The sequence below is a fragment of the Brevibacillus sp. B_LB10_24 genome (assembly GCF_046036945.1).
Classification (GTDB): domain Bacteria; phylum Bacillota; class Bacilli; order Brevibacillales; family Brevibacillaceae; genus Brevibacillus_C.
In genome coordinates this window covers 1-93,270 of sequence record NZ_JBJQOQ010000019.1, presented here as the reverse complement: position 1 = coordinate 93,270, position 93,270 = coordinate 1, and the positions used below count along the sequence as shown (strand labels likewise).

Below are 93,270 nucleotides of genomic sequence, written 5' to 3'. Positions count from 1 at the left end.
GAGGGCCGTCCCTCAGTCATCTACAATGACTTTTGGGACACCCTCGTCATATCCGATCGATTCACCTAAACTGCGACAATGCCGCAAAATGCCCTTCCACTGAATGGTACACCTGCTCGAACAACCCGAACAGCTCCTGATAACGGCCTGTTTGCGACCGGTCAGGCGAATAGATTTTGGCGATGTGCACCATCGCAGCCGATTCATCCAGCGAATCAATCGCTCCTGTCGCCAGCATAGTCAGCATCACCGCTCCCAGGCAGGCGCTTTCCGGCGAATCGGGGACATGTACCGGAATGCCGAAGACGTCTGCCGCAAGCTGCAGCCAAAACGGGGAACGCACAAAGCCGCCCGTGGCAAATAACTGCTTGATCTCCTGCTCATCCGTCTGCAGAGAGCGAAACACGCTGTAGGCGCAGAATATCACTCCCTCCAGCACCGCGCGGAGAAAGTGCTCGCGGCGATGGTGCAAACCGGCGCCGAAAAAGACGCCGCGCGCCTGGGCATTCCAGTATGGAGCCCGCTCACCCGTAAGATACGGCAAAAACAGCAGTCCTTCGGAGCCTGCCTTGAGCCCAGCTGCTTCCCCTATCAGCTCGTCGTAGCTTTTCGAATCGTTCGCTCCCGTGCAGATGAATTGATCGCGGAACCACTGCAGGGAGAGGCCTCCGTTGTTAAAGGGACCGCCCGTAACCCAGCGTTCGGCGGCAAGCGCGTAACAGAACGACTTCATGTCCCGATCGGTCCGCGGCGTCCGGCTCACCGTCCGAACCGCTCCGCTCGTCCCGATCGTGATAACCGCCGTCTCCTCGTCGCTCGCCCCTGCACCCAGATTGGCCAGCACACCATCGCTCGCCCCTACGACAATCGGCGTGTCCAGCGGAATGCCCAGCTCATCGGCCAACTGCCGATTTTGGATGGACAAAATCTCCGTGGTAGGCACGGGATCGGACAGCTGTTCCCGGCGTACCCCTGCCAGTTCGAGGGCCTGCCTGTCCCAATCCAATTGATGGATGCCGAACATCCCCGTCGTAGAGGCGATCGAGTAGTCTACGACGTAGGACTGGCACAACTGGAACAGCACGTATTCCTTTATCGAGAGAACCTTGTGTGCTCGCTTGAGAAGCTCGGGGGAGAAGCGCGACATCCAGCGCAATTTGGTCAAGGGGGACATCGGATGGATCGGAGTGCCCGTCCGGTGATACAGCTCTAACCCCGGTTCGCACCTGATCTCCTCCGCCTCTGCCGCACTCCGGCTGTCCGCCCAGATGATGCACCTCGTCAACGGCCGGTTCGCTTCATCCACCAGAATCACGCTGTGCATGGCGCTGCTGAAGCCGATTCCGCCCAAAACGCCCTGCATAGCGGCGGACGACTTCAGCAGCTGCTTGATCACCTGCCAGACTGCGCGGGAAATCTCCTCCGGCGATTGTTCCGCAAACGAGGGCATGGGTTGATAGATGGAGTACTCAGCCTGCTCGCCGGCGAGAATCTCTCCGGCAGCGTTCGCAATGATTCCCTTCGTGCTAGTAGTGCCGATGTCGATCCCCAGGTAGAATATTTGCTTTCCCATTTGTTCTCCCTGCCTACACCTTCTCTACGGCATGTCCGCCAAATTGATTCCGCAGCGAGGCCACCACTTTTCCATGAAAAGTATCTTCCTGGAGCGAACGATATCGCATTAACAGCGACATTGTAATGACAGGCGCTGCAATCTCGAACTCCATCGCCGTTTCAGCCGTCCATTTGCCTTCTCCGGACGAGTACATGACCCCTTTGATAGAAGACATGTCGGGATCCTGCGCAAAAGCCTTCTCCATCAGTTCCATCAGCCAGCAGCGGATGACGGACCCGTTGTTCCACAGGCGGGCAACCTGTTCGTAATGATAGGTAAACGGCCCCTTTTCAAGGATTTCAAAACCTTCTCCGATCGCTTGCATCATTCCGTACTCAATTCCGTTGTGAACCATCTTCAGGAAGTGGCCGGAGCCGGCCGGGCCGGTGTACAGAAATCCGTCCTGCTGAGCGATGTCCCGGATCAATGGTTCTACCGCCAAATACGCGTCCTTGTCCCCGCCAATCATCAAGCACAGTCCGTTGATCGCGCCTTCGATCCCTCCGCTCGTTCCCACATCGAGAAAACGAATGCCGTCCTCCTGAAGCTGCTCGCTTCTGCGGATCGAGTCTTTATAAAAAGAGTTTCCACCGTCTATGACAATATCACCAGGTGATAGGAAAGGCTTTAGCTGCGAGATCAGAGAGTCGATCATCTCGCCTGCCGGGACCATCAGCCAAATCGCTTTCGGTTTATCGGACAAATTCCCGGCCAACTCTTCAATCCCATGGCAGCCGATCCCGCCCTTTTGCTTAAAACGCTCCACTGTTTCCTTCGATACATCGTATCCGACGACCGTATGGCCTTTCTCAATCATGTTGCATCCCAGATGAAAGCCCATTTTCCCAAGTCCAACGATTCCAATTCTCATAGTTTCACCGTCCAACATCAAAGTAGCCTCACTTGTGTATTCACGTTTCTGCTGTCAATTCTTCATTTTTGGGTCCAGGGCATCTCGCAAGCCGTCTCCGAACAGGTTAAATCCGATGACGCTTAACATAATGGCAATCCCGGGCGTCATCACGGCCCATGGCGCCGAGGTGATGTATTCGCGGGAGTCAGCCAGCATTTTCCCCCACTCCGCTTCCGGCGGCTGAGCGCCCAGTCCCAAAAATCCCAGGGCTGCCGCCTCCAGAATCGCCGAAGCGATCCCCAACGTTCCTTGCACGATCAACGGCGTCCAGCTGTTAGGCAGGACATGCCGAAACAAAATCCGCCACTGTGACATCCCCTGAGCCCTGGCAGCCATGATGTACTCTTCCTGTTTTATGCTTAGCACCTTGGCGCGAATGATCCGTCCGTACATCGGGATGTTGACGATGGCAATCGCCAGCAGAGCGTTAAACAAGCCCGGCCCCAAGATCGCGACGATGGCGATTGCCAGCAAAATGCCGGGGAAGGCCAGCATGATATCGAAAAACCTGGAGATAACCGTATCGATCTTTTTTCCGAAATAACCCGCTACCAGTCCCAGAAATGCACCGACGATCAGCGACCCAATAACCGAGAAAAATCCGATCGTAAGCGAGATGCGCGCACCGTAAAGAACCCTTGAGAAAATATCGCGGCCGGAGTCATCCGTCCCCATCCAGTGGTCTGCTGACGGGGGTTTCAACGTGTTGGAGAGATTTTGCGCAATGGGATCATAGGGAGCGAGGAGGGGCGCCAGAATTCCGATGACGATGAACAGAACGATCAGCCCTCCGCCTACCATTGCCGCCTTTTGCTTGCGCAATCGTCTCCAGCTCTCTCTCCACGGTGTCCGCTTGGTTGACTTGTCAGAAGAAATTGGATTTGTCTGCTGGGCAGCCGGTTCCAATTGCATAGTTGAACCCCCCGTTACTTATACTGAATTCTTGGGTCAAGATAGGTGTACAGCAAATCGACGATCAAATTCACAACGATGAAAATAACGGCGAGCACCAGAATTCCTGACTGGATGACCGCGTAATCGCGATAACCGATGGCGTTGTAAATGTATTGGCCCACGCCCGGCCAGCCAAAGATCGTCTCTGTCAGCACCGCTCCCCCGAGCAGCCGGCCCACCTCCAGGCCGATGACCGTCATGACGGGAGAAAACGAATTCTTCAAGGCGTGCTTGTACACGACAAAAAACTCGTGCAGCCCTTTGGCTCTGGCGGTGCGAACGTAGTCGTGCTTGAGGATTTCAAGCATGCTGGAGCGGGTCATCCTGGCGATATACGCCATCGGAATGGTTCCCAAAGCCACAGCAGGCAGGATTAGGTGTTTTATCGACTCCCAGAATTGGGTTATATTCCCTTTTAAGAGTGTATCGATCAAGTAAAAATTCGTGATCGTCTCCACCTGTACTCTCCCATCCATCCTTCCGAGTACCGGCAGCCACTGCAGCTTAATCCCAAACAGCCACTGTTCCAGCAATCCGAGCCAAAAGATCGGCATCGACACCCCGACGAGCGCGATGATCATCGGCATGTAATCCAGCCAGGTATTTCTCTTCCATGCTGAGACGATCCCGGCATTCACCCCGATGACAACGGCAAATATCATTGCGAATAGCGTCAATTCGGCAGTGGCAGCCAGATGCGGAACAATTTCTTCGATAATGGGTTTTTGCGTCAACAGCGAGGTTCCCAAATCGCCTTTCAACAGTTGCCAAACGAATTGAAAATACTGTTGGTATAACGGTAAATCAAGCCCCAATTGATGCCTTAGCTGCGCAATCGCTTCGGCACTCGCCTGTTCGCCCAGGATGACCTGCGCCGGATCACCGGGAATGAAGTGAATGATCGCAAAGACGATGATGGAAACACCGATCAGTACAGGGATAAGTTGAAAGATTCTTCTGGCCACATACTTAACCACTGGTTTACCCCCATTTATCCGTATAGTGAAAGTCGCCTTACATTAAATGGCACGCAACCTGATGCCCGTTTTCAACCTCTCTGAACTCCGGCCGCTCTGTCTTGCAAATGTCCATGGCATACGGACACCGCGGGTGAAATGCGCAGCCTACGGGAGGATTGATCGGACTGGGGACGTCACCATGAAGGATGATGCGTTCCCGCTGCCAGTTCGGATCAGGTACGGGCACTGCAGACAACAGGGCCTGCGTGTAGGGATGCTTGGGGTTTTCATACAGCTTTTCGCAGTCCCCCTGCTCGACGATCCGCCCCAGATACATCACGCCAATGCGATTGCAGATATGGCGCACGACGCTCAAGTCGTGTGCGATAAACAGATAGGTCAGCTTGTACTGCTGCTGCAAGCTCTGCATCAGGTTGATCACCTGTGCCTGGACGCTCACATCGAGGGCCGAGACCGGTTCATCGGCGATAATCAGCTTAGGGCGAAGCACCAGAGCCCTGGCAATGCCCACGCGCTGCCGCTGCCCGCCGCTGAATTCATGGGCATACCGGTTGGCGTGACTCGGATGCAAACCGACTGCTTCCAGGAGTTCGCCCAGCCGCTTTTTGCGCTCTGCCTTTTCCTTGATGCCGTGCACGATCATCGGTTCCTCCAGGATTTGCCCGATCGTCATTTTAGGGTTCAACGAAGCGAACGGGTCCTGGAAAATGATCTGCAGATCCCTGCGCACCCGCTGCATCTCCTTTTCCGGCAGGGTGACCAGATTTTTGCCCTGAAACAGGACTTCTCCGTCTGTCGGGTCGGTCAAGCGAAGAATCGACCGGCCTGTCGTAGACTTTCCGCAGCCGCTTTCCCCTACCAGGCCGAATACTTCGCCCTCCCGGATGCGGAAACTGACGCCGTCCACCGCTTTGACGTATCTCGTCTCTTTCTTGAACAAACCGCCTTTGTCAATGGCGTAATAGGTTTTCAAATTGTTTACTTCCAACAGGGCCCTGCTCATTTTCTCGCCTCCATGTCAGTCCATCGCTCCGCGGGGAGCCTCGGAATGCTCCTGATACAACCAACAGCGTACTTCGTGCATCTCGTTCTCTTCCAGTCGTGTCAGTTCCGGCTCCGCCTGTCGGCAGATGTCCGTCGCGTGCGCGCATCGCGGGGCGAACTTGCAGCCCTTGGGCAGTTCCGACGGTATCGGGACATTTCCGGGGATTGCATCCAGCTTTTCTTTCCGTTCATGGAGTGTCGGCATCGACTGCAGCAGGCCAATCGTGTACGGGTGTTTGGGACTGGCAAACAGGGTTTGAACATCGGCTTGTTCCACCACTTTGCCTGCGTACATCACAACCACCCTGTGGCACATTTCCGCGACAACGCCGAGATCATGCGTGATCAGCATGATCGCCGTACCCGACTCCCGTGAGATTTTTCGCATCAAATCCAGAATTTGCGCTTGAATCGTCACGTCCAGAGCCGTCGTTGGCTCATCGGCGATCAGCAGCTTCGGATTGCACGCCATCGCCATAGCGATCATCACCCGCTGACGCATTCCGCCTGACAATTGATGCGGATATTCGTGAATCACCTGTTCGGCTCTCGGCAGCCCGACTTGTTTCAACAGTTGGATCACCCGTTCGACCGCCTGTTTTTTCTTCAACCCCATGTGGAGCTGCACCGCTTCGCACATTTGGTCGCCAATTTTAAACACGGGATTCAGACTGGTCATCGGCTCCTGGAAGATCATCGCGATCTTGTTTCCTCTGATGGAGCGCAGTTCTTTTTTGCTCAGCTCCAGCAAATTTTTGCCTTCGAACCGTATTTCCCCTCCGACAATCTTTCCGGGAGGAGAGGGGATAAGACCCATGATGGACAGCGAGGTGACGCTCTTCCCGCATCCCGACTCGCCGACAATGCCGAGAATCTCGCCCTCGTTGATCTCGAAATCGACATTGTCTACTGAACGAACGACCCCTTCATCCGTGTGAAAGTATGTTTGTAAGCCTTGCACAGACAGCAATTTACTCAACGGTCCATCCCCCTTCCGCTCTTCCTCGTTCATGTTGTGAAATCTTATTTGACTAATTTGAAAGCAAGATGAAGGAAAGCCTGCACACCGATAACCAGCGAATCTTCGTCGATCGCAAAGCGCGGGTGATGGTGCGGATGGACAATTCCTTTCGACACATTTCCCGCTCCTACCCAGAAGTAGGTCCCGGGCGCTTTTGCCTGAAAGGCGGAAAAATCTTCTCCTCCCATCGTTGGAATCATCGGCTGCACCGCTTCCTGGCCGAACGCCTCGATCAAGGTTTCCTTGACCAGTTCTGCCGTCGCCTGATCGTTGATGACCGGATCGTGTCCGTGTTTGTAGCTGAACTCGTAGGTTCCGCCGTGGGCTTCAGTAATCCCCTTGACCACCCGTTCCATCATCCCGGGCACATGCTTGCGAACTTCGGGATTAAATGAACGCACCGTCCCTGCCAGTTCTACCGATCCGGGAATGACGTTGAATGCGGAGCCGCCCATGATCTTCGTGACGGAGAGGACCAGATTTTCCAGCGGATCCGTGTTGCGGGAGACGATGTGCTGCAGATTGGTCACCACTTGCGCCGCGATCGCCAGGCTGTCGATCGCATCGTGCGGCTGGGCAGCGTGTCCGCCCACTCCGATGACGGTAATCGAAAACTCGTCGGAAGCGGCATGGGTAGGTCCCGCTTTGATGTTCAGATTGCCCACTTCCAACGGGGAGTGAAGATGCAGGCCGATCACCCGGTCGACACCTTCCATCACGCCGGCATCCACCATCTGCTGCGCGCCGCCCGGCGCCTGCTCTTCCGCATGCTGAAAGAGGAAGCGAATCTCCCCTTGCAGCTGATCTTTGAGCGATGAAAGGATTTTTGCCGTACCCAGCAGGATTGCCGTATGACCGTCGTGTCCGCAGGCGTGCATGACCCCCGGATTCTCAGAGACAAAGTCGCAGTCGTTCTCTTCGTGAATCGGCAGCGCATCGATATCCGCCCGGATCGCCAGGGTCTTGCCCGGCCGAGGGCCCTTCAGCTTCGCCATGACGCTCGTTTCTGTAGGGCGGGACAGCTCCAGTCCGTCAAAGGTTTGCAGCGTATCGCAGATAAATTGGGAGGTATGCTTTTCCTGAAAGGACAGTTCCGGATGTTTGTGCAGATAGCGTCTCCAGCCGATCAAATCATCCTTTATCTGCTGAGCCAGCTCGGCAAGCGATTCCTTCGAGATCTCCATAAAGTACACCCTTTCTTTCCCCTTTTTTACGGTGGGCATGAGATGAATGATCCCGCCCAATCGGTTTGTCCGTTTGGGCGGGGCAGCAGTTCACTTCGCTTTATTTCACAATGTCGACGTCGGTCAGCTGCGGGCCGTACGTCACTTGCGGTACATATCCGGCAACGCTTTTGCTTGCAGCTCTGACAGGCGTTGAGTGAACCAGCGGGTTCATCGGCGCATCGTTGTAGATAAGCTCCTGCGCTTTGTTGTAAAGCTTGGCTCGTTCAGCCTGGTCATTCACTTGCAATGCCTTGTCCAGCAGTTCGTCTACCTCAGGATTCTTGTAGAGCGAGACATTGTTCGTCGGTTTTGCATCGGTTGAGTGAAGCAGCGTATACATCAGGGTAGTCGGATCCCAAGTTGCTGCGGACCATCCCAAAAGACACATCGGCGCTTCGCCGTTATTCGTCTTTTTGATATAGGTCGCCCAGTCATACGTAACGATTTTGGCATCGATGCCGATCTGCTTCATATTGGCTTGAAGCGCGGCACCGATTTTTTCCGGCTGCGGCATGTACGGGCGGGCGACCGGCATGACCCACAGCTCGGTTTTGAAGCCGTCTGGATAGCCTGCTTCTGCAAGCAGCTGCTTGGCCTTTTCGAGATCATTCGGATAGGTTTCCAGGTCGGTGTTGAGCGCCCAGCTCTTGGACGGCAGCACCGTGACAGCCGGTTCTGCTTGTCCGTAGTAGAAGGCGTCGATCAGCCCTTGCTTGTCGATCGTCATGCTGATCGCCTGGCGGACTTTTGGATTGTCAAATGGTTTCATCTGTGTATTAAAGGCCATATAGCCGACGTTATTGCTCGGGCTGGTATAGACCTCCAGATTCGGGTCGCTCTTCAGCGACTCCACATCCGACGGACTGACTCCCTCCATCAGGTCGATCTGCCCCGTCTTGAGCGCATTCAGTCTGGCGGAGTTGTCCTTGATGACCTGAAACACCAGCTGATCTACTTTCGGCAGGCCGCTGACGCGGTATTCAGGGTTTTTCTTCAACACGATCTTGTCGTTCGGCGCCCAGCTGACAAACTGGAAGGCTCCCGTTCCGACCAGCTGATCTTTAAATTCGCCGTTGTTCTTCTTCATGCTTTCCGGTGAAACAATGCTGTACTGCGGCTCGGTCAGCATGGCGATAAACGGTGCGAAGGAGTGGGCCAAGCTAACTTCAACCGTGTTCTCGTCCACTTTCTTCACGCCGCGGATAACGGATTTTTCGTCTCCCTTGAATCCGCCCATATCGGTCTGGAAGATCGAGAAAGCGCCATTGTGATAAGGATGATCAGGATCCCACCAGCGTTCGAAGTTGTACACGACCGCGTCTGCGTTAAACGGCGTGCCGTCGTGGAATTTTACGCCTTCCTCCAGGTGGAAGGTAACCGTCTTTCCGTCTTCGCTAATTTGCCAGCTCTTTGCAAGCAGCGGCACGATTTCGCTCGTTCCTTTTTTGTAGGTTACCAATGTTTCGACGACTTCCTCGGTGACCCGGTTGGTCTCGTCGTCTGACGACTGGGCAGGATCAAGCGTTACGGTGTCGCCGCCCCGTCCGATGACGAGAATTTTTTCTCCCTGGGTCTGTCCCTGGCCGGCCGCTGCCGAATCGCCAGGCGCATTGCTTGACGAACACCCTGCCAGCATTACCATGGCAGACAGAATGGCGGCCAAGACTGGTTTATGATACTTCTTCATAATGCAACCTCCTTTTCATACACCCCAAAATGATAGCGTTCACATAATTTCTGCTATTTTCGGATTTTTTGCCCCCCCTATGTCTGTCGCTTGTCAGAAGTTGAAAGAGTAAAACAACTTCCTCAATTCGAAACCTATTATATAAAAATATATTACATTTTTTCAATAGACGAAGAAAATTTTTTTCTAAAACAAAAAAGATCTCCATATTTTTTCCTGTAAAACTATTATACAAAAAATTATTTTCGTTATGTAAAAGAGTATATTTTACCATTTTCGCATGAAAGCAACAAAAAAAGCTTCCTTACCTTTCCAAAAGTCAGCAGGAGCCTCGCAAAAATCTGAATTGATTGACTTTATTTCGGAAAATATTTTCAAAAACAAAAAAAGCTTTGCTATTCAATAGCAAAGCTTTTCATCAGGTCGTTCATGGTATTAACAGCACTTTGCCTGTTGTCCGGCGCCCCTCCAGAAGCTCGTGAGCCCTACTCGCTTCCGTCAGCGGCACTCTTTCCCCGATGATCAATTGCAATGTCCCCTCAGCCACATAACGCAGCAACTCCCGTACGCTCTCCCGATACATAGCCGGACGCTGCATGATTCGCGTCAACCAGAAGCCGACAACACTGGTATTGCGCTGCATCAGGACAGACGGATCAAACTGGGTGGTTTCGGCACCCGCTCGGCCGTAGATGACGAGGCGCCCGAACGTCGCCAGACAGCAAATGCTTTTTTGGAAAAACTCACCCCCAACCATTTCCAGAACGATATCAACGCCTTTTCCATCGGTGTGTTCCGTCACCTGGTCGTTCCAATCCGCCGCTGAATAGTTCACCCCGACATCCGCTCCGAGAGAGAGGGCCAGCTCCAGCTTCTGCGAACTGCTTGCCGTCGCGATCACCTTCCCTGCTCCCCACAGCTTTGCCAACTGAACAGCCAGTGTTCCCACGCCTCCTGCTGCGGCGTGAACCAATACAGACTCACCTTCAGAAAACTGTCCTGACGTGCGCAATACGTGGTAAGCGGTAAGCCCCTGAAGCAGCAAGGCGGCAGCCTGGTCAAAATCTACCTGTTCGGGAATGGGAAAAACGGCATTTTCGGGGAGAGTCACGTACTCTGCGTAGCCCCCGCCGCCGGTTAAGGCAACGACCCGATCCCCCACACGGAACTGGGTGATCTCAGGTGATACCTCGGTAATCACCCCTGCCACCTCTGAACCGGGAATGTAAGGAAGCGGGGTTTTCGCCAAATAGCGGTTTCGGCGGCGCATGGTGTCCGCAAAGTTTACCCCGACAGCTTTGACCTGTACCAACACCTCACCCGGTTTTAGGGTTGGCACGGGGATATCGACCACCTGCAGCACATCAGGTGTTCCATACTCCTGAAATTGAATCGCCTTCATTCACGCTCATCCCCCTAACTGTTCTGTCCGTATGGACCAGCCTCTGTCGACAAGCACTTCAGTACCTCGGAACCTACATCGACTCTCCCAGTTTTACATGCCCTTTCAGCAGGTTTCGGGAAATGATCAGTCGCTGTATTTCATCTGTCCCGTCGTAGATTCGCCACAGCCTTGCTTCCCGGTACCAGCGCTCGATTGGCAGTTCCTTGGTATAGCCCATCCCGCCGTGGATTTGCAGAACGCGGTCGACAACCCGATTCCCCATGTTGGCGCCAAACAGCTTTGCCATGGAAGCGTAATGGCGATTGTCCATGCCCTGATCCAGCATCCAGGCGGCGTTAAAGACCAGCCATCTGGCCGCTTCGATTTCAACCGCCGAATCGGCAATCATCCACTGAATCGCCTGCCGCTCTGCGATTGGCTGCCCGAATGTCACCCGCTGCTTGGCGTAATCAATCGCCATTTGAAGCAGGCGTTCCGCGGCGCCAACCGCTCGTGCTCCGACAATCCAGCGGGCAAATCCAATCCACTCCAGACCGAGTTGATACCCTCCGTGCAATTCTCCCAGGATATTTTCTTCCGGCACCCGCACATTGTCAAAGATCAGGGAAGCAGGGCCCCACTCTCCCATTGTATGGATGTACTCCGATTTCCAGCCCATGTCACGGTCGACGAGGAAGCAGGTTACGCCGCCTCCCTGTCCCTGCTGTTTGTCTGTGACCGCAAATACCATCGCAAAATCAGCTTCATTTCCGTTGGTAATAAAGACTTTTTCTCCGTTTAATACCCACTCGTTTCCGTCTTTTTCCGCCCGCAAGTTGATCCGCCGGGTATCTGAACCCGCTCCCGGCTCGGTAAAGGCAAAGCAGGAAATCCTGTCACCGTTGATGGTCGGAATCAGGTACTTCTTTTTTTGTTCTTCATTGCCGTAGTAGAGGATATTGTCGGCATAGCCGCCAAAGTTGAAAGGCACAAAGGTTCTGGCCAATTCCATCGCGACGATTGCCTGCATCATCTGCCCCAGGTTTGCCCCGCCGTACTCCGCTGGCGTGTTGATGCCCCAAAACCCGAGATGCTTTGCTTTTAATTGGAGTTCTTTTTTTTGCTCGGGAGTAATGCCCGGTTTGCCCTCTCTTTCATTTCGCAGCACGTCCGGCTCAAGGGGCATCAGTTCCTTTTCAACGAATTTTCTGACCGTTTTTTGGATCATCTTCTGTTCTTCGTTTAACCGCATATGCATGGTATCGTCTCCTTTTTTCTATAGCTCATCCTGGCGCTTGCAATCCACCCGTCACTCTTTGACAGGAAGTGGAATTTGTACGAATTTGCCCTCTTTCATGGTTGTTGCACGCGGAATGACGATCAGCGCTCCGTCTTCTGAGAAGCCTTTGGCCAGCGACGGCAAGTCGTCATCAGAGAGCTGTTTGCAAGCCTCATCGAGCTTCGCGCGGATAGCAGCGGCATCATCCGTCGTTCCCGCCAGTTCCATCGCCTTGGCGAATACGTGCATAGCCATGTAGTGGTACGCCACTTCAGAGGTAGGGACTTTGTCCGCCCCAAACTTCTCTTTGTACCTTTCTACGAATTTTTTTGTCCCCTCGGTCGGATGCAAGGAAGCGGGATTCACCCCGATAAAACCTTCCAACATGTTCGGATCTTTCAAAATCGGTTCCATCTCTTCTACTTTTGCCTGGTCCATTACGATGATTCCGCCGTGAAACCCCTGATCACGCGCGGCTTTGATCACCAGTGCCGTCGGCTGGGAAGCGCCGCCGACAAACAGCACATCGGGCTTTGCGGCAAGCGCCTTCGTCACAGCAGGGGCGAAATCGCTTTCTTTATTGTAGTCCACCGGATTTTCCGCCACGATTTCCCCGCCCAGCCCGGTCCAAGTCTGTTTAAACAGGGCGCTCCAATCTTTGGCATACTGGTGGGTGCCAGGTACGAGAGCTGCCTTTTTGCCAAAGCGGTTCATCGTTTCTTCCGAGAAGGTTTTCGGATAGTTGTCATAGCTGGGAGGGATCCGGACGGTCAGGGGGTTTTTGGCTTCCGTCACTTTTGGCTCGCTGGTATAGGCCGCGATCAGGAATTTTTCTTGCACGTTGAAGGTTTGCAGGGCAAATACACCGCCCGAATGCGGAGTAAAGATAATGGTCGCTTTGTTTTCAGATCTCAGCCGGCGGGCATTGGTCGCCGTTTCGTTTGGGAGGTACTTGTCATCCAGCGCTTCCAGCTTCAGTTTCACCGTATCTGATCCTACCTTGATTCCGCCAGCGGCGTTAATGTCATCGATTGCCATTTGCAAGCCATTCAATGTGTTTTTTCCATAAAGGGCTTGGCCGCCGCTCTGAGGTCCGGACCAACCGATGGCAACTTCTCTTGCTTGCCCGCTCCCGCCGCTGCCTGCGCTTTCACCGCCTGAAGCGGCCTGGTTGCCGCACGCCGTCAGAAAGAACAGTGAAGCAGCGGCAGACAAGGCAAGCAGTACATTCCGTTTACTTTTCATTTGACCCTCTCCTTCTGTTCCCATTGATCTTTCACCCGTCAGGCACCCAAGTATGCCCGTCTGACTTCTTCATTGTTTTGCAATCTGCCGCTTGACCCTTCCAAAACAAGCCGGCCGTTCTCGATGATGTAGCCGCGGTGGGCAATCTGCAGAGCGGCATGTGCATTTTGCTCCGCGAGCAGGACGCTCGTTCCGCTGCGATTGATGTCGGCGATGGTCTGAAACATTTGTTCTACGACCAGGGGAGCCAGTCCGATGGAAGGCTCATCGAGCAGCAGCAGTTTCGGTCTTGCCATTAAAGCGCGGGCGATGGCGACCATTTGCTGCTGGCCGCCGCTCAGAGAGCCTGCAGCCTGGTCTTTTTTCTCATACAAGATGGGAAACAATTCAAACATGCGCTGCAATGACCTCGCCTGCTCCGCTTTGTCCTTGCGGTGTACAAAGCCGCCCAGGATGAGATTTTTTACGACGGACATTTCCAGAAAAAGCTTTCTGCCTTCCGGGCACTGGGCGATTCCGGCTCTGACAATCCGGTCCGGCGACCATCCCCCGATCTGCTTCCCGTGAAAATGAAGTTCGCCCGAAGCCGGCTTTACCAGGCCGCTGATCGTCCGAAAGATAGTGCTTTTTCCCGCGCCGTTCGCTCCAAGCAGGACGACGAGTTCCCCTTCGTTTATCTCCAGGTTGATGGAATGAAGCGCTTTGAAGCTGCCGTACCTGACGGAAACATCAACGAGTTTGAGCATCGCGGGCACCTCCCAGGTATGCTTCAATCACTGATTCATTTCGGCTGATTTCTTCCGGTGTGCCTTCCGCAATCTTCGCCCCCTGGTTGAGGACCATGATTCTGTCGGCAAGGTTCATGATCATCTGCATCTTGTGCTCGATGATGCAAACTGTAAGACCCGCTCGTTTCATTTTTTTGATCAGATCGGCAAGACCGCTTGTCTCATCCGCATTAATGCCGGCTGCCGGTTCGTCCAACAGCACGAGTTTTGGATCTGTAGACAATGCCAATGCGATTGCTACTCTCTTCTGCGCTTCCTGCGGAATACTTGCCACCGGCCGGTTGGCCAGATCAGAGGCTCCGACAAAATCGAGCACTTGCAGCGCCCTCTCCCGGCATGCCGCTTCTTCTGTCCGGTAACGCCTGGTCCGAATCACGGCATCCCAAAAACCGCTTCTGGTCCGCAGCCGATGACCGATCATCAGGTTGTCGATGACGGTGGCCTCGGCAAACAGTTTCGTGGTCTGAAATGTGCGGGCTACCCCTATTTTCGCCATATGATAAGGCGGCTTTTTGGTTACGTCCCTGCCTTCAAGCAGCAATCGGCCGGAGGTAGGCCTGTGGAACCCGCTGATCAAATGGAAAAATGTCGTCTTTCCCGCCCCGTTCGGCCCGATGATCGCGGTAATTTCACCATGGTTGATGGTAAAATCAACGGCATTGACAGCCGTATTGCCGCCGAAACGCTTCGTCAACTTCTCCGCTTTAAACATCCAGTTCCCCTCCCGCGAGCCGCTGGTCCCGCATCCCCGGCCGTTCAATGGAATTTTCTTGCATTTCCTGCTCCCACTGCCGTTTCATTTTTCGCCGGACAAAAGCTCCGATAATGCCGTACGGGAGGAACATCACGAGAATGACGAGAATGGGACCGAAAACGATCATGCGGTACTCCTGCCAGGATTGCAGCCATTGCATCAAGACGGTCACCAGCGCGGTTCCAACCAACGGTCCCCAGAGCGTGCCGATTCCGCCGACCAACAAGTACAGCAGCATGTCGAACGTGTGCTCCACATTGGCGATATCAGGTCCCAGAAAGCGGATATACCCCGCATACAAAGCTCCTGCCAAACCGGCCAGTACGGTCGAGTAGACAAAGGCGAGGATTTTGCTCTGCATGACGTTGATGCCAACCGCTTCCGCCAGTTCTTCGCTGTTCCGGATCGAGAGGAACGTTCGCCCGACCAGCGAATGAACCACCCGGCGGTTCACAAAAAACGTCAGCATAAGGAAGAATAGAATCAAGTAGTACTGGGCTGAAATGTTCGCAAATTCAAACGATCCGATACTCGGAGATGGAATGCCGAGCAATCCGCGGACCCCTTCTGTCAGCGATTCCCACTTCTCGATGATCAGCAGGATGATGACGCCGACACAGAGAGAAAAAATCGCAAAGTAATGTCCTTTCAAGCGAAGCGAGATAAGTCCCACGACACTGCCTATAAGCCCGGTCAGCACAACGGCGATCGCAAGTGAAGGGAGAAATGGCATTTCCGCCTTCGTCATCAATAGACCGAATGCATACGCCCCGATGCCGAAAAAACCGGCGTGTGCCAATGACAACTGTCCGGTGTATCCGGCGATGATGTTCATGCCGCTGACAGCGATCGTCCAAATAAATATTTTTACAAAAATATCCAGGTAATAGGTATTGGAAGTGAGCAGGGGAATTGCCGCGGCAAACAGGATCAGCACGGGGACCGCAAGTTTTGAAACCCGGTGATATACCGGATTTTTTTTCATATTATCGGGCCTCCTTTGCAAACAACCCAGTCGGTTTCACGGTCAGGATCAGCACCAGGATGACGAACGCTGCCAGGTCCTTGTATTCGCTGTTGATGTACGTCCCTGAAATGCTTTCCGCCAATCCGAGGATGTACCCGCCAAGTACCGCACCGGGTATGCTCCCCATCCCTCCCAGGACGATGATGACAAACGCTTTGAGATTCACCATCGCCCCCATCGAAGGGTAGACCAGGTTGATCGGGGCAGCCAGTGATGCTGCGGCAGCTGCCAGCCCGGACGCGATCCCAAACGTCAGCAGCGATACCTTGTTGGCATTGATCCCGACGAGGAAGGCTCCTTCCCGGTTTTGCGCCATCGCTTCGATTGTCGAGCCGATAACCGTTCGTTTCAGGAACAGGTTAAGCCCGATCATCAACACGATCGCGGCGATGATGATGATCAGCCGCTGCTGTGTGATCGTGAGCCCGAATATGGAGATGGTATCTTCATACGGCGAATCGAGTCGGTGGTAATCCGAGCCCCACATTTTGCGGGCGATCGCTTCGATAAACAGCATGACGCCTACCGCTGCAATCATCGAGTTGATATGGGGGGCGTTCTGCAGCGGCCGAAACACCAGTCGCTCCAGCAGCATCCCGATCAAGACAAGCGCTGCTACCGAGACGAGAATGGCCGGCCAATAAGGAAATCCGTACATCGTCATCATAAACAGGGTCAGGTAAGCCCCCAGCATGTACAGGTGACCGTGGGCAAAGTTCGGCAGCTGCATGATCCCGTAGATCAATGTGATGCCGAGGGCTACCAGGCTGTATATACTGCCGAGCACCAGGCCATTGACGATCTGTTGAAAGAATAATTCCACTTCCATCACCCCTGTTTCTTGGCTTCCTCCGCTAATACCCGGCGCAGTATTTTTCCGACCGCTGTCTTCGGGAGCGACTCGCGGAATTCGATCAAGCGCGGCACTTTAAAGGCGGCGAGGTGCTGCCGGCAGAAGTTTTCGAGTTCCTCAGGCGCGGCACTTTGTCCGGGTTTTAGGACGATAAACGCCTTTACCGTCTCCCCGCGATACTCATCGGGCACGCCGGCAACCACCGCTTCCAGGACAGCGGGGTGCATGTAGAGCACCTCCTCGATTTCCCGCGGATAGACATTGTATCCGCTCACGATAATCATGTCTTTTTTGCGGTCGACAATGTAAAAGAATCCGTCTTCGTCCATTCTGCCGATGTCGCCGGTGTAGAGCCAGCCGTCGCGAATGGCGTTTGCGGTTTCTGCCGGCATGTTCCAATACCCCTTCATCACTTGCGGCCCCCGTATCACCAATTCCCCCACTTCACCGATCGGAAGCGTTCGCGTACCCGTCGCGTGGTCGACAATCCGCGCTTCCGTACCGGGCAGCGGCAGACCGATGCTTCCCGGTTTTTTCGAGGAGTTGCGGGGATTGGAGTGGGTGCTGGGCGAAGCCTCTGAAAGCCCGTACCCTTCATACATGTTGGCTCCCGTCTTTTGTTCAAAGGAATGCATCAGCTCTACCGGAAGCGGGGCCGAGCCGCTGTTGCAAATCCGGATGGCGTCAATTCCGTACTGATCCGCGTCCGGATACGAATTCAGCGCGACGTACATGGTCGGGACACCGGGGAAATAGGTCGGCCTGTGCTCTTTAATCGTCTCCAACACTTCACGTACGTCGAACCGGGGGAGCAGGATGACGTTGGTAGCGGTCAGGATTCCCAGATTCATCCCACAAGTCATTCCATAGACGTGAAACAGGGGAATGACGGTCAAAATTTTGTCTCCCTCGGTTAACGGCTGTTCGCTTCCCAGTTCTTTGCCCTGCTGGGCATTGGCAACCAGATTGCGATGCGTCAGCATCGCACCCTTGGAACGGCCCGTGGTTCCTCCCGTATACTGCAAAACGGCGACGTCTTCCTCCGGATCGACCGATTCATCCGGTACAGGCTGAGCTGCATCGAGAAAGCGATCCCATCCGATCGCATTTTCTTCAAGCTCAAGGCTGACGGGAGCTAAAGAGACAACAATGACTTTTTTCAGATTGGCATACCCGGCAATCTTGCGCACATTGGCGTATAGATCGGCGAAGACAAACAGCACCTCGGCACCGGAATCCTGCAGGATATACTCAATCTCCCGTTCGGCATACTTCGGGTTCACCTGCACGACGACGGCTCCCCGCCGCAGGACGCCGTAAAAAGCTGCCACATACTGTGGGCAATTGGGCAGCATGATGCCTACCTTGTCGCCTTTTCCGACTCCGGATTGCGACAAGGCTGCGGCCACTTTTCGCGTCATGTCCTGCAAATGCCTGTAGTTCAACTGCAGCCGGTAGAACGTGATCGCCGTCCGATCCGGGTATTGATCCGCTGTCCGATCGAGCATTTGCGGAAGTGAAATCCTGTCGTACTCGAAGGCTTTTCCCTTCCCGTAGCTTAATCCGTCAAAAACAGTCACATGGGCCATGTGAATTCCCCCTTTCCCGTTTTTCAAGGATTTGAAAGGTACATGCGTCCGTTATGTCGCCGTCACCCCGCCGTCAACGGCTAGCACTTGCCCTGTTATGTAGCTGGCTGCATCGGATGCGAAGAACAAGGCGGCTCCTTTCAGGTCGTTCTCTCCGCCAAATCGGCGCATTGGCGTTCGTTCAAGAATCCGATCCCCAAATTTTTCCAGAAGGCCGGTAGACATTTTACTGGGGAAGAACCCGGGAGCCAAAGCATTGACGGTAACCCCCTGATCAGCCCATTTAACGGCTAAATCTCGTGTAAAGGAGATTACGGCTCCTTTGCTGGCGTTATAGCCAATCGCATTCATGTAGCGCGGATCGCTGCCGACCAGACCGGCGACGGAAGCGATGTTTACGATCCGTCCGTACTGCTGCGCCACCATTTCGCGTCCAACTGCTTGCGACATTAAAAATAAACCAGTTACATTTACCTGCAGAATCTGATTGAATTTTTCTAGCGGGTAGCTGTCGAAAGGGGCCCCCCACGAGATCCCCGAATTATTAATCAGGATGTCGATCTTGCCAAACACCCTTTTGGTTTCCTCCACCACCCGCTGGACATCTTCCGGATTGGTTACGTCGCACGCCAGCGACAAGCTTTCTCTGCCTGCTTGCTTGATCACATCAGCCACCCTGTCGCACGCTTCTTTTTTTCGGGAGCAGACCACAACATCAGCGCCGGCTTCTGCCAGTCCAATCGCAATCTGTTCGCCGAGGCCGCGTCCTCCTCCCGTCACAATGGCAACTCTTCCGCCAAGATGAAATAACTCTTGAATATGCATGGAATCCCTCCTCTTCTTTTACGGCACAGCTAGAATCCATTCATCGCGATCCGGTTCGCTTGATGCATAAGGCTCTCTACAACCCCTCCAAGGCGTTCAAATCGCGGATCATGGGTTTGCCCCATTTTCCAGCGATAAAAAATTTGTTGGCAGATGACCGCCACCTTGTAGTACGCATACGTCAGATAAAAATCAATCTCGCTCAGGTCGCGACCGCTTTTGGCGGCGTACAGTTCAAGAAATTCGCGGCGTGAAATGAACCCCGGCAGCGAGGTGACGGAAGTGAAACCGTTTCGCAGCTGCTCTGCGTCACCTGCCTCATCCCAGTAGCTGACCGTGATCGCCACATCGGAAAGCGGATCCCCGATCGTCGTCATCTCCCAGTCCACCACGGCGACCGCTTCTGCCGGATCCGCCGCGGAAAAGATCATATTATTCAGCTTGAAGTCATTGTGGACAATCGTGGCTGGTGGTGATGTCGGAAGGTGGTCCAGCATCCACCTGGCCGTTTTTTCGACCACGGGTATGTCGTCTGTCTTCGCCCGTTCATACCTTCCGATCCACCCCTGTACCTGGCGCTCCATAAAACCCTCCGGCCGTCCGATGGCTCCAAGCCCCGCTGTTTTCCAGTCAAGAGAGTGAAGCCGGGCGAGCGTGTCAACGGTTGATTCGGAAATCCGGCGGCATAATTCCGGGGAGCACTCTACACCTTCCGGCCACTGGCGATCGAGCACAATTCCTTTTTTTCGTTCCATCACATAGAAGGGCGCCCCTACGATGGAGTCATCCTCGCAGAAGACATACGGTTTTGGCGCAAGCGGAAACACTTTGTGGATCAGCGACAAAATCCAGCTTTCCCGCTTCATGTCATGGGCCTTCGGGGCAACCGGTCCGAACGGCGGGCGGCGCAAAACCGCTTCCCAGTCGCCGCAGCGAAGCAAATAGGTCAGATTGGAATGGCCTGCCGGAAATTGCTCCACTTCAAGCGGCGCATCCGGTATCCGGGCAATATGTTCCCGCAAGAAATGCTCTACCTTTTCGGCATTCAGTTCTTCACCGGGCCGAACCGGGATGGTGTCTTGAGGTGTTCGTTGGGTCAAATTCGCTCCTCCTTTCATCGTCTTCGCACAAACGCTCTTCCGGATTCGGATTGTCCAGTCGCCCACGATCGCCTGCCAGGCGACTTGTTTATATGGCTTACAACTTATCGGAATACTCAGCCAACTCCAGTTTTGCGATGGCCCGCTTGTGCACCTCGTCCGGCCCGTCTGCAAGGCGCAGCGTTCGCGAGTGGGCCCACATCGAAGCCAGCGGGAAATCATCGCTAACGCCGGCCCCGCCATATGCCTGAATCGCTCGATCAAGCACGCGAAGAGCCACATTGGGCGCCACCACTTTTATCATGGAAATCTCCTTTTTCGCCTGTTTGTTCCCTACCGTATCCATCATATAGGCAGCTTTCAGCGTCAACAGGCGCGCTTGCTCGATTTCAACGCGGGACTGTGCGATCCACTCTTGAATAACTCCTTGCTGGGCAAGCGTTTTTCCGAAAGCGGCCCGATTTTTTACTCGGTTGGCCATCAGTTCGAGCGCTCGTTCCGCTACCCCGATCTGTCGCATGCAGTGGTGTATGCGCCCTGGCCCCAAACGGCCCTGCGCAATCGCAAATCCCTTCCCCTCTCCCCACAGCATGTTGGAAGCGGGAACACGCACGTTGTCATACGTTATTTCTGCATGTCCGTGCGGCGCATGATCGTAGCCAAAGACCGGAAGCAAACGTTCTATTTTGACTCCCGGAGTATCCAGCGGAACGAGAATCATCGACTGCTGCTCATGTTTTGCCGCAGTCAGGTCGCTTTTGCCCATGACGATTGCGATCTTGCATCTGGGATCTCCCGCGCCGGACGACCACCACTTGCGCCCGTTAATGACGTATTCCTCGCCGTCTCTCACAATGCTCGCCTGAATATTTGTCGCATCCGAAGATGCCACGTCCGGCTCCGTCATCGAAAAGCAGGAGCGAATTTTGCCGTCCAGAAGCGGAAACAGCCACTCTTCTTGTTGTTCCTTGGTGCCGTAGCGAACCAAAACCTCCATATTTCCGGTATCAGGTGCGCTGCAGTTGAAAACTTCAGGAGCGATGGAGGAACGCCCCATGATTTCGCAAAGCGGTGCATACTCCAGGTTTGTAAGCCCAGCGCCAAAATCACTTTCCGGCAAAAACAGGTTCCACAATCCAGCTGCCTTGGCCTTTTCCTTCATCTCCTCCATGATCGGCGGCTCAGTCCAGCGACTTTCGGCTTCATTCAGCTGTTGTTGGTAAACCTTTTCGTTCGGATACACGATCTCATCCATAAATTCACACAATCGCGCTCTCAACTTTTTTACCTTATCCGAGTACTCGAAGTTCATAAGCTCCTCCTCGTTCGATACCTACCGGTCAGTATCATTTTGAAAATTCTATCTATTTTATGTTATATTGTATGCCTTTTCCACATGCGAACAACATTTATTTTTCGCGCTTATTTGACAAGAAACGGGCGTGGTCACCGCATAAAATCGCCTGTTGAATGGGCCGCCGGCTTGCCGAGCGGCTCGTCTCTCTCCATTCTATGCAATTTCCGCTCCAAGCCTGTTTCACCTAAAAACTGCCGTTCACTGATTCAAGAATGAATGAAGCCAAGCTTTTTTTCTTGCCTGTTGCAGCAAACATGGTCTGCACTTTAGCGAATGGTCCGCACGTCACGAAAGGCTGCGTCCGGTTCGAATGGTTAAGTCATTTTTGTATCGCCGATTCACTTCTGTATCAGTGTTTTCCGCTGAGCATCATCCCTCCGGGCAAAAAAAGAAGGCAGCCTAGTTAAAAGCCCCTTCTCCTTACCGGCGGTTCGATGTTTGCAGTCTGTACTTTTTCAGCTTGCGGACAATCGTAGGCTGACTGGTGCCCAATTCTTTCGCAATCTTATAGGTGGTGTCGAATTTTTGCACGGCCTTGGCAAGAATCTCACGCTCAGTTAACTCGATGACATCCTTGAGCGACTTGCTCTTGCTTCCGGGATGTGCGGTTTTTTCCCGATACTCTTCGGGCAGATCTTCCAGCGTAATGACATCGGAGGGCACAATTAAGATCAGCCTCTCTACCAGGTTGGACAGTTCCCGAACATTGCCCGGCCAGTGGTATTCGTAAAAAAAGTCCTTCACGCCGCGGCTGAATTCTTTGGTGATGCGATACTTCTCCTGGAAGTGCTGCAGAAAAAATTGGACCAGCGGCAAAATGTCCTCTTTGCGCTTGCGCAGCGGGGGGACGTAAATCGGGATGACGTTCAGACGGTAATACAAATCTTCCCGAAAAGTCCCTTGCTCTACCATCTCTTTCAAATCCCGGTTCGTCGCTGCGATCAGCCGCACATCCACGTTTTTGGATTTCGTACCGCCGACTCTTTGGATTTGCTTTTCCTGCAACACCCGAAGCAGTTTCACCTGAAGCGAGAGCGGCAGTTCGCCAACCTCGTCCAAAAAGAGCACTCCTTTATCGGCGAGTTCAAACAGCCCTGGTTTTCCGAATCGGCTGGCACCCGTAAACGCTCCGGCTTCGTATCCAAACAGCTCCGATTCCAGCAGGTCTTGCGGGATCGCCCCGCAGTTTACCTTGATAAATTCCCCATTTTCATACCGGCTGCTCGAGGAGTACAGATGGCGAGCCAATACATCCTTGCCGACACCGGTCTCCCCGAGAATCAGCACCGTAGCGTCAAAATCGGCAATCCGATCCGCCATCTCATAAATATCCAGCATGTACTTGCTTTCTACGATGACATCGGGATCAAAGCGAGCTTTTGATTTTATCTTCTCCAGTTCTTTCCTGTATTGATCATTCAGCTCCAACGCTTTTTTCAATTCGTCATGAAGCTGGTTCAATTCGGAAAGATCGCGGATATTGGTGACCACTTTCTCTACTTCTCCCGCTTCGTTAAAAACTGGCGTTCCGGTGAGCAACGTCTCTTTGCCGGCGAAGTTTTTTTGCAAAACGGTCACCGGCCGCCTCTGCTTCAATACTTTAAAGGTCACGGAATCCTTCAAAATCCCCCTCTGCATAAGAGCCCTGGTATTTTTGCCGAGGTAGTATTCCTTGGGGATTCCCGTGATCCGCTCGATCGCGGAGTTTGTTTTGACCGTCGTCCCCTGTTTGTCTGTGATATAGATGGCATCGTGGGAGTTTTCGATGATCGCGTCCAGCTCCCGGTTCAGCTTGTCCAACTCGGCAACCTTTTGCTGCAGGAGCTGGAGCGGCGAACCGTCGGCAGCGATGTACAAGATCATTTGTTGGCCTTCATGGACAATGGGATGGCCATACAGCAGATACGGATCTCCTTGAAATTGGACCGTGAACAGATGCTCGCTCAGTTCCTCCCATTGCTCAAAGACATCCTTGATACTCTCCTTGCCTCTCGGATCTTCAAACACAGCGGCAAATTGCGCGTTGTGATAGGCAATGATTCCGCCGGCTTCTGCCACGATCAGGGGGAACGGGACTGCTTCGATCCATTCGCTCAGCGGAAGCATCGCTAAGAGACCTCCTTTGCCTCGATCGACTTCAATATCCCGTACAGCGCCTGCAAGACCGGAACATCAATGTGAAGCGCTGCAGCTTTCCTGACAAAAAAGCCGCAAAGCGATTCGATCTCCATTTTTTTCCCGCTTTCCCTGTCCTGCAGCATGGAGGTTTTGTGATGTCTCACCTCTTCGGCTCCCGGAAAAATCCGGTCGATCACCTGCTGGCTGATTTCCACGCCGCATGCCCTGCCGATCTTCACCGCTTCCCCAAGCACCCGTTCCGCCGTCGAACGGAGGTCTTGACCGTCCAGAATCTCTCCTACCGTCGCCCTCGCTGCAGCAGATAACGGATTAAATGTGACGTTCCATAATAATTTGTTCCATTTTCGCACCAGGATGGAATTGGACAGACGGCACTCGATCCCCGAGGCCTGGAACATCTCCTGCACAGCTGCAGCACGCTCCCGGGCAGATGGCTCGAGCGCCCCCATGATGATGGAGTACGGCCCTTGCTGCCGGATCAACCCCGGCTCCTCGATGCGGGAGGAAAGGTAGGCGGCACCTGACAGGACACGCTCTCTGCCGAAAACCTCCGCAAGCACTTCCTCATTGTCTACCCCATTTTGCAAGGTGAGCACGGATGAATCTGCTCGTAAAAATGGCGAAAGGGCGGTCGCCGTCTCCCAAGTATCAGTAGATTTGACGGTAAACAGGAGCAGCTCCGCCATACCTGCGCTCTCCAGACTGTCGGTAAACGTACCGTTCACTTGGAAGGAAGCAAAATCGGCATTGACGCGCAGCCCATTTTCTCTCATCGCTTGCAGATGTCTGCCCCTTGCCAAAAAAAGGACCTCGTGTCCTGCTTTGCTCAACATGGCACCATAAAAGCCGCCAACAGCACCTGAACCGATCACGCCGATCTTCATTCGCTTCACGCTCCCCGAAAAAGTAAGCTTGCTCCCGACCGATTAGCTTATCGCACATATTTCCAAATATTCAAAATACTATTCTCTATCTTAGCTAATTCATTATTGAATCGTCAAGCTGGACCAGATGGATATGCCATGCCCCCTCAAAAAACGCGGCATTCCTTGATAGAATGCCGCGTCTTTCGCGAATGTGGGGCCGTCGTCAGAATGTGCGTACGAAAGCAGACTTATTTCAATTGGTTGACATCTACCGGTTCTGCTTTCATCAATTCAGCGACAATTTGTTGTTGCTGCGGAATGTCTTCTATGAACGTTACCTGGTAGCAGAAATCGTTCTCTACCCAAAAATAACTGATATTGTCAACCTCATCTGGCGAGCTAAATCGTCCATCTCTTTTATATTTTGCTGTTTTGAATACTTCTTTCCCCTCTATTTGCAAAGGAGTCGTTTTGACGATGTTATAGTCAGGTCTGAGGATTTCATAACCATAGGTGCCCGTCTTCTTGATCTCTTCATAGATGCTGGTGTCTTTCCTTTGATCAAAATAGAAGCTTGTCTTCCGGCTTCTGCCGCTTTAAATATCCCAAGCAGTTCCATGGGAAGCTTTGGAGCAAATCCTAGAAGCCAACAAAAATAGGGGCTGATCGCCCCAAAATCGTTTTTTGCTGTCTAGTGAAAATAGTTGCTCTTACATCTCCCACGCTGCTACAAAAACCTTCTTTGCACCTTCTTGCCGTCGTAGGTAAACATGACGGGCTTCTCCTCGATCACTGTCTCCAGGTGGATCGTGCGCCCCCAGAGCTGATGGACGTAAGGCATCGTTTTTTCCACGTACTTCACGTCCAGTTCCAATCCGTCGAAATGATGCTTTAGATAAAGCTCTCCGGTGCGCAGGTAGTCTCCGTCTTCGACAGTCAAATAAGGGAAGCCGGCATTGACGCGGACGTTGGCCAGCGTATCCCGCACCTGTTCCCAGTCTTGTTCGGTCACCACCCAATCATTCCCTTGCTTGCCGAACAGGTACAGGTCGAGATCGCGGACCAGTTCCTTGGTCAGGTAGTTGCGGATAAAGCTGATATCCGATTCCAGCTCGCGGACTTCAAAAATCTTGGCCCGTCCGCCCCCTGGCCTTCGTCCAAAGCGTTCCTGTTCTTCTTTCGTCGGATTGTCGTAGCGTTTTTCGATGTCCTCAAAAATCTTCAGCCCCAAATGGTACGGGTTGATGCTGGTCGAGGACGGCTGAATGACCGAGGCGTGCAGCCGGGCAAATTCGATCGTCTCGTCTTCCGTCAAGTCCAGTTCTCTGAGGATGCGGGAGTGCCAGTAGGAGGCCCAGCCTTCGTTCATGATCTTCGTCTCGATCTGCGGCCAGAAGTAGAGCATCTCGTCGCGGATAATCGTCATGATGTCGCGCTGCCATTCCTCCAGAATCGTACTGTACTCCTGAATGAACAGCATCAGGTCCTTTTCCGGCTGCGGCGGGAATCGACGGGATTGTTTTACCGGTTCCGGTTCATCTGCACGGTTCTCCAGGCCCCACAAGTCATCGTACGGGGTCGGCGCCTTGCCCGTTTTGGCAGAAGGCTGCGAACTGTCGTCGCTCTCCCGCTTCCAGCGCAGCTTTGGCCTGAGCAGGCTGGGATCGATGTGTTCCTGGATGGCCAGGCAGGCGTCGAGAAAATTTTCCACCGTCTCTTTACCGTGGATGATTTCGTATTGGCGAATGCGCTCCGCACTGGCCGCCATGCTCTCGACCATATCCCTGTTGGTGTTGGAGAAGCGGGCGTTGTTTTTAAAGAAATCGCAGTGGCCCAGGACATGGGCGACGATCAGTTTGTTTTGGATCAGACTGTTGCCGTCCAGCAGAAAGGCGTAGCAGGGGTTGGAATTAATCACCAATTCGTATATTTTGCTGAGATTCAAATCGTACTGCAATTTCATTCTGTTAAAGGACTTTCCAAAGCTCCAGTGCGAAAACCTCGTCGGCATTCCGTAGGCGCCGAATGTATAGATGATGTCGGCAGGACAGACCTCGTAGCGCATGGGGTAAAAATCAAGACCGAAGCCTTTGGCAATCTCCGTAATCTCATCAATGGCCCGCTCCAGCTCTCTTCGTTCGTCGTGTTCCATCTCTTCATCCCCCTAGCAGGCTGTTGTGTTGCTACTTTATGTATATGGGGGGAAGGGGAAAAAATAAACCCCAACGGGAGAGGATTGGGGGCGTTGGGGTGCAAGTTGTTCCCTCAGAGGGACGGCTCATAAATGACGAGAAACGACCGCCTGGCCTGGCAAAGCTCAAGGGCGGTCGTTTCTTTTTGTAAGGGCGCCCAAACGCCTCTCTACTTCACCAAATGATTCAACATACCAGCCGCTGCCTTGTCGGCGATCAGCAGGACATCAGGATGCCGCTGCAGGATGGAAGCAGGCATCTCCTCCGTGACAGGACCTTCCACCATCGCCGCGACGGCTTTCGCCTTCCGTTCCCCACTGGCCAGCAGCAAAATTTTCTTGCTGGCCAGAATGGTGCGAATCCCCATCGTCAGGGCGTAGCGGGGAACCTGTGACTCGTCCTTGAAAAACCGGGAATTCGCCTGAATCGTGCTCTCCGCCAATTTCACTTTATGGGTGCCGGATTCAAACGACGTGCCCGGTTCGTTAAAGCCGATGTGTCCGTTCTCCCCGATCCCCAGCACTTGTATATCAATGCCGCCCGACGCTTTCAAGGCTGCTTCGTATCGGCTGCACTCCTGTTCGACATCGTCAGCGGCGCCATTCGGTATATGTGTCTGCTCCGGTTTTATATTCACGTGGTCAAATAATTGCTCTTGCATAAAATGGCGATAGCTTTGCGGATGCTCCGGTGCGATCGGATAGTACTCGTCCAGGTTGAACGTGGTGATCCCGGAGAAGTCCAGGTTGTTCTCCCGGTATTGCTTCACCAGCTCCCGGTACATGCCGACCGGGGTTGCCCCCGTTGCCAAGCCCAGCACAATCCGGGGGTTTTTCCGCCACCCGGCAAGGATTTCTTCTGCCGCGAATCGGCTGATTTCTGCGTAATCATCCACGATTTTTACTTGTATCACGAATGTTTCTCCTCCAACCCAATCCTTTTCCCTTCCACCCAGGTAGCCTGGACTTCAAGGTTTTTATCTAACAGTACCAGATCGGCGTCTTTCCCAACGGCGATGGTTCCCTTGCGGTCGGCTAATCCCAGCTTTCGCGCAGGATTGCTCGTCAACAGGGGGATGACCTGCTCCAGCGGCAGGCCGGTAAAGCGCATCACATTTTGCAGCGCCACATCCAGCGTCAGCAAGCTTCCTGCCAGACTGCCGTTTGCCAGCCGGGCCTCCTTGCCGTGCACCGTTACTTCCTGACCGCCTAATTCGTAACGGCCGTCGGCAAGACCGGCGGCTCGCATCGCATCCGTGATCAGCATCAGCTGATCAAGCGAACAGATCCGCGTCAGCAAGCGGATCAGCTCGGGCGCAACATGAATGCCGTCGGCGATGAGGTCAAAGGTCATTTCCCGCTGTTCCATCACCAGCCCGATCACCCCGACATTTCGGTGGTGAAAGCCGCGCATGGCATTTCCCAGATGCGTGGCGTGGCTGAGCCCCCGTTTCATGCAGCGGCAGCCCCCTTGGTAGTCAAGATCGGAATGACCGACCGAGATGATGATCTCTCTCTCTTGCAGAAGGGTAAACACCTGATCGTCATCGACCAGCTCCGGCGCCAGCGTCATCATCTTTACCAGACCGCCGCCTGCCGCATCCAGCACCCGCTGCATATTCTCCACGGTCGGCGGCTCAATCCACGCATCGTTTTGCGCTCCTTTGTACGCTTTGTTGATGAACGGCCCCTCCAGGTGCATGCCCAGAATGGCTGAGCCGTCCGTCTGCAGCGGCTGCCGGTAAAAGCGAATCGTCTCTTCTGTCACCTCGATCGGCGCCGTCATCGTAGTCGCGAGCAGTCCAGTCGTCCCGTGCTTGGCGTGAAAACGGCAGATCGCTTTGATTCCTTCCACATCTCTGTCCATAAAATCAGAACCTGCACCGCCGTGCACATGCAGGTCAATAAAGCCGGGAACCAGCATCCCGCCTTGCCCGTCGTAGACAGACGCGGCGTCCGTTCCATCCTCCGGGCCGATATGAACAATTTTCCCCGCTTCCATCCATAAACAACCGTTCGTCACATAACCAGTTTCTGTAAGTATGTTGATGTTCTTGATTTTGTCCATTTTTCTGTAGCCTTCCCCTGTGTCGTTATCTGAATCATATCACTTGTCACCCGGCTGTCAAGTTGACGCAAGCCCACAGCCGCAAGCAGTTTGCGAGCGGGCTATTGATCAAGCCAGACCGTCTTTTCCTGGAATGGTGTCCTTGCTCCCGGGCGAATCTCCATGTTGGGATACCCGATGTAGATAAAACCGAGCAGTTTTTCTCTTTCCGACAGTTGGAAAAAAGCTTTCAGCTCAGGCTCATATGTAATCTCCCCGGTCCGCCACACCGCCCCAAGGCCAAGCGAATGAGCTGACAGCAGCATATTTTGCACGGCACAGGCGACCGCTTCCACTTCTTCCAATTCAACCACGTTTGGTTTATCGGATGGGCTTACAGCGACTGCAACCAGTACAGGTGCCCGCAGCGGCTTGCTCCGTTCGCGTTCCAGCCTTTTGCGGGATTCTTCGGAGTCCTGCTCATCCAGCTGCCGTGCGACGATGTCAGCCATGGCTTCCCCAAGCCGGCTGCGTGCTGCCCCTCTCAGGACAAAAAACTTCCACGGCTCGGTATGGTGGTGGTTGGGCGCCCATGTAGCCGCCTCAAGCACCTGTTCGATCAGCGCGACTGGCGGTTCCTCCGGTTTGACAACACCGACGGACCTTCTCCCTTTGATTGCCTCCATCAGTTCCATCTTGACAATTCCTCCTTTGTGTTCCCTTATTTTTCCGCAAGTTTTCGTCTGTAATGTACTTTTCTTTTCGGATTGTGTCAACTTGCTCAGACACAAATTTCCCCGCGTGGCGAAAACGACCAGCTCTCCCTGCTTGTCACCAGGAAGCCCGTTCATACTCCGGAGAGGATGAGGAGATAATGATTGCAAGGAGGTGTGACAAATGGCCGACGCAAAAGAGCGCCGCGACGTCGATACCTGGGCGTTGTGGACTGGTTGGATCGGAATTGTTGCCGGGATCCTCGCTTTCCTTTGGTCACCGTTTTTGTTTGGAGCAATCGGTGTAATCTTGGGGATCATTACACTGTTTAGTCCGGCAAAGACCCTTGCCTGGTGGGCAATCGTCCTGGGAGTTGTCGGAGGAATCGCACACGGGTTTTTTTACTAAATCAGGCCGGCGCCAAGCTTTTTACGCAGGGCGATGAACATACTGCAGGGAAAAGTTCCTTCACCGACAAGTGAAGGAAACTTTATTGTCTTGATCGGCACACAACTGTGAGAAATATATATTGTAATAAAACGACAAAGCCGGCCTTCACGGGCCGGCCTTTCCTATTCGTATCGCAAGGCATCGATCGGTTTGAGCTGGGCGGCTTTCCGGGCGGGATACACCCCGAACAAGACACCGACCGCCATCGAAGAGAGGAAAGCGTAAATAATCGGCGGCAAGCTGATCGAGATCGTCATGCCGGTTGCCTTGCCAACCAGCAAAGCTCCCCCGGCTCCGATCAGAATCCCCGTGATTCCCCCGAGCAGGCTTAAGGTGACGGATTCAATCAGGAACTGCCGCAGAATATCCCAGCGCGTCGCGCCAATGGCCTTGCGGATGCCGATTTCCCGCGTCCGTTCTGTGACAGATACCAGCATGATGTTCATGATGCCGATCCCGCCGACGACTAGAGAGATCGCGGCAATCCCCGACAACAGCGTCGTCATCACACCGGTAACCCCTTGTGCAGTCGAAAGAATCTCGGATTGGGAGCGGATCTGAAAGTCATCTGCCGCCTGCGGCCTCAGGCTGTGCTGCGCCCGCAGCGTACTTTGCACATCGAACTGCGCCTTGGGCAAGGCATCGGCTGATGCCGCTGAAACGTAGATGCTTCCCACATTCTTGCTCCCGGTTACCCTGTTCATCGCGGTGGTGATCGGAATGAGGACCTTGTCATCGTTGTTCGTCATCCCTGAGCTCCCCTGGCTTTTCAGTACGCCGATGATCTGAAACGGGATTTTGTTCAGTTGAATTGTCTGGCCGACGGGATTGATGCTGCTGTCCCCGAACAAGTTGGCCACCACCTCGGTGCCCACGACAGCCACATTGGATTGGGCTGTCACCTCAACATGGCTGAAAAACCGGCCTTGCTGCACCTCGGTATTGCGCACCTGGGGGAAGCCGTCCGTCGTTCCTTCCAGCGAGGTAGAATAGTTTTGGTTCCGCCAGACCAATTGGGCGCGACCCGTCAGGCTGGGAGCAACCCCGGCGATAGAATCGTTTTTGCTAATCGCTTCTGCATCGGCCAGGGTCAAGGTATTCAGCGAGCCTGCTCCCAGGCTGATCTGTCCCTGTCTGGCCTGGCCAGGCGTCACAATCAACAGGTTGCTGCCCAATCCGTTGATTTGCGACGCGACATTAGCCGAGGCTCCCTCCCCGATCGAAACCATCGCGATCACGGCTGAGACGCCGATGATGATGCCCAGCATGGTCAGAAACGAGCGCAGCTTATTTGTCTGGATGCTCCGCAAAGAGACCCGCAAGCTTTCTCTAAAATTCATGTGCCCACTTCCTCAGCGTTTGCCCATCTTCTTTGGGCAACCCATTCATTTGATACGATCTGCCCGTCGCGAAAGCGGATGAGCCGTTTGGCGTATTGGGCAATATCCGGTTCGTGCGTCACCAGGATGATCGTCTTGCCCGCCTCGTTTAACTCTTGAAAGATCTGCATGATTTCAACGCTGGTTTTGGTGTCCAGCGCACCTGTCGGCTCATCCGCCAACAGGATCAGCGGGTTGTTCACCAGCGCCCGGGCAATCGATACCCGCTGCTGCTGTCCGCCCGACAGCTCGTTCGGCTTGTTGTACAGCCGATTGCCCAGCCCTACGTTCTCCAGTGCCCGGACGGCCCGCTCCCGGCGCTCTTTGGCTGAGATCCCGGCGTACAAGAGGGGCAGTTCCACGTTCTCGACCGCACTGGTACGGGGGAGCAGATTAAAGTTTTGAAACACGAACCCGATCTTCCGGTTCCGGATGGCGGCCAACTCATCGTCATCCGCTTCTGAAATGGGCTCATCATCGAGGTAAAACTCCCCTGATGTAGGTTTGTCCAGGCAGCCGAGCACATTCATCATCGTAGATTTTCCCGAGCCGGACGGACCCATGATCGCTGCAAAATCTCCCTCGTCGATATGCAGGTTCACTCCGCGAAGCGCTTGTATCTCTTGATCCCCGATTCGATACTCCTTTTTCAGCTCTTCAATCCGGATAACGGTTTTCATCGGCTGATCACTCTCTGACCGCCGCCGCCCCATCCGCCGCCGGGAATTCCCATGCCGCCCATGCCGGGGAATCCGCCTGCGCCGTTTTGCCGGCTGCTGCTGGAGGAAGTCGACCTGGAAGTGTCCATGGTCAGAACCACTTGATCTCCTTCCTGCAAACCCTCTGTGATTTCCACCCTGTCCGCGCTAAAGTAGCCAATCTTCACCTCTTGGAAGCGGAACGGGAGATTTGCGCTTGATCCTCTTGCGGTTCCCTGCCTGGTCTCGCCAGTTCCCTCCTTGGCTGCGGAAGCGAGGTAGACGCCGTCTTTTCCATTCTGGGTTTTCAAAGCGGCAGGCAGGACGTACAGCACATTTTTATGCGTTCCGACCTCAATCGTCACGTTCGTGGACATTCCCGTTTTGAGCAACCCTTCCTTGTTGTCTACGGAGAGAAGAACTTTATAGGTGGTGACCCCTGATTCCGTCGTCGCTTCCGGATAAATCAACGTAACTTTGCCGGAAAATTCTTTGTCGGGGTAGGAGCTGGACGTAAATGCCGCCGTTTGTCCTACCTTTACCTTGCCAATATCGCTTTCACTGATCTGTGCCATTACCTCCAGATTGCCGGAGTTGGAATTGTCCATCACGATGAACGGTTGGGACGGCGGTTCTCCCAGATTCCCATTGATCGCCACAATAACACCGTCCATCGGCGCTTTTACCGTCAGTTTCTCCAGCGCCATTTTTTGTTCCTGCAGTTGAGCCTCGGCTTGCTCTACGGAAGCCTGGGCCGACTGTACGGCTGTGGCGTCCGGACCGTTCTTGGCCTCCTGCAATGCCGACACCGCCGACTCGTAGGAAGATTGTGCCTGCTCCAGGCTGCTCTTGGACTGCCCTTGCGATTGACTGGCTTGCAGCACGGCGTTGTCGTATTCTATTCTTGCTTGATCGAGGCTTTGCTTGGCTTGATCGTATTCACTTTTGGATATACCTCCCTCGTCGTACAGGTTTTTTTGGGAGTTATATGTATTTTGGGCATTTTGCAAATTCATTTTCGCCTTTTCCAAATCGTTGCGGGCTTTCTGCGTATCGTAGGAATTCTTGGCCGAATCCAATACGACCTTCGCCTGATTTACATTTGCCTCAAGTGCTCTCATTTCGGACGCTGTCTTCGGCTTTTTGGCCTCTGCCAGCTTTGCGAGCGCAGACGACAGGTTGGCTTGCGCCGCCTTCATTTGAATCTGTGCGGACGAGTCGTCCAAGGCAGCGAGCACTTGACCTGCCTTTACCTGATCCCCTACCTGGACATGGATTGCGGTAATGTCTGCGGAATTGCCCGGAGACAGCGAAACGCGCTGGGACGCCTGAACGGTACCGGATGAAGCCACTGTTTCAGTCACATCTCCCCGCTTGACAGTCATGATTTGCATGAAAGTACCCGTATTTTTAGCCGACACCCATTTTTGGTAAACAAATACCCCTGCTGCACACAACAGTACCGCGAACAAAATGATCAGTGTCAGTCTTTTCCTTTTTTTCACTTTAAAAATAGCAGACAGATTCCCCTTCAAGACTTCTGCCATGACTCTTTCTCCCTCCCTAAAACCATACTAAGACAAATATATGTGGTGTGTGTGTCGGGAGTATTTCAGAACACGCAAAAAGACGGCACGGGTTTCCATGCCGCCTCAATCACTTGGGCAAAATAAGGGTAAAGGTCGTACTGCTTTTCACGCTCTCTTGCAACAGCAGATTTCCCCCCAGCGCCTGAGCCAACAATCTGCTGAACGGCAGCCCCAATCCAAGGCCCCTGACTTTCAATTTTTTCTCCTCGCCGCGGAAAAACTTCTCAAAGATCATCGACTGCTCCTCTTCGGGAATCCCAACGCCGTTATCCTTGACATTGATTCTGATTTCATTGTCCGTTTCGTACAAGGAGATTTCGATCACCCCATTCTCTTTGCTCGCCTGCTTGGCATTGTTCAACAGGTTGTACAAAATCTGCTGAACCCGCAGCGGATCGGTGACGGCTACAATGCTGTGATCAGGAAACTGCTTGCGTAAAGTGATCGAATTTTCTTCCTGGACAATCAGCCATTGGTGGGTAATCTCCTGGATCAATGTATTGATGTTTTGCTCTTCCTTTTGAATCTTGACATCTCCTACGGCAAAGGAATTGAAATCCAGCAAATCTTCCACCATTTTGTGCAGTTTACTGGTTTCCTTAGCGCATATGTCCAGGAACTCTTCTGCTTCCTCGCCGGTGACGATGCCGTCCCTTACCGCCTGAATCAGACCGCTGATCGAGGTGACAGGCGTCTTTAATTCGTGCGTCACTCCGGCCAAAAGCTCTGTCCGCATCCTCTCCAGTTGTCCCAATCGGTCAGCCATGTCTTTGAAGGAGTGGATCAGTTCAAAAATCTCCTTCTCCTTGCTGTTCGGCTCCAGGTGAATGTCGTAATTGCCGGCGACGATCTCTTTGGCTGCATGGGCTACTCCCTTTATCGGCTTGGCCAGCTTTTTGGTGAGTAAATAGATAATAATCCACCCAAGCAACGCCAAGGCCCCCAGCATGATAAACAAAAACTGGGAATCTCTGACCTTGTAAATCTCCTTTTCAGGCGACATCAGGACGACCCAGCCGATCGTCAGATTGTTATGCTCCAGTTTTCGTTTGACCACGTAGATTTTCTCGCCGCGTTTCAGCGTCAGCTGGTCGCCGTCCTCCTCATTCAATTTCGTCGTGACGTCGACTAAAAGCTCTTGGGGCATTTTACTCGGCAAAGAATTAAACAGAACGTTATTATTCTGATCGAGGATGAGCAGGAAGGGCTGTCCATTAAATTGCAAAAACTTTCGCTGCCGGTCAAATATCGGCGTCAGAAACGGACCGATCTGGATATGCCCGTTATCATCGACAATGCGGTCGGAAATTTCCGCAGCCATGAACCGCAAAACGTCGAGACGCCTTTCTTTTTCACTATAGTTCAACCACAAACTGGTAGATACGCCAAACACGACCAGTCCTACACAGAGCGTGATCAAATAACGGGTCGTCCAATATGTTAACAGTGATTTTCGCTTGCTTTTATTCGTAGACACAAAACTTATACCCCATCCCTCTATACGTGCGGATTTCCCCTTCCGAAACAGGCCAATTTTGCAGGATTCTTCTGATTCTGGTGATGGCCAGGTCTACGGCCCGATCGCTTCCTTCGTAATCGATCCCCCACACATTATCGATCAACTGTTCCCGCGTAAACATCTGATTCGGCTTTTGGGCGAGAAACAAAAACAGGGAGAGATCGCGCGGATTGAAGTTGAGCTCGATGCCGTGCAGAGTAACGCTGTGAGCTTTGAAGTCGACTCGCAAACTGCCATAGTACTTGGTCCCATCCGTCTCCAGGACCTGTCCCGAGCGCCGCAAAACAGCCTTTACCCGGGCGACCACCTCATCTGCATTGAACGGCTTGGTTATGTAGTCGTCCGCCCCCTGATTGAGTCCCGACAGCTTGTGATCGATTTGACCGAGTGCTGTCAGCATAATCACGGGGCAAGCGCTTTGCTCGCGAATGCAGCTTAGAATGCTCCAGCCGCTTTGCCCGGGAAGCATCACATCCAACAGCACGAGCGAAGGATTCATCGCCGCAAACTTTTCCAGCGCCTCATCCCCGTCGAATGCCTGCTCCACGGTATAGTCCGCCTTTTCTAAATACGCTTTCAACACACGCGAGATCGACAATTCATCTTCTACGATCAGGATGCTTTTCAATGTCTCTCCCCCATTTCTATCCGCCATTATACACGAAACTCCGTTTCTAGCGTACAGAGGAAATATGTCGGTGGGATGTCGGAGAGGAACTTTTTGGCTTTTGTCGAAAAAACAAAGAATGATGCCAATTAGAAAAGTTATCCTATTACTCAGCTTATTTTTCATAGCGCTGTTTCTGATTCGCACGACTTGGTACAGCCTGATCGCGAAGCCAACTCATTCTGAGGCCGTACATGGCGTACTGGATTTGCGAAATTGGGATTTTCAAGCCAATCATGTGATGCCGCTGAACGGGGAATGGGAGTTTTTCCCGAGCCAGTTCCTGCAGGAAAATCGCGGCGATAAGGGCAGCACCCTACAGAGTTACACAATGATACAGGTTCCGGGTACCTGGAACGCGACATTGAATCCCCGCGGTCAGTCATCGTACGGTTACGGCACCTATCGGTTGCGCATTTTGGTCACGCCCGATCCCAAGCGCACTTACAGCATGTACGTCCCGTCCGTTCGATCTTCGGCGAAACTGTATATAAACGGCCAACTCCTCGCAAGCTCCGGCGAACCGGCAGACACGGCCCAGCAGTATGCAGCCCGCACGGTACCTTTCTCCTTTGCCTTTTCCAGCGACAAAGGCGAGATCGAGATCGCGATCCAAATGGCCAATTACGACCACTACCGCGAGGGCGGCATTATTCGCTCCATCAAGTTCGGCTCCTATGACGCGATCGAAAAAGAGAAGTGGTTTTCCATCAGCATGCAGATCATCGTTTGTATAGTCCTTGCGCTGCACGTTGTTTACGTCTGTATCTTGTACGTCATCGGCGTGCGCCAGAGAGCATTGGTTCCGTTTCTGCTGCTCATTTTGAGCGCGATCGTAATGACGCTCGCCGACGACGACAAATTGCTTTTGCAATGGCTGCCCCTTGACTATTTGTGGTCCATCAAACTGCTGTTCTGGTCTCATATCGCCGTAGCCGCCTTCCTGCTGCATTTTGCCAAACAGCTATTGCCAACCGTCGCAAAGCTGGACACCCTGTACCGCCTGATCACCTGGCTTTGCATCCTGTCAGCCGTATCTGTGCTGTTATCGCCGGCGAACCAGATCCTGTCGTTTGCCATCGTGTACTTTAACATTACGCTGATCGTCTGCGTTGTCCTGCTAATTCAGTCGGTTCACACTGCGGCCGCGAAAGACGAAGATGCTCTCTTTCTGGCCCTGGGACTTACAGGGATTATTGCCAATGTGATCGGCGCCCTCATCAAAAGCCGTGTCTGGCCGGACATGGGCTACTACCCCGTCGATCTGATTATCACCTTTCTGATGTTCGCCTCTTTCTGGTTCAAGCGCTATTTCCGCGCGACGGCCCAGACCGTCGAGCTGGCCTCCAGGCTGCAGGCGGCTGACAAGGCGAAGGATCTGTTCCTGGCCAACACATCCCATGAACTGCGCAATCCGCTCCACGGCATGATCAATATCGCCCAATCGGTATTGGAAGGTTGGAAAGACAGCCGCGACAAAAAGGGGAAGGAGAGCCTGGAACTGCTCGTATCCGTAGGGAAGCGAATGTCCTACTTGCTTAACGATCTGCTGGACATGACCCGCCTCCGGGAAAACGGGATTCACCTGCACATTCGAGAACTTCAGGTGCAAGCCGTCACATCCGGCGTGACGGATATGCTGCGCTTCATGTTGGGGGGTAAGAATATTCGCCTTGTCAACGCCATTCCGGACGCGTTCCCGGCCGTGATGGCCGACGAAAATCGGCTCACCCAGATCTTGTTCAACCTGCTGCACAACGCGGTGAAGTATACATATGAAGGAACGATAACCCTGCATGCAGCTGTCGAAGGAGGCATGGCGAAGGTATATGTTACCGACACAGGAATCGGAATGGACGAACAGACAAAACAGCGAATTTTTCTGCCCTACCAGCAGGCCGATGCGGACCAGGCGACATTCACCGGCGGAATCGGCCTCGGTCTAAGTATTACCAAACAGCTCGTGGAACTGCACCACGGATCTCTGGAGGTCCGTTCGACGCCCGGCCAAGGCTCGCAATTTTGTTTCACGCTGCCGCTCGCCGGCGTACAGCAGCAGGAGCGTGTGGTTGGCTATCGGGAAACGGCGACAACCCGGGCCGACAACCAGGAAATCGCTGCGGCAGCCAGCGCCGACCTGCCGGGGATCGCCGCTGCAGTCTCGCCGCCTCACTCTGCGCGGACAGGAAACAGCACAGCGGAAGCCTTGCCGCTTCTCACCTCAGACCGTCCTAATGTCTTGGCCATCGATGACGATCCGATCAACCTGAATGTCCTCGTGAGCCTCCTTTCCCCCGAATGCTGCCAGATCGTCACGGCTGCAAGCGGCAAAGAAGCCCTTACTCTGCTGGATACACGGAATTGGGACTTGGTCATTTCCGACGTCATGATGCCAGGCATGTCTGGATATGAGCTATCCCGCCTGATCCGGGAGCGCTTCACCATGTCCGAGCTGCCCATTCTGCTTTTGACTGCGCGCAGCCAGCCGGAAGACATCCAGGCCGGGTTCATGGCAGGGGCCAACGATTACGTGACCAAGCCGGTCGATGCCCAAGAACTGCGGTCACGGGTCCGGGCATTGACGGAGATGAAAAAATCGGTGCGTGAGCGATTGCAACTGGAAGCTTCCTGGCTCCAGGCACAAATCCAGCCTCATTTTTTATTTAATACGTTAAATGCGATCACTGCCCTCAGCTCCGTTGACCCTGACAGGATGAACAGGCTCTTGGAGGCCTTCAGCAACTATTTGCGGGCAAGTTTCAACTTTAAAAATTCGGAACGCTTTGTCCCGCTCGCGCATGAGCTGGATCTCGTCCGCTCTTACCTTTATATTGAAAAGGAACGGTTCGAAGACAGGCTGGACATTCGCTGGGATGTCGATGAAAGCCTGGACCTGCTGATTCCCCCGCTTACGATACAACCGCTCGTAGAAAATGCCGTCCGTCACGGGATATTAAACCGGCTTAAGGGAGGAAAGGTCCAGATTCGCATCGCAGACAAGGGAGAATATACGGAAATCTCCGTCATGGACGATGGGGTGGGAATGAGCGAGGAAAAACGGAAGGGTCTTCTCGACGCCCGGCAGCATCAAACATCGGGAATTGGCATTGCCAATACAGATCGTCGCCTGCGACAGGCGTATGGAAAAGGCCTGGAAATCGACAGTGAGCCAGCCAAAGGAACGACAGTGCGCTTTTTCGTTCCAAACTAGGATAATGGCCTGAAACCTTGATCACGGTAAAAAATCGGTACACCACTGCCGTTACCCAAAGATTTTTAGATGTGATTCGAGAGGTTGTTGCGATCCATGACGCTGATCGCCAAGAGACGCTTGCCAAAATGAAATAAAAGATCGTCGCGCGAACGCAGTCGGCGACGATCTTTCCCCTTTTTCCCCTCACGTCAATGCCTCTTCCCTCTTGCCGAAAAACGTCCGCAGCGCCTTGTACACCTCGCCCTTCTCGCGAATCACACAGTGCATGAACTTCGGCTCTTTGATGTGACGGTACGCCGACATCAGCGTGCTGTGGCGATTGTACTGATTGACTTCGCCGTATCCGAACAGATTGCAGCGATCCATCAGTTCCTTGACCAGCTTGACGCAGCGCTCATTGTCGGAGGTGAGGTTGTCGCCGTCGGAGAAGTGGAACGGGTAGATGTTGTACTGCGAGGTGGGGTAGCGCGCATCGATAATCTCCAGCGCCTTCCGATAAGCGGAAGAACAGATCGTCCCCCCGCTCTCCCCTTTGGAGAAAAAGGCATCTTCCGTTACTTCCTTGGCTTCCGTGTGATGGGCGATAAAGACAATTTCCACTTTTTCGTACTTCGTGCGCAAAAAGCGGAGCATCCAGAAGAAGAAGCTGCGGGCAATGTACTTCTCGAAAATTCCCATCGAACCTGACGTGTCCATCATCGCGATAATCACCGCATTGGAGTGCGGTTTGACGATTTCTTCCCAGGTTTTAAACCGCAAGTCTTCATCGGAGATGCCAAGCTGCAGGTCGTCATAGCCAGCCAGGCCGTTGCGCCGAATCGCGGCTATCAATGTGCGCTTTTTATCGATATTGCTCATCAGGCCTTTTTTTCGCACATCGTTAAACCGCGTTTCTTCGACGATGATTTGGTCATTGTCCTTTTGCTGCAGATTGGGCAGCTCCAGTTCGGAGAAAAGGATCTCTTCCAGCTCTTCGACGGTGATCTCCGCCTCGTAGTAATCCGCGCCTGGCTGATCTCCGGCACCGGAGCCTTTGCCGGGGGCCTGGGCGGGGTCGCCATCCTTCGCGATGACGTCCCCTACCTTCGTGTTGCCCTTGCCCTGCCCGCCGTGCTGCCCTTTTTGAAAATTATAGCGAAACCGGTATTCATCCAATGAGCGAATCGGGATTTTCACTACTTCCCGCCCATTTGACATGATAATGCTCTCTTCGCTGACGAGATCCGGCAAATTTTTCTTGATCGCTTCTTTTACCTTTTCCTGGTGGCGGGTTTGATCTTGATGACCTTTGCGGTGAAGCGACCAATCTTCCTCTGAAACGATGAAAGTACCATCGCCCATGCGTCTCAAGCCCCCTCCTTTATCTGTTTAACAAACTTCCTACGTAGCGGAGAAGCTCATTTGCACAGGTGGGGCAGTAGCTGTGTTCCTCGATCAACCGCTTGGTAACCTCGTTGATTTTCTTTAACTGGTTTTCGTCAGGTGTCTTGGTTGAGGTCGTGATTTTTACGACATCCTTCAGATCGGCAAACAATTTTTTCTCGATCGCCTCGCGCAAGCGATCGTGGGTACTGTAGTCAAAACGCTTGCCTTTCCGGGCATAGGCGGAAATCCGAATGAGAATTTCCTCGCGAAACGCCCGCTTGGCGTTTTCCGAAATGCCGATTTGTTCCTCGATGGAACGCATCAGACGCTCATCGGGATCCATTTCCTCCCCGGTTACCGGATCGCGCATTTTGTTCATATTGCAAAACGCTTCGACGTTATCCAGGTAATTGTCCATCATCGTCTTGGCGGATTCCTCATAGCTGTAGACAAACGCTTTTTGCACTTCTTTCTTCGCCAGCTCGTCAAACTCTTTGCGTGCCGCCGAGATGAAGTTGAGGTACCGCTCCCGCTGTTCCTTCGTGATGGACGGATGCTGGTCAAGCCCTTCCTTCAATGCCCGAAGGATGTCAAGCGCGTTGATGCACTCGGTATCGCGGCGTATCAAAGCGCTGGAAATCCGGTTGATGACGTAACGCGGGTCGATTCCCGACATGCCCTCGTCGACGTGCTCGTTGCGCAGCTCTTCCAGGTCGGAACCCTTGAAGCCCTCTAGCGTCTCCCCGTCGTACAAGCGCATCTTCTTCAGCAGATCGACCCCTTGCTTCTTCGTCTCCTTCAAACGCGTCAGGATGGAGAAGATAGCGGCGGCCCGAAGCGCGTGGGGAGCGATATGCACATGGCTCAAGTCTGACTGTTTTATCAGCTTGTGATAAATTTTCTCCTCATCGGAGACCCGCAGATTGTACGGCACCGGCATGACGATAATCCGCGACTGTAGAGCCTCATTTTTCTTATTGGCAATAAACGATTTATACTCCGCTTCGTTCGTATGAGCAATAATGAGTTCATCCGCCGAGATAAGCGCGAATCGCCCCGCTTTAAAATTCCCTTCCTGCGTAAGCGACAACAGATGCCACAAGAACTTCTCATCGCATTTTAACATCTCTTGAAATTCCATTAACCCACGGTTTGCCTTGTTTAACTCGCCATCAAAACGATAGGCCCGCGGGTCAGATTCAGAACCGTACTTCGTAATCGTCGAAAAATCAATGCTTCCTGTCAGGTCGGCAATATCCTGCGATTTCGGATCTGACGGACTAAATGTGCCAATCCCGACGCGTTCGGCCTCCGAAAACAGGACGCGGCGCACCGGAAAATCTTCAATCCGTCCGTTAAATTCTGTCTCCAGTCTCATGCGGTTATACGGGGTCAGCTCACCCTCAATTTTGATACCCAGTTCAGCCTCAATCTCAGGGCGCAATTCGCGGGGAATGAGATGGAGCGGTTCTTCTTGCATCGGACATCCGTCCAGAGCGTAGACTGCTCCTTCATCGGTACGGCTAAAATCCTCCAAGCCTCGTTTCAGCATTGTCACAATCGTCGACTTCCCGCCGCTGACCGGTCCCATTAAGAGCAAGATCCGTTTTCGAACGTCCAGCCTCCTGGCCGCAGAATGAAAATACTCCTCAACCAACCGTTCGATGGCACGGTCCAAGCCGAAGATTTCCCGGCCAAAAAACTTGTAAGAACGCGTTCCATCCTCATTTTCTTCTACGCCGGCACTTTTTATCATATTATAAACACGGGAATGAGCTGTTTGTGCAATCAACGGATTTTTGCGAACCAATTCTAGGTATTCGGCGAACGTCCCTCTCCACGTCAACCTTTCTTCACGGGCCCGGTGTTCGGCGATGCGTCTTAAGATATCCATGTTATTCACTCCTCCCTAGATCCGCCCATCTCTCTTCCTTTGATGTACTTCATGTATATGTCCCGCCTGAACCCTGCATTCTTAAAACTGGATGAGTGAGCCTTTCCCTATATTTATGCAATTCCACAGAAGATGTAACTCATCAACGCAAAAAGAGCACTGGCAACAAAAGTGTCATAGTCCCCGCGAGTAGGCGGTTTGCATTCGGGAAAAGCTACGGTATAATGTGAGGGAAGAAGGGATTGAAAGGAGTATCGGTATGGGTACCTTTATCGTTGCCTTTGTGTTCGCTCTGTTCCTCATCGCCATTCTTACGGCTGGTTACAATGAGGACAAGACGTTCAATCTGTAACAAAAGTCCAAACCAAAAAAGCTTCCTCTAGAGAGACCGCATCTCTTTAGAGGAAGCTTTTTTTTACGCAAATACACCCGTTCGCCGGGATATCGCCTGATACAGTTCTTCCAGTGAGCCTTGCTGGTCAACAGGGTACACAGGCTCCCCGCGGTCTTCCTGATAATTATTGACGAGAAACGTCTTCATTCCCAGTTGGCCTGCAACCATATCCTCCTGCATGTGATTGCCGACCATGACGCATTCGTCTGGCGATACACCCATTTTTTGACAAATTTCTCGGAAATAGTTAAGGTTCGGCTTGGTAAAGTGGGACTCTTCGTACACCGTTACCAGCTCAAAATCGCCGGGAGACAAGTCGATCCAGGCCAATCGGCTGTGAATCGCCTCGCGCGGAAAGATCGGGTTGGTGGCTACGACGACGCGAAAGCCTTGCTCCTTGGCCGCCTCAACGATTTTCTTGGCCAGGGGCGATGGGAAGGCCAGATGGGAAAGGGTGGGAAATACCTCTCGATAGAACGCGTCAAAGACAGGCCACATTTCCTCTTTTTTCACTCCGCTTTTGCTGACAAAACGTTCCATGAAAACCTCTTCATTGGTCACATCGGGATTCTCATTGGCGATCACGGCATGAGTCGCATCCCAGATCAGCCGCAGCAATGTCTCAGTGTCAAAGCGGTCCCCCACATAGGCGCCCAGTTCCTTCAGATAGCCTTTGACAAACGGCTCCGTCCACATCTCCAGCAGAGTACCGTCCAGATCAAACAAGATCGTAGTCGCTTTTTTCATTGTGCAGATTGCTCCTTTTGTTGTGGTATGCTCCCCTGCAGATCAGTCAAGGCCGGGAAACCCGATTTGTCTAAGTGCCTCATAGACGACGATGGCGGCGCAGTTGGACAAATTGATCGAGCGAGTCGCTCCTCCCATGGGAATGCGGACGGTTTGCCCCGGGTACCGCTGGATGATCTCTTCCGGCAGTCCCGCCGTCTCCTTCCCCAGGATGATGTAGTCGCCGTCGCGAAAAGAGATATCGGAATAATGCTTGTCGCCAAAGGTTTCGACGAAAAAGAATCTGTCGGCATGCCCGCCGTGCTCTTGTTCAAAATGGGCAAAACTGTCATGATAATGAATCGTAACCGCATGCCAGTAGTCGAGACCGGCCCGTTTCAGATATCGATCATCGGTAGAAAAACCGAGCGGGTGGATCAGATGCAGATGAGTGCCGGTGGCAGCACAGGTCCTGGCAATATTGCCCGTATTCGCAGGAATTAACGGTTCGTGCAGTACAATATGCAAAGCCATGTTTGTTTTTCACCTCGTCCATACTCACCCTCTATTATACAAACTGTCAGACCGGATTGCGAACCTTCCTTCCGGCGGGTTTGTCTCCATAAAAAAAGCTTCCGTTACCCGCTGAACGGAGGCTTTTTGACAGGCACCAGTTATCAGGACGGCAGACTTCTCAAGCCTGCCCGTATATGTGAAAAAAGCTGTAGCGAATATTGCTGGTGTAGTCCGGAGAATCGCGGTATTCCCAGTACCGCATGCGGCTGCTGTTCGTGTGTGCGTTGACCAGCGGCTGACCCAGACTGTCTTTTCCCGTAACGATTGCGCTGTGATCCCAGCGCCCATCCCCTTCAAAGTCGTAGCTGATCACGTCTCCCAACTCCAGCTCTGCAGGGTCGGACAATACCTTCGCGTAAAAGGGAGCTTTGCCGGATTTTAACTGCCAGTAAAGGCTGTGGGCAACCGTCCAACTGTAGCTCCAGTCCGGACTGGACCCGCCGCGATACCACCAGCCCTGGCTGCGGCCTCCGTACACCATCGGAATCCCGCCCGCATACAGGCATTGTGAGATAAAGTTAGTGCAATCGTCATCGACAAACACCTTAAAGGCCGGATTATATGAATCCCAGTAGGTCTCGGCATAAGCAACCGCCTGCTCGCGATCGTACCCCTCTGCCGCATAAGCCACCTCAACCGGTCCGGAAGCGGCGTCGCTGTCCGGTTCTGCACCCTCTGCTTCCCCTTCATGCGCTCCCGTTCCCATGTCTTCCTGACCGCCTTCTGGTTCATCTTCATAATGGTCTTCGGCTTGTTCTTCGGGAAAATACTCGCCCCACGTATCGAGAAAAGCCCAATGTTCTCCGTCCCGCATCAGCTTCACCAGCTGAACATGCGACAGCTCCTGTAAAAAGACCCTGTCTTGCTGCATGTAATGAAGCTGGTGGTGAACCCTGAGCAGTGCCTCTACTCGGTTTCCGCCAATTTGCATGATTTGAAGCGGCACGGCATGCGTTTTGGCCGCCAATGCGTGGACCCCGCGCGCCCGATTTTGTTCCTTTGCCCGCTGCAGACGCTCCCGCTCGCTTTGACATGCGGCGCCTGCTGGGAAAAAGGGAGCCACCAACTCATCCTTCCCGTTTACATATGCCTGATTAACCGCCGCCAGATACGCTTTGATCTGTTCCTTCCACGATGTATCCACGCATAACACCACCACTCGCAGTACTGTGAAGGCAGAACCGTACACATCCTTCTGTTGCAAGTGTATGCTGCGTTTTTACTGTGTAGTAACGATCTGTTCAGGTTTTAGCCAGCCTTCCAGTGTCAGCAGGCGTTCCTTGATGGAAAGACCGCCGCCGTATCCGACCAGTGCGCCATTGGACCCGATCACTCGATGGCATGGAACCACGATCGGAATCGGGTTGCGGTTATTGGCCCCGCCAATCGCCCTGACCGCCTTGACGGCGCCCAGCGCCATGGCAATCTCCTTGTAAGAACGCGTCTGGCCGTATGGGATCCGCGTCAACTCCTGCCAAACAGCCTTTTGAAACGGTGTGCCGTACAAGTCCAGGGGCAGGTCAAATGAACGTCGCTTCCCGGCAAAGTACTCATCCAACTGGGTCTTCGCAGCGAGGCTGCCCGCTTCGTCCCGAACAGGTTCGCCTGCAAGCTGCCACCTTCTGCACCATCTTTGCAGCGCGATGAGCGCTGTATCCCCGCCGGCAAACTCGACAAAACACAACCCCTGATCCGTTGACGCCAGCAACAGGGTACCGATCGGCGAATCCATCGTGGTATAGGTTACTGTGTTCATGTGTCCCGACCTCCTGAATAATGAATGGATGCTATTCGCTTATTACAGCTTTGGTTTTATGACGATGCCTTACATATGCCAAACAGCCATAGGACAATTTTTCACCGCATTCCACATGGTTTCTTCTGAAAGGTCATCCACTTTGCTCGTTCCCTTCCGAATTTTACCCCTGTTATATCATGTCGGAGCGCCTTTGTTCGTCCTTGTTCTTGCGGACTAATTTTTTTAGGCCAGCTACTCTCTTGGACGGTTAACGGGGGAGAGTCGTTTCTTCGAAAAAAGACAATCCCTTGCGGATTTCTTCCAGCACTTCTGCCGATTGCTCTCGTCCCTCGGCTTCGATCAGTGCTGCTTTCGCTTCTTCGCCGCCAATTTTTCCTAATGCCCAGGCCGCAGTCCCGCGAATGACGGGGCGCGGATCGTTTTCCATCAGGCGGATCAACTCCGGCACTGCACTGCGGTCCTTGAAGTGGGCCAGTGCGAGAATCGCGTTTCGCTGAATGGGCTTCTTTCCCCGCCACGATGCAGAAGAGGTGCCAAATTTCTCTTTAAATTCCTTGTTGCCCATCGTCAAGAGCGGCAGCAGCAGCGGCTTTGCCACTTCGGGATCCGGGGAGAACTCGGGATGCTGGCTGAAGTGCTTGCCCCGGTTCTTCGGACAAACCATCTGGCAAGTATCGCAGCCGTACAAACGATTGCCGATCTTTGCGCGGTACTGCTCAGGTATAAAGTCCTTTACCTGGGTGAGATAGGAAACACACTTCTGAGCGTCAAGCTGTCCGCCCTGTACCAGCGCCCCTGTCGGACAAGCCTCCACACAGATGTTGCAATCGCCGCAGCCTTCCTCTACGGGAGTGTCCGGCGGCAGCGGCAAATTGGTCAGCAGTTCTCCGAGGTAGACCCAGGAACCGTATTCCGGCGTGATCAGCGCACAATTTTTCCCGACCCAGCCCATCCCGGCCCGCTCCGCCACGGCCCGATCGGACAGGGCGCCGGTATCCACCATCGACTCTACCTCTGCAGCCGGCTCAAGCTGCTTGATGTACGCCGAGAGCAGCTGCAGCTTGTCTCTCAGCACATGGTGGTAGTCCGTCCCCCATGCCGAACGGCTGAGAATGCCGCGGTAAGCGCCCGGCTCGGATTTTGGCGGGTTTTCCAGCTTGGACGGGTAGGCCAGTGCGATGGAGATGAGGGACTTCGCCCCGGAAAGGCTCCGCTCCGGCACCGTCCGCTTCTCCAGGTCCGGCTCCTCAAAACCGGACTCGTATCCTTTCTCCCGGTGGGCCACCAGCCGCTCCTTTAATTCAACGAACGGATCGGCGCTGGCAAAGCCGATTTTATCGATCCCGATTTCTTTGGCGTAGGCAATAATCGCTTGTTTGGTTTGCTCCCAATACGCTGATGTGGTCACGTCTGCCGGATCGCCCCCGTGGCCAGCTCGTCACAGCGGTTGTTCCATTCGTTGTCGGCGTGGCCTTTTACTTTTATAAAGCTGACCTGGTGAACCTCTGTCAGTCGCAGCAGTTCCTTCCACAGGTCCTGATTTTCGACAGGCTGGTTTTTGCTGTTTTTCCAGCCGTTTTTCACCCAGCCCTTATACCAGCCCTGGGCAAAACAGTTCACCAGATAAGCGCTGTCGCTGTACAGCGTCACCTTGCATGGTTCCTTTAAAACAGACAACGCCTCGATCGCTGCCTGCAGCTCCATCCGGTTGTTGGTCGTGTTCTCCGCTGAACCCGACATCTCTTTTTTATGCTGTCCGTAGAACAGCACCGCCCCCCAGCCGCCAGGGCCGGGATTTCCGGAACAAGCGCCATCCGTATAGATCGTCACATCTTTCATGATTTGTACTCCTCCCTGGCTATGCTTATCTTTATTGTACTGAACGATAAGGGCTTTCACAAAATGATTTTCGCGGGTTTGGGACGACTGTGCTATACTAACCTTCAAATGGATTTTTTAGGAAAGGAGCGATACCTTTGAAGGTCACGATCTCCCCTGAAGTTTTAGACAAATTGCCGGACTTTTCGCTTGGCGTCATTCACTACTCCGATATCGCCCTCACTGAATCTCCCAAAATGCTGCGGGGACGGATCAATCTGTTCGTCGAGTCGCTTCGGATCGAATACGAACCGTCCAAGCTGACGGAAATAGAAGGGGTCCGCGAGTGGCGGACAGCGTTTAAACGACTTGGCATCGACCCCTCCCGCTACCGCCCCTCTTCGGAAGCGCTGCTGCGACGGCTGATCCAAGGGAATCCCGTTCACTGGGTCAACTCCGCCGTGGACGTAAATAACTTTTTGTCCATCCATAACGCCCTTCCCTACGGCATTTACGACCTGAGCAAATTATCGGGGCAAGTCGTCTGCCGCCTGGGTACGGAGACGGACACCTATGAAGCCTTGAACGGCCGCGAGGTACAGATGCAGGGAAAACTGCTGCTGTCTGACGACGAGGGCGCATTCGGCAGTCCCATCGTCGATTCCGTCCGTACATCTGTCATGGACGGGGCGAGCCAATTATTTCAGGTCATCTTCTTTCATCCGGCGCTGTCAGTCAAGCAGCAGGATGACATCATCGGTTCGACAGCGCGCATGTTTACCGAGATCAACGGCGGCGAAGTCGTCTTTGCTGATGCAGTCAGAGCCAATTCCTAGCGATAAAAAAAGAAAAAAGGCGCTGCTAATTGGAAGCAGGGCCGTTTTTTTCCTTTGCTTTCGGCTGGCGGAATACGACATGTTCGAGCTGCAAGGCGGTCGGCACTCCGAGCAGCAGCCCGTTTCCGAGCAAGAAGCGCCATCAGACCCCAGTTTCACCTCGTTCTGTCCTACCGCCTGCAATTCTAACTCGGTTGCCTCTTTCCTTTTTTTTGGAAATGATCTTTTTCACGATTGCAGTCGTTTCAATACCATCCTCGCCCGGAAAACGAATGTGATACTCGCGTATGCTGAGTGTCGCTTCCCCGCGGGAGGGTTTGTCGCTAAAATCCTTTCGTACAAAGAACTATTCATAAGTTTGATCCGCCTTGATTTCATTTATATACAAGTGGTTGTCTTTTGAAAGGACCGTATACGCCTTTTTGATCTTTTTCGTTTTCGTTTCGTCTGCTTTCGTGATTTCCAGCTCGGTTACCACTTCTACAAGATACTCATTCCGTTGATCCGATTCCTTGATGTCTTCGATGCGGGATTCAATCAGATTGAGACTTATCCCTTTTTTCCCCAATTCCTCGATCAGCTTTTCTTGTTCCTGATTGACCGGGCTGTCTGGAAACAAGAAATCTTTCACGTAAGAAAAATCCTTTTGGTTAACGGCACCGATGATCAAGTCTTCATAACTGGATACAATGTTTTCCACGTGGAAGGTGTCTGCCTTCGCATCATCACCCTGTAGTTCCGTATCTTCAGGCTTTTCAGCAGATTGTGGTTCCGCTGCCGATGGTTGTTGCCCTGCATCTCCCGCTTGCGGATTTTCCTGGGAAGCTGCCTGGACAGGATCCGTAACGCTTTGGTTAGGCTGTGCATTCACAGTCGACGCATCTGGTGCTGCGCTTTCTTTCCCTCCGCAACCTGTCAAGACCAGGGTAAAGGTCAAGAGAAAAAGAATCTTTTTCATATTAGCTTCCCCTTCTTTTCGATTGGCAGGATTCCCGCTATAAAACTGTGGTATTTTCTCATTTTGCTTGCCTCTCTAGCGACTCCTTCGATTGCATCTGATCCATAAACAGATTTTTGCGCGTAGACTCCAAGGAAATAATTACTTCACATTTCGTTTGTAGATCTCATCTATTGCCTTGACTGCTTCTTTGTATGATTTGTTACTTACGGAATTGAGTAAGTTTTCTAGTTCCTTTTCATGTCTTTGAACTAATTTGTAACGTTCCTGCCTTTTTTTCGATAATGGAGCAATAATTTCTTTTGGCAGGGTATCCCTGTAGCTTAATTCTTGTAACGCACTATATATGTTGTAATCTTCATTATTTGACTTGGCTACCCAATCCATGCTAAATCTTAGGATATCCAATGACTGATCGAGATGGGCTGAGAAACTTTCATAGGACGAATCAGATTTCCATTGCCACCACTTGTCCGCGATTTCCTGAGCCTGTTCAAATTCCTTTTGCAGCTCTTCTTGATTTTGAATCAGTACAAATCGTCCACCCGCAGCTTGTGCCACAGCTTTTAAATGCTGCTGTCCTTCTCCATCCGTTCCAAATCCGATGACATTGACAATCGGGGTGATGTCTGAAGATGCCAACTGCTTTGCAACCTCTACCGGATCACCGCCGCACGTCTCGATCCCGTCGCTGACCAAGTAGATGATATTGGTATTCTTCTCACCAGGGAAGTCTCGAAAGTCTTTCATTGCTTCCTGCAACGAATACGCGATCGGTGTATATCCTACAGGTCTGAACTGAGAAAGGGCTTCTAGCATTTTGTTTGCATTGTATGGCTCCATCCCATATACCAGTTCGCTGCTTCCACAGGAAAGTGCTTTATCCGACTCCTTGCCGCTGCCTTTGTGGCCATATACCCTGAGGGCTACATTGGCCTCTTTAGGCAACGATTCGGCAAATGATGCAATGGCCTCTTTAGCAGCTTCCATTCGCGTCTTTCCGCCTGCTTTTTCCGCCATGCTGCCGCTCGCATCCAGGATGATCTCCACATTGTAGTTTTCCTTTGGTTTATAGCGGGGATCATCGATTTCCGGACTGCCAAAAGAGGCAAGCTTGATCTCAGTTATGATGTCCATAGGATCTGGATAATCTTCGGCAAATAGGCCAAGCAGCGCCAAAAAATACATATCGATTATTTCTTGGTCCGGATTTTCGATGTTTGGGAACTGGCGAAGCTTCGTATTGATTTCCTCTTCTGCTTCATAAATGGTCTTGCCAGCATAGTAGCCTGGCGGGAAGTCAACAAAATCTTGTGCGGATTGAGGGATTTTAGTTCTACCCTCCGGGATCAGGGACTGCAACTTCTTTATTTTTGCTTCTCTACTTAGCCCTTGAGCTTGTTCAGACTCCGGTTTTGTCGAAGCCAAAACAGCTTCATCAACAGTATCCGCAGCTGTCGGGTCCGCTGCCTGTTGTTGGACTTCGTCAGTCTTTGCTTCTTGCGATACTGACGAACACGCAGTCAGGCTAAGCAAGCTGAATACCAGAATTATAGCTGCAAATCGGTTATATTTCCTCATCTTCCTATCCCCTAGCACTCCCATGAGAATTTTTACTTCTTTACATTTTGATCGTACTTCTCCACTGCCGCCACTTATCGGCCTTTTTCTTTTGTTTGGTCGAACTCCTTCTGCAGCTCTTCCTGATTTTGAATCAACACAAAACAACCACCCGCTGCTTGGGCTACAGCCTTTAACTGCTGCTGTCCTTGACCAACTGTTCCAAATCCGATCACGTTAACGATAGGCGTGATATCCGAGGAAGCCAACTTTCTTGCCACTTCCACCGGATCGCCATCACAAGTCTCAACCCCGTCACTGACCAGGTAAATGATGTTGGTATTTTTATCTCCGGGTAAGTTACTGAAATCCTTCATTGCTCTTTCCGCCTGCTCTCTCTGTCATGCTGCCGACTTGGGGATGGATTGCTGCTCTCATCCGGACTACAAGCAACCATGTAGATAGACGGTGGAGGCAAAATCCCCTCCATCCATTGGCTTTTTCACAGTATGGTGAACAATTTGACAACCCCAGCCAGCGCGATCCACCCACGCTACAGCTTGAGCACCTTTCTCGTTCTGCGGAGCACCATACCATGCACCTTGACGTACGAGTTTTTGCATCATCACTTTCATACTTGAGCCATTTTCAGAAATCTAAGCCGTTGATCCACAAGGTTTTGTGAACATAAAAAAGGACTTCACCCCGACGGGGAAGTTTTCAAGTGAGGAAACAGGAAAACCCAGAAGATGGAAGTCACTTTGTCGTCTATTCTCCAAGAAAGTCTGTTTTCCTGCGAGGAACTGAAAAATCGGGAACAATTACCTATCCCCTTCTGTGTGCCGGACATACTCCCCTAGGCCCTACAGCTTAGAAGTGCTTTACCCCTTGGAGCTGAAGAGCACTGAGATCAAAGAAATCCCCCCATATATAGACAGGGTGAGGGTCTTGTTTTTCCTGTCTACTATGAGGGGATCCTATCATTGAGCAGGGCCGTTTTTTTCTTTTGCTTTCGGCTGGCGGAATACGACATGTTCGAGCAGCAAGGCGGTCAATACCCCGAGCAGCAGCCCGTTTCCGAGCAGAAAGCTCAGCAGCGGGTGGACCGTCTTCCAAGCCTCCGTCGGCACGAACATGACGCCAATCCCGATCAGCAGCGAGCTTCCGATGACGATGATGGATCGCTCATTCATCTGCACACGGGTAAAGTCTTTTAAGCCAAAACCGAGCAATTGCGTATAGGTGACAAACATCGCAGCGTACGCCACAGGCGTCGGAATTGACGCCAGGAAATGCGACACGCCGGGAAGAATACCGATCGCCATCATCGCGATCATGGCCACGATAAACGGCAGGCGTGCTGCCATTTTCGTGGTTTCAATCACCGCTGCAGACAAGGAGAGCGGAATCATCCCGACTACCCCGGACGTACCTGACAGTAAATGGGAAACACCCGTAAAGACACCGCCGCGATTAAACTCTCTTAACCCCGCTTCCTTGCCTGTAACCCGGCCCAACACGACAACGCTGGTGATCAGGTTGGTCAACAGGACAAAACCGGTCAATACGCTTGTCAGCAGGATACCGGCATCCCACTGCGGCGGCCCCCAGAAAAACAATTTGGGCCAGACGACCAGTTCGCTCGTCGGCCTCACGGGCTCGGCCCAACCCAGCAGCGCATACCCAATCCACCCAATCACCATGCCAAGCAGCACGGCGTAGCTGGTTATTTTCGGAATTCGCATAAATAAGACCACAAGCGCCATGATCACGATCGATGCAATCGCGATTTTTGGCTGAACAACCTGGGACTGCTGAAAGTCGATGCCCAGCATGCCTTTCACAAAAGTGGTGCAAAGGGAAACAGCAAGCAAGATCATATACGTCCCGGTGATGGTTGGCGTAAACCACTGCTGAATCTTACCGATCCACCGCAGCGCCCCCAAAATGATGAACAGTACGCCGGCAACTATCAGCCCCAGTTCAATAGACTGCCCAATATGGCTCGGAGATAACCCCATTCCCGCGCCAATTTGCGCCAGTATGAGAAAGATGCTCCACCACATGCCGGCCGGCCCTTCGATCATCGGATAGCCATGTCCAATGACAGCTTGCAAGAGCGACGCCAATCCCACAAAAAAAATCGTCTGCTGCATAAAGCGTCCGATCTCTTCCGGATTTAATCCAAAGACATTGCCGACAACGATCGGAATCGCAACCGTTGTCGACAAGGTCACGATCAGCCACTGCAGGGAAGATAAAAACGTAACCCCCATCGGCGGCCGATCATATAGCGAATACTTCATCTTGTTTCTCCCCTGTTCTCTTCTTTCTGGCGGAGCTGATGATACAACTGGAACGCCTGTTGAAAGTCACCCCATGCTTCGCGCTTTGCCCGCTGCAGATCTGCACCCGTCTGCCGTAAAATATACGACGGATGCCAAGTAGGAATGACAAAAGCCCCTTCGTAAGCCAGCGCTTTGCCGCGAACGGCTGATATGGATCGCTGCTCCGGAAAAAAGTGCTGCATGGCTACCTTACCCAGCGCGAGTACGACATAAGGCCGGATGTGCGCGAATTCCCTGTGCAAAAACTTGCGGCAAGGATGAGTTTCTTCGCTGGTAGGCGTCTTGTTGCGGCCCGCATCATCCACTACGCGGCATTTCATCACATTCGTAATGTAGAGCTGCTCACGGGCAATCCCCAACTTTTCCAGGATAAGCGAAAGCAAAGTACCGCTAATCCCCACCAGCGGCTGCCCCCAAGCATCTTCGTCCTCGCCCGGCCCCTCACCGACAATCATAAAGCGGCTGCTGCTGTTTCCCACTCCCGGGACGCGGTAGTGGCAAGTCTGATGAAAGCGGCAGTCAGTGCATTGCAATACATATCGGCGAAGTCTCTCCAGCATGACGATCCGGTTGGTCGTCTCTACAGCCTTCCCTACATCCTCACTGCGGTATCCATCCGACGTCAGACGCCGATACAAGTCAGGAAACGCGTCTTCAGGCCTGCGCATACGCTCTCCCCCCGCCCTTTCTGCCCAAAAAATAATACGCCCTCCCGCTGCGTAAGCGAAAAAGCGCACAACTGTCGTATCACTTGATTATGCGGGAGGTAAAAAAACTTGTAACAACGAAAAAAATCTTCCGAAACTATTGTATCATACAAACCTTTCTTTGCAAAATCTCAATATGGAGAAGATGTCAGGATATTCGAATGTACCGTACGGCATCTTGACGATGAACCGGTCCCCTAACTTCAGCTTGGCAAAATCCCGAAAAACCGTATCGCGATGTCCGGACAATACGATCCTGTTCCCCCTCCGACGGAAACGCGCTTGTAAGGTAGTGTCCGACGCCTTGTTTAAGCATTTCCTTATCCGTACCTTCTATAATCGGCAGCTCAGCCTTTATCTTCGGGATTAGCAGCGTTCCAATAACTTCGTTCTCGCTGGGGCTAAATTCGGGCCGCTCGGAAAGGGAATCAGAGGACGCAGCAGAGGAGGCGGTCAGTTCCGCAGCAAAAGTATCCTCCATTGGCGAGGACGCGACTAATGCCTCTGCCTTTGCCAAAGCTTGTTTCATCTTGATCTGATGTTCAAAATATTGGAAAATGGCGATCGCAACGACGAACATGCCAATCGCCATCAGAAGCGTCCCTGCTTTCCTCCGCATACACAATTCCCCTCCATATTAAAGCAGAAGAAAACACCTTTCCCGAAGAAAAGTGTTTTCTTCTCTGTTATGGCTGCCGACCTATTGCTCCTTGCTCTCTTTTCTTCGCAGCAACCAGCCTGCCAACAACGAGATCGCTCCTAGGAATCCCAGGTTATAGAGATTCGTCGCGGTGTTGGGCAACCTGTTCGGATGCTGCGCTCCGTCTTTCGCTTCCGTTATTGCGCTTCCGCCTTTCGATTCAACCGACAGCGGCTCCGTTCCCGGCTTCAGCGGCCCTTCTACAGGCTCTCCCAGAGGAACAGACCAAGGACGAACTCGACGAGCTCGCTGTCGGAAAAATCGTCATCCGTTTCGACTCCAGGCCTCCATATTCAGCTCATTGTTTATGACTGCGGCAGCAAATGCGCCCATAGAGGCGGCAGCAATGGCCTGATGCATTCGCGATGCCGCATCCCCGGCGCTGTAGACCCCCGGAACATTCGTTTTCCCGAAGTCATCGACGACAACCATTCCTGTATCCGTAAGGTGGCATCCGATGGCTCGCGGCAAGTCCGATCCCGGAACCAGCTCCGGTTTAAAAAAGATCCCCCTACATGGAATGGTCGTCCTGTCTACGAGAACCACTTGACGCACGATCCCGTCGTTCGAGTCGATGGACTGGATCGGCGATTCGAATAAGGGGACACGATGCCGGAGGAGCTCCTCGCGCTGCGTGTCCGTAAGCTCATCGGGGCCGTTCGTGCAGATAGTAAAACGGTTCGACCATCCGGATATCAAAGGAGCGAAGTGCATAAGCTCAGCCCCCTTGTTAATGACGACAAGCGGCTCGTCTCTCAATTCCCAGCCATCGCAATACGGGCAGACGAAGGCGCTTTTCCCATAGACCTCCGCCAGCCCTGGAATGTCCAGCGGCCGGTCCTTCATACCGACGGCAAATAGCACCTTTTTGCTCTCAAAGGTTTTTCCTTGCGCAGTCGCAATATGAAACTGACCGTCCTCTCCCGCAATCGACACAGCCGTATCCGCCACGAAAGACACAGAGGGATAGGCGCTGATCTCTTCCTGCGCAATTCGTCGAAATTCACTAGGGCTTATTCCATCGCGGGTAAGAAACCCGTGGGCCTCGCGAGTCACCGCGTTACGGGGGCGGCCTTCATCGATCACCGCTACGTTTTTTCTCGCCCTCCCCAGTACGAGGGCGGCGTTCAATCCTGCCGGTCCTCCGCCAATAATCGCCACATCAAGAAGTTGTTTTTCCATTCTCATCTTACACCTCCATAGATCTATAATATCCATAATTAAAGCGCAAGAAGTGCATCACTTCTTGTTTACCTCATGGTTGCAACGCTTGAGCGCCTCATCCAGTACCGACTGGATCGTGTGTTCCCGCAAATATTGGTGCAGATGCTGTTCCGCGCCGTTCATCACTTTCTCAACCAGACATCCGTTCATTCTTGGACGTTCCTGTTTCTGATCCCGCTCTGCAGCTCCCTCTTCAGCTAGCAACTGATGCTGCCGCGAATTCGAATTCGAGCATTCGAACAGCTGCTGTCTTCCTTCAATCACTTGAATCACATCAAGAAAAGTGATCTGATCGGCCGGCCGTGCAAGCTCGTAGCCGCCGTTGACCCCTGGCACAGCGCGTACGATTCCATCCTGCCTCAGCTTGGACATGATTTTGGATAAATAGCTTTCGGAAACGCCAAGTATCGCAGATAATTCCTTGATTCCGATGTTGTTGCCACGCTCCGAGTGACCCAAATGAAGTAAGGCGTGCAGGGCGTAATCTGTACTTTTAGAGAACTGCATGTCTCCCCCTCCCTTCCCAAGATTGTTCTTAATATGGACCTGCAATATCCATAATATTCGATTCGAATCCAATTTGCAATAACATACTTGTTCTGCAATCTGCTATTCTTCGTCTGCAAGTGTCAGGGCGAAACCAGATATCGCATCAGCGGTAGATGTTGCGATCCTCTTAATTAACTATATATCATTTAACTATATTTCCGGGAGGTTTACTTAATGACGACGACGGCTTGGCTTTTGCCTGTGCTGGCTCTCTGCTCTTTTTTAGTCGGCTTTGATTCCATCGCCACCGTACCGCTCTTGCCGGCAATATCAGCAACGACCGATATGCCTTTGCATTCAGGCGGGCTACTGTATGTCAGTTATGCAGTGGCTTATGCGATCACGGCCCCGAGCTGTTCCTGTTCGGAAGTCGGATCGAGACGAAACTGAAACGTGATCTGCACGAAGGACCACCACCTTAATGGGAACGTACATTCCCATCATACCACAAAAAACTCCGTCAGTCGTCTCTCTCTTAGAAAATGAGACAGCATTTTTTGACGATGGACGACTCAGGCAATAGACAAGTGCATGTAGGCTTCGCCTAACCGAGNGAACGTACATTCCCATCATACCACAAAAAACTCCGTCAGTCGTCTCTCTCTTAGAAAATGAGACAGCATTTTTTGACGATGGACGACTCAGGCAATAGACAAGTGCATGTAGGCTTCGCCTAACCGAGATTCATCCCCTACCTGCAGAGGAAGGGGATGAATCTCGGAAACATTTCAGATCTTTTTGACAGTTCTTATTTTGTCTTTTAGGAAATCTCCTCCAACAGTTGAAATAAGATTATTTCGACTGATCCGTTTCATTTAATTTCCTCCATAAGGTACTTCTGCTGATTCCCAATAACTTGGCAGCATCCTTCTTGTTCCCGTTCGTTTTCTGCAGAGCGCCTTTGATGGTATTGATTTCCGTTTCTCGTAGAATATCCTGATAGGAATCGTTGTCTTTAAAACGATTCGTGATGACAAAATTATTATCGTCGAGTGTCTCGACCAGGTTGTTCACGACATCACGTTTTGTTATGGTTTCGGGATTCTCTAGGTAAGTAAACAAACGCTCCAGGTTATTTTCCAGTTCCCGTATATTTCCATCCCATGAATACTCCTCCAACAACTCGGTAATATCGGCTATACACTTTTGAATGATCTTCATAAAGTCAGGGTACTTGCGAGATGTATAGGAGAGTACCAAATCCGGCAAATCCTCTTTTCGGTCGTTTAAGGAAGGGAGAATGAGATTAAGGACACTTATGCGATAGAATAAATCCAGGCGAAACCCTCCTTGCTTTACTTGTTCAAGAAGGTTCACATTTGTTGCTGCAATGATTCTGACGTCAATCGGGATCGAAGTAGCGCTCCCGATACGCCGTACCACCTTTTCCTGGAGAATACGCAATAATTTTGATTGCATGCTTAAGGGAAGCTCCCCCAGCTCATCCAAAAATACCGTTCCTTTATGGGCAAGCTCGAACAAGCCAGGCTTTCCCCCCTTCACAGCCCCTGTGAAAGCCCCTTCGCTATAGCCGAAAAATTCAGATTCAAGCAGGTTTTCTGGTATGGCTGCACAGTTTACCGCGATAAACGGTTCCTTCGATCGCATGCTTGCATTATGAATACTCTGGGCAAAGAGCTCTTTTCCTGTACCGGATTCACCGATGATGAGTACGTTCGCATCTGTTTTGGCATACTTTTGCGCCTTGCGCTTCGTCCTTTGCATGATCTCACTTTTACCTACAATATCTTCAAATTCATAAATAGCGCTGTTTGAATCATCATACAGCTTTCTGCGGATTTTCTTCTCGTGCTTCTGGATATCCGCTGCATCCGAAATGAGAATGACAGAACCGTCGTTACTGCCTTTCACATCAACGGGAAAAGAGTTAAAATAGAGCGTTTTGTTCCGGTATTCCAGCAGTTTGTCTTTCAAGTAATTATTATTTTCATAGTGCTTGGAAATGAAATCGAGTTCTTCGACTTCCTTGATACTGACACCACGTAAATCCCTGTACTTTTGCAGCTCTAACAGCTCGATCGCCTTCGGGTTGATTTGGATTATTCTTCCTAATGCATTCAAGCTTATTACACCCTCATTAAAATGATCGAGGATGTATTCTTGCCGGATATTATTGCTCTGCTCTTCAAAACGTGCCGACAGGATGTGGAAAGCAATATCGACTGCCAGCTTTACACTCTCTTTTCCGTACCAAATAAATCCCTTCATGCCTCTGTAGATCGCTTTTAAGACAATTAAACCGGAGCCAATGACGATGCTTTGGTTTTTTTGTGCAAGCTCTTCGATTAACATGTTTGCAGATTCGGAGTCTTTATAATAATACTGGTTAATTTTTATATCAAAGACCTTTTCAAGCTCGGAAGGATCGTTCTTCAAAAAGATTTCTTTGTAATTGATGATGTTGATTTCATTTCCTACTCTGGCCGCTTGCGTAAGAGCATTTAGAAAATCGGCAGTTTGAACGCGCAAAGGAACCAATTGTCCTCTGACATTGATTTCTTTAAAAACCTCGTAGATGGTCGCGCCGCAAATTAGGACATCGTCTTTTTGAATGTACGTCGGATTTTTCAGGATGTCTGTGGACTCGAGCCGCTGCACCACGAGTCCTTGTATGTTGGCTTTTCTAATTTTGATCTCGTCCTCGACGTATTGATCCAAAGGTGAAAATCCACTAACAAACAGCTTCATATTCACCCTCCTTCCATAAATGATTGCCTCCCCCAAATTTATAACGGGAATCAAGCATCTGTGGTTCCCCTCCCGCATCTGGCTGTGTATGCCGATCTTATCCTGCCAACGTCTTCTCCTCGATCCAGGAGGGGTGTTTGAATCATGTTCCGATCTTGCCTTTCTTTAGCGCAACCACTGCTTTACATTCTCGTGCATCATGAGGTGGATATCGTTTTCCGAAACGCCTTGCTCGATCAGGGCAGGGATTACAGCGTCGAAAAGGAACGTCATCGACCAGTCCGGTAGCTTTTCCTTCTTCAAGTGTTCCGGTTTATAACGGTCCGTTGTACAACAATAGTCTTGAGACAAGAACATACGGTTTGCATACCCTTTTTTCACCAAAGCGCAAACGGTTTCATTTCTTTTTTCCGTAGACAGAACCGTAGAAATACCGTAACGGTCCATCCCGATGAAAACTCCTTTATCCAGGACTCTTTCGATGTAGTCGAGATTGTCGGTATCTCCGCAATGCCCGATCAATACTTTGCTCAGATCCACTCCTTCTTGCTCGAAAATTTCGATTTGCAGCAAGCCGGTTTCTTTGGAAGGAGCCGAATGGGTCATGATCGGTACTCCTGTGCGAAGATGGGCGCGAGCTACCCCCCGTAACACTTTTTCTACATCCGGAGTCACCCCTTGGACCTCGGTTGCACATTTTAAAAACCCTGCTTTAATCTCGCTGTTTTGTACTCCCACTTCAATGTCTCGTACAAATTGATCTGCCATGAAATCGATATCATTAGACATAAATCTGGTCGGCAAATAATGGAAGGTAAAGATTCCGGAAGCCGCAATAATCTGTACGCCAGAATCTTCCGAAACCCGTTTCATAAATCGAACATCTCGATCCAGCCCCATGACGCTTGGATCAAAAATGGTTTTCACGCCATGCTCTCGAGCGCCCACGACCTGATTCATCGCCAATCGGTATTCTTCCTGGGCATCATACAAATGAGGAAACTGAACCGCTACTTCCTCTGCCCTAGTTCGCAAATGCTCATGAATCAATGTTTTTCCCAATTGGTTAACTTCAATCGGACCCGTTACAGACTGTATTAGTTTCATAGCTCCCTCCATCACTATCAATCATCTATCGATTACGAAAAGAAAGGGGAGGATCAAAGGGATTGCTTCTTTGTCCTCCGCGCCCACATATTGATTGAATCGTCAAGTCATCTGATTCAATACAGCTTAATTTAATGGAAAATTCACTCAGCTTATACTTTAGCATGCCATAAACTACTTTTATTGTACATAGTTAGGTAAGAATAAAGCGATTTCCGGAAAGATATACAAAAGCCCAATCAATGCGAGGATCGGTACCATAAAGATAAAAGCACCCTTAAAGATTGATTTCAGATCCAATTCTTCTACTACACCCTTTAAAACGAAGCAGTTCATCCCTACCGGCGGTGAGATAAGCGCCATCTCCACCAGAAGCACGATGATCACCCCAAACCAAACGAGGTCAAATTCGAGCTTTTGGACAATCGGCAAGATGATGGGAAGCGTTACGACAATCATCGCCATCGTATCCATGATTGCACCCAAGACGAGGTACATGAACACGATCAGCATGAAGATCAGGGTAGACGATAAATCCTGACTAAAGAGGAAATCTGCTAGAAGATTAGGGATCCTAGTGATTGTTAAAACAAAGTTCAACAAGAATGCTCCCATAACGATGGCAAAGATAAAGCCGGTAGTCTTTACCGTGCTGAGAATAGCCTCCGAGAAATTCGCGAAGGTCAGTTTTTTGCGGAGCAAAGCGATAACGAAAGATCCCAGCGCTCCAAATCCGGCAGCTTCTGTAGCAGTAAACAGGCCGACGTAGAGGCCGCCCATCACGAAGATAAATAAGAGGATGATCCAGATGTTTGCCTTTAAGGACTGTACCTTTTCCTTCCAAGAAACAGTCGTATTCACTTGACCCTTGACCAAGTCAGGTTTGATCAGAATACTGATGTAAATGGTGAGCATAAAGAAGATCGTCAGTAAGATCCCAGGAACGATCCCTGCCATGAGCAATTTTCCTATCGACTGCTCTGTAATCATTCCATAGATAATAAACATCGTGCTCGGCGGAATGAGGATCCCAAGTGTACCCCCTGCTACAATCGAGCCGCCAGTCAGGCTTTTGGCATACCCCGCCTTCAGCATCTCTTTTGAGGAAACAACTCCAATCGTTCCTGTCGTTGCCAAGCTAGATCCGGAAGAAGCGGCGAACATAGCGGATGCCCCGATCGAAGCGATACCGAGACCACCCTTTAGTCGACCAAACCAGTTTCTAAAGGCTGCGAACAATTCATCACTAAACTCAGCCACATATAAAAACTGACCCATTAAAACAAACAGAGGAATGGTACTTAGGGAGTAGCTGTAGCTATGCTCCCAAAGAATACTCTCAATCGCGGTGAATAAGGCTCTGTCACTTTTTAACGCGAGGATGCCGACACAAGCTGGAATTGCCATGGAAACCACAATTGGAATTCTCAAAAACATCAGCACGAAAACGGCAATGAGTACGATGCCCCCGATAGTCACACTCAAAGTAATTCCTCCCACTATCCTATTTCACTACTCCCTACTTCCACATCCATTCACAACGCTTCCGCTTTCCTATCGGTTTCTTGAACCATCTCCGTTTCCTTTTTCCCGGTTAACAGATGAACGCTTTCTACAGTCTGTCTGATAGACTCTAGTCCCCACCCTACAAAACCAATAATTAACAGGATTTTGAAATAAAAGAACGGCACCCTGAGCAGGACTGATGCTTCAACAAAATTCATTTTGTTGATAAAGACATAGGCAACCAAAAAGGCAAATGTCCCTTTTAACAGGGCTGAAACGAGATCAAGGAAGTATTGCACTCTCATAGGGAAATGGTCGACGATGATCCCAATCTCAATATGTGCCTTTTCCTTTTCGGCAAAGGCTAGCGCCCCCACAATCAGGGAAACCATGGTCATTTGCACCAGCTCGATATCTCCAATGATCGGAGTACCAAAGCCCCTGGTGATCGCACAAATCCCCACAATGATCATCATGGCAATGAGTGAAGCATAAGCGAGCCATTTGTTGAATTGGGTAAATCTTGTAACTATCGTAGATATAATCCTCATCACAAAACCTCCCTGGTACGATAAATCTGTACGAACATGATGAACATCTTGTGAGAAAGCGTTTGCACGAGGTTCGGTTCCTTTTCTTGCTGAAAAGGAATAGGAGGGCTCCCCCTATCGCATGGTCAGGAAGCCCTAATGAAAATTATTCCGGAATCGCAACGCCTTCCGCTTTTAACTGAGATGTAAAGTAATCCATCATTTCTTGCCCTGGATATCCTCTTTTGTTCGCTTTTTGCACCCATTCTTCCATGATCTTTTTGACGGGAGCTTTAAACGCCTTCATTTCCTCTTCAGTCGGTGTAATGACTTCCCCGCCTTTTGCCTTTACTTTATCCTCAAATGTAGTAATCGCTTCAGCTGCTTTTTCGGTATACAGCTTCGTAACCAGGTGGGAGTACTCAGGTCCAAATTTTTCGATAAACATTTTCCGTATATCTTCCGGTAAGCTTTCTAAAAAGTCGGTGTTGATCATAAACATTAAATTTGTCGCCCCCAAGCTTATCTTGGTCATATAGGGGGCAACTTCGTCGAGCTTGTAGCCATTCGCACCAACGGAAGTGTAGGCTACTCCATCGACAATGCCTCTCTCGAGGGACTCGTACAGTTCGGTGTTGTTAATGGAGACTGGAACCGACCCAAGTTCTTTTAACAACGCGATTCTTTCTGCAGCCGTATCCGCTATTTTCATATTCTGCAAGTCAGCAACGGTATGAATGGGCTTTCTGCTGTACACCTGGAATGAGTCTGTAGCCGAAATGGACATAAACGTCCCCTCAACAAAAACGTCCTGCATATACTTATGCACAAAATTTGTCAATACTTTTTCTGCAACGGCTGGACTTTCAATTAGGAACGGGATATCACCAATCGTTAGTGGGAAAATGTCAGTATCGACATGTCTTCCGGGAGAAACTTGCCCGGCTTCATACACTCCTGATTTGATATCTTCGTACGCAGAGGACAGCTGTCCTAAGGCAGCGCTAGGATGAACATTCACCTTGACGATACCATTAGTTTCCTTCTCTACCATTTCGGCCCAAGGTTCCGCTACGTTTTTCGTAAACGGATGAACAGGACCTGCCGAGACATTCAGGTTCAGTTCATAGACTTTACCCGTACTGCCAGTGGCTCCTGACGTCCCTTCTGATGAAGAACAGCCCGCTAACAAGAATAGAGCGGAGAATAATCCTAGCATGTGCCTTCTGTATTTCATGAACACGCCCCCTATCTTCATGTAACCGCTTTAATTTCATCTCACTAGACGTTCGCTCTCCTCAAAATGAGGCATGACCTTTTCTGCAAAGAGCTCCATTGACTTGAATACTTGCTTTTGAGGCTGCCCGCCGATGTTCATCCACAAAATGATATTGTTAAGGCCTGTTTGCCGTTTGTAGCGCTCGATATCTTCGATGACTTTTTCTGGGGAACCGACCAATGTATTCTCAGATTGGAGGAAACGGTCGTAATCGACATTGCGTTCACGAGTAATCACTCCAAAGGTCGGACGATTGTCGCGCTCGCTCATATACCATTCCAGACCTTGTCTGTATTCTTGTTGAGCTTGCTCAGTTGTCTCCGCTACATAGCAGAACAGCAGCTTGCCGGATCTTGCAACAGCATTGGAAACAAATTCTTGGGATAATCCGGATTCGAGAGCTGTCTTTTTATACAACTCAATTTTGTGATTGGTGTCTTCATTGGTGATGCCACCGAGTACGAAGGAGTGGCCCTGTTTGGCTGCGTTGATGATCGATGCATCGTTTCCTGACACCATTACAAAAATTGGTGGTCCGCCAGGTTGAGTTGGTCTCGGATAAACGGGGATATCCTTAATGTCGTAGAATTTTCCAGAGTACGTCACCTTTTGATTTTTCAATGCCGTCGTCAAAATATCCAGCGATTCCAGATATCTTTCATGGCGCTCTTCGAAATCGAGATTGTACGCTTCAAACTCCAATGCATCGTAACCTTTGCCAACGCCCAAGTACAATCTCCCATTGCTGATGATATCGACCAGTGCCATATCTTCGGCCAATTGCAAAGGATGGTGCAGAGGCAAACGCGATACCGCAGAACCAAGCATAATATTCGATGTTTGAGCTGCAGCAGCTGCCAAGTATACGGATGTGGAACTCACGACACCGTAGAGACGGGCGTTGTGCTCTGCGATCCAAGCGGAATGAAAGCCAAGTTTATCTGCCAGTTTGATTTGCTCCAAACCGTCCCGCAATTCCTCCGCATCTGTTTTCCAAGGGGCCACCGAATTCAAAAAGAACAAACCAAACGTCATATCTTTTCCCAAAATTGCCATCTCAGCATACACTCCATATCGTAGTAGGATTTATCCAACGTCTAGTTAAAGCAAGTATCGTGCCAAAATTTAAAATATTTCTGAAGCCTGACAAGTGTTGCTTAATTCCCCTATAAATCGCCATTTATTGCTTTCGTTTTTCGTTTGATTACCTACTCCCTGATTGACGTAGTTTCAAACACGAGACGTATGTGTTTCAAGATTGAATAGAATCTTTAGATTAACTAGGCCCTGTAAGTCAATTTCGTTCTTAAATCGTTAGAGTCTGCAGCATATCTTTTCTTTAAATCATTGTTGACCATAAAGAAAAGCTCTGTAAATGCAAACATACCTACTAGCAAAGCAATGATACCGATCCCTTCCATCAATTCAATGAACCCAAAAGTAAATCGGGAAGCACATCCTCCTGTTCGTAGATTGTTAGTCTGATTCAATCAGGTCCTCTCGTCCGCAATCGCTCCTGATACATAGATTGATGAATAACCCGTTACACTTATCCGGAAATTTTTCAGCGCTTGGGAGAAAGGTAGGTCAAAAGAAAAAGCCATCAGTCATATTCTTCTTCAAATCGCCCTGTCAGAATAGATTTGATGGCAAAAAGACAAGTATCGTCCAAAATTCTTCTAAAAAATTGGGAACGATACTTGTGCGCCTTGATATCAGTCATTTTTTAATCATGCAAGTCTTTCGTTTCAAATTTGAACAGATAAGGTTTTCAAATTGATATAGTCTTCAATTCCATGGTGGCCGCCTTCTCTGCCAATTCCGCTCTCTTTTATGCCGCCGAATGGAGATTGCACGGAGAATGGCGACGGGTCGTTGATGCCGACCATCCCGTATTCCAACCGTTCACTTACCCTGTACATGCGTGATATATCTTTGGTGTAGAAGTAAGCTGCCAGCCCGTATTCCGCATGGTTCGCTTTTTTGATCACTTCGTCCTCGGACGTGAATTTCATCAGCGGAGCTACTGGTCCAAACGTTTCTTCATAGGTAATGAGCATATCCTCCGTCACATTGGCCAAGACGGTTGGAGAATAGAAGGAGCCTTTACAAAACGCACCCTCTTGTACCCGCTCTCCCCCGCACAGCACTTCTGCGCCCTTTGTTTTTGCGTCTTGCACATGTTGATCCACCTTAACGACAGCAGACATATTGACCAGCGGACCAATCTGTACGTCATCCGAAATTCCGTCCCCTAATTTGAGCGCCTTTGCTCTCTGGGCAAATTTTTCAGCGAATTCCTCATAAACGGATTCATGAATGTAGAGGCGATTCGTGCAAATGCACTGTTGTCCTGCGGAAGTAAATTTACTCCGCAAGGCTCCTTCCACTGCCAGATCGATGTCTGCATCCTCGAATACGATGAAGGGTGCGTGACCACCGAGCTCCATGGAAACCCGCTTCAAGGTGTCGGCTGATTGCTTCACCAGTTCTTTTCCTACCTGGGTAGAACCAGTAAAGGAAACCTTCTTGACCACTTTGCTTTCCATGATTGGATTTACGATTTCCGCTGCCCCGCCGATTACGAGATTGACGACGCCTCTCGGAATTCCGGCTTCATCAATAATTTTGATCAGCTCGACGGACGACAACGGTGCTTCTCGAGACGGTCTCAAGATCACTGTGCATCCAACAGCTAGGGCCGGTCCCAGCTTTCTTGCCGCCATTGACAGCGGAAAGTTCCATGGCGTGATGGCTGCTACGACGCCGATTGGCTGCTTGATGACCGAAACCCTCTTATTGCTCGCCGCTGGAATCACCTCGCCGTAAACTCGCCGCGCCTCTTCCGCAAACCACCGGAAGAATGCGATCGTACTGTCGACTTCTGTTCTGGCATTCGTAATGGGTTTTCCCATTTCTTTCGTAATCACCGAAGCGAGATGCTCTTTTTTCCGCATCAATATTTCGACGATTTTTTGCAGGTAATTTGCTCGCGTTTCTGCCGATAAACCGGACCATGAGGGAAATGCCTGTTCAGCAGCTTCGATAGCTTGAAGGGTTTCTTTTTCTCCAACGAGTGGAACTACCCCGACGAGCTCACCGTTGGCGGGATTATGTACGTTCAGTTCCTTGCTGGACTGGATCCATTCTCCATTAATATACATGTCCAAAGCTCCTTTCAATAGTTGTCAGCAGTACGAATCAATCGCTTTCATTTTTGGGATTTCCTTCACGCATCTCGGAAAGAATGCTTTGCAAAATCGGGATACCCACATAGAAGGTGTTGACTCCTTGGGCACTCGTCAGTTTGTATACTTCCATGATTTCTTCAAAGGTTGCCCCGTATTTCAGCGCATTGCGAATATGCACTCTGATCCCGGCTTCAAATAAATGGGTGGTGGAGCTGTCGATGGCGATATAGATAAACTCTTTCAATTTCGGTGAGAGGATATCGCTGTGCCAAGGATCGGTGAGATAATCGTAATAGCTGTCAAAAAAGTGCTCGTCATTGTCTAACAGCGTCTCTCGAAAGGCATTCCAATATCCCATCGTTTCGATGAACTTTGCCTTCCTCTTGCTCTGGCTGTCAGTCCACTCTTTCGGATGCTCCTGATCTTTTCCCAGTTCCTCTACCAGAATCGGGACACCTACTGCACAGGTATGAACTCCTAGGACACTGACCACCTTTAGTACCTCGAAGATCTCCTGCTCCGTGGCCCCTTGCGCAATGGCATTTCTCATGTGAATTTCGAGCGTTTCTTTATGCAGACTGGTAGGTGAGGCGCTCAAGGCAACCTGCAGTAGTTCGCGTGTTTTTGCGTCCAGTCCATTGTTTTTGTAAGGAATCGTTACGAATGTTTTGTAAATTTCGAAAAAATTCTCGTCATGTTCGACCAAATATTGCAAGGTCGCGTTCCAGTGGCCCATTTCCTTTTGATAATCATCCGCCAGCGTTTGCTTAGCTTGGTTGTTTTGCGCCATTTTACCAACCCTTTTCACAGAAAAGTGGGTGTTGACCTCCTACAGGCCTGGTGACCCCGAAACATAAATAATTTGGCCGGTGACATAATCCGATTTCCGCGATGCCAAAAACTCGATGACATTCGCTACATCCTCTGGCTGACCTACCCGTTGAATGGGGTTTTTGGCTATGATCGCGTTCTTGTACGAATCAAAATCGGCAATTCCTCGATTACTTGCAAACGCTTTCGATACTTGGCTCATGTCCGTTTCAATAAAACCAGGTGCAACTGCATTCACATAAATGCCGTCATGTCCGAGCTCCAGCGCCAGGGCACGTGTCATACCTTGAATCCCGGCTTTGGCGGAAGCGTAGTTGACTCTGGCCGTTGCTCCCAATGCTGCGAGAGAGGAGAGCATCACAATCTTGCCGTAGTGCTGCTTCTTCATGTAGGGAGTGACGGCTTTACAGCAATGAAAGCTTCCTTTCAAATTGACATCGATGACTTTATCCCATGCTTCTTCTGTCACTTGCTCGATGAAGTTATCCTCGAGAACGCCTGCATTGTTGACCAAGACATCGATCCGGTTCCAGGTGCTTCCTACCGTTTCGACAGCCTTTTCTACTTCCGCGAAATTTCGAATATCAACGGGAAGGAGCATGACGCGATCTGAAACGTCTGCAAACTTTTCTTTTGCACGATCCACCAGCAAATCGAATATAGCTACTTTCGCTCCCTGCTCCAGTAGCAGCCGAACGGTGGCCTCGCCAATTCCTCTGGCTCCACCCGTGACAATCGCAACTTGCCCTTCAAACAAATTCACTACCAGCCCTCCAATCGTTTACACCTCTTGTTCATTGAACCACTGAATCGCAGCTTTTAAACCCAGCTCGTCAATCTTGCTTCGCATCAGCTTGATTCCGTCAGCTGTATGAATGATGGCATCCTGCTCCGGTCCGTACATGACACCTGTTCGGAAGCCCTGCAGCTCCATGATGCGATTGTGTGCTTTCTTCTTCAGCTTCAAAATATCGAGGGGCGTTTTCGCAATCCTGCGAGCGATCTCAAGCGTTTTTTCCTCGATCTCGTCAGCGGAAAAGCAGCAAGCGGCAAAACCGTATTCGGTTGCCTCTTTGCCGCTGATTCGGCTGCCTGCTGTCAGATCCAGTAGCTTGGCTCTCTGGTAGCCTACATGCCATCCCCAATAAAGACCGACAAACCCGCCACCGAGAGGCAGCGACGGAAAGCCAAACACGGCATCCTCCGACGTGACCACGATGTCGCAGGATGCCAAAAGCTGGGTTCCTCCTGCGAGCGCATAGCCTTGAACCTGTGCAATGATAGGCTTTGGATATTCCCAGACCCGGAGCCATCTTCGCGTAAACTCTTCCAGATTATCCCGATCTTGTGTCACGGTTGGATACGAGTATTTACCGACATCGTAGCCCACGCTAAAGGCGCGTCCATTGCCTTTCAAAATCACCACGCTGATCTCATCATCTTTTTCGATGTCTGACAGTTCGCTGTCGAGTTCCTGCAGCAGCTGACTGTTCAACGCATTCAGCTTCTCGGGACGGTTTAGGATTACATAGGCAATTCGCCCTTTTCTTTCGACCAATACGGTTTTCTTTTCCATGTTTTCTCTCCTCCAATAACGATTTTCTGGTTAGAATCCGCCACCCGTTACATCCAGTATGACACCCGTTATGTAAGAAGCTTCATCAGAGCAGAGGAACGTCACGGCAGCAGCCTGTTCTTCAGGAGTTGAGGTACGTCCCATCGGCACATTTTTCAGCACCGTTTTGACATCTCGATCCTTCCAGACATTCTGGAGCCGCTCGCCGCTGATGCAATAGCCTGGTGCGACTGCGTTCACCCTGAATCCACTGGGGGCAAATTCCTTTGACATATGCTTGGTTAGCCCCACCACTGCTGCTTTGGACGAACTGTAGTGCGGTCTCATCGATTCGGTGGGGACGATGCCAGCCTGTGAAGCCATATTGACGATATTGCCGTAGGTACCTCTCTCCATGTGCTTCCGAATAAACGCCTGGGAAAAGAGGAACACGCTTTTTGCGTTCAAATCGAAGACCTGGTCCCACATTTTCTCTGTGATTTCCAACAGGTGATCCCGCCTCCACCTGCATTGTTGACCAAAATCTCGATATTCCCAAACTCTTCCCAGGCCGCATCCATCACTTCCGTCACTTGCGAACCGATTGTAACGTCGCACGTTTTCGGAATGCAGGAGCCGCTCACCTTTTGATTGATTTCCTTAGCCGTGTTCTTCAACAGCTCTTCTTGAATATCGATCGCAATGACTTTTGCCCCCTCATCGACGAACCTCTTGACGATGGAACGCCCGATTCCGGAAGCTCCACCAGTAACGATGGCAACCTTGTTCTGCAGTCTGCACATTTCGATTTCCCCACCTTTTTCCAAATGCGTTAGCTGAAATTCAAATCGCCTTTTAAGAGACTTCTGGCAATGGTACGACGATGAATTTCAGAGGTGCCGTCCGGGACGCGAAGGATTCTTGCCAATCGATAGCCTGCCTCCAGCCCCAGCTCGTTGGAGAGTCCCATTCCTCCGTGGATTTGCATCGCTTTATCGAAGACACGCCCCATCATTTCCGTGCAATACGCCTTGACCATGGAGATTTCTTTTACTGGCTGGGTATTCGTATTTTCAATCTTCCAGGCGCAGTGCAGGGCCATATTGCGTGCGGCATAGATATCCATCGCACTTTCAGCCAGCATGTTTTGAATGGTTTCGTATTCACCGATCTTTTTGCCAAAAGTCTGACGAATGTTCGCATAGTCCACTGCCTGCTTCAAAGCCCACTGCGCCATACCGATGCATTTTCCACTCATGCCGAGGCGGCCGTTGTTGATACCGTTCATCGCTTTGGTAAACCCGTGATCCAGCTCACCGATGATGTTTTCTTCAGGCACGCGAAGGTTGTCGAGACTGATGATACCAGCGTCTCCACCAATTTCACCCATGACCGGAATGACGGAGTCTACGTGGAAGCCCTTGCTCTTGGTATCCACGAAAAAGCAGGTGATACCGCCTTTTCTCTTCTGTTGCAGCTCTGGATTGGTAACGGCAAACAGCATGCAGTAATCCGCATACGGAGAGTTGGTAATCCATTGCTTCGTGCCGTTAATGACCCATTCATTTCCGTCCTTCACAGCCTTTGTTTTGATTCCCCAGACGTCAGAGCCTGCATCCGGCTCTGTCAAACCGAAGCAAAGTGTTTTTTCCCCTGTACGGATCCCCTCGATATATTCGTCCTTCAACTCCTGGCGCAGACCTTTCAGGACGGGAGTCAAACCGTTTGTAAACGGGGAAGGAATCACGATGGCTTCGATCAGCTTGCGATTGGAGTAGTACTTTCCGATTGCCTCTTGTACCAGCAAGGCAGTAACCGGGCCAAGATCTTCTCCACCGAGCTCTTCCGCGCCAAACATGGTGTAAAACCCAGCTTTTGCGGACTCCATCCGCACTTTTTTCCGCAGCTCCTCTACCTGAGGGTGACGCCGCCCGTTTTCCAGATAGTAGTTCCGCTCGTTGTAAAGCAGATCTGCGTTGTCTTCTTCTAATGGGATAACGACTTTATCGATAAATTGTCTAAGACCGCTGATAATTTGGACGGTGTCTTCGGATGGATGAAAATTCATATGGGTGCCTCCTGTTATGGAATTGGTTTAGATAAGCTTGATCAGTGCGTCGACGACCTTTACGCCGCGCCCTTCCATAAGGACCATCGCTGGATTGAGATCGACCTCTTCCAGCTCATCGCGATGGGTATCGATAAAATAGCTGAAATTGGATACGAGCTCGCATAAAGCGTTTCCATCAAAAGCCGCGTTCCCTCGAAACGCCTGAAGGATGGCACGGGACTTCAGTTCCTCGATCATTTCTCTCGCCGTTTCCACGGATACGGGTGCTTTCCGCATGGCCACATCCTGGAAGACCTCGATGTAGATTCCGCCTAGACCGACGAGAACCATTTGGCCAAAAACAGGATCCTTTTTGGAGCCGACAAACATCTCTACCGCTTTCTCGGTTTGCATTTCTTGGACCAAAACGCCTTCGAATGTGGCATCGTCTGTTTCCTCAATGATTGTCTTCAACTTGGCGAAGCCTTCTCTCACTTCGTCCGGGTTCTGTACGTAAAGCAAAACCAGCCCTTTTTCCGTTTTGTGCAAAATTTGCGGGGACATGCCTTTCAGCACAACCGGATAACCGATCTGATCCGCGAAGTCTGCGGCTTCGTCTGCGCTCTGTGCCAATTTTTCCTTTGTCACCGGAATCCCGTAATTCCCTAGGACTTGTTTGCTTGTATACTCAGTCAATTCATTCGCGCTGATGGAGTATAGGGCTTTGATGCTTTCGTTCTTTGCTTCGCTTTGAAATGGCTGCGGCGCTTGATCCTTTGCTCTTCCAAGATCATAAAGGGCAGCAAGCATCTTTACGGCCCTCGTTGGATCTTCATTGACGACCAATCCTGCATCGCTGAGCATTTTCTCAGAGGTCGGATTAAGAAGGGTTACCACAATTTGCGGGATGTGCGGAAACTTTTCTTTCATGTTGAGCAGGGAAGGCAGCTTGGTCGGCAACGACTCCGCTTTCAATCCTGAGAAACCTAAAAAGACAATCGCTGCATCGTACCCGCCGCTTCCTAGTACCCCGTCCATAAAATCCTCTAACAAAGTGGGCATATAGGAAACCTGCGCAGTTGTATCCAAAGGATTTTTCACTCCGGCAATGGGGAGGATTTCCTTCAAGCGCTCCTGGACATCTTCTGGTGTTTCCGGCAGCGCCAAGCCGTTTTCCATGACTTGATCGGCAAGCATGATTCCTACGCCGCCAGATACCGTGAAGACCGCGACTCGATTGCCAGTCATAACGGGCAAATCAGAAAATGCCTTCGCTACATCGATAAACTCGTTGATCGTATGGGCACGATAGACGCCATATTGCTTGAATATCGTGTCGTAGACTGCATCCGAACCGACCATGGAACCGGTATGGGACATGGCGGCTTTCATGCCTACGTCGGTTTTTCCCACCTTTACGATCACGATCGGTTTCTTCTTCTCTTTGGCGAGCTGAAGGGCTTCGATCAATTTCTGCCCATCTGTCGTTCCCTCGAGATAGCAGGCGATCACGTTCGTATTCTCGTCTTCCGCCAAATACTTGATGCAATCGGCTACATCGACATCGCTTTCATTTCCGGTCGCCACAAAATGGCTGAAACCGATCTGATGCTGACGCGCCAAAGTGAATACGTGGGAACCAAACGCCCCGCTCTGACTGACAAAGCCAATCTTGCCGCCTTGGATCGGAGCTTCCTCCTCCAGGATGGTGGAGAATGTCGCATACATTCCCTTGCTCACATGGAAAAGACCCAAGCAGTTTGGTCCTAGAACCCTGATATTGTGTTCCTTTGCAAGCTTCGCCAGCTTCTCTTGCTCTCGTTTGCCTGCCTCTCCGACCTCTGAGAATCCTGCGCTAAAGATCACGACTGCCTTGACCTTTTTTTCAATGCACGCATGGAAGGTGGAAAGCACCAATTTTTGCGGCAGGGCAATTACGACCAAATCCACGTCTTCCTGGATGCCCGTAATGCTTTCGTAGCAGGTGAGACCACGGATTTCCTGGTAGTTCGGATTGACAGGATAAATCTTTCCCTGGTAGCCGTACTTAAGTAAATAATCAAGGGGTCTGCCTCCGATTTTTTTCGAATCGGGAGAACAGCCGATGATCGCTATACTGTCTGGATCGAATAAAGACCGCAAATGGTTACTCACACTGATCTCCTTTCTCCTCTTTTCATTTCTTTCATATAGCAAGTAGCATGCCAACGTTAATCCCTGATAAAAAGCGTATTTTCTTGATCGTGCACGAGAATTTTCGTTTTAAAATTGAAACGACAGATCGCAGCGATGAAACACGATAGCCATCCATCAAACTTTCGATTCGATCCGTGATTTCGACGATTACATTTTGATCGTCCATATGGATTCACTCCTCCTGTAAAGTATGGCATCAGCCGGATTATCCAGCCAAAGAACGCTCGACAATCTCGACAATCTCGACAATATCCATCGTTTTCACCTGCTCTTCCACTTCTGTTGCTTTCGTCCCGTCCGTGAGCATGGTCAAGCAATACGGACAATTGCTGCCAATCAGCGTAGGGTTTAAGAGGAGTGCCTGTTCCGTCCGTGCGATATTGATACGTTTCCCTTGGGTTTCTTCCATCCACATCCGACCTCCACCAGCACCACAGCACATCGAATCCTCCCACTTGCGCTCCATCTCCAAAATAGCAACCCCAGGGATGGAGGACAGGATCAGCCGTGGAATGTCGTAAATGCTGTTATAGCGTCCGAGGTAACAGGAATCATGATAGGCGACCGCTTCCTTCACTTCCTTCTGCGGCTTGATTCGCCCCTCCTGTATCCACTTCCATAGGAGCTCCGTGTGATGGTAGACCTCTGCCTGCAGGCCGAACTCCGGGTATTCATGCTTGAAGGTGTTGTATGCATGAGGATCGATGGTGACGATCTTCTTCACACCATAGGCTTCGAAGTTGGCGATATTTTCCTGGCACAGCTGCTGGAACAAAAATTCATTCCCCATTCGGCGTGCCATATCGCCGGAATTGCCCTCCTCATTGCCGAGGATGGCGAAACGGATTCCCGCTACGTTCATGATTTTCGAGAAGGATTGGACAATCTTCTGCGTTTTCCCGGTTCCCGTTGCGGGACACATATTCGTGCATCGACCGCATTCCACGCATGCGTACAGATCGATCAGCTGCTGCTGGGTAAAGCCCTCGATTTTCCCAACGCCGTATTCTTCTGCCTCTTCCTCTTCGAAATCGATCTTTTTCAGCTTGCCAACCGGCCCCGTCTTTTTAAAGAATACGTTAAAAGCGGCAAATAGCTCATGCGCCTGCTTCGATTGAGGTACGAACACGAGGAAGGACAGAACCGTCAGCAGGTGTACCCACCAAAATACGTAGAAAAGCACGCTTCCTGCGGCTGTTCCTATCCCCCCCAACAGAAGAGCAATCACTCCGGAGAACGGAGCGTGGACCAGATCAGGTTCATGCCCGAGCATCACCGTTTCAAAGCCTAGCACCAGCAGGATCGACAAGGTGAGCGTTGCAAGCGCTATGTACACAAATGCAGCTTTGGCATCACGCTTGAGCTGCAAACGCTTCAGCTTTTCGATGTAGCGACGGTAAAATCCGTAGATGACCGCGAGCAGCATGAGAAACGTTGTCCATTCCTGGAGGAAGCTGAAATATTTGTGAGATTCACCAATAGGGAACTCGAAGCCGATCCGAAATCCCTTCACGATGATCTCGATGAGTCCGATTTGAATGATGATAAAGCCATAAAACAAGATCAGGTGCATCCAGCCGCTTTTTTTGTCTTTGAACAGCTTTTTCTGGCCGAATACATTTACAAGTACCGCATACAAGCGTTCTTTCAGGTTCCGTTCAATCGCAGCTTTCTTTCCGAGCTTTACAAACAAATAACGGCTGTAAACAAGCTGAGCAAATGAGTAGACTGCATATCCTGTCACGATGAGGAATGCAAGGAAATTAAACAGCGCGAGCATCCTGTTTATCCTCCTTTGATGATGGTATATCCCCTCTAAGCGTAGAGGGGATCGAGATCAGCCTGTTCCCTTCGAATCAAGAGAGGACTTTTTTGAATTCTTCTGTCAATAGAGGCACGATTTCAAACAAATCGCCTACGATCCCGTAGTCCGCGACTTGGAAAATCGGCGCTTCCGGGTCTTTGTTTATTGCCACGATAATCTTGGAATTGGACATCCCTGCCAAATGCTGAATCGCTCCCGAAATGCCGCAGGCAATATATAGATCAGGCGTGACGACTTTTCCAGTCTGTCCAATCTGCAGGGCGTAATCGCAGTAATCGGCGTCGCAGGCACCACGGGAAGCCCCAACCGCACCGCCCAGCACTGCTGCCAATTCCTCAAGCGGATGAAATCCTTCTTTGCTCTTAACGCCCCGGCCGCCGGAAACGATTACTTTCGCCTCGCTAAGGTCTACCCCGCTCGTTGCTTTACGGACGATTTCTTTCACGACGGTACGGAGATCCTTGAGTACGGGCTGGAAGTAAACAACCTCCGCTTGGACCGGCATGGTCTGTGTCTCGAAATTGTTGGCTCGCAGCGTAGCCATTACTCTCCCCTGCTGAAATACCTTCTTTTGGAACGCCCTACCGGCATAAATCGGACGCGCGAATACGAGTGTGCCGTCCTCGAGAGCTACCCCCGTGCAGTCCGATACCAGCCCGCTTCCCAAGCGCGCAGCTACTCTTGGCGCTACGTCTTTGCCAATCGCTGTGTGTCCCAGGAGGATTATGTCTGTTTGTATCTCCTCAATAAGCTGGCAAAGTGCTTGCGTATAGGCATCTGTGGTGTACACCGCGAGTGCATCCTCTTCCGCCACATAGACTTTGCTTGCCCCGTATTCGCTCACTTCCTGCACAAAACCAGAAGCACCTGCACCAAAAAGAGCGGCCGCAATTTCCCCGCCATCCGCAACCTTTTGGGCTACCGTCAGCGCTTCAAGGGATACATTACGCAGCTTTCCTTGCTTGCTTTCTGCCAAAACCAATACGTTTTTCGCCATTTTTCTTCGCTCTCCTCACTTGTTGTTTAGACCACTTTTGCTTCCGTACGAAGCAGCTGCACCAGCTCCCTCACCTGTGCTTCTTTTTCGCCTTCCAGAACGCGCCCTGCCTGTTTCTTTGGCGGTAAATACTGATCGCGGATGTACGTGCGGGCACTTGCTTCTACCGATGCAGCGAGATCCCCGAAGGTGAAACGATCCACCGGCTTTTTCTTCGCTTTCATGATCCCGGGAAGAGAAGGATACCGCGGCTCATTCAAGCCTTGCTGGGCTGTCGCGAGGAAAGGAAGCTGAATTTCGATCACCTCTACGTCGCCTTCCACATCGCGTTCGACCGTAGCCTTGCTCCCTTCCAACGTGAGCTTGGTGATGGTGGACACATGCGGCAGCCCCAGTTCTTCAGCCACGCGAATGGCGATCTGGCCGGATCCGGAATCCACCGCCATGTTTCCGCCAAGGATAAGATCATAATCGTTTTCTTTGATCGCCGCCGTGATGAGCTTCGATAAGGCGAATTCATCGGCTTCCTGGTCTTCTAGCTCCACCAGTATTCCTTTGTCCGCTCCCATAGCCAAAGCGGTGCGCAATGCACTTTCTGCCCGAGCTGGACCCACTGTCAGCACGGTTACGTCTGCACCAGTATCCTCTTTGATTTTTATTGCTTCCTCGATGGCGTACTCATCATAAGGATTGATAATGAACTTCACGCCGTCTTCGCTGATTTGCCCGTTTTTTATAAGTATCTTTTCTTCCGTATCGAAGGTTTGCTTCATCAATACCAAAATATTCATACTGTTCTTCCCCTCACTTGTTCCGTTTTACGCTCGTAGATTGCGCACTTCCCCACCATACTACTTTCCTTTCTGTTCCGTCGTGTAGTCGTAAAATCCTCGACCCGATTTTCTCCCTAACCGTCCAGCTTTCACATATTTCACGAGGACGGGAGATGTTCGATACTTCTCTCCCAGCTGGTGGTACAAATATTCCATGTTGCGCAAACGACTGTCCAAGCCAACGAGGTCAGCCAGCTCGAGTGGACCCATCGGATGATTCAGCCCAAGCTTGAGTGCTTTGTCGATATCCTCAGCCGAAGCTACTCCTTCCATGAGCATGTTCATGGCTTCATTTCCGATCAGGCAGTTCATGCGGCTCGTGACAAAACCAGGGAATTCGTTGACCTCGACTGTTTCTTTCCCCATTTTCTCCGCCACTTGCTTGACTATCTCTACCGTCTCATCCGACGTATCCAAACCGCGAATGATCTCAATCAATTTCATGCGGGGAACGGGGTTGAAAAAGTGCATCGCAGCACATTGCTCGGGTCGTTTCGTAGATGCGGCAATTTCTGTCGGACTCATGGTCGAGGTATTCGTCGCCAGAATCGCGTGCTTCGGTGCCCATTCATCCAGCTGTTGAAAAATGTTGATTTTCAGCTCCATGATTTCCAATGCTGCTTCGATGACGAAATCCGTGGTCTCTACTGCTTTTTGCAGATCAGTCGTATAGGATAGATTGTTTCTTGCTTCCTCCCGTTGCTGCGGCTGCACGAAGCCTTTCTCCACGTTTCTATCCAATAGGGATTCGATAAATTCTCTTGCACGTTCTATCGCATCCTCAGCTATGTCCTGCAGGGTGACGGAAAACCCGGCAAGTGCAGCGGTATAGGCAATTCCTTGTCCCATGGTACCGCCGCCAATGACGGCGATATGCTTTGTCATATCAGATAATCCCCTTTTCTTTGAAAGTCGCGATCTCTTCGCTTCGATATCCAAGCGTGCTCAAGACTTCTACGGTATCTTCCCCTAACAATGGAGGGGCTTTGCGAACTGAGCCAGGCGTATCTGACAGCTTTACCGGTACTCCCAGCATTTTCAGCATGCCAATCGTCGGATGCTCGACTTCCTGAATCATTTCACGGGCTTGCACCTGTGGATGGGACAAAGTCTGCGCCAGATCATGAATCGGCCCGCTGGGAACACCCGCACGCTGTAGGAGCTCCATGATCTCGGAAGACTTTTTCCCTTTTGTGTACGCCGTAAGAATGGCAATGAGCTCTTCTCGATTCGCCACCCGACTGGAATTTTTGGCAAACTTCGGATCATCCTTTAGCTGCTCAAATCCAAGTGCATCACACATCTTTCTCCATAGCAAATCGTTTGGCACGGCAATAATCATGTAGCCGTCCTGCGTTTCAAAGGCTTGGTAGGGAACGACCGTGGGATGTGCGGAACCGAAGCGTCCTGGCGCTTTGTTGGTAGCCAACACACCTTGCCCTAAATAATTGGAAAAAGAGACGACCGAATCCAACAGGGAAGCTTCTACGTATTGGCCTTTTCCGGTTCTTTCTCGGGTCAGTAAGGCCAAAACTACTCCAAGCGCCGCATAGAGACCGGTTGATAAATCTACGACCGAAAAGCCGACCTTTACAGGAGTACGACCCGGTTCACCGGTCACGCTCATCAATCCGCCAAAGCCTTGCAAAAGTAGGTCATAAGCAGGCTCATCCTTCATGGGACCTGTCCTGCCAAAGCCGCTGACTGCGCAATAGACCAGACGAGGGTTGATTTCCTTCAGTGTCTCATAGCCCAACTCGAGCTTTTCCATGGTGCCGTTTCGAAAGTTTTCGATCAGCACATCTGATTCGGCAACAAGCTGCTTGATAATCCGCTGCCCTTCTTCTGTTTTGAGGTTCAGCGTCATTCCCTTTTTATTCTTGTTCAGACTCATGAAATAGCAGGATTCGCCGTTGATTTCAGGCGGAAGATACCCTCGCGTCTCATCGCCTATTCCCGGCTGTTCGACCTTTATGACTTCTGCGCCCATATCCGCCAGCTGCATACTGCAAAAGGGTCCGGCAAGCGTCCTGGACAGCTCCAGCACACGAATTCCCTCCAGTGGACTCCCCATGCAACCTCCTCCTTCCACAAACTCTCTTATTGGTACGCGTGCATTTGATAGGTAGTCTAAAGCTGGCAATTTTCTACGATCGTGGTAATGCCTTGTCCCCCACCGATGCACAAAGTGACCAGTCCATACCTTTCTTTCTCCTCTTCGCTCCATCTCATGAAGCAGCTTCGTCATGAGCACCGCCCCGGTAGCACCCAATGGATGGCCGAGGGCAATCGCTCCTCCATTGACATTGACCTTATCGAAGATTCATGTTGACCGCTTTGATCACAGCCAGCGCTTGTGCGGCGAAAGCTTCATTTAATTCGATCAACCCCACTTGCTCCAATTGCAGTCCCGCCATGGCTAGTGCTTTTAACGTCGAGGTCACCGGACCGATTCCCATGATTTCCGGAGACACTCCTGATACCGCTTGAGCAAGGATCCGCGCTTTAGGCTTATAGCCTCGTTTTTGTGCAGCCTCCTCCGACATGACCAAGACCGCCGATGCTCCATCATTTCGGCCGCTGCTGTTTCCTGCTGTCACGGTACCGCCTTCTTTGAACACCGGTTTTAACGCACGCAGTTTTTCGATGCTCGTCAATCGAGGATGTTCATCCTGATCAAACACCTTACCATCTTTTCGCCCTTTGATTTCATACGGTACGATTTCTTTTTGAAAGCGCCCTTCCAAAAAGGCTCGATGGGCAAGCTCCTGACTGCGAAGGGCAAATTCATCCTGTTCCCCGCGTGAGATCTCATACTGAACTGCCAAATTTTCTGCTGTAAATCCCATGGACAGATTCCCGTAGACCTCAATAGGCTGAGAGCGTGGCTGGCTTTCCGTATTGGGATCCAGCAAAAGACCATTGCCCGCGCCAAAGCCAAAGCGTGCATCCCTTATATAGTAGGGTGCCGTGCTCATTGATTCAGCACTTTTGGCGATGATGACAGCTCCCTCCGATTCGCCCTATGGCTGTGCGGACGGAATCTACAATCACGGCACTCCTCACTTTTCCTCCTTTGTCCCAATCCTTGCTCATTTGTAAGCGTTGACATCTCTGTCCTGTATGACAAGCCGAGTGTTCTGACGCTGCTAAGTAACATAAGCAAAATTCATGCCATGCTTGAAAACAAAGGAAAAAGCGTAAGCCGGGTGCAAACGTTGCACATTTGAACAGAGGAGGTTTACATTTTGAAACACGATCCCCCTCCTCTTCTGTCTCTCAATGCGAAAAGGTTCTCGACTCTCGTTAAGAACAAAAAAACAGCGATCCGAACTGGTTGCTCCGTCTCCCAGACAGAACGGGAACCACCAGAAACAGATCGCTATTTTAACGTGGACACTACCGCTTTTGATATTGCGGGAACACTTTCTTGTAGAGCGCAAGAATATCCTCTTTCGTAGGCTTGCGCGGGTTGTTACGTACAGTCCGGTCATCCATCGCATCCTCTGCTAGTCCTGATAGAACCTGGTCGTCAATGTCGTGCTGCAAATAACCGAAGTCATTTGGAATATCCAAGCTTTGTGAAAAGGAACGGAGCTCCTCTATTAGCTTCTTTGCTGCTTCGTATTTGGTAAAACGATAGCTGCTTTCGTTGAAAATGGAATGAATCCTACGATACTTTTCAACCTGAGCGATCAGGTTGAACTCAATCACATACGGCAAGAGAATGGCATTGGCCAACCCGTGCGGAACATGAAACCAAGCGCTCATTGGATGTGACATGGAATGAACCAGAGACAGACCAGAGTGCATAAAGGCAAACCCTGCCATTGTACTTGCGAGCATGACCTGTGCCTTTGCCTCGTGATTGGTAGGATCGGCGTACGATACGGGCAAATACTCGCGGAGCATGCGCATTGCTTCCAGAGCCAAGCTATCTCCTATTGGGTGAGCCCTGTTGGATGTGTACGCTTCGATCGCATGGACCAAAGCATCCATCCCTGTTGCCGCTACATGATGGGGTGGAAGTGAATACGTCATGACAGGATCGACAAAAGCAATCTTTGGCGCAAGCAGAGGACTCGACACGACAAACTTGCGCTTTTGAACGGGATCGGTAATCACAGCCACAGTGGTTACCTCACTGCCCGTGCCTGCGGTAGTCGGGATGGCAAAGATAGAGGGAACCGGTCCCTGGATATCCTTTCCGCCGCGACGGTAGTCAAGAATGTCTCCCGGATGAGTAACAGCAACAGCGAGAGCTTTGGCAACGTCCATTGCACTTCCCCCACCGATGGCGATGATCAGATCGCATTGCTCATGGGAGAATAGCTCGCTGCCTTTCTGGACCGTGGCTGCGACAGGGTTGGGTTCCACTTCCGCAAAGATGACGGGACGTATACCATGTTCAGTCAGATTGTTTAAGATCGGACCGACAATTCCGGAATTCACCAAGCCTTGATCTGTTACGATGATAGGCTTTTTGCAACGAGTTTTGAGCACTTCCGTAGGTAGCTGCTCTCGAACCGCGTTTACGCCAAAGACAACCTGTGTTGGCATCCAAGCCGAAAAATTCAGATGTTGAATGATCATCATCAACCGATTCCTTTCCTGAAAAGATGGGCCAAATCCTTGTAGCGTTCCTGCCTACAGCTTGGCAGTGGCCTTCAGCGCTTGCTGCATGTATACAATTTCCGATGCCAGGTTATTCACACGTTCTATTACTTCCTGATCCACGATTTCATTCGCGCGATTGAAGTGATCATTATGCGCGTAGACATAGCCTGGGGCAACGAAAGCACGGAAGTAACCGGCGATCGGCTTCAGTTGATTCTCGATGACTAGATAGTGCTGGTAGGTTCCACCGGTTGCGACAAAGCCCATCACTTTGTTTCGGAAAACAAGAGGTGGCACCAAGTCGAACAGATTTTTGAGCGCTCCCGTAATCGATCCTTGGAAGATCGGCGTCCCAATCACATAAAAGTCTGCGGAAGAAACCGCGTCAATCACGGCCTTTGTATCTCCCGTGTAGTCGGTGGGATTTCTGCCGTCACAGAACTGAACATCGTACTTTTTCAAATCCAGCAATTCAACTTCTATATCCGGATGATCCGCCCGAACCCTCTCTATAACTTTTTGAACCACTACCAATGTCTTGGAGCCTGTAATCGTTCCGGAAATGCCAAGCAGCCTCATGTTTGTCTCTCCTTTACGCGATATCTTATCTATTGTTCTAGAAGTAGCTATATTCATCTGATAAGCAGGATTCATGCCAACCTCTGGAGCTGATGGAAGTATGGATTCGTCATTCTTGCGTTGTTCACATGAACCGCGTAAGTTTCAATTCTGAAACATGTCGTTCTCTCTAGCAAAAGAACCCCTTTTTTAACAAATTCGCACTTTGCTACCCTTATTTCATTGATGTCTGCTAGAGCGAGCTTGCAATGCACGCCTTCCAAGGCACGGTTTATTTTTGTGAGTGTCGAATGATCAATCTCTTTCAATATGTTTTTCGCCATATCGATGGTGTCGGTTTTCTGATCAATCAGCATGCTATCGAGCTCTTTGATCCATTCCTCACTTTTGGACAGACTCTCCTACTCATGGGAGTAGATAAAAAACTTATGAATACCAACATTTAGACCATTAGCGATCTCTCTAAAGCCCCAAAATTGGATTTGAGTCATACCCCCTTATCTTGTTTAGCTGGAATCAGAAGAACAGAGGGGGATTTCTATGCAACGAAAACGTTATTCAATCGAATTTAACAACAACTCATCCAAGAAGCCCAAGAAGCAGGAAACGCGAGCCAGGTAGCCAGACGGCACGGGGTAGATGTCAAAATGTTGTATCGGTGGATTCGCAATTCGAAACATGCAGATTGGCAAATCGCTTCTGCCGAAGCCAAAGCTGTAACGAGTTATACGCAAAGTCCAGGAGAGTTTCGAGAGTTGGAAACGGAGAATGACAAACTGAAGAAATTACTTGGAGAAAAGGATTTGGAAATCGCGATCCTTCGTGATCTTGTAAAAAAGGTGAACCCAGCTTATCGGACAAAATGGAAATAACCGACAAGTGGATACAGTTGGGATACACAGCCAAAACAGTACTACGTATTGTCGGCATCCTGGAAGCAACCTACTACTACAGGAAAAACAAAACCTTCAAGAAACCTCGTGTTTATCACGGAGGGCGTCCTATACCTGGGTATTCATTGTCAAAGGACGGGCACCCTGTCTCAGACGCACAAATCAAGGAATGGCTATCTGAACTAATCGCTGGTGAAGAATCTGCTTATGGGTATCGAAAGCTAACGGTTTGCCTACAGCGAGACCATCAGCTCATCATTAACAAGAAGAAGGTTTACCGCTTGTTGAAGGAGGACGAACTCCTCCATCCACAGCGACGAAAAAAGAACAAGCATCCCCGAAAGCTGGCCAATAATCGGGAGATTATCACCCCCAATCAATTGTGGGAGATGGACGTCAAATACGGCTTTATTGTAGGAGAGCACCGTTTCTTTTTCCTCATGAGTCTGATTGACGTCTATGATCGGGCCATCGTGGACTATCATATTGGTCTGACATGCGAAGGAAAACATGCAGCTCAGATTCTCCAGCGTGCTTTGTGGAAACGACATCAATTCGAGCATGAACACCGCCCTGTTATCCGTACGGATAACGGCCCACAGTTTATTAGCCATGCCTTTGAAGAAGCCTGTCAGCGTTTACGAACGGTGCATGAACGAATTCCTCCAAAGACACCGAATAAAAACGCCCATATCGAGGCCTTTCACAGTGTGCTGGTGAAAGAATGTTTGCAACGAAATGAATTTCAGAACTACCAGGAAGCCTACGAAACCGTAACAAACTATTTGCTCTTTTATAACCAGCGCCGGATCCATGGGAGCCGTATGATTTGTCACCAGCAGAATTCGGTAAGGTTTTTGTGCAGCAACGTATTAAACCTTTTGTTGTCAAAGTATAACGTGGTAATGAAATGGCATAGGAAGCCTTTCTTCGACCTAGTGGTTAAGCAGGAAGAACCGCTGTTATTTTATCTTCTGGAGAAAATCTAGCCATAGAAAAAAACTGCACCTCCAATCGTTAGATGTGTCTAACAATTGGGGTGCAGTTCACACTAGGTGGTCAATTATTAGATTAGCATTCACACCCCGGAGAGAGATTTGCTGTTTTGGATCAGATTTATTTTTTCCTTGGTACCAAATCCGCTACATAGTCATAGTAAAAGTTCCGTCTCCCTCTTTTAATTAAAACGAACATAGTATGGATGAGCAATACGGCCCACATAATGATGAGAAATGCATATATAATCATAGTGATCCATACGTGATAGGGATTAAGAGTTATATCTAACTCAATACCAGAAAATATATTTAGGGCCCATGATGTTGCCAAAGGTAAATATAGCGCAAAGGACCTTTTCAGCATGGACTGCCACGGAGGTGCTTCACCATCAACATGAATTAGTTTAAAACGCAGTATATTGGTTCCAATTGTTTTTCCCTCCCAAATAAATGGAACTACAAAGAACAGAATAAAAAAGCAAGTCGTTTTATAAACAAATTCTGCGAATCCACTTGTTGTAAAAAGTCCAACTGTAAGGTTCCAACTAATCTTTATCAATAGATAGTCTATAAATACAGCCAGCAATTGCGACAAAGGAGGTACGAGAGGATTTTCTTGCATTTTTTCTCCCTTAGCAATAAGGCTCTTTCGAGATGGAAACAGAGCAAGTAGGACAGGAGCAATGACGAATCCAAACAAAGCACCAGTACTGTTTAATATAAGATCATCCACATCAAAGATACGATACGGGCAATTATAGATCCCATAAATGCCTGTTATTTGTGTTGTCTCAAAAAACAGTGATAACGCAAATCCAAAACCAAGTGCTTTCTTCCAAAATCGTTTTTGTTGGAAAAAATACCTTAGATAAACACCTAGAGGCAGTAACAATAGGAAATTGAATACCGCTTGCAAAAATGCACTTTGCGTTAGTAATCTAACATAGGTGGATGGCTGTGACCAAACAACGGAACCACTACTATTAATAATATCCCTAACGAAATTAAACGGGACAAGATTATAATGCACCGTATCAGGTGATTGAAAAGCACAAGTATTTCGAGTAGCTGGAAGCGGCAAAAGAACTAAAAATAAAGCCGATAACATATAAAAAGTAAAGGAATAAGCCACTATTGAAGCCCAAAGACTTAAATAACCATATTTTCTATAACTATAAACTAACCAAGGGATAATAAGAAAAAAGCTGAATGCACTAAATAAAATAAATGCAATTTTTATTGGAAGAAAATATACAGACATACTGGTACCTCTTTATTAGAAAGATTTAGTTCTTCAGCAATTTACATATTTCCCTATTGTTTATTTTCTTATTATGCCCCATAAATACCCCTCCAAAATACAGACCAGTTCATATTTAATCTACGTTCATATTCTTGATAAGGAGAGCTCATCATATGGAAAAGCATACCGTCTAATATGGTTGTAAAAGAAGTAACGATTGTCTCCTCGTCGATAAGCTCATTCTCTTTGTTGTTTCTTAAGATGGAAAAAACAAGATCTCGAATCCCTTCTTCTACCTTCTTATTTTGGGTTGTTATAAGTTCTTTAAAATGATCCGGAGGGTAAATCCCATACCTTTTGAGAAAAGAACCTTTATCATTCATATAATAGTATTTATTCAATTCAACTAAAACATGATATAATTTTTTTTCTAACGGAAAATTTTCTATAACATAAAATTGTTGTTCGATAAACTCTAAATAATCTTCAATAACAAAATTTACAATTTCTTCAAAAAGATCTTGCTTACTTTCAAAATAAGCATAAATCGAAGGGGTTTTAATATTTACATTTTCAGCTATATCTTTAAGTGCTGTTTCCTCGTAACCATACGAGGAAAACAGCTTTAAGCCTTGTTCTAGTATCATTCTTTTCGTTTTTTCACCCTTTTTCAATTCACTTTTCACCTCATTTTGTTTGCATTCATCAGGATATCAATTTTAAGCTTACTATGCTAAAAATAATTCCTCCAACTAAAATAAGTTTCTTCGCATTCTTCGGTTCTTTAAACAAAAACATCCCGAGTAAAACACTTCCTGACGCACCTACTCCAGTCCATATACCATAACCGATACTAATAGGTATTTCGATTAATGAGACGGAAAGAAAGAAAAAACTTAAACACAAACATAAGATAAAAAAGATGGTTGGCTTTAATTTTGTAAATCCTTCCGTTAACTTCAGATTAATAATACCCCCAACTTCAAACAATCCAGCTAATATTAAGGATAACCAATACATATTACACATTCCCCCCTGCACTTTTCTCTTCCTTTGGTTCATCCGAAATTAATTTTAGTCCGATAATACAGCTAATTAACAGAACGACTAACACAATCTTGGTTGGACTCACTGGGTCTCCTAAAAATGTCATGCCCACAAAAGCCGTACCAAAAGCACCCAGACCAGTGAATACTGCATAAGCCGTCGAAACGGGAAGTACTTTTAATGTTTTAGCAAAAAACCACCAACTAAGGACTAATAATATAACTGTCGGAATAACAATTTCTATTCTTGTAAACCCTTCTGAAAAGCCTAGACCAAGTGCCCAACCTACTTCAAGTATTCCACCAATAATTAAGTACAACCATGCCATGATAACCTCTCCTTTTTAAATCCCTTAATCTAACTAATGATCGTTAGATTTTTATATAAAAATTTTAATCGTTTTGTTGTTAAATATTACGATCTTTAAACAGCCCTTTCAATATAATCTAACTAACGTACATTAGATTTTATGATAGTTAAGCTGATTTTGCAAGAGTAAAATTTAATTTTCAATCCAAAAAGCAAATCCTACATGCCTTAAGCATGATTTCGCCTGCCTTGGCATAACTTTTCGCATAAAGCATTTCGCGCAGGCTAATTCCCAGCATATCTTGAACGATGAGCATCTGTCCGTCCGTAAGCCATATTGCTTTACCGGTGAGTGACGTGAGGAGAATAGGGAATTGCCTGAGCGGTTCGGACAGGCGAGTTAATGTCGGTGTCGCCAAGTGAATGCTCTCATGCTCCAATCCTGCCCGTTCGGCGACCTCCTTCTTCGCTTCTTCCAGTAACGCAAGTGCAGCTCCCACTTTGTTCAAAAATATTTTGCCGAATGCATTTAACGAATCCTTCCGCCTTGGCGATCAAACAGCGGCACCCCCACGTGTTCTTACAACCGGGCGATCGTCTTGCTTAATGCAGGCTGAGCGATTCGCAGCTCCTGGGCCGCACGCGTCATGTGCTCCCATTTGGCAACAGTTCGAAAAAACTGCAACTGCAACAATTCCACGTTTACCTCTTCAATCCATATACCACGATATATAAAGACTATAGATCACGATATATTTTTATTTATTTCAAACTCATTATAAAATAAATTCGACCATAGATGAACTGGAAAGAGGGATATGTATGAAAGCAGCCGCATTTGCATCGTTTGGCGGTCCTGAGGTCATGAAAGTGATGGAATTTCCAAAGCCGCAAGCCGGTCCGGGCCAAGTCAGGGTTCGAGTAAAAGCCGCGGGCGTGCAGCATTTCGATTGCGCCGTGCGCAGCGGATTGTTTCCAGCAGGAGTTTCCGTCAACTTCCCGCAAATTCCGGGAAATGAATTTGCAGGCATCGTCGATCAGATTGGCGACGGAGTAACCGGCTTTACAAGGGGCAACGAAGTGCTCGGCTTCAACATACTGAATTGCTATGCCGAATATGTGGTGGTGGGCGAGAATCAAATCGTGAGCAAGCCTCAGTCGATGTCGTGGGCCGAAGCCGGAGGATTGACCGGCAACGGTCAAGGCGCTTATGCTGCGCTGCAAGCCATTGGCGTGAATGAAGGCGATACGATTCTCATCCATGGCGCAGCCGGAACGCTTGGATCTTTGGCCGTACAGCTTGCCAAGGAATGGGGGGCCGGAATGGTGATCGGAACAGCCAGCGAGAGCAACCATGATTACCTTCGCTCGCTTGGCGCCGTACCGGTGACATATGGGGAAGGGCTCGTCGAACGGGTCCGCGCCATTGCGCCTGACGGGGTTGACGCCGCTTTCGACACAGCCGGTGCGGAAGCCGTCCGGGCATCGGTTGAATTGGTGGAGGATCGAAGCCGCATCTGCACATTCGCCGCCCCTGAAATGAATGAGGAGCTCGGCCTGTGCGTCGTCCGCACCGAACGAACTGCGGCCCGTCTTGCCGAGCTGGTCGGCCTGCATACCAGAGGAAAGCTTCGCATGCTGATACGGCAAACATTCCGACTCGATCAAGCCGAAGAGGCGCATCGATTGATCGAAACGCGTCACGGCCGCGGCAAAATCGTTCTGACGCTTGAATAACTTCACCAAACGAGGAGTGAACAACATGAACATTCAAATGTTTATCGGCAGTGTTCGGGAAGGCCGAAGAGGCAGAGCGATCGGAGAGTGGGCATACCGCATGGCAAAGGCCAGAACCGATATGTCCGTTGAATAGATCGACTTGAAGGACTGGAATTTATCGATGTTTGACCTCGCCAAACCGCCAATGCTGGGGGAATATACAGATCATTTGCAAAAGCGTTAGGCAGACAAGATTAAGGAGGGATACGGCTACTTATTTATATGCCGGAATATAATCACAGCTTTCCCCCTTCACTCAAAAATGCTCTCGATTACCTTTACGAGGAATGGGGACGCAAGCCGGCAAGCTTCATCTGATATAGACCGTCCGGCGGCAGAAGATGAAAACCGCGCGGCATCGTTCCTGTCATACTCGCGATTCCCTTGGCGAGTGGTCCGACCGTCGACCTTTTTGAGCTGTTGCACTAGCAAGAGACGAGACGATGACAAATTTAATCGAAATTGATTCGACATAAGCTTCCTCGCGGGAAGCTTATGTTAATTGTGCTGCCAACTCATATTCCTTCACACGGCAGTAAAATGTAGGCTTCTTCATCCCGATTTGATGCATGACCGCGGTAGCAGTCAACTAACCGGCTTTTCACTACTATCAAGAGATCGTTTAATAATTATTACAGATTTATCAAGGTGCATGGCTCCAATTAGTTCACCATCTGAACCTCAAAAGTAAAAATAAATTCGGTCCACTCGTTTTCCACGCTTTTGGCGGTTATTTTTCCCCCAATCTGATTGGCAATGTTTTGAGCGATCGATAATCCAAGCCCATAGCCGCTGTCTTCACCGGTTCGTGAAGGATCCGCACGGTAAAATCGGTCAAAGATATGGGGAAGGTCCTTGGGGGATATTCCTTTCCCCGTGTTTTTGACAGAACAAATCACCTGTTTTTTTGTCCGACTCACGGATACAACGACTTTCCCGCCTTCCTCGGCATATTTTATGGCGTTATCATATAATATTGCAAAAACCTGGCCTACCATCTCTTCATATCCGTAAATAAGTCCAATGGACTCCATCGTTTGGCTGATGTGCAGATTTTTTTCCTTTGCCGCCGTTTCCACCGAATGCATAATATTTAGAAAAAGACGACTTATATCAAAAGGCCGCTTTAATGACTGTATATTCGCATTTTCAACCCTCGCGAGCGTCAATAGACTATGAATTAATTTACTCATATGGTCCATGCCGATTTTCATATAATCGAGCCATTCTTTTTGGCTTTTTATCGTTTGTTCTTTGTTGGCAATCAAGGCATCATAGTTCGCCATGATGGTGGCAAGAGGCGTCTTTAATTCATGGGATGCGTCTGCCACGAACTGTTTTTGTTTTTCCCAAGATTCGGATATAGGCCGTATGGAGCGGTTGGCAAAATAAAGGCTGATCAGAAAAATGACGGCCAGCATGCCGATTCCGACAAAAAGGAGTGTAAGGCCTAAGTTTTGCAAGGTTTTCTGTGTATCAGTAATATCTAAAATGCAATCTGATGACGGTTGTCTGGTTCTCTGCTGTGGTAGCACCGTCCCCATTCTCAGGGCGATCTCCAACCCAAGAGCGAGTGCCTCCTTTTTCATCGGTTTCCGTTTTTAAACCTTCCGGAGCGCCGTTTTTCCAAGTCTTTCCGTTGTCCGTCGAGTAGCGAATGTTCCCGTCTTCAACTCTGACAAGGGAAGAGACTTTGTCTTTAGCTGGAAGCGTATTCCCAATGCTAACACTGCCATCCTGATTTTTCGTGACTCCGGATCCGCTCTTGCTGTCAAACGAGAACTCCTTTTTTTCGCCTTCTGTTCCCTCGATGATTACCGCTCCTTGGTAACCATCGCTTCTGAATCCATTTGGTTTTCCGTCCACCCAAGTTTTTCCGTTATCCGTAGAGTAAGTGACGTTTCCATCCTCTACTCTGACGAGTGAAGCACTACTTCCGCTGCTGGCTGCGTATGCGGTTATTGTACCGACCGTAAGTAGAAGCGCCGCGCAAGCGCCAATGGTTGCCCCTTTCCTCTTTCCCGCCAAAAGGACGGTGAATTTTTCTTCCATGCGATTACCTCCATTTACTAAGATTTTTTTGTAAGCAGCTGCCTTACGATTGTTATCATAATGACAAAACCTTTACCGAACCTGTACTGACAGCAAAAATATATTTCGTAATAACCTTTTCTGGTATATCCCAAATCGTACCTTCGACCAATACGCGGTAGGCTTTCACAGAAAAACGAGCCTATAGAATCGCTTCTAAGGCTCGTTTGTGTTTAGGGAAACTGGCCCCTAAAATCTTCACCATACGGGCTCACGAAGTTAACAACGCATTCCCCACCTGCGGGAACCATTCCTGGAAAACGCGCTGAAACACGTTCCGGATCGAATCCGGCGTCGGGCCGACCGCTGTAATGACGGCCCAGGTCGATGCTGGAATTTAACGGGTTTCTAAGCCGGAAGTATCTGCGTCCGGCCGGGTTCGTCTCGTGTTGCCCTTCATTTACCTGCCGGGAAAAGAGCAAGGGGCCGGAAGCAACAAAAAAGACGCGAATCGAAATTCGACTCAGCATCTTTTGGAAAAAAGAATACGGTATTCTTTAGCGCGATCAAAAACAATCAACATTTTTGCGGGATCGTGAACCCTCCCTCGCAAAAAAATTACGGGGGCGGTGAACCGACGTCAAGATTGATCTAATTCGTTATTGCAAATCCATTTCCGCTTTATAGCAATGTTTCAGGCGGTCGGGCCATGAGGTAAAATTGATGAATGCGTCGTCGACATGGGTAAGTTGATCGATGGCTCCGACATGGGCGAGCGTACGGATCGTTTCATCGGTAATCGCACTTTTGCACGCTTCTACATAGCTGCCCGCGTTTAAGACACGATAAGGACGGACAGCATGGTTGATACCGACCTGAAAAGGCACAAACTTTGGAGAAACCGACGATGTAAGCCCAAGAGTATTATGGCGTTCAGCGACAATTTCAAGCACTTGCTTCACGGCGTTTTCTCGATCTTGATTTGACGATGGACGACTCAGGCAAACAAGTGCATGTAGGCTTCGCCTAACCGAGATTCATCCCCTACCTGCAGAGTAAGGGGGACTTCTCTCGGAAACATGTTAAAAGAAAAAAAGTTCTCTAGGATTTATTCCTAAAGAACTTCGTCATTATCTTATGGTGCCGGTAGAGGGACTTGAACCCCCACGGTTTCCCTCACGATTTTGAGTCGCGCGCGTCTGCCAATTCCGCCATACCGGCATGTTCTATGAAAAGTAATGTAACATATGGAAAAAACTCAGTCAAGAATTAATTGGAGGAGGTACCCGGATTCGAACCGGGGAATAAAGGTTTTGCAGACCTGTGCCTTACCACTTGGCTATACCTCCATGACAAGTGAAGACGAAATCCCCGTGAGCTGCTTCTTGAAGTACTATGAGGTGAGAAACCCCTCAGCAGTTTCAATAATGGAGCGGACGACGGGTCTCGAACCCGCGACCTTCGCCTTGGCAAGGCGACGCTCTACCAATTGAGCTACGTCCGCAAGCAAATGGCTGGGGTACTAGGATTCGAACCTAGGAATGACGGAGTCAAAGTCCGTTGCCTTACCGCTTGGCTATACCCCAATGCAATTGTACGTAAAAAATGGGGCGATCGATGGGACTCGAACCCACGAATGCCGGAGCCACAATCCGGTGCGTTAACCCCTTCGCCACGACCGCCATAATTCAACTCACATTGGCAGGGGCAGTAGGAATCGAACCCACACCAAAGGTTTTGGAGACCTTCGTTCTACCTTTAAACTATGCCCCTACGCTTCAAGAAAAGCAAATGGTGGTTCGGGACGGAATCGAACCGCCGACACGAGGATTTTCAGTCCTCTGCTCTACCGACTGAGCTACCGAACCATTTTTATATAATTCATTATAGACCGTACTTGCCATCCATAAAATGGCGGAGCTGACGGGACTCGCTTCCTACTGGCGCTACTGCGTCGAATTGCTTCTTCGCAAAGCCAGATGTGCAGTACCCGAGCATTTCCTGCCTGATCTACTACGAGGGTGAACCCGGTACGGGTGAGAGGCCCGTATTGCTACCTTGAAATGGCGGAGCTGACGGGACTCGAACCCGCGACCTCCGGTGTGACAGACCGGCGTGAACTCCAACTTCACCACAGCTCCATTGTTTGGTTGCGGGAGCAGGATTTGAACCTGCGACCTTCGGGTTATGAGCCCGACGAGCTACCGAGCTGCTCCATCCCGCGACGATAATAGTTATTATCAGTTGTACCCGAGCGCTGTGCGCTACTCCTTGTATCACTTCGAGGGTGAACCGCATGCGGTGAGATCCGCAGCATACACCAACGAGTGAAACAAGTGGTGGAGGCTGACGGGATCGAACCGCCGACCCTCTGCTTGTAAGGCAGATGCTCTCCCAGCTGAGCTAAGCCTCCAAATGGTGACCCGTAGGGGATTCGAACCCCTGCATGACAGCGTGAAAGGCTGCTGTGTTAAACCGCTTCACCAACGGGCCAGATGGCGGATGGAGTGGGATTTGAACCCACGAGACGAGTTATCCCCGTCTACACGATTTCCAATCGTGCTCCTTCGGCCTCTCGGACATCCATCCAAATGGCTCCTCAGGACGGACTCGAACCGCCAACCTACCGGTTAACAG

At 50.5% G+C, this 93,270-nt stretch carries 85 protein-coding genes, 12 tRNA genes and 3 pseudogenes; 8 read left to right on the top strand and 92 right to left on the bottom strand.

Annotated elements, in window-relative coordinates; genetic code table 11:
- Positions 1–61 precede the first annotated feature (61 nt).
- The 25 genes from ACI7RC_RS17360 to ACI7RC_RS17240 form a co-directional block, all read right to left on the bottom strand.
- Positions 62–1,573, bottom strand: a complete 1,512-nt coding sequence (locus ACI7RC_RS17360) for a gluconokinase (protein ID WP_408109467.1) — start codon at positions 1,571–1,573, stop codon at positions 62–64.
- Positions 1,574–1,586: 13 nt separating this feature from the next.
- Positions 1,587–2,486, bottom strand: a complete 900-nt coding sequence (gene gnd, locus ACI7RC_RS17355) for a phosphogluconate dehydrogenase (NAD(+)-dependent, decarboxylating) (protein WP_408109466.1) — start codon at positions 2,484–2,486, stop codon at positions 1,587–1,589.
- Positions 2,487–2,540: 54 nt separating this feature from the next.
- Positions 2,541–3,440, bottom strand: a complete 900-nt coding sequence (gene nikC, locus ACI7RC_RS17350) for a nickel transporter permease (RefSeq protein ID WP_408109465.1) — start codon at positions 3,438–3,440, stop codon at positions 2,541–2,543.
- Between the two features lie 14 nt (positions 3,441–3,454).
- On the bottom strand, positions 3,455–4,459 hold the full coding sequence (locus ACI7RC_RS17345; RefSeq protein ID WP_408109464.1) for an ABC transporter permease: 1,005 nt from the start codon (positions 4,457–4,459) through the stop codon (positions 3,455–3,457).
- Positions 4,460–4,496: 37 nt separating this feature from the next.
- Complete coding sequence (locus ACI7RC_RS17340; protein ID WP_408109463.1) at positions 4,497–5,465, bottom strand: ABC transporter ATP-binding protein; 969 nt, start codon at positions 5,463–5,465, stop codon at positions 4,497–4,499.
- Between the two features lie 15 nt (positions 5,466–5,480).
- Positions 5,481–6,485, bottom strand: coding sequence for an ABC transporter ATP-binding protein (locus tag ACI7RC_RS17335; RefSeq protein WP_408109462.1), 1,005 nt, complete (start codon positions 6,483–6,485; stop codon positions 5,481–5,483).
- A gap of 44 nt (positions 6,486–6,529) precedes the next feature.
- Entirely contained in the window at positions 6,530–7,711 is a 1,182-nt protein-coding gene (locus tag ACI7RC_RS17330) for an amidohydrolase (RefSeq protein WP_408109461.1), read from the bottom strand.
- A 100-nt stretch (positions 7,712–7,811) separates the two neighbouring features.
- The gene (locus ACI7RC_RS17325) at positions 7,812–9,440 is read right to left on the bottom strand and encodes an ABC transporter substrate-binding protein (protein ID WP_408109460.1); all 1,629 of its coding nucleotides are present in this window, start codon (positions 9,438–9,440) and stop codon (positions 7,812–7,814) included.
- A gap of 427 nt (positions 9,441–9,867) precedes the next feature.
- A complete protein-coding gene (locus ACI7RC_RS17320) occupies positions 9,868–10,842 on the bottom strand; it encodes a quinone oxidoreductase family protein (RefSeq protein WP_408109459.1) in 975 nt (324 codons plus the stop codon).
- A gap of 73 nt (positions 10,843–10,915) precedes the next feature.
- Positions 10,916–12,082, bottom strand: coding sequence for an acyl-CoA dehydrogenase family protein (locus tag ACI7RC_RS17315; RefSeq protein ID WP_408109458.1), 1,167 nt, complete (start codon positions 12,080–12,082; stop codon positions 10,916–10,918).
- Between the two features lie 51 nt (positions 12,083–12,133).
- Positions 12,134–13,348 (bottom strand): ABC transporter substrate-binding protein, encoded by a 1,215-nt coding sequence (locus ACI7RC_RS17310; protein WP_408109457.1) that lies wholly within the window; start codon positions 13,346–13,348, stop codon positions 12,134–12,136.
- Between the two features lie 38 nt (positions 13,349–13,386).
- Positions 13,387–14,094 (bottom strand): ABC transporter ATP-binding protein, encoded by a 708-nt coding sequence (locus tag ACI7RC_RS17305; protein WP_408109456.1) that lies wholly within the window; start codon positions 14,092–14,094, stop codon positions 13,387–13,389.
- The gene (locus ACI7RC_RS17300; RefSeq protein WP_408109455.1) at positions 14,078–14,848 is read right to left on the bottom strand and encodes an ABC transporter ATP-binding protein; all 771 of its coding nucleotides are present in this window, start codon (positions 14,846–14,848) and stop codon (positions 14,078–14,080) included. The genes ACI7RC_RS17305 and ACI7RC_RS17300 overlap by 17 nt, the downstream gene beginning before the upstream one ends.
- The gene (locus tag ACI7RC_RS17295) at positions 14,841–15,875 is read right to left on the bottom strand and encodes a branched-chain amino acid ABC transporter permease (RefSeq protein ID WP_408109454.1); all 1,035 of its coding nucleotides are present in this window, start codon (positions 15,873–15,875) and stop codon (positions 14,841–14,843) included. The genes ACI7RC_RS17300 and ACI7RC_RS17295 overlap by 8 nt, the downstream gene beginning before the upstream one ends.
- Position 15,876: 1 nt before the next feature.
- Positions 15,877–16,740: a branched-chain amino acid ABC transporter permease gene (locus tag ACI7RC_RS17290; protein WP_408109453.1), complete on the bottom strand. Its 864-nt coding sequence runs from the start codon at positions 16,738–16,740 to the stop codon at positions 15,877–15,879.
- Between the two features lie 5 nt (positions 16,741–16,745).
- Positions 16,746–18,359, bottom strand: a complete 1,614-nt coding sequence (locus ACI7RC_RS17285; RefSeq protein ID WP_408109452.1) for a long-chain-fatty-acid--CoA ligase — start codon at positions 18,357–18,359, stop codon at positions 16,746–16,748.
- 51 nt (positions 18,360–18,410) lie between these two features.
- Positions 18,411–19,184, bottom strand: a complete 774-nt coding sequence (locus tag ACI7RC_RS17280; protein WP_408109451.1) for an SDR family oxidoreductase — start codon at positions 19,182–19,184, stop codon at positions 18,411–18,413.
- 29 nt (positions 19,185–19,213) lie between these two features.
- Complete coding sequence (locus ACI7RC_RS17275; protein WP_408109474.1) at positions 19,214–20,302, bottom strand: phosphotransferase family protein; 1,089 nt, start codon at positions 20,300–20,302, stop codon at positions 19,214–19,216.
- Positions 20,303–20,381: 79 nt separating this feature from the next.
- A complete protein-coding gene (locus ACI7RC_RS17270) occupies positions 20,382–21,596 on the bottom strand; it encodes an acyl-CoA dehydrogenase (RefSeq protein ID WP_408109450.1) in 1,215 nt (404 codons plus the stop codon).
- Positions 21,597–22,061: 465 nt separating this feature from the next.
- The gene (locus ACI7RC_RS17265; RefSeq protein ID WP_408109449.1) at positions 22,062–23,747 is read right to left on the bottom strand and encodes a sigma 54-interacting transcriptional regulator; all 1,686 of its coding nucleotides are present in this window, start codon (positions 23,745–23,747) and stop codon (positions 22,062–22,064) included.
- 2 nt (positions 23,748–23,749) lie between these two features.
- Positions 23,750–24,664: a ketopantoate reductase family protein gene (locus ACI7RC_RS17260; protein ID WP_408109448.1), complete on the bottom strand. Its 915-nt coding sequence runs from the start codon at positions 24,662–24,664 to the stop codon at positions 23,750–23,752.
- 709 nt (positions 24,665–25,373) lie between these two features.
- Positions 25,374–26,798, bottom strand: coding sequence for a SpoVR family protein (locus ACI7RC_RS17255; protein ID WP_408109447.1), 1,425 nt, complete (start codon positions 26,796–26,798; stop codon positions 25,374–25,376).
- Positions 26,799–27,007: 209 nt separating this feature from the next.
- A complete protein-coding gene (gene nagB / locus ACI7RC_RS17250) occupies positions 27,008–27,748 on the bottom strand; it encodes a glucosamine-6-phosphate deaminase (RefSeq protein ID WP_408109473.1) in 741 nt (246 codons plus the stop codon).
- Positions 27,748–28,905, bottom strand: a complete 1,158-nt coding sequence (nagA, locus tag ACI7RC_RS17245) for an N-acetylglucosamine-6-phosphate deacetylase (protein WP_408109446.1) — start codon at positions 28,903–28,905, stop codon at positions 27,748–27,750. The genes nagB and nagA overlap by 1 nt, the downstream gene beginning before the upstream one ends.
- 101 nt (positions 28,906–29,006) lie before the next feature.
- Positions 29,007–29,579, bottom strand: coding sequence for a nitroreductase family protein (locus ACI7RC_RS17240; protein WP_026074425.1), 573 nt, complete (start codon positions 29,577–29,579; stop codon positions 29,007–29,009).
- A gap of 202 nt (positions 29,580–29,781) precedes the next feature.
- Between ACI7RC_RS17240 and ACI7RC_RS17235 the strand changes: the two genes are divergently transcribed.
- On the top strand, positions 29,782–30,006 hold the full coding sequence (locus ACI7RC_RS17235) for a hypothetical protein (RefSeq protein ID WP_019121791.1): 225 nt from the start codon (positions 29,782–29,784) through the stop codon (positions 30,004–30,006).
- Positions 30,007–30,170: 164 nt separating this feature from the next.
- Here ACI7RC_RS17235 and ACI7RC_RS17230 read toward each other — a convergent pair whose 3' ends face one another.
- From ACI7RC_RS17230 to ACI7RC_RS17210, 5 genes are all read right to left on the bottom strand, one after another.
- Positions 30,171–31,388 (bottom strand): ABC transporter permease, encoded by a 1,218-nt coding sequence (locus ACI7RC_RS17230; protein WP_408109445.1) that lies wholly within the window; start codon positions 31,386–31,388, stop codon positions 30,171–30,173.
- The gene (locus ACI7RC_RS17225) at positions 31,385–32,107 is read right to left on the bottom strand and encodes an ABC transporter ATP-binding protein (protein ID WP_408109444.1); all 723 of its coding nucleotides are present in this window, start codon (positions 32,105–32,107) and stop codon (positions 31,385–31,387) included. Before ACI7RC_RS17225 ends, ACI7RC_RS17230 begins: the two co-directional genes overlap by 4 nt.
- A complete protein-coding gene (locus ACI7RC_RS17220) occupies positions 32,104–33,672 on the bottom strand; it encodes an efflux RND transporter periplasmic adaptor subunit (RefSeq protein ID WP_408109443.1) in 1,569 nt (522 codons plus the stop codon). Before ACI7RC_RS17220 ends, ACI7RC_RS17225 begins: the two co-directional genes overlap by 4 nt.
- Before the next feature lie 109 nt (positions 33,673–33,781).
- On the bottom strand, positions 33,782–35,191 hold the full coding sequence (locus tag ACI7RC_RS17215) for a HAMP domain-containing sensor histidine kinase (RefSeq protein WP_408109442.1): 1,410 nt from the start codon (positions 35,189–35,191) through the stop codon (positions 33,782–33,784).
- Positions 35,178–35,861, bottom strand: coding sequence for a response regulator transcription factor (locus ACI7RC_RS17210; RefSeq protein WP_408109472.1), 684 nt, complete (start codon positions 35,859–35,861; stop codon positions 35,178–35,180). The genes ACI7RC_RS17215 and ACI7RC_RS17210 overlap by 14 nt, the downstream gene beginning before the upstream one ends.
- 100 nt (positions 35,862–35,961) lie before the next feature.
- Between ACI7RC_RS17210 and ACI7RC_RS17205 the strand changes: the two genes are divergently transcribed.
- A complete protein-coding gene (locus ACI7RC_RS17205; RefSeq protein WP_408109441.1) occupies positions 35,962–39,111 on the top strand; it encodes a hybrid sensor histidine kinase/response regulator in 3,150 nt (1,049 codons plus the stop codon).
- Positions 39,112–39,297: 186 nt separating this feature from the next.
- Here the strand turns inward: ACI7RC_RS17205 and yhbH are convergent, their stop codons facing one another.
- The 8 genes from yhbH to rnhA form a co-directional block, all read right to left on the bottom strand.
- Positions 39,298–40,455, bottom strand: coding sequence for a sporulation protein YhbH (yhbH, locus tag ACI7RC_RS17200; RefSeq protein ID WP_408109440.1), 1,158 nt, complete (start codon positions 40,453–40,455; stop codon positions 39,298–39,300).
- A 19-nt stretch (positions 40,456–40,474) separates the two neighbouring features.
- On the bottom strand, positions 40,475–42,373 hold the full coding sequence (locus ACI7RC_RS17195; RefSeq protein ID WP_408109439.1) for a PrkA family serine protein kinase: 1,899 nt from the start codon (positions 42,371–42,373) through the stop codon (positions 40,475–40,477).
- A 415-nt stretch (positions 42,374–42,788) separates the two neighbouring features.
- On the bottom strand, positions 42,789–43,514 hold the full coding sequence (locus ACI7RC_RS17190; protein WP_408109438.1) for an HAD family hydrolase: 726 nt from the start codon (positions 43,512–43,514) through the stop codon (positions 42,789–42,791).
- A gap of 42 nt (positions 43,515–43,556) precedes the next feature.
- The gene (gene trmL / locus ACI7RC_RS17185; protein WP_408109437.1) at positions 43,557–44,027 is read right to left on the bottom strand and encodes a tRNA (uridine(34)/cytosine(34)/5-carboxymethylaminomethyluridine(34)-2'-O)-methyltransferase TrmL; all 471 of its coding nucleotides are present in this window, start codon (positions 44,025–44,027) and stop codon (positions 43,557–43,559) included.
- A gap of 160 nt (positions 44,028–44,187) precedes the next feature.
- Positions 44,188–45,213, bottom strand: a complete 1,026-nt coding sequence (locus ACI7RC_RS17180; RefSeq protein ID WP_408109436.1) for an amidase domain-containing protein — start codon at positions 45,211–45,213, stop codon at positions 44,188–44,190.
- A gap of 75 nt (positions 45,214–45,288) precedes the next feature.
- Entirely contained in the window at positions 45,289–45,825 is a 537-nt protein-coding gene (locus tag ACI7RC_RS17175) for a methylated-DNA--[protein]-cysteine S-methyltransferase (protein ID WP_408109435.1), read from the bottom strand.
- 250 nt (positions 45,826–46,075) lie between these two features.
- Entirely contained in the window at positions 46,076–47,236 is a 1,161-nt protein-coding gene (gene queG, locus ACI7RC_RS17170; RefSeq protein ID WP_408109434.1) for a tRNA epoxyqueuosine(34) reductase QueG, read from the bottom strand.
- Positions 47,233–47,667, bottom strand: a complete 435-nt coding sequence (rnhA, locus tag ACI7RC_RS17165; protein WP_408109433.1) for a ribonuclease HI — start codon at positions 47,665–47,667, stop codon at positions 47,233–47,235. Before rnhA ends, queG begins: the two co-directional genes overlap by 4 nt.
- A gap of 137 nt (positions 47,668–47,804) precedes the next feature.
- Between rnhA and ACI7RC_RS17160 the strand changes: the two genes are divergently transcribed.
- Positions 47,805–48,482: a B3/B4 domain-containing protein gene (locus tag ACI7RC_RS17160; RefSeq protein ID WP_408109432.1), complete on the top strand. Its 678-nt coding sequence runs from the start codon at positions 47,805–47,807 to the stop codon at positions 48,480–48,482.
- A 346-nt stretch (positions 48,483–48,828) separates the two neighbouring features.
- Here the strand turns inward: ACI7RC_RS17160 and ACI7RC_RS17155 are convergent, their stop codons facing one another.
- The 9 genes from ACI7RC_RS17155 to ACI7RC_RS17115 all read right to left on the bottom strand — a co-directional run bounded on the left by ACI7RC_RS17155 (position 48,829) and on the right by ACI7RC_RS17115 (position 56,486).
- Positions 48,829–49,440: a TcaA NTF2-like domain-containing protein gene (locus tag ACI7RC_RS17155; protein WP_408109431.1), complete on the bottom strand. Its 612-nt coding sequence runs from the start codon at positions 49,438–49,440 to the stop codon at positions 48,829–48,831.
- 141 nt (positions 49,441–49,581) lie between these two features.
- Positions 49,582–51,021 (bottom strand): VWA domain-containing protein, encoded by a 1,440-nt coding sequence (locus ACI7RC_RS17150; RefSeq protein ID WP_408109430.1) that lies wholly within the window; start codon positions 51,019–51,021, stop codon positions 49,582–49,584.
- A 74-nt stretch (positions 51,022–51,095) separates the two neighbouring features.
- Positions 51,096–51,377, bottom strand: a complete 282-nt coding sequence (locus tag ACI7RC_RS17145; protein WP_408109429.1) for a vWA domain-containing protein — start codon at positions 51,375–51,377, stop codon at positions 51,096–51,098.
- Positions 51,378–51,980: 603 nt separating this feature from the next.
- Positions 51,981–53,306, bottom strand: a complete 1,326-nt coding sequence (locus tag ACI7RC_RS17140; protein ID WP_408109428.1) for a purine/pyrimidine permease — start codon at positions 53,304–53,306, stop codon at positions 51,981–51,983.
- Positions 53,303–54,016: a uracil-DNA glycosylase gene (locus tag ACI7RC_RS17135; protein WP_408109427.1), complete on the bottom strand. Its 714-nt coding sequence runs from the start codon at positions 54,014–54,016 to the stop codon at positions 53,303–53,305. The genes ACI7RC_RS17140 and ACI7RC_RS17135 overlap by 4 nt, the downstream gene beginning before the upstream one ends.
- A 187-nt stretch (positions 54,017–54,203) precedes the next feature.
- Positions 54,204–54,674, bottom strand: a complete 471-nt coding sequence (locus ACI7RC_RS17130) for a hypothetical protein (RefSeq protein ID WP_408109426.1) — start codon at positions 54,672–54,674, stop codon at positions 54,204–54,206.
- Between the two features lie 81 nt (positions 54,675–54,755).
- The gene (locus ACI7RC_RS17125) at positions 54,756–54,857 is read right to left on the bottom strand and encodes an LPXTG cell wall anchor domain-containing protein (RefSeq protein ID WP_408109425.1); all 102 of its coding nucleotides are present in this window, start codon (positions 54,855–54,857) and stop codon (positions 54,756–54,758) included.
- Between the two features lie 162 nt (positions 54,858–55,019).
- The gene (locus ACI7RC_RS17120; protein ID WP_408109424.1) at positions 55,020–55,937 is read right to left on the bottom strand and encodes an NAD(P)/FAD-dependent oxidoreductase; all 918 of its coding nucleotides are present in this window, start codon (positions 55,935–55,937) and stop codon (positions 55,020–55,022) included.
- A gap of 57 nt (positions 55,938–55,994) precedes the next feature.
- Entirely contained in the window at positions 55,995–56,486 is a 492-nt protein-coding gene (locus ACI7RC_RS17115) for an RrF2 family transcriptional regulator (RefSeq protein ID WP_408109423.1), read from the bottom strand.
- Positions 56,487–56,702: 216 nt separating this feature from the next.
- Between ACI7RC_RS17115 and ACI7RC_RS17110 the strand changes: the two genes are divergently transcribed.
- Positions 56,703–56,918: a hypothetical protein gene (locus tag ACI7RC_RS17110; RefSeq protein WP_408109422.1), complete on the top strand. Its 216-nt coding sequence runs from the start codon at positions 56,703–56,705 to the stop codon at positions 56,916–56,918.
- A 402-nt stretch (positions 56,919–57,320) separates the two neighbouring features.
- On the opposite strand, the gene ACI7RC_RS17105 is transcribed toward ACI7RC_RS17110, so the two are convergent.
- From ACI7RC_RS17105 to ACI7RC_RS16990, 24 genes and pseudogenes are all read right to left on the bottom strand, one after another.
- A complete protein-coding gene (locus ACI7RC_RS17105; RefSeq protein ID WP_408109421.1) occupies positions 57,321–59,237 on the bottom strand; it encodes a sigma 54-interacting transcriptional regulator in 1,917 nt (638 codons plus the stop codon).
- A 165-nt stretch (positions 59,238–59,402) separates the two neighbouring features.
- Positions 59,403–60,344 carry a phosphotriesterase family protein gene (locus tag ACI7RC_RS17100; protein WP_408109471.1) on the bottom strand — a complete coding sequence of 314 codons (942 nt, stop codon included), beginning with the start codon at positions 60,342–60,344 and terminating at the stop codon, positions 59,403–59,405.
- A 180-nt stretch (positions 60,345–60,524) separates the two neighbouring features.
- Positions 60,525–61,823: a TRAP transporter large permease gene (locus ACI7RC_RS17095; protein ID WP_408109470.1), complete on the bottom strand. Its 1,299-nt coding sequence runs from the start codon at positions 61,821–61,823 to the stop codon at positions 60,525–60,527.
- Positions 61,824–61,879: 56 nt separating this feature from the next.
- Positions 61,880–62,401, bottom strand: a complete 522-nt coding sequence (locus ACI7RC_RS17090; RefSeq protein WP_408109469.1) for a TRAP transporter small permease — start codon at positions 62,399–62,401, stop codon at positions 61,880–61,882.
- Positions 62,402–62,546: 145 nt separating this feature from the next.
- Positions 62,547–63,617, bottom strand: coding sequence for a TRAP transporter substrate-binding protein (locus tag ACI7RC_RS17085; RefSeq protein ID WP_408109420.1), 1,071 nt, complete (start codon positions 63,615–63,617; stop codon positions 62,547–62,549).
- 36 nt (positions 63,618–63,653) lie between these two features.
- Entirely contained in the window at positions 63,654–64,715 is a 1,062-nt protein-coding gene (locus ACI7RC_RS17080; RefSeq protein WP_408109419.1) for an LLM class flavin-dependent oxidoreductase, read from the bottom strand.
- 224 nt (positions 64,716–64,939) lie between these two features.
- Positions 64,940–65,149, bottom strand: a complete 210-nt coding sequence (locus ACI7RC_RS17075; protein WP_408109418.1) for a tripartite tricarboxylate transporter permease — start codon at positions 65,147–65,149, stop codon at positions 64,940–64,942.
- Between the two features lie 258 nt (positions 65,150–65,407).
- Positions 65,408–66,823, bottom strand: a complete 1,416-nt coding sequence (locus ACI7RC_RS17070) for an NAD-dependent succinate-semialdehyde dehydrogenase (protein ID WP_408109417.1) — start codon at positions 66,821–66,823, stop codon at positions 65,408–65,410.
- Positions 66,824–66,860: 37 nt separating this feature from the next.
- Positions 66,861–67,640: a carboxymuconolactone decarboxylase family protein gene (locus ACI7RC_RS17065; RefSeq protein ID WP_408109416.1), complete on the bottom strand. Its 780-nt coding sequence runs from the start codon at positions 67,638–67,640 to the stop codon at positions 66,861–66,863.
- A 39-nt stretch (positions 67,641–67,679) separates the two neighbouring features.
- Complete coding sequence (locus tag ACI7RC_RS17060; RefSeq protein ID WP_408109415.1) at positions 67,680–68,444, bottom strand: SDR family NAD(P)-dependent oxidoreductase; 765 nt, start codon at positions 68,442–68,444, stop codon at positions 67,680–67,682.
- Positions 68,445–68,462: 18 nt separating this feature from the next.
- Entirely contained in the window at positions 68,463–69,257 is a 795-nt protein-coding gene (locus ACI7RC_RS17055; protein ID WP_408109414.1) for an enoyl-CoA hydratase-related protein, read from the bottom strand.
- A gap of 30 nt (positions 69,258–69,287) precedes the next feature.
- Entirely contained in the window at positions 69,288–69,743 is a 456-nt protein-coding gene (locus ACI7RC_RS17050) for an SDR family NAD(P)-dependent oxidoreductase (protein WP_408109413.1), read from the bottom strand.
- Positions 69,701–70,039 carry an SDR family NAD(P)-dependent oxidoreductase gene (locus ACI7RC_RS17045; RefSeq protein WP_408109412.1) on the bottom strand — a complete coding sequence of 113 codons (339 nt, stop codon included), beginning with the start codon at positions 70,037–70,039 and terminating at the stop codon, positions 69,701–69,703. Before ACI7RC_RS17045 ends, ACI7RC_RS17050 begins: the two co-directional genes overlap by 43 nt.
- A 29-nt stretch (positions 70,040–70,068) precedes the next feature.
- Positions 70,069–71,304 carry an acyl-CoA dehydrogenase family protein gene (locus ACI7RC_RS17040; protein ID WP_408109411.1) on the bottom strand — a complete coding sequence of 412 codons (1,236 nt, stop codon included), beginning with the start codon at positions 71,302–71,304 and terminating at the stop codon, positions 70,069–70,071.
- 27 nt (positions 71,305–71,331) lie between these two features.
- Positions 71,332–73,440 (bottom strand): acetate--CoA ligase family protein, encoded by a 2,109-nt coding sequence (locus tag ACI7RC_RS17035; RefSeq protein ID WP_408109410.1) that lies wholly within the window; start codon positions 73,438–73,440, stop codon positions 71,332–71,334.
- Between the two features lie 247 nt (positions 73,441–73,687).
- Entirely contained in the window at positions 73,688–75,262 is a 1,575-nt protein-coding gene (locus ACI7RC_RS17030; protein WP_408109409.1) for a heterodisulfide reductase-related iron-sulfur binding cluster, read from the bottom strand.
- Positions 75,263–75,338: 76 nt separating this feature from the next.
- Positions 75,339–76,304 (bottom strand): electron transfer flavoprotein subunit alpha/FixB family protein, encoded by a 966-nt coding sequence (locus tag ACI7RC_RS17025; protein ID WP_408109408.1) that lies wholly within the window; start codon positions 76,302–76,304, stop codon positions 75,339–75,341.
- Between the two features lie 26 nt (positions 76,305–76,330).
- Positions 76,331–77,095 carry an electron transfer flavoprotein subunit beta/FixA family protein gene (locus ACI7RC_RS17020; RefSeq protein ID WP_408109407.1) on the bottom strand — a complete coding sequence of 255 codons (765 nt, stop codon included), beginning with the start codon at positions 77,093–77,095 and terminating at the stop codon, positions 76,331–76,333.
- Between the two features lie 60 nt (positions 77,096–77,155).
- Positions 77,156–78,022, bottom strand: coding sequence for a 3-hydroxyacyl-CoA dehydrogenase (locus ACI7RC_RS17015; protein WP_408109406.1), 867 nt, complete (start codon positions 78,020–78,022; stop codon positions 77,156–77,158).
- Position 78,023: 1 nt separating this feature from the next.
- Entirely contained in the window at positions 78,024–79,211 is a 1,188-nt protein-coding gene (locus ACI7RC_RS17010; protein ID WP_408109405.1) for a CaiB/BaiF CoA transferase family protein, read from the bottom strand.
- Between the two features lie 56 nt (positions 79,212–79,267).
- Positions 79,268–80,139: pseudogene (locus ACI7RC_RS17005) on the bottom strand (thiolase family protein); the annotation flags it as partial.
- A gap of 397 nt (positions 80,140–80,536) precedes the next feature.
- Positions 80,537–81,733, bottom strand: a complete 1,197-nt coding sequence (locus ACI7RC_RS17000; protein WP_408109404.1) for an iron-containing alcohol dehydrogenase — start codon at positions 81,731–81,733, stop codon at positions 80,537–80,539.
- A gap of 51 nt (positions 81,734–81,784) precedes the next feature.
- A complete protein-coding gene (locus ACI7RC_RS16995; protein ID WP_408109403.1) occupies positions 81,785–82,333 on the bottom strand; it encodes an NADPH-dependent FMN reductase in 549 nt (182 codons plus the stop codon).
- A gap of 71 nt (positions 82,334–82,404) precedes the next feature.
- Entirely contained in the window at positions 82,405–82,689 is a 285-nt protein-coding gene (locus ACI7RC_RS16990; RefSeq protein WP_408109402.1) for a hypothetical protein, read from the bottom strand.
- A 225-nt stretch (positions 82,690–82,914) separates the two neighbouring features.
- Between ACI7RC_RS16990 and ACI7RC_RS16985 the strand changes: the two genes are divergently transcribed.
- Positions 82,915–83,205, top strand: coding sequence for a transposase (locus tag ACI7RC_RS16985; protein WP_408109468.1), 291 nt, complete (start codon positions 82,915–82,917; stop codon positions 83,203–83,205).
- Positions 83,206–83,222: 17 nt separating this feature from the next.
- Entirely contained in the window at positions 83,223–84,215 is a 993-nt protein-coding gene (locus tag ACI7RC_RS16980) for an IS3 family transposase (protein WP_408109401.1), read from the top strand.
- Positions 84,216–84,342: 127 nt separating this feature from the next.
- Here ACI7RC_RS16980 and ACI7RC_RS16975 read toward each other — a convergent pair whose 3' ends face one another.
- The 5 genes and pseudogenes from ACI7RC_RS16975 to ACI7RC_RS16955 form a co-directional block, all read right to left on the bottom strand.
- Positions 84,343–85,485, bottom strand: a complete 1,143-nt coding sequence (locus ACI7RC_RS16975; protein ID WP_408109400.1) for a VanZ family protein — start codon at positions 85,483–85,485, stop codon at positions 84,343–84,345.
- Between the two features lie 71 nt (positions 85,486–85,556).
- Complete coding sequence (locus ACI7RC_RS16970; protein WP_408109399.1) at positions 85,557–86,141, bottom strand: TetR/AcrR family transcriptional regulator; 585 nt, start codon at positions 86,139–86,141, stop codon at positions 85,557–85,559.
- Between the two features lie 31 nt (positions 86,142–86,172).
- Positions 86,173–86,487 (bottom strand): DMT family transporter, encoded by a 315-nt coding sequence (locus ACI7RC_RS16965; protein ID WP_408109398.1) that lies wholly within the window; start codon positions 86,485–86,487, stop codon positions 86,173–86,175.
- 1 nt (position 86,488) lies between these two features.
- The gene (locus tag ACI7RC_RS16960) at positions 86,489–86,842 is read right to left on the bottom strand and encodes a DMT family transporter (RefSeq protein ID WP_408109397.1); all 354 of its coding nucleotides are present in this window, start codon (positions 86,840–86,842) and stop codon (positions 86,489–86,491) included.
- 352 nt (positions 86,843–87,194) lie between these two features.
- Positions 87,195–87,523, bottom strand: a pseudogene (locus ACI7RC_RS16955) (LysR family transcriptional regulator); the annotation flags it as partial.
- A gap of 122 nt (positions 87,524–87,645) precedes the next feature.
- On the opposite strand from ACI7RC_RS16955, the gene ACI7RC_RS16950 reads away from it, so the two are divergent.
- Positions 87,646–88,560, top strand: coding sequence for an NADP-dependent oxidoreductase (locus ACI7RC_RS16950; protein ID WP_408109396.1), 915 nt, complete (start codon positions 87,646–87,648; stop codon positions 88,558–88,560).
- 264 nt (positions 88,561–88,824) lie between these two features.
- A complete protein-coding gene (locus ACI7RC_RS16945; protein WP_408109395.1) occupies positions 88,825–88,920 on the top strand; it encodes an NADPH-dependent FMN reductase in 96 nt (31 codons plus the stop codon).
- A gap of 344 nt (positions 88,921–89,264) precedes the next feature.
- Here ACI7RC_RS16945 and ACI7RC_RS16940 read toward each other — a convergent pair whose 3' ends face one another.
- The 16 genes and pseudogenes from ACI7RC_RS16940 to ACI7RC_RS16865 all read right to left on the bottom strand — a co-directional run bounded on the left by ACI7RC_RS16940 (position 89,265) and on the right by ACI7RC_RS16865 (position 93,222).
- The gene (locus ACI7RC_RS16940) at positions 89,265–90,164 is read right to left on the bottom strand and encodes a sensor histidine kinase (protein WP_408109394.1); all 900 of its coding nucleotides are present in this window, start codon (positions 90,162–90,164) and stop codon (positions 89,265–89,267) included.
- Positions 90,079–90,654 carry a hypothetical protein gene (locus ACI7RC_RS16935; protein ID WP_408109393.1) on the bottom strand — a complete coding sequence of 192 codons (576 nt, stop codon included), beginning with the start codon at positions 90,652–90,654 and terminating at the stop codon, positions 90,079–90,081. The genes ACI7RC_RS16940 and ACI7RC_RS16935 overlap by 86 nt, the downstream gene beginning before the upstream one ends.
- Positions 90,655–90,934: 280 nt before the next feature.
- A pseudogene (locus tag ACI7RC_RS16930) lies at positions 90,935–91,060 on the bottom strand (GyrI-like domain-containing protein); the annotation flags it as partial.
- 232 nt (positions 91,061–91,292) lie between these two features.
- Positions 91,293–91,595 (bottom strand): hypothetical protein, encoded by a 303-nt coding sequence (locus tag ACI7RC_RS16925; protein ID WP_408109392.1) that lies wholly within the window; start codon positions 91,593–91,595, stop codon positions 91,293–91,295.
- 176 nt (positions 91,596–91,771) lie between these two features.
- Positions 91,772–91,854: transfer RNA gene (locus ACI7RC_RS16920), tRNA-Leu, on the bottom strand.
- Positions 91,855–91,907: 53 nt separating this feature from the next.
- Positions 91,908–91,982 (bottom strand) — tRNA-Cys (locus tag ACI7RC_RS16915).
- A 79-nt stretch (positions 91,983–92,061) separates the two neighbouring features.
- Positions 92,062–92,137, bottom strand: a tRNA-Gly gene (locus ACI7RC_RS16910).
- 7 nt (positions 92,138–92,144) lie between these two features.
- Positions 92,145–92,219 (bottom strand) — tRNA-Gln (locus ACI7RC_RS16905).
- A gap of 20 nt (positions 92,220–92,239) precedes the next feature.
- Positions 92,240–92,315, bottom strand: a tRNA-His gene (locus ACI7RC_RS16900).
- Between the two features lie 17 nt (positions 92,316–92,332).
- Positions 92,333–92,406 (bottom strand) — tRNA-Trp (locus tag ACI7RC_RS16895).
- Between the two features lie 19 nt (positions 92,407–92,425).
- Positions 92,426–92,501 (bottom strand) — tRNA-Phe (locus tag ACI7RC_RS16890).
- 196 nt (positions 92,502–92,697) lie between these two features.
- Positions 92,698–92,774, bottom strand: a tRNA-Asp gene (locus ACI7RC_RS16885).
- A 6-nt stretch (positions 92,775–92,780) separates the two neighbouring features.
- Positions 92,781–92,857, bottom strand: a tRNA-Met gene (locus ACI7RC_RS16880).
- 113 nt (positions 92,858–92,970) lie between these two features.
- A tRNA-Val gene (locus ACI7RC_RS16875) sits at positions 92,971–93,046 on the bottom strand.
- Between the two features lie 3 nt (positions 93,047–93,049).
- Positions 93,050–93,126, bottom strand: a tRNA-Glu gene (locus ACI7RC_RS16870).
- A gap of 3 nt (positions 93,127–93,129) precedes the next feature.
- A tRNA-Ser gene (locus ACI7RC_RS16865) sits at positions 93,130–93,222 on the bottom strand.
- Positions 93,223–93,270: the final 48 nt, after the last annotated feature.

What these genes read in the sequence shown, in the direction of transcription:
- ACI7RC_RS17360 (WP_408109467.1), bottom strand. Translation starts at nt 1,573, where the DNA reads ATGGGAAAGCAAATATTCTACCTGGGGATCGACATCGGCACTACTAGC.
- gnd (WP_408109466.1), bottom strand. Translation starts at nt 2,486, where the DNA reads ATGAGAATTGGAATCGTTGGACTTGGGAAAATGGGCTTTCATCTGGGA.
- nikC (WP_408109465.1), bottom strand. Translation starts at nt 3,440, where the DNA reads ATGCAATTGGAACCGGCTGCCCAGCAGACAAATCCAATTTCTTCTGAC.
- ACI7RC_RS17340 (WP_408109463.1), bottom strand. Translation starts at nt 5,465, where the DNA reads ATGAGCAGGGCCCTGTTGGAAGTAAACAATTTGAAAACCTATTACGCC.
- ACI7RC_RS17330 (WP_408109461.1), bottom strand. Translation starts at nt 7,711, where the DNA reads ATGGAGATCTCGAAGGAATCGCTTGCCGAGCTGGCTCAGCAGATAAAG.
- ACI7RC_RS17325 (WP_408109460.1), bottom strand. Translation starts at nt 9,440, where the DNA reads ATGAAGAAGTATCATAAACCAGTCTTGGCCGCCATTCTGTCTGCCATG.
- ACI7RC_RS17320 (WP_408109459.1), bottom strand. Translation starts at nt 10,842, where the DNA reads ATGAAGGCGATTCAATTTCAGGAGTATGGAACACCTGATGTGCTGCAG.
- ACI7RC_RS17315 (WP_408109458.1), bottom strand. Translation starts at nt 12,082, where the DNA reads ATGCATATGCGGTTAAACGAAGAACAGAAGATGATCCAAAAAACGGTC.
- ACI7RC_RS17310 (WP_408109457.1), bottom strand. Translation starts at nt 13,348, where the DNA reads ATGAAAAGTAAACGGAATGTACTGCTTGCCTTGTCTGCCGCTGCTTCA.
- ACI7RC_RS17305 (WP_408109456.1), bottom strand. Translation starts at nt 14,094, where the DNA reads ATGCTCAAACTCGTTGATGTTTCCGTCAGGTACGGCAGCTTCAAAGCG.
- ACI7RC_RS17300 (WP_408109455.1), bottom strand. Translation starts at nt 14,848, where the DNA reads ATGTTTAAAGCGGAGAAGTTGACGAAGCGTTTCGGCGGCAATACGGCT.
- ACI7RC_RS17295 (WP_408109454.1), bottom strand. Translation starts at nt 15,875, where the DNA reads ATGAAAAAAAATCCGGTATATCACCGGGTTTCAAAACTTGCGGTCCCC.
- ACI7RC_RS17285 (WP_408109452.1), bottom strand. Translation starts at nt 18,359, where the DNA reads ATGGCCCATGTGACTGTTTTTGACGGATTAAGCTACGGGAAGGGAAAA.
- ACI7RC_RS17280 (WP_408109451.1), bottom strand. Translation starts at nt 19,184, where the DNA reads ATGCATATTCAAGAGTTATTTCATCTTGGCGGAAGAGTTGCCATTGTG.
- ACI7RC_RS17275 (WP_408109474.1), bottom strand. Translation starts at nt 20,302, where the DNA reads ATGAAAGGAGGAGCGAATTTGACCCAACGAACACCTCAAGACACCATC.
- ACI7RC_RS17270 (WP_408109450.1), bottom strand. Translation starts at nt 21,596, where the DNA reads ATGAACTTCGAGTACTCGGATAAGGTAAAAAAGTTGAGAGCGCGATTG.
- ACI7RC_RS17265 (WP_408109449.1), bottom strand. Translation starts at nt 23,747, where the DNA reads ATGCTTCCGCTGAGCGAATGGATCGAAGCAGTCCCGTTCCCCCTGATC.
- ACI7RC_RS17260 (WP_408109448.1), bottom strand. Translation starts at nt 24,664, where the DNA reads ATGAAGATCGGCGTGATCGGTTCAGGTGCTGTTGGCGGCTTTTATGGT.
- ACI7RC_RS17255 (WP_408109447.1), bottom strand. Translation starts at nt 26,798, where the DNA reads ATGGAACACGACGAACGAAGAGAGCTGGAGCGGGCCATTGATGAGATT.
- nagA (WP_408109446.1), bottom strand. Translation starts at nt 28,905, where the DNA reads ATGGACAAAATCAAGAACATCAACATACTTACAGAAACTGGTTATGTG.
- ACI7RC_RS17240 (WP_026074425.1), bottom strand. Translation starts at nt 29,579, where the DNA reads ATGGAACTGATGGAGGCAATCAAAGGGAGAAGGTCCGTCGGTGTTGTC.
- ACI7RC_RS17235 (WP_019121791.1), top strand. Translation starts at nt 29,782, where the DNA reads ATGGCCGACGCAAAAGAGCGCCGCGACGTCGATACCTGGGCGTTGTGG.
- ACI7RC_RS17230 (WP_408109445.1), bottom strand. Translation starts at nt 31,388, where the DNA reads ATGAATTTTAGAGAAAGCTTGCGGGTCTCTTTGCGGAGCATCCAGACA.
- ACI7RC_RS17225 (WP_408109444.1), bottom strand. Translation starts at nt 32,107, where the DNA reads ATGAAAACCGTTATCCGGATTGAAGAGCTGAAAAAGGAGTATCGAATC.
- ACI7RC_RS17220 (WP_408109443.1), bottom strand. Translation starts at nt 33,672, where the DNA reads ATGGCAGAAGTCTTGAAGGGGAATCTGTCTGCTATTTTTAAAGTGAAA.
- yhbH (WP_408109440.1), bottom strand. Translation starts at nt 40,455, where the DNA reads ATGGGCGATGGTACTTTCATCGTTTCAGAGGAAGATTGGTCGCTTCAC.
- ACI7RC_RS17195 (WP_408109439.1), bottom strand. Translation starts at nt 42,373, where the DNA reads ATGGATATCTTAAGACGCATCGCCGAACACCGGGCCCGTGAAGAAAGG.
- ACI7RC_RS17190 (WP_408109438.1), bottom strand. Translation starts at nt 43,514, where the DNA reads ATGAAAAAAGCGACTACGATCTTGTTTGATCTGGACGGTACTCTGCTG.
- trmL (WP_408109437.1), bottom strand. Translation starts at nt 44,027, where the DNA reads ATGGCTTTGCATATTGTACTGCACGAACCGTTAATTCCTGCGAATACG.
- ACI7RC_RS17175 (WP_408109435.1), bottom strand. Translation starts at nt 45,825, where the DNA reads ATGAACACAGTAACCTATACCACGATGGATTCGCCGATCGGTACCCTG.
- rnhA (WP_408109433.1), bottom strand. Translation starts at nt 47,667, where the DNA reads ATGAAAGATGTGACGATCTATACGGATGGCGCTTGTTCCGGAAATCCC.
- ACI7RC_RS17155 (WP_408109431.1), bottom strand. Translation starts at nt 49,440, where the DNA reads ATGAAAAAGATTCTTTTTCTCTTGACCTTTACCCTGGTCTTGACAGGT.
- ACI7RC_RS17150 (WP_408109430.1), bottom strand. Translation starts at nt 51,021, where the DNA reads ATGAGGAAATATAACCGATTTGCAGCTATAATTCTGGTATTCAGCTTG.
- ACI7RC_RS17145 (WP_408109429.1), bottom strand. Translation starts at nt 51,377, where the DNA reads ATGAAGGATTTCAGTAACTTACCCGGAGATAAAAATACCAACATCATT.
- ACI7RC_RS17140 (WP_408109428.1), bottom strand. Translation starts at nt 53,306, where the DNA reads ATGAAGTATTCGCTATATGATCGGCCGCCGATGGGGGTTACGTTTTTA.
- ACI7RC_RS17135 (WP_408109427.1), bottom strand. Translation starts at nt 54,016, where the DNA reads ATGCGCAGGCCTGAAGACGCGTTTCCTGACTTGTATCGGCGTCTGACG.
- ACI7RC_RS17130 (WP_408109426.1), bottom strand. Translation starts at nt 54,674, where the DNA reads ATGCGGAGGAAAGCAGGGACGCTTCTGATGGCGATTGGCATGTTCGTC.
- ACI7RC_RS17120 (WP_408109424.1), bottom strand. Translation starts at nt 55,937, where the DNA reads ATGGAAAAACAACTTCTTGATGTGGCGATTATTGGCGGAGGACCGGCA.
- ACI7RC_RS17115 (WP_408109423.1), bottom strand. Translation starts at nt 56,486, where the DNA reads ATGCAGTTCTCTAAAAGTACAGATTACGCCCTGCACGCCTTACTTCAT.
- ACI7RC_RS17110 (WP_408109422.1), top strand. Translation starts at nt 56,703, where the DNA reads ATGACGACGACGGCTTGGCTTTTGCCTGTGCTGGCTCTCTGCTCTTTT.
- ACI7RC_RS17105 (WP_408109421.1), bottom strand. Translation starts at nt 59,237, where the DNA reads ATGAAGCTGTTTGTTAGTGGATTTTCACCTTTGGATCAATACGTCGAG.
- ACI7RC_RS17100 (WP_408109471.1), bottom strand. Translation starts at nt 60,344, where the DNA reads ATGAAACTAATACAGTCTGTAACGGGTCCGATTGAAGTTAACCAATTG.
- ACI7RC_RS17090 (WP_408109469.1), bottom strand. Translation starts at nt 62,401, where the DNA reads ATGAGGATTATATCTACGATAGTTACAAGATTTACCCAATTCAACAAA.
- ACI7RC_RS17085 (WP_408109420.1), bottom strand. Translation starts at nt 63,617, where the DNA reads ATGAAATACAGAAGGCACATGCTAGGATTATTCTCCGCTCTATTCTTG.
- ACI7RC_RS17080 (WP_408109419.1), bottom strand. Translation starts at nt 64,715, where the DNA reads ATGGCAATTTTGGGAAAAGATATGACGTTTGGTTTGTTCTTTTTGAAT.
- ACI7RC_RS17070 (WP_408109417.1), bottom strand. Translation starts at nt 66,823, where the DNA reads ATGTATATTAATGGAGAATGGATCCAGTCCAGCAAGGAACTGAACGTA.
- ACI7RC_RS17065 (WP_408109416.1), bottom strand. Translation starts at nt 67,640, where the DNA reads ATGGCGCAAAACAACCAAGCTAAGCAAACGCTGGCGGATGATTATCAA.
- ACI7RC_RS17055 (WP_408109414.1), bottom strand. Translation starts at nt 69,257, where the DNA reads ATGGAAAAGAAAACCGTATTGGTCGAAAGAAAAGGGCGAATTGCCTAT.
- ACI7RC_RS17045 (WP_408109412.1), bottom strand. Translation starts at nt 70,039, where the DNA reads ATGTGCAGACTGCAGAACAAGGTTGCCATCGTTACTGGTGGAGCTTCC.
- ACI7RC_RS17040 (WP_408109411.1), bottom strand. Translation starts at nt 71,304, where the DNA reads ATGAATTTTCATCCATCCGAAGACACCGTCCAAATTATCAGCGGTCTT.
- ACI7RC_RS17030 (WP_408109409.1), bottom strand. Translation starts at nt 75,262, where the DNA reads ATGCTCGCGCTGTTTAATTTCCTTGCATTCCTCATCGTGACAGGATAT.
- ACI7RC_RS17025 (WP_408109408.1), bottom strand. Translation starts at nt 76,304, where the DNA reads ATGGCGAAAAACGTATTGGTTTTGGCAGAAAGCAAGCAAGGAAAGCTG.
- ACI7RC_RS17020 (WP_408109407.1), bottom strand. Translation starts at nt 77,095, where the DNA reads ATGAATATTTTGGTATTGATGAAGCAAACCTTCGATACGGAAGAAAAG.
- ACI7RC_RS17015 (WP_408109406.1), bottom strand. Translation starts at nt 78,022, where the DNA reads ATGACAAAGCATATCGCCGTCATTGGCGGCGGTACCATGGGACAAGGA.
- ACI7RC_RS17010 (WP_408109405.1), bottom strand. Translation starts at nt 79,211, where the DNA reads ATGGGGAGTCCACTGGAGGGAATTCGTGTGCTGGAGCTGTCCAGGACG.
- ACI7RC_RS17000 (WP_408109404.1), bottom strand. Translation starts at nt 81,733, where the DNA reads ATGATGATCATTCAACATCTGAATTTTTCGGCTTGGATGCCAACACAG.
- ACI7RC_RS16995 (WP_408109403.1), bottom strand. Translation starts at nt 82,333, where the DNA reads ATGAGGCTGCTTGGCATTTCCGGAACGATTACAGGCTCCAAGACATTG.
- ACI7RC_RS16990 (WP_408109402.1), bottom strand. Translation starts at nt 82,689, where the DNA reads ATGCTGATTGATCAGAAAACCGACACCATCGATATGGCGAAAAACATA.
- ACI7RC_RS16975 (WP_408109400.1), bottom strand. Translation starts at nt 85,485, where the DNA reads ATGTCTGTATATTTTCTTCCAATAAAAATTGCATTTATTTTATTTAGT.
- ACI7RC_RS16965 (WP_408109398.1), bottom strand. Translation starts at nt 86,487, where the DNA reads ATGTATTGGTTATCCTTAATATTAGCTGGATTGTTTGAAGTTGGGGGT.
- ACI7RC_RS16960 (WP_408109397.1), bottom strand. Translation starts at nt 86,842, where the DNA reads ATGGCATGGTTGTACTTAATTATTGGTGGAATACTTGAAGTAGGTTGG.
- ACI7RC_RS16950 (WP_408109396.1), top strand. Translation starts at nt 87,646, where the DNA reads ATGAAAGCAGCCGCATTTGCATCGTTTGGCGGTCCTGAGGTCATGAAA.
- ACI7RC_RS16945 (WP_408109395.1), top strand. Translation starts at nt 88,825, where the DNA reads ATGCCGGAATATAATCACAGCTTTCCCCCTTCACTCAAAAATGCTCTC.
- ACI7RC_RS16935 (WP_408109393.1), bottom strand. Translation starts at nt 90,654, where the DNA reads ATGGAAGAAAAATTCACCGTCCTTTTGGCGGGAAAGAGGAAAGGGGCA.